Origin of the sequence: Chlamydophila parapsittaci (assembly GCF_006385615.1) — a bacterium.
Classification (GTDB): domain Bacteria; phylum Chlamydiota; class Chlamydiia; order Chlamydiales; family Chlamydiaceae; genus Chlamydia; species Chlamydia psittaci.
Genome location: NZ_CP041038.1, coordinates 980,415 through 1,095,757, shown reverse-complemented (window position 1 = coordinate 1,095,757; position 115,343 = coordinate 980,415). Strand labels below are relative to the sequence as shown.

The following is a 115,343-nucleotide window of genomic DNA, read 5'->3' as shown; positions in this document are numbered from 1 at the left end:
ATTACTCTCGGAGTGCTTGGAGCCCCTGGCCTAGTGATTGCTACAGCTATTGGCGTTACCTTAGGAACTATTTTATTAGGAGCCTCCATTGCGCTTCTACCCAGCAAAATGAAAAAAGATATTAGGGGGAAAATAGAAAGCGCTTTAGAAGCAAACAGGCCCTATGACTTCCTTTCTTCCGATCTTGCCAACTCTTTGAAAGCAAATTTCACAGAGAGCTCATCACTACCTAAAAATATGCAAGCCCCTGGAGTTGAAGATATCGACGTCTTTACAGCAAAAAACAACTCCAAAGTCAAACTCGTAACTTTTAAAACTCCATCATTCCTATCTCCTATTATGGATCGCGGCACAGGTGTATCGCGGGTATGTTTCATACCTCCAGAAGCAGATCTGACGCGTCCCGAAACTATGCGGAATAGTTCTTTAGATTTATTTAAAATAGAAATTGGAACTCGTGGTTGGAATACAAATTTAGCAGAATTTTCGCAAACACCGAAAACACCTGCAGGATGGTCACGCAGTTCGTGGAGCAATATCGCAGAATCTGCAACAGATGACAGTCCTCAATACCTGATTAGTGCGTGGAATCCCTTTGGAAATTACCCAAAAACAGATAATGAGCAACTCGAGCACACACGCCACCCTCTTTATGGGAGGAAAAGCTTTGACCGTCAAAAAGAGATGTTTTCTCGTTTCTTTCAGTCACTAGTAGCTAGTGGTGTGCACAGCATTAGCATTTACGGAAACGATCTTTTGTTCCCTAAAAATCAGCTTGATGCCCCCTATATTGACATGTTTGCACCACTTGATAGTGATTTTGAAAGTAGAGTTGCCACAGCACTATCCTCAGCCTTAGCTGAAATAGCACAAGACCCCGAGAATAACCTAACTGTGTGTCTCTACGGTATAGGAAGCAACCCTCTACACAAACCCAAACCTGTATCTTACAAACAAATTGATATTGATGATTTGGAAGACGATTAAGGTTTTCTTCTCAAAAGCAGCACAACCTCTATCTTTTCTCATCTCAGAGAATGGTTGGGCTGCCCTAAAATTCTATAAGTTCATCAATATGAGTTTTTTAAACTAATCAAATAAAAACTTTAAAAACAAAAAATGTGATTGTGAAAGTTAAGTTTTTATTTAATTTATATTTTTCTTTTTGATGAATACCCTCAAATAGTCTAGACTTGGTTTTCGGTTTGCTTTTAAAGCGCTTTTTGCCCTCTCTATAGCAGCCCTTTTAGAACTATTTTAGGTTTTTATGATCAATCCCCCAGCCCAAGAACAAGCTGTTAGACGTTACACGCATTCTGTCAAAATTGGGAATCTTTATGTAGGTAGCGACCACTCGATAAAAACGCAATCAATGACAACAACCCCTACAGCAGATGTTGACGCTACGGTTGAGCAAATCTGTGCCTTAGTAGAAGCTAGGTGTGAAATTGTTCGTGTTACCGTACAAGGAATTAAAGAATCTCAAGCATGCGAGCATATAAAAGAACGTTTGCTTGCCTTAGGCATAGATGTTCCTCTTGTAGCTGATATCCATTTCTTTCCTCAAGCAGCGATGCATGTCGCAGATTTTGTAGACAAAGTCCGTATTAACCCAGGAAACTTCGTTGATAAACGCAACATGTTCACGGGGAAAACATATACAGATAAACAATATGCCGACAGCCTTCTTCGATTAGAAGAAAAATTCTCTCCTCTTGTTGAGAAATGTAAGCGTCTAGGGAAAGCAATGAGAATTGGAGTGAATCACGGTTCTCTTTCCGAACGTGTTATGCAACGTTATGGCGATACCATTGAGGGTATGGTAGTTTCGGCACTTGAGTATATTGAAATATGTGAAAAGCTTGATTACCGAGATGTTGTTTTCTCCATGAAGTCTAGCAACCCTAAAGTCATGGTTGCTGCGTACCGTCAGTTAGCTAAAGATCTTGACGCCCGTGGCTGGCATTATCCTCTACATCTAGGGGTTACTGAAGCAGGAATGGGAATGGATGGGATTATTAAATCCGCTGTTGGTATAGGGACTCTCCTCACAGAAGGTTTAGGTGATACCATTCGTTGTTCTTTAACAGGGTGTCCGACACAAGAAGTCCCTGTTTGTGAAAGTTTATTAAAATATACAGAGACATACCTGAATCTTCCTAAGAGAAATAACCCTTTTGCTTTAGAAAATTCTGAAAGTTTCGTCAATGCTTCCAAGAAAATCACAAAAACAACCCCTTGGGGATCTGTTTATGGTGTTTTTGTTAAACTGAATGAAGATCATATCTTAAATACCACAGTTGAACATCTACTTGAGCAATTAGGAATCAACCCTAAAAATGGGAAAAAAGAGTTCACCGCTCCTGATGGTGTGGTTGTTCCAAAAAGTTTTATTGGCACTTCGATTCTTGAAAAATTAGAAGAGCACTTCATTGTTTTCCATCATCATGAAGTACCCTGCCTTTATGATTATAACAAAGAGATCTGGAACAAAGAGGAAGTGTTAAGTGCGCCTTTCGTGCATTTTCACGCCTCACCTCCGTTTATTCACAGTACAAGAGAGTTCTTTGAACATAAAGAATGTGAGCAACAACCTGTAAAATTGGTATTTTCAAAAGATCTCGATGATGAATCTGAAGCAGCGGTAGCTATAGCTACAGAATTCGGAGCACTACTCCTGGATGGTTTAGGAGAAGCTGTAATTTTGGATCTTCCTAATATTCCACTTACCGCAGTTCGAGAAATTGCCTTCGGCACCTTACAAAGTGCTGGCGTACGTTTAGTAAAAACCGAGTATATCTCATGTCCTGGATGCGGAAGAACTCTCTTTGACCTTCCTGAAGTGACAAAACGTATTCACGACAAAACACAACATCTTGTAGGATTAAAAATTGCCGTTATGGGATGTATTGTTAACGGCCCAGGAGAAATGGCAGATGCTGATTTTGGATTTGTAGGGTCTAAAACCGGAATGATCGATCTCTATGTCAAACACACATGCGTGAAAGCGCATATCCCCATGGAAAAAGCTGAAGAAGAGCTTGTAAGTCTTCTGAAAGAACATGGTGTATGGAAAGATCCTGAATGAGACATTTTTAGCTATGGCACAATCTACGACTACAGGTAACCACCTAAATAAACTAACTTTCCCAGAGCTCTCCGACCTCCCCCTACGTCATGGATTGTTCCCTAAGCAAACAGATGCAGAAGGCTACGTCTATGTACCTAAAAATGATGAGATCCGTAAAGCTCTAGGTGCTGAACGTTTTTGTGATCTCCATCAAGTGCATAGCACGAGTTTACGTCATGCTACATATACAACCCCTTCAGGATGCCCTGCTGATGGATTGTATACTCATGATCCTATGCTTTCTCTACATATCCGACATTCTGATTGCCAACCGGCTATTTTCTACGATCCAGAAAATCATGTCGTCGCTAATGTACATTGTGGATGGCGAGGACTTGTGGGAAATATCTACGCAGTAACTGTAGCTACATTAAAACGTGTATATAACTCCCGTCCCCAAGACTTGATTGTTGTGATAGGCCCTTCTCTAGGTCCGGATTATGCAATTTATCCCGATTATAGAGAGCTTTTTCCCCCGAGTTTTTTTGCCTTCATGCCAAAGGAAAATCATTTGGATTTCCGTGCTATAGCGAGAAAACAGTTGCTAGATCTTGGAATCTCAAGTTCTAAAATTACGATTTCTGAACGGTGTACATATACCGAACATGAGATTTTCTTCTCTTCTCGGTACCGCAACTACTATTCAGAACCTAACGTGATAGATACACCTATAAAAAAGAACAACGTCACTGCTGTTCTTCTTCTTCCTAGATGATCCTATGATTTTAAAAATCAAGTAACCCTTCTGGTTGTTCTATAGCATCTTTGATTTTGATAAGGAAACCAACCGCCTCTTTACCATCGATGATACGATGGTCGTAGCTAAAGGCAACATACATCATATCCGCAATGGCGATTGTATTATCGATCACTACAGGGCGTTTTTCTATTTTGTGCATTCCCAATATCCCCACTTGAGGAGGATTGATAATCGGCGTAGAAAGTAAGGAACCATACACCCCACCATTGGTAATAGTGAAACTTCCTCCTTCTAACTCTGGAAGAGAAATTAAACCATCTCGAGCTCTACTTGCCAAATCTGCAAGTTTCACTTCGATATCGCCACTAGAGAGTTTATCGCACTCACGAATCACAGGGACAACAAGACCGCGTTCTGTTCCTACAGCAATGGAAATATCGTAATACTGACGATAGACAATTTCATCGCCATCAATATACGCATTTACACGGGGATAAGCCTTCAGAGCTTCAATAACTGCTTTTATGAAAAAGGACATCAAACCGAGTTTCACATTATAGCGAGAAGAAAAGGCCTCTTGTTTTTCCTTCCGAAGTTGCATCAGAGGGGTCATATGAATCTCATTGAATGTTGTTAACATTGCTGATTCATGAAGAGCTGTAACTAAACGTCGAGAAATCGTTTTGCGTATGGATGACATACGCTCACGAACCTCATTTTTAGCTCCCGAACGTTGCGGTTCTTCTTGCATTTTCTCACGTAAAGGAACAAATGTTTTTCCCTCAGAAGGAGGATTGTGAGCTGTAGACCTCGGGAAATTAATAATCTCCGCATCTACTGTCTCCTCTACCGGAGTTTCCTTCGCTGTACTTTCGGAAACAGATTCATTAGCATCATAGATCTTAGCAACGATTCCACCGACGGCAACAACGTCTCCTTCAGCGACAGACCAAACGATCCTTCCCGATATAGGAGCATAGATAAGTTGATTTACCTTATCGCTTTCGATCTCCATAATACCTTGATTCTCCTGAACCAGACTCTCTGAAGTCACCAAAAGAGAAGCTATGGTGACTTCGCTTACGGATTCAGCGACATTTGGAATGCGTACTTCTGTGATCATACATTACCTAAAGAAAACAATGTTTCCATTAATGTTAAAAGTTCTTGTTGGCTAAGACGTGCAGAACCTGTAGCTGTTGAACTACTTCTTGGTCTGCTAACGCACTTTAATTTTTTAGGGAGAATCTCTTCAGTAGCCATGAAAATATAATCATAAGCACCCATATTCTGAGGTTCTTCTTGAAGCCAAACGTAATGCTCGACTTTAGAATACTTGCCAATCAAGGAAAGAAGATCTTCGAGATGTAAAGGATACAAACTCTCAATACGCAAACAAGCAAAGTCTTTCTTACGTTCTTGAGGTAAGGCACCTTTAAAATCATAATATACCTTGCCAGAACACAATACTAATACCTTAGCATCATAATTAGGCTCGGTATCTTCAAGGATAGGACGAAACCCTCCTGGTTCCGTAAACTCATCAATAAGGCTTGTACATTCAGGATGCCGCAAAAGCATTTTTGGAGTGAAGATCACCAGGGGTAAAGATAAATCTCGTTTTGTATGTTCACGCAGGATACGGAAATATTGTACCGGAGTAGAAGGAATCACAACTTGAAAATTCCAATTCGCAGCCAGCTGTAAATACCTTTCTATACGTGCTGAAGAGTGTTCTGGCCCCTGTCCTTCGTAGCCATGAGGAAGAAGAACAACGAGATCAGAGTGTAGATCCCATTTTTGAATCGCAGATGAAATATACTGATCAAAAATAATCTGCGCTCCATTGGAAAAATCTCCAAATTGCGCTTCCCATAAAACAAGAGTACGCTCTGCTTGCTGAGCATAACCATATTCGAAGCCTAGCACAGCATATTCAGATAATGGCGAATTATAAATATCTACAGAGCCTTGATCAGGAGATAAATGATACAAAGGTGTGTAAGTATCTCCAGATTGGATATCACTCCATAATAAATGTCGCTGGCTGAAGGTCCCACGAATAGCATCTTGTCCTGAAAGACGTAGGGAAAATTTCTCGATCAATAAAGAAGCAAAGGCTAGCTCTTCCGCCATCCCCCAATCATAGCCAATTTCTCCTTTAGCCATTTTCATTCTCTTATCAAGCAGAGCTTTTACCTTAGGATGGGGTGTAAAGTTTTCAGGAAGACCACACAATTTAGAACTTATATGAAATACCGTATCACGCGTTAAGGAAACATCGATATCATTCATTAATAACTCACCGAGATCCATACGATCGCAATGACGACAATCTCTTTTGGGGAGTTTGTGGTTTTCTTCTTGCTTTAATGATTGGAATTCTTTGTTGAGAGTATCCTGAACGCTTTTTTCAAGTTTCTCCAAACGATCTTCGGAGATTTCTTCACGATAGTTATCTAACAAATACTTCTTATAAATCTCGCGAATGGTCTGTTTTTTCTTAATTTCATCGTAGAGCAGAGGCGCTGTTATTGAAGGATCATCACTTTCATTATGACCGTATTTACGATAACAGCATAAATCGATAATTACGTCGCAACTAAATTCTTCACGTACCTTCAGAGAATACTCTATAGCCTGCAAACAAGCGAAAACATCCTCAGCATTCACACGAAATACCGGGATGCCCAACATCTTAGCAATATCTGTACAGTAAGGTGTGGAGCGTGATTCTCTAGGCTGAGCAGTAAATCCTATATGGTTGTTTACAACAATGTGTAACGTTCCCCCTGTGGAATACCCAGGAATCTGACTTAATTGTAAAGTCTCATACACGACTCCTTGTCCTGAAAATGCGGCATCGCCATGAACAAGAATCGCTAAACAAGAATGTTCCTTACCAGAATCCGCTTGATGTTGCAAAGCTGCCACAACCCCCTCAACAACAGGATCCACAGCTTCTAAATGGCTAGGATTTGGCAACATGACGAATGTCACTTCCTCACCATTTTTACCAAGAGATCTAGCTACATATCCCTTGTGATACTTCACATCACCAACTGTATCTAAACCTCGAGATTGAGGATTATCCTCAAACTCCATAAACACTTGGGAATAAGGCTTGCCTAAAACATTAGTTAAAACATTCAACCGCCCACGGTGAGCCATACCAAGAATGTAACTTGTGATATCTTGAGTAACACCGTAGCGAACAAGATGTTCAAGCATGGAGACCAAACTTTCACACCCTTCTAAGGAGAACCTTTTCTGCCCTGTAAATTTTATTTGTAAGAACTCTTCAAAAAAGGTTGCCTTACATATATCTTGATAGGAACGCAAAAGCTCTTCTGGAGATCGTTGAGGAGGCTTACTCTCCATGAGCTTCCATACATACTCTTGCAATTGAGGAGAACACGCAAGGGTTTCTACAGAGATACTACGACAGTAAAAGTTTTTTAATGCTTGGATTAAATCACGCACAGGAACTTTAGGCTGAGGGAGGAGACCTAAAGAAGGGACAATTTCATTAAGATCTATATTCTTGATCTTTTCTTGAATCAAAGGAGAAGGATTAACGGAAGTTAAGGGAGAAATCTGACTTTGTAAATAACCATAATAACGGTATATCATACAAAGGAATTGAGCTTTCTTTTCTTGCAGAGCAGCGTATGCTTCTTCATTTCCTGAAGATGCTGAGGCAGCACCTTCCTGACCTAATTGGTATCCTTCAAAAAAATATTTCCATGAAGGATCCAATGTTTCATGATTTAGAAATTTTTGAAACATAGCCTCGATCCAATCCATATCCGAAGAATGGACTTGTCCAGCAAACTCTGAATCCATATGATATTTGTTCTCGATAGATGCGATCTGAATTTCGTTTCATAGCAAATTTTTATTTTTCAAAAAAAACAATCTTTGTTTTTTTTCTATAGTTGAAAAAAAGCAAAGGATACATTACATCTGCTCTCTAGAATACAGGATGGTGCCCACTAGATGAAAAGTGAACGTCTAAAAAAACTCGAATCTGAATTACGTGACTTAACCCAGTGGATGCAATTGGGTTTGGTTCCTAAAAAAGAAATCGACCGTCACAAAGAAGAAATGCGTTCTTTAGAAAACAAAATCCATGAGGAGAAGGAGCGTCTGCAACTTCTAAAAGAAAGTGGTGAAGTTGAAGAGTTTGTTACTCCAAGACGCAGTCCTGCAAAAACGGTATATCCTGACGGGCCAAGTATGTCTGATATGGAGTTTGTGGAAGCTACGGAAACTGAAATTGATATTGATCCCGGTGAGACCGTAGAAATCGATCTTCATGATGAAGATCGAGAAGAAGGTGCTGCAGAAATCGATTACTCTAGTGACGATGACGAGGATCCTTTTAGCGACCGAAATCGTTGGAGACGTGGGGGCATTGTTGACCCCGATGCTAATGAATGGTAAATCGCCTTTAGCCCTTTATATCCATTTTCCTTTCTGTTCAAAGAAGTGTCATTACTGTAGCTTTTATACGATTCCTTACAACTCTGAATCGGTAAATTTGTATTGTAATGCGATTCTTCAAGAGGGTTTGCAAAAACTTTCTACGATCAAGGACACGCATTTCATAGATACTGTATTTCTTGGTGGAGGAACACCCTCATTAATTCCTCCACACTATCTTCACAACATAATTCAAACGCTCGCTCCCCACGCTCAAGAAATCACCCTAGAAGCTAATCCCGAAGATCTTTCTGAGGTCTATTTAAGAGAACTGCTTCTCACTGCTGTGAATAGGATTAGTATTGGAGCACAAACTTTTCATGATCCCCTTCTTAAAGCCTTAGGCAGGATCCACTCCTCAGCAGCATCTATAGACGCTGTACACCGCTGTTATGAACATGGATATAATAATATCTCCATAGATCTTATTTATGGTCTGCCAACACAATCCCTAGCAGATTTTATCGCGGACCTTCATCAAGCCCTGACTCTTCCGATTTCGCATATCTCTCTTTATAATCTCACCCTAGACCCTCATACATCTTTTTATAAGCACCGTCGTATTCTAGCTTCCTCCATTGCTAATGATGACATACTTGCCGCGATGAGCCTATCTGCTGAAGAACTCCTTACCTCACGTGGATTTTCTCGTTATGAACTCGCCTCTTATGCAAAACCTCAAGCGCAATCCAAACATAATCTGTATTATTGGACAGATAAACCCTTTCTAGGTTTAGGAGTTTCTGCCTCACAATATATGCATAAGGTACGGTCAAAAAATCTCTCAAGAATCTCTCAGTATCTACGTGCAGTACGTAAAAATCTTCCTGTTCATGAATCTACAGAGAGCTTACCAGAAAACGAACGCATCAAAGAAGCTCTAGCTCTAAGATTACGTCTTACCGAAGGAGCTAGATGGAAAGATTTCCCTGCTCCATTAATGGAGTCTCTTGCCTCCCTTCCTCTTATTAAAGAACTCTTCGATAGCAATAACGAATTTTTATTCTTAAATAAACAAGGTCGTTTATTTCATGATACTATTGCTGAAGAAATCATGAACATTTCTTTTTAATTTTAATAATAATTAATAATTGTTATTGGATTTTATTAAAAAGACAATTAATTGTTATTAAAAATATGAAAGATAAAACAGATAATAAAGTAAACGATGATTTCTCATTAGAAAATATCCAAAGCAGAGTACGAGCAAAAGTAGAGACTAACCCCGCTTTATTTACTCTAACGGGATCAACCATCACATCAACAAAACCCATTGATATGAATAATCAAAATATCAGTGGCTTAGCAGCACCGAAACAAAATTCCGATGCTGTATCCTTAGACTACCTACAATCCAACTACGTGTCTAAGACTGACCCTAATTCGGGGTACTTATCTACAAAAGGTGGGACCATGTCAGGGAACATCAATATGGGAGGAAACTCGATTACCAATGTGAAGATGCCTGATGCAACTGGAGAATCAAAGACTTTAGACCCTTCAGCTGCAGCAACTGTAGGCTATGTTATGGCAACAGCCAATACAGTAACAAATAACCCTGATATTAATGAAGCGGTCACGAAACTGTCTGGTATATCGAGTAAGGTGAGCGTCATTGAAGCTGCTTTAGGAATACCGCCGAGTCAGGAGGCTCCCCCGGAAGGAGAGGAACCCGAAGAGCCAGCTCCTGATACTTCACTGTTTGTAAGCATTTCTGGTAGCACCATGTCAGGTGATTTGGATATGGGAAACAACGCGGTTAAAAATATCAAAACTCCCACAGAGGCTAATCCTAAAGACGCTGCTAATGTCGAGTATGTGCAATCCAAAATCTCTACCCCTCAAATTGGTTTTTTAGGAAATACGATCACTGGATCAACATCAGTTACAGACTATTTTGACTGGAAAACCCCGACTCCACCACCACCACCTGCACCACCACCACCACCGGCTCCGGCTCCAGCAACCCCAGTTTCACCTGTTTCGGATCCTGATGAATCACCAGTAACACCTTCTCCCAGTATTCCCAAGCCAGTACCACCCGCACCAATAAGAATGGAGGCCTCTCAAGGTGGCGAAGCAGGAACAGAAGGAGCTACAGGACAAACAAAAGCTGATAATGTAAGCAGCACACCAATATCAGATAAGTACTTAAAAATTGAAGATTCTGATAAACAAACAATAAAAGTGTTATCCACTGGGATTTTAACACTATCTGTAACAGCTAATTGGAGCGAGAGTACTTCTGCAAACATTAGTGTTATATTAAATCCATCTGCAACAGGAACAGAAAGCTCGGAACCAGCTAACAGAACGACTAAAACTGACACTGTAGTCTATACCGTTTCAGCTATATCGGGACAGAATTTATTCTTCCAGATACCTGTACAAAAACCTTCTGACCTAAAACTGAAATTCACCCCTCCAGCAGCAAATGGTACTCCTTCCCGTGCAAGCAAGACAAGTCTAAACCTCTCTTCATGGTCATGGCAAACGACTTTACTTCCGTCCATCTTTCCAGCAGCAACTACCCCATAGTTTCTGTTGCTAAAATAAGGCTAAGTTCATTACTTAGCCTTGTTCATAATTTAATAAGCCGCGCCTATAAAAGTTATCGTCCAAGTACGTTTGGCAACCGCTGGACTAGATGAAACCTCAAAACTTAAATCTGTTGATACTGACGCTTGATCACCAGGAACAAAAATATAAGTCTTTCCTATCAAACTAGAGTTCGCTTTCCCCGTAACTTTATAACACTCATTTTTCTCCCCTTCTTTAGGTTTAAGGGATAATGTGCAACTGACCTCTGAGGATTTAGCATCAGGAGGCGTAGTAGGAACAGAAGGATCTGGAGGAGAAGGAGGAGCAGGAGGTTCTGTCTGAGTAAAGTCATAGCAAAAAGAAACACAGTAGATGCCTCTGCGCAATAGCGTAACGCCATCCCCATCTTTAGTCTGGATATATAGCTCAGAGTTTTTAGATTTATCATAATCTATGGGTGATGATCCATTAGCAGCTTGTTTTAAACAGACACATGGAATGTCCATTCCCGACCAATTGGGATACGCATTACTTTCAGGTGTTATACTCTGCAACGTTTTTGTGATATCATCTACAGAAACCATTCTTTGGAGATTATCCTTCGAAGTTCCCGTAGAAATCGCGCCTAAGGCAGCCGTTGCTTTGTTTTTTTTAGTTCCTGATATCACAAGATTAGTAATAGTAGGTTCTGGCGCCGTTGGCGAGCTTTGTTCGATTTTTTGAAATCTCAAATCTCCCTGCATAGAATTCCCACCGGCACGCACTAACCATTTAGCCTCCCCAGGTTTTGTCAGGGTGACATTAGGCGGTGTTCCTGTACTAGTCGGTGTGCCTAGATCCTTAATAATTTGATCTAAACCATTTTGAGATGTCAGTTGATTGATACGATTAATCAGATCGGTTACCTTGTGAGCAAGAGCACCTATGTCCTCCTCTACCATACCAACAGAGGCCACATTCGCAGAATCTACAACAGTGGTTTTATACGAAGTAGGTAGACCCACCACAGTATGAGCAGATCCCATGTCAATATCACCGATCATTAATCCACCGGTAGTTCTTAAAAAGATTCCCGCGGTGGTGATTCCTCCTTTTTGCAGGTAATCACTGAGATCGCTTTTTAAAGCAATACTCCCCTGAGGAGCGGGGTCATCAGTACCTCTGACTATGTTGGTAATTCTGTGATTGGAAACGTTCCATGGTTGACGCATGACATTCTTACTTGTGCTATCACTATTAACACAAGAAAATAGAATCTTCTCATCGGGAATCACATTCTGATTTTCAACAACCTCATTCTCATTATTGGAAGTTTCATTTGATTCCTCCGAAGTGGTAGCATTAGCATACTGTGTATTTATATTTTTAATTATATTTTTCATTTTTTAATTTATTAAAAACTTCTATTGATCAATTTTAAATACCAAATAGAATAAAATATTATTTTAAAGTATAGAAATTATTTTATAATAAAAATCTCGACGGATTTACAGAAGAAAAGCTAAGGTATATTGATCGAAAAACATGGAGAGTGTTGTGCCGCAACCAAGCATTATGTCAACGATCGTAAATTTGATCTTTTTTCTATCACCATCTATACCTGTATTCATCTTTTATAGAACGTTATTCAAAGGAGAGCCTTTAGCGCCTAAGAAACATTTTAGAAAGTACAAAACTTATCTATTCATATGCGCATTGATTGTGATCGCCATGCCTATCTTATTGAATATGCTTCAAAGTGTATCCATGGCTTCTGGGAAAGTCAAAATGCGCAGGGCTGTAGCTTTGAATTCCGAATTCATACAATTCCTGACTGCACCGCTTCTTGGCTTCTTTGTTTGGTCGTTAATCGAACCATTTATTCTTTGTAAGAAAATGCGGAAAATAAAAAATCACTACGCAAAACTCGCGAAAGAAGCAGAGCATGCTTCTATGAAATCTGAACAGCCTCCTGTTGCGAAATGTTGCTCAGAGCACTCCTGCTGCAGCAATCTCACAGATATATAGGAAGTATGTATTGAGGAATCTTACACAAAGATTCCTCTTTTAATTTCTCCATTCATTATCTCGGAGTATGGAAAAGAAAAATTGCAGGCGTTTTTGTAATTTTTTGAGTTACCTGATCGATATCTTTAGATTGTAACCACGTACCTACAGATCGTGTAGAAACAAATTCTTGATCACCAGTAAGGTCGATGCCTACGCATAGATCAGCATGACCCGGTAAAACTTCTAATAATGCTTGAAATGTATGGACATTCCGGTAGGGTGTTTCTATGCATATTTGTGTATGTTGTTTCCCAGCACTACTCTTTACACACCGTTCTCTCTCCCTAGGGTTTTGCGGAAGATAGCCTAAAAAAGTAAAGTTTTGCCCCGGTAATCCGGATAACATTAACGCTAATGTTATAGAACACGGACCCGAAAATGCTTGAATAGGTAAATTAAGATCACGAGCACGACGTACCAGTCCTGCTCCAGGATCGGCAATACAAGGAAGACCCGAGTCAGAAACCAATCCCCAGTTTTCTTGTTTTTTTACAATAGGCTCAAGATAAAAATCCCATGCCTTTACAGACCGGGCGTTCTTACTTAATACTGCTATAGGAAACTTGTGTATTTCCTGAACTTTCCATAAACTCAGGAAGGTACGACCACCACGGTCGCTCTCTGCTATTAAACCTTGGAGTTTAGGTAGAACTTCACTTATACCCGCAGGTAAAAGATCCACGCGTCGATTTCCTAAAGTATTCGGGAAAATATACAAAGTCATGTACTTGTCATCCTAATCAGCAAAGTTTCCATGGCTATTATAGGATCTTGAGTATTATTCTTAATAATACTCTCAGCATAAAATAAATAACTTAAAGCTTGGTGGAGCCGTTCTTTCCCATAGGCAATAAAAAAGCGATGTTTCCTATCCCCCGTTTCTTCTTCTAAACTACGCAATCCGTACAAACACTGCCCACGAAGAAAAGCTATTAATCCCAGAGGTTCTTCCCCATGTTCATGCAACAAAGCTTGAAGCATTGCCTGACTTGCAGAAGTATTCCTTTGAAGTACAGCATCGCGTAATTTCCATAGAGATACCTGTTCTTGTTTCACAACAAAGTTTTCAATATCGTTGTACTCTAGAACTTGCTTTCCCCCTAAACAGCAAAGCAACTTATGAAATTCCCCAAGAAGCGTATGCATCTCCGCTTGGGGAAATTTCTTAATAAACACTGAGGCCAAGGCTAAAGAACAGGAAATTCCTAAAAGGGAAGCTTTTTGAGATAGGAGGGTGGCCATACGCTTCTCCATATCCGACTGCCATTCACCAAATAACGATAGGAACACGGCAGAAGGAAGCTCCTTTCGCAAAGACTGGAAAAACGACTGCTTAGTGGTGAATAACATTAAGGTAAGATGAGGATGAGGATTTCTAGCATAACGAGCTAGAAAATCACGCATTTGCGGGGATAGCTTCTCTGCTTGGAAAATGGAAACAACTTCTTTAGAGGCAAATAACCCATAAGATTCCGTCCATTTTGATAAGTCACTGATTGTTAATCCCAAAGCGTCGATTTCCTGAGCTTTCCCAGAAACAAGCAATTCTACACACACTCGACGATCTTCTTCAGAATTTGAGCCAATGACTGTGAGGTGCGGAGCCTTTTCCTTGTAGAATTTGGAAAAATCTTGGAAGCAAGTATAGTCTTGCATCTCCTAAACCTCCTAGCACAGATAAAGGTAGACACTTACTATACCCATTACGAATCTAACTGTACAGAGAGAGTCGATAGAATCCTCAGTATAAACAAAAAAAACGGTAAGAGATCTATTCTATCTTCTTACCGTTCACCATCGCCTAATGAAATCAGTTCCTAACGAGCAACGAGTTTCATTAATTGTTGACGCCAGCCATGAGCTGTGCGAACACGGCTTTTAGAACCACAGCGTCTTTTTGCTGAAGAAGCGCATACACGTTGGCAAGAAGCTGTGTGTCTGTGATGCTTGTGGCATGACATAGCAGGTTTTGCTACTGCTTTTCTAGCAGCAGGCTTGCGAGCGGTAGTCTTCTTAGCAACTGTTTTGCGAACTGTCTTTCTAACCGCAGGCTTTCTAGTAGCAGTCTTCTTCGCAGTAGCTTTTTTAGCTACAGTCTTGCGTGCTGTCGTTTTTCTAACAGTCTTACGTACAGTAGTCTTCTTAGCAGCTGTCTTACGAACTGCCTTTTTAACTGCAGGCTTTCTAGTAGCAGCCTTCTTCGCAGTCGTTTTTTTAGCTACAGTCTTACGTACTGTCGTTTTTCTAACAGTTTTGCGAGCGGTAGTTTTCTTAGCAACTGTTTTACGAACTGCCTTTCTAACCGCAGGCTTTCTAGTAGCAGTCTTCTTAGCAGTAGCCTTTCTAGCAGGTTTACGAACAGCTTTAGTAGCTGTTTTCTTGCTGCTACGTTTTTTTTGTACTCCTAACATTTTCATTTCCCCTAATTAGACAGGTAATTACTTACCCCTTTTATCGGCAGGAAATTGAAAAAACTTTAATAAAACGCGCATTTATTTTAATAAATTAAAAACAAATTCGCGTTATTAAATCAGAAGGAGTTTAAAAAACAGTTACTTAGATAAAAACTTTTCTATGTAATAAATAAGACAACGAACACCAAAACCAGAAGCATATTTCGGATAAGCATCCTCATCTTTTTCACGATATGCAGTACCCGCGATGTCTAAATGAGCCCATGCCACCGGTTGATCTTCAAGAAAACGTTTTAAGAAAAGTGCCGCTGTAATAGCCCCTGCACGGTTACTGCCAATATTTTTCATATCAGCAATATCGGAATGCAAAGCTTTGTCATATTTTTCAACAAGAGGCAAGCGCCATAAAGATTCGCTAGTTTCAGCAGAAGCTTCGGAAAGATCTTGAGCTAATACATCATTATTTGAGAAGAAACCAGCAACATCCTCACCTAAAGATACGACCATCGCACCTGTTAGGGTAGCAAAATCAATAATTCTCGTAGGCTTGCAGTATTTTAAAGCATAAGTGATTGCATCAGCAAGTATTAGACGCCCCTCAGCATCCGTACTACCAATCTCTACTGATAGTCCAGACATCCCGACGTACACATCCCCCATCTTATAAGAGGCAGCATCTATAGCATTCTCTGTAGCAGGAATAAGAGCGGTAACATTTACAGGAAGCTCAAGAGCAGCAACCCCCGAAAGAATACCTAATACTGTAGCGGCTCCTGCCATATCTTCCTTCATAGTCAACATGGCTTTCCCGGGTTTAAGGTCTAAGCCCCCGGAATCAAAAGTCACACCTTTGCCTATAAGCACAGTATGATCTTTCGATTTTGGCTTACCTTGATAGCTTAAAACAATAAAACACGGGTCAACAGCTGAGCCCTTAGCCACAGCCGCCAACAACCCCATCTTTTCTTTAAGAATAGCATCCTTATTCAAAACCTTAGCGTCTACACTAGGGAATTCCTTAGCTAATCCTTTAGCAATATTTGCTAATTTTCCAGGAGTTACCTCATCTGCATTCCCATTTACAAGGTCTCGTGTCAGATAGACGCCTTCGAAGATGCTTTCTTCTTTTCTAAAGATTCTATCAGCAATCTTAGGTACAATTCCTAATACAGTAACCTTAGTTAACAAAGGATCTGTCTTTTTCGTTTCCTTAGTATACTTAGGGTAATTATAGTTCAAAGATAGGATTCCTGAAGTCAGGTTGGTCAAGAAATCCTCCACAGGAATACGCAACTCGGAAATTGTAGGAAGTACAACATTCACTGTTGTGCATTTTGCCTTACGTAATGCGCGTGTTACCTTAGCATAAGCCTCTAAAACATCCTGAGAAGTTAGCTCTTCATTCTTCCCTAATCCTAAAATTAAAAGACGCTTTTCCTTAGCTTGACCAGAATTATAGATAAACTCGATTTCCCCTTTTTCTCCAGAGAAGCTATCCAAGGCAACTCGATAAAGTGATTCATATTCCTTTGCGATGGAAGCTGCGCATTTCGGCTTATCCTTAACCTTCCAAAAAGGAAGAACAATCGCATCAGCCTTAACTCGTTTATTACAAGATGCTTGAGAGTGAAATAGAACCACAATTACCTCTTTATAAAAATCGTTATTTCGTTAGCCACTAAAAAGGCACATCTTCTGATATATATTGCTGACCTTGACCATAACCAGCATACATATCTTTATCTGCTATAGCTTCAGCATCCAAACTCTCTCCCTCAAACCCTACAGACACATTGTCATAAGACACGTGAGACACAGTATCCTCTGCTGCTGGAGAGCGAGTTTCGCTTCTACTAAAAGGACTAAACTTAATTGTATCGACACTAATTACCAAAGAAGACTGAGGAGTGCCATCTTTACTCATGTAACTTTCTACAGAAATATCTCCAGCAATAATTACTCCTGAACCTTTTTTTAAATAAGGGAGCATTTTATCGTAACGGTTATGCCAAATATTACATTTGCACCAGACGGTTTCATCTTTGGTTCCTACGCGAGATTTCACACCTAGACGCAACACAACTACACGTTTACCTTTTGAAGTCATTCTCTCTTCAGGATCTGCTCCTAAATACCCGACAAAATAACCAAACATCATATAATCACCTATTGAATTTTCTTAGAGCTAATGCTCTCTTGCTTATAGCGAGCAGAGGTTATGTTGCTATGTAAATATTGTGAAAATCAGACAAGCCTAAGAGATTGAAATCTAACGACTTTTAAGATTAGAACTCCAATAAGGCTTCTGTAAAATACCTCAAGGATATAGCTAAAGACGTTCACACATAACACAAAATTGAAAAAATCTCGCCACTTGTAATTTTGTCAATAAATTCAAACTTTCCTCTGGAATTTATTCGAGAGGCACGATGTATTCTTCACATGGGCTACTACAAAGTGTCTCTTTACTATCTAGTTGGGCATAGCCTATCACCCAAACCTCAATATCAGCTTGGTCAGCTTGTCTTAGAAGCTAATATCACGAGACAATGTGTTATACATCTGCAAAATAATATCGTCAATATGAGTCATTGGAAAACGAAAAAAAGAATGGCGAAGAGAATTTTCCTCGCACACGAAAACGATTATCTATGATGCAAAATCACAGAATGATTTAACTAAAAGGAAGGAGTTAGCAATGACTTCAAAACTTTTTATTTATAGAAAGTTGTGCAACTTAGCTAAGAACAAGGAGCGTCTTTGCCATATAGAAAAAACGCGTGACGCACCCGGGATGAAGTTACGCTTTACGCACGAATTCCTGTAGGAGGAGGTTGCATTCCGCCACCGGTTTGAGGCATTTGAGGCATAGTATCTACGGAAGGTTCCCTACCTGCACAAATATCAGCACAAACAGTCCGCCACTTCACAACAGTTTCAATAAACAACTGAGCGAATGCTTTTAAAAGGTTGGTTTCAGCATATTTCATATCTAAAACACAATGCATTAAAACGAGCTGTTCCTTAGTAGCAACTCCAACGCCACCACCAGCCATTTGTCCGCCAAGCATAGATCCCTCTAAAAGCTTTTCATATAAAGCTAGCTTTCTTTGGGTATTATCTGGCAAACCGTCTAACAAGGGAGCGTACACATACAAACGATCAGAATGTTCTTCGTAAGTGAGGTGAAGAGAAAATTCGCCGTCAACAAACAAAATGCACGTATTATTCTGATCAAAAGCTACGTCAGGTAGCTTTAGTTCTTTAGCAAAATTTTTTAGATTTTCCTCAGCATTTTGCCTAGACATGAGGGAATCTCCTTGTGATAATTGTTACTTCTTTAAGTTAACATATTGTAGATTTGTTAGTAAACGATTTCAAAGACTTGAAATCAAAAACTTTCTTGTGTTTCTCAACCCATTATGCTATCGGGTTAGCAATGGGCAAAATTAGTTTTTATCCAGGCTCTCCACTACCTTTGGGAGCGACTCAGCTTTCTTCTGACCGTTATCGTTTTGCGTTATTTTCTTCACAAGCCACTCAAGTTGTACTTGTTCTTGCTGATAAAAACTTCTATACGCAAGAAATCGTTTTGTCTCGCAAAGAAAACCGCACAGGAGCCATCTGGCACATAGAAGTGGAAGGAATTTCAGATCTATGGTCATATGCTTTTCGTGTAGATGGTCCTACAAGCTCTTTAGGCAGATTTGATTTTAAAAAATATCTTGCTGATCCTTATGCAAAAAACCTTCGTTCTCCACAAACTTTTGGGTCTACAAAAACTCCTGGAGACTATGCCTTTAGTTATTTAAAAAATGAAGAGTTTTCTTGGGAAGGAGATCGTTGTCTCAATTTACCTAAAGAAGAATCAATCATTTATGAAATGCATGTGCGCTCATTTACTTGGAATAATTCTTCTAAGTCACGTTATCCGGGAACTTTCCTAGGGATTGTGGAGAAAATAGATTACCTAAAAAAGCTAGGAATTACTGCTATTGAGCTGCTCCCTATTTTTGAATTTGATGAAACACATCATCCTTTTCGCAATGAGCATTTCCCCCACCTTTGCAACTACTGGGGTTATTCTCCAGTAAATTTTTTTTCTCCTTGTCGACGCTATGCCTATGGGTCGGATCCATGTGCACCTATCCGAGAATTCAAAACTCTAGTCAAAGCATTGCATCAAGCAGGTATTGAAGTCATTCTTGATGTTGTTTTCAATCATACCGGATTAGAAAATACAACTTGTCCTCTACAGTGGATAGATCTTCCTTCTTATTACATAGTGAATTCCCAAGGAGAGTTTGCCAATTATTCAGGGTGTGGCAATACGGTAAATACGAATCACACTCCCACCACGCAATTGATTTTGGATTCCTTACGTTATTGGGTTCAGGAAATGCACGTGGATGGATTTCGTTTTGACCTTGCCTCTATCTTCTCACGTGATCCTTCGGGGAAACCTCTTCCATTTTCCCCTATTTTACAGGCTATTAGCTATGATCCTATCCTTGCTGAAACGAAAATCATTGCCGAACCTTGGGATGCTGCTGGTCTCTATCAATTAGGTTATTTCCCCACTCTAAATTCACGTTGGAGCGAATGGAATGGCCAATACCGAGACACAGTAAAAGCTTTTCTAAATGGAAATGATCAGCTCATTGGTACTTTTGCTTCAAAAATTTCTGGATCTCAGGATCTCTATCCTTATGGATCTCCCTGTAATTCCATTAACTATATTTGTAGCCATGATGGCTTCACTTTGTACGACACGGTTTCCTATAATAACAAACATAACGAAGAAAATCAGGAAGGCAATTGCGACGGAAGTGATGCAAATTACAGTTATAATTTTGGAGAAGAAGGAGAAACTCAAAATCCACAGATCATAGAATTACGGCAACGTCAAATGCGTAATTTCTTACTGACCCTATTCCTTTCTCAAGGAATACCCATGTTACAATCTGGAGATGAATACGGCCACACAGCAAAGGGCAATAATAATCGCTGGTCATTAGATACTGATGCCAACCATTTTCTTTGGGATGAACTATCTAACAACTCCTCTCTTGTAGACTTTGTCTGTAATGCAATTCACTTTAGAAAAAAGCATAAGGAAATCTTCAATCAAGGATTTCTTACTCAAGACAATATTACTTGGCTGGATGCTACTGCCAATCCTATACAATGGAGCCCCGGCAAATTTTTAGCTTATGAACTGAAACATGCTCACTATAGCTTATTTACTGCGTTCTATACAGGAGAAGGGCAGATAGAAGTACATCTACCAAACTTAAGAGAGAAGTTTATTCCTTACCAAAAAATAGCTGACAGCTCTTCTGGCTTTGTTTCTCAGTACTTACCAGAAAAAATCACTTTAGACTCTTACATGATGCTAGTTGCTATGAGCTATGCCGATGACAAGCACTAGCTCATTTCATTAGCTTCATCATTCCAGGATTCTATAACTACAAAATCAGCATCTTTATAGAATTTTTCGAGGATTTGGCGTGCATTATAGCCTTCTACAGCAAGACGATCTACGTTAGCTTTGAGCAGGCCATCAGCATCAATAATTAATCCCTCAGGATTATCAACAATCAAGCGTGACGTCCAATCTACAGCATCCTCAACACCATAAAATTGTTTTGTCGCTCCGTAACCACAATAATTATCCTCATCTCCTGTAACATGCCAGAAGTCCTGAGGATTTTTAGCGAGCAGCCTTTCATATAAAGCTGTTCTTTCTAAGATTACGCATGCGGACAAAGCTTCTTTATCTAATTCCTTGAGATATTTTGTAGAAAGAATGGACTTAAGATACTCTTCGACAGTAAGCTCATTAGTTACAAGAATACAATGCTTATCTGTCTTATGGATATATAGAGCCCCTTTATACTGTAGTCCGTTAACAAATAATGAGGCAGAATCATCAATAGGTTCTATTTTCAAACATTGCACTCCTGGGAAGTTTTCTCCCCAGCGCACTCCTCCATAAAGTGCGTGAGCTGCACAACGCAAACCATGAGGCGAGGTTTGTAATAATGTATTATCGCCATAAAGACGATAAGGACCTTTGGCTTCTATCAAGGCTGTTGTACTTTCATTCAGAAGAAGAACCCGAATTTTAGGTTCAGAAACAATAGGTTGAACCGCAAAAGTATCAGAAACCTTAACTTCTGCGTACCCGGCTACACCCATACTGAAGGAAAGTCCTAAAAGGATGTACTTCAATATCTTCACTTTTCTTCTCCTAAACTCTGCAAATTATCTGAACATCTTTTCAAATGATTATAGGCAAGTTGGGTAACCATTCTCCCTCGAGATGTTTTCTTTAATAAACCTTTTAAAATTAAGAAAGGCTCATATACATCTTCTAAGGTTCTGATGTCTTCTCCTACGGCCACTGACAAAGTTTTAATTCCTACAGGACCACCCTGATAATAATCCATTATTGTGGTGAGGAGTTTAATATCAATCTCATTTAATCCCCACTCATCTATTAATAGCATAGCTAAAGCTTTTTCGGCTACGTCACTATTGATGCAATTCCCCTCTCGCATCTGTGCAAAATCACGCACCCAACGCAAAAGGTTATTGGCTAACCTAGGTGTTCCTCTAGATCTTCGTGCAATTTCGTATAGAGCAGAAGGATCTGCATCAATCCCTAATAAATTTGAAGATCGTCGAAGAATTGTCGCTAAATCTTCGTCGGAATAATACGACACTCTGCCAGTAAAAGAAAAACGTGCGCGGAGAGGTTCACTTAACATTCCGGAGCGGGTTGTAGCTCCAACCAAACTAAAAGGAGCGAGATCTATAGAAACAGACCGTGCACCGGGACCCGAATCAATGGTGATGTCAATCTTATAGTCTTCCATTGCAGAATATAAATACTCTTCAGCAACCTTTCCCATACGATGGATTTCATCAATAAAGAAAACGTCCCCTTCTTGTAAACTGGTTAACAATCCTAATAAATCGGAGGGTTTAACTAATTGTGGGCCTGAAGCTACAATCAGTCCTTTCCCTACTGTGTTCGCCACAATATGAGCGAGTGAGGTTTTCCCCAATCCCGGAGGACCAAAAAAAAGACAATGCCCAGGAACTTCTCCTCGTTGTATCGCGGCATTAAGAAACAACTCCAATCGTTCTGTAAGCTGAGCTTGGCCGCAAAACTCTTTTAAACCCTTAGGTCTTAAAGAAACATCGAACTTTTTATCTTGGTGTAAGACAGATACTTGATGTGTCATATATTACCGTATTTCCTTTAGTCTCACAAAGGATAAGAATTTCTGTCTTCTAAGAAATTTACACCAATCCTATGCGTATGATTTCTTTGAAGTCAGATCGAAGCGAAGCATAGCTTATGTTTTTTTTCGAATTTTCACCACGCATTTGATCATCACAAGCAACGTCCTTATACTCATGCGCATTCTATAGAGTCAACACAACTCATTTAGGAAAAAACTCAAAACAATAGCTTACAAAATTTTGAACACAACTAATTAAAGTCAATGCTCTCGAAAACTACGAAACTTATGCAAAGTACTATAATCTTTATCAGCAATAAAACAAATCTTAAGAAAAATAAGATTTGCCTTTTTCCTATGGTATTATCTAACATCCCGTAGAGTCGTATCAAACGCTATGTCTTTGTTTTTTAGAGAGACTAGAGATGTTGTTTCAAAAGTTAAAAGACCTTTGAATTTTTTAGGTATTTGCATATACCGACAAAAGATGTATTCTATTACTGTATTAAAGAACTGCATTTTCTGCATGGCAGGAAAGAATAGTTCTATGAAGTCAAAATACTACGAAAACGTTCTATAGAATCTAAATATTAAGGTTTCTAAATGAGCATTAAAGAAGATAAATGGATTCGCAAAATGGCATTGGCTCACGGAATGATCGAGCCTTTTGCTGATGGTCAAGTAAATCTCAACCCAGAGACTGGAGAAAAGTTAATCAGCTATGGCTTATCTAGCTATGGTTATGATCTTCGTTTGTCCCGAGAATTTAAAGTTTTCACTAACGTTTACAATTCTTTAGTTGACCCTAAACGTTTTACAGAAGACACATTTATTTCGATTACTGATGATGTTTGTATCATTCCTCCGAATTCATTCGCTCTCGCTCATAGTGTAGAGTATTTTCGTATTCCAAGAAATGTCTTAACAATGTGTATAGGGAAATCTACATATGCACGTTGCGGACTTATTGTTAATGTAACGCCTTTTGAACCTGAATGGGAGGGTTACGTTACCATAGAAATTTCTAACACAACCCCCTTACCGGCAAAAATTTATGCCAATGAAGGAATTGCTCAGGTATTGTTCTTTGAAGCTGATGAGATATGTGAAGTGTCTTACGCTGAGAGAAACGGTAAATATCAAAAACAGCAGGGAATTACAGTTCCTTTTGTTTAAAGTTTTACTATGCAAAAAGTTCACTGGCAGAAATGCCTTGAAGAAATTGTGGTTAACTCTTGGTGGTTAGTCCTCTGCATGCTTATTAGTGGGTTTATGTATGATCGTGCTATTCGTGAGTTAAAACAAGAAGAGAGTCGATTACAAAAGCGTGTATCGGAACTTCAAGAAAAAATTTTTTGTGCTGAAGAAGAACAAAAAGAGCTTCGACTGCATATTCAATGCTGGGATAATCCTGTAGTGATTGAATCTGCTTTGATTCGTAGACTAGGCTTGATTCCTAAAGGTTATACTAAAATATGTTTTTCTCCGGTTATAGAATCGAAGAGTACAGATTGAGAAGCGGGCATGATTCCTACTGCATTGATCCTTTTAATCATATTTTTCACTCTATGTTCTGGATTTATTTCGCTATCACAGATCGCACTTTTTTCTCTTCCTACGTCTTTAATTTCTCACTACAAGCGCTCTAGGTATAAAAACCAGCAGTTAGTAGCTTCGCTACTCTCTCATCCCCATCATTTATTAATCACTCTGATTTTTCTTGATATTGGTTTAAATATTGGGATTCAAAACTGTGTTGCTATACTTGTTGGAGATCAAGCATCTTGGTTACTTATTGTCGGTTTTCCCCTAGCGCTAACTTTAGTTCTTTGTGAGATTTTACCCAAAGCTGTAGCTCTACCTTATAACACACAGATCGCCTCTTTTGTCGCTCCTTTGATTTTAGTATTTACTAAAGTTCTTCGGCCGTTACTTTATTGGGCGATTAGCGGGATTAATTATGTTGTACAATGGATTCTTTCGTCTCAGAAAACGGATATTATCCAACCTCAAGAGTTGAAAGAAGTTTTACAAAGTTGTAAGGACTTCGGTGTTGTCAACCAAGATGAAAGCCGTCTACTGTATGGTTATTTATCTCTTAGTGATTGTAGTGTAAAAGAGCGCATGAAACCCCGACAAGATGTGTTATTCTACGACATTCAAACGCCCCTAGATAATCTCTACGATCTATTTTCTGAACAGCATTGCTCACGAGTTCCCGTATGCAATGATAATTTGCAAAATTTATTAGGCATCTGTACAGCAAAAGCTTTGCTACTCCACGGCAAGCCTTTGCAGTCTTCCGAAGACCTTTTACCCTTATTGAAAAAGCCTTACTACATGCCTGAAACGATATCAGCAAAAACTGCCTTATGTCATCTTGCTGCTGAAGGTGAAACTCTCGGTATGATTATTGATGAATATGGTTCTATTGAAGGGTTGATTACTCAAGAAGACTTGTTTGAAATTGTTTCAGGAGAAATCATAGATCAACGAAGTGAAAAAGTTCTTTATACAATGTCTGGGAAAGATGTTATTATTGCTGCAGGAACTTTAGAGTTAAGTGACCTTAGTGAGATTTTTAATATTAATCTTCCCACTCATAACAATAGTGCGACTTTAGGAGGGTGGTTAACTGAGCAGATGGAATCCATTCCCATCACAGGAACAAAGATCACTTGGAATAATCTTATGTTTCAAGTTTTGGATGCTGCGCCGAATCGCATACGCCGAGTCTATATAAGGAAAATGCATGACTGACTCTCCTTTCTTTTGGCTTGGAATTAATTTTCTATGCATTGTCCTTCAGGGATTTTATTCCATGATGGAAATGGCTTGCGTTTCTTTCAATCGCGTGCGCCTGCAATATTATTTAACCAAAGACCACAAAAAAGCTCGTTATATTAATTTTCTTATTCGCCGTCCTTACCGCCTATTCGGAACGGTAATGCTCGGTGTGAATATAGCGCTTCAAGTAGGCTCTGAATCCTCGAGGAACTGTTATAAAGCTTTAGGTTTTTCCCCTGATTATGCTCCATTTACTCAGATTTTCCTTGTAGTCATTTTTGCTGAACTTCTTCCGTTAACGATATCACGTAAAGTTCCTGAGAGACTAGCACTTTGGGGTGCCCCCATCTTATATTACTCCCACTATGTGTTTTATCCCTTAATTCAGTTTATAGGTAGTCTCACTGAAGGAGTGTATTACCTGTTAAAAATCAAAAAAGAAAAACTGAACTCCACATTAAGTCGTGATGAATTTCAGAAAGCCTTAGAAACACATCATGAAGAACAAGACTTTAATGTGATTGCGACGAATATTTTCTCTTTGAGTGCAACGTCCGCAGAGCAAGTATGTCTTCCTTTAGACCAAGTAACGATGTTGCCTTCTACAGCAAATGTGAAAGATTTACGCCGTAAGATTAAAAATACTGACATGGAATTTATCCCTGTCTATCACAAGGTACGTAAAAATGTGATAGGGATAGCGCTTCCCAAAGATTTTGTAAACAAACGCCCTGATGACGCTTTAATTCACAACCTCCATTCACCGTGGTTCATTACAGCAAAATCTAAATTAATACGTATCTTAAAAGAGTTTAGGGATAATCGTTCTAGTGTTGCTGTTGTTTTGAATTCCTCTGGAGAACCTATGGGAATTCTTAGTTTAAGTGCGATTTTTAACATCCTATTTAATACGACCAACATTGCTCAACTAAAACCTAAAACCGTCTCTGTAATAGAAAGAACATTCCCTGGAAATACGCCCTTAGAAGACCTACAAAAAGAGTTAGGTATTGAACTTACACGTTATGGAGTAGAAACCCTAGCCCAATTAGTGTTACAATTGCTAGATACCCCTGCTGAAATTGGAACATCGGTAATTACGGATAACCTTCTTTTAGAAGTTAAAGAAGTGTCATTATATGGCATTAAAAGCGTCTCTATTAAGAATCTGCTCTCGTAGGTCTTACCAAGCACTTTTTAATCGCGTAACTACCTTCACAATCTTCTCTATAGCCAACTCAAGATCTTCCTGAGATAACAAATGAGAGAAAGAAAACCTTAACGTGGCTACAGCAATATCCTGTTCCATGTTCATAGCAACTAGGGATTTAAAAGCTGTAGTCGCTCCAGAAGAACATGCAGAACCGTAGCCACAGGCTATACCTTCCACGTCTAAAGCTATTTGCATTACCTCACCCTCTAAAGGAGGGAAAGCTATAGCGGAGATATTATTTACCCGAGGTTGATGCTCACAATGAATTTTAATCTCAGGAAGATGTTCTTTCAGACGTTTTTCAAAGTAATTCCGATAATTTACAATGCTTTCGGCTATTTCTTCCTGCTTCTTATCTAACATGGTAAAAATATAAAACAGCGAAGCTATACCCCAGAGATTCTCTGTTCCGGAACGCACTCCTCCTTGCTGACCACCACCCCAAATTAAAGGAGAAATCTTCACTCCTGAAGAGACAAGAAGAGCGCCTATTCCTGAGAGAGCATGAAACTTATGCCCACTGAAGGCAACCATAGTCACGCCTTTAGGAATACTCACCTTCTCTCGACCTATAATTGCTGTAGCATCTACAATAAATTGTAAATTACGTTCGTTAGCGATACGTGCAATTGCCTCTATATTGATTTTTGCACCAATTTCGCTATTTACCCAACCTAAAACAATAGCTGAAGTCGTTGGGAGGATAGCAGCTTCTACTTGCTGAGGACTAACTACGCAGCTTCCTTGTTCAGGATCTAAATATGAAACGGAAAGATTCGCATGTTTTAAAGGCTCGATAATCGCCGGATGTTCACCACTACAGGTAATGACATGACTTCCTTTAGGAAGGCTAGCAATAGCAAGATTCAAACTTTCTGTAGCACTTGCCGTATAGATTACCTTTCCAGGAAAAGACAGAACTTTCTGAATTACACTTGTCGTGTCATGAATGAGTTTTCGAGATTTCTTTCCGGCACTATGGACGCTTGAAGGATTCGCATAAATGCCCTGACAAAACAGTTGCTGTAGAAAATCTAAAAGCCCTGGCTCTAAGGAAGCCATAGCGTTATTATCCAGATAAATCATTACAAAGTTCCTTAAGACGGATACTATTGTATTCGGACTAACACTATGGTAACGTTGTCGGATCCCCCACGACTATTTGCTAGAGAAATTAAAATATTCCCACCCTCTTCTAAAGTCGTAGTTTGAAGTAAAATATCCCTTATATCTGCATCGGAAACCATATTTGTCAAACCGTCAGAGCAAAAGACAAATAAATCTTCTTTCTCGTAAGAAATATCCCGAATATCAGGGGTAACATAGGGACGACTTCCCAAAACATTAGTCAGAATATGACGATAAGGATACACCTTATCTGATTGTTTAGAAAGTCCATAACGATTTTTTAACTGATTTGCTAGGGAATGATCTTCTGTTAAACAAGCCAGCTCATCACCCCTCAAACGATAAATCCGGCTATCTCCAACATGGAGTAACCAGGCTTTTTCTCGAAAAAACTGCATAAAGCTTAATGTTGTTCCCATGCCGCGAAGCCGTGTTTCCATGAGACTATGCTCATAAATCGTACCATTAACTTCGGAAAGGATAACCTTAAGTGCCTCGCGATATTGATCATCTTTAAACTCAGCTAAGTAGGGTTGTCGAGCATCTATCAACTCCATGAGACTGAAAATCGCTTCATGAGAAGCGACATCTCCTCCAGAGCATCCTCCCATGCCATCTGCAATAGCAACAGCTCTCAAAGAAAGATTTACCTGCCAAAAATCCTCGTTTCGGGAGCGAACCATCCCTATATCGCTAAGACCAAAATAATCAAAATCTACAGTATTTTGCATGAAAACTATAAGTCACTAAACACAAGTATAAATTAGAGATTTTCTGACACTTGATTAGGTCAATCAACGGAAAATTATAACTAAGTATTCTTCTTGGGATATACCAAAACAATAATATTTAGAAAATTTTTTATATTTAGTTTTCTACTTTTTTAGATACGAGATAATACTAATAAGCTAAAATAGAGAGGGTTGTGTCTTAGCGAACACCCTCGTAAGTTCGTGCATTCTGATCGTGAATTTTCAAAATACAACCTAATGAAGTAAAACAATTTACATGATTTGGCATACCCAATGTGCATCCAGCCATCACCACTAAAATTGTTAAAGGTACCTAGCCCTTCCCTAAATACACCAAAATCCTACTCTGGTTTATTAAAAACCCATGAGAAAAGCATCGTAGCATGCATTCTCAGTCTTTCGGCTGTTCTCATTTTATCCAGCATTATCTTTGCCATGGCCTATCCTTCAGCAGTATTTAGTATCGTGTTATCCCTAGCTTTTAGCTTGATGATTCTATGCTGTCTTTTGGATTTCATAAACATGAAAACTTCTTCCATCCCACCTCTACAACAGAGCTCTTTTAACTGTGGTGACCTGCTAACAAAAAAATACCCATATCAACCTATGGAAGTCCGCTCAGTTGTTAAAGCACCTACTGTACCTCCTAAATACAACGACTTGTTAGCTACTCTATGGACAGAAGCCCACTGGCGTGATCTACCTCACCGGATACGTCCCTTACCTGATAGCATACAGCAAGCTGTATGGCGGCTAAATCGCAATCCTGAAATCATTTTAATCTCTACGGTGGGAGATGTTACGCTACCAAGAACCACCTCTGAGTGCACATTAATGATGGTAAATCCTACAAATACTGAAATGACCAGGGAGGATATCTTTTGGGGACGTTATACCTTCTATAAAACTGTAAGCACGGATTGCTGGAACCGAGCAAAACGAACTTCCACAAAGAATGCCTATTTAACTCCAGGGACCTGCTCTAAAAAATGTCGCTGGGAAACTATTGACAAGTCTAAAAATCCTCCAAATACAGGTTTACCCTTTTGGTTTTCTCACGTCTATAATCCTCTATCTCCTGAATGCTATGATCCCTTACGGTCATTTGAAATATGTAAAGAAACCTATATAAAATGCTTTGAAGAAGCTATTTTAGGGGAAATCCCGGCCACCATGGTTCAAATCCCCTTACTATTCTCGGAGTCGATCCGAAGAGACCCCTATGATGATGAAGACCTGCCTTTTGATCATCCACATCTAAAAGCAGCAAAAGCTGCTCTCGTGGTAGCCCTCCAGGAGTTTTCTGAGAGACACCCTAACAGTTCCTTAACAGTAGTAGTAGTCAAGGAGCGGGGTATGCCTATAGAATACTCTTATCAACAAACTGATGATTAATGAAATTATACACTTATAAATAAAAGACTTAAAACCTACTTTATATTAAAATATATAATTAATACTTTTATTTTTAGGTTAGCATGTCTTTATCTCCTGCATCTTCGGAGACCTCATTAAATACTCTTGGGGTAAATCAACAATCATTCATCACTCCCCAATCATATGATAGGGGATCAAAAAAGGTACGAGCCCTTTCCGTTCTTTTGGTTGCCGTGGGAACACTTGTAGCTGCTGCGGGTATATCCGCTGCGGTAGTTACCGGGATAGGAGCTTTATGGGCTATACCTGTAGCTGCGTTGGTTCTTTCTGTAGTTTTAATCCTAGTTATTCAAAGGTCACGAACTAAGTTTTCCCTCATCCCATTTGGAGAATCTAGCAAAGGCCCAGTATTAGGGTTTGCTAATACAGAGCCTGATTTCGCTCAAGGATTAGGAGCAGAGCTTCTTAGACAAGAGTAAAACGTACATTTCCTGTTCCAAATGAGAAAGATTAATGAACCCAGACACCTTTCTGGGTTCTTTTTTTTGTCATCAAGCTGTTCCAGATAGCATCTCGCATACGATGAAATTTCGGGTATTTTTGCTTAAAAAACTCTCTACCCTCTTTCACTTATAGAAACAATAACTCACTCTTATTCAGAGACTTATAATTATATTTTTGCTAGCATGTCTCGGAAAACATTATTTGAGGTGAAAACTATGACAACTTCTATACCTGCATCGATAGAAAGTAACCCATCGATAAACCCTATAGTAACTTCAAACACACAGACTCCAGAATCTCTTAAAAAGATAGATAAGCTAACAATCCTCTCGATTATCACCATAGTGGCTACAACGTTATGTACTGCTGCTGGTATAATTAGTGCTACTGTAACTGGCATTGCTGGTTTGTTCGCACTACCTGTAGCGGCCACACTACTTGCTATAGCTGTGTTAATTGCAATTCATAAGCACCGTTGTAGTAAAGAACTCTCTATGCAAAAGCAACCTCCGAGTTTAATCGAAATGGAACCCATTCCCTCTTCAACAACTAGCGAGACTAAAGAAAGTAAAGAATCTAAACCTTACACGCTTGAAGATATCATCGGAATAGACTCTACAACTCCAAGAAAGATCAGTCTTGATGATGTCACAGTATCTGAATAGCCTTCCGAAGTACATGAAGAGAGCAGGACTGACCTCACTCAAGAACACTCAATATCAACGCAAAATAGCAACTCAGCAAGTGAATTCACTCTCTAAAAAGACTGAAACTGTTTAGTTGTTTGCGAAACATCTCATGTCCGCAAAATTGCGGGCATGTGGATGATCTCTTCACCTCATCTCCTAGAGATCTTAGCTCAGCACTCCTAGTTTTCTTGTAAGCAAATGTAGTAAATAGACTTTGCATAAAACCGTGCTTAATATTATGAATCGATAGAAAAAGACATTGTAAGGATAAGCATAGTAATGAAATGGTTTCTTTCTATTCTTGTATTCTCATCCCCTGCATTATTAATTCCCGGGTGTACGTTAATCCCTAAAGACTGGGAATGTCCCTGCGAATATCACAGTGCAGATTCTTCTTTATCAAAATAACAAAAATCCAAGGCATGGTGATCTCGAGTTTCCTATGATTGTGAGTCGGGACTTGTTTTTATTTTTTTCTTTGTTATAACTTAACAGAGGTAATAAGTTAGCAGCCCCATTCATGAGGAAAATATAGATCCTTGCAAAAGGAAAGAGGGCTTTATAAAATAAAATCCCATACCCTAAGGGTATGCGTCAATTTAAGGACAGCAACTATGCGAAAACTACTTTTATTAGTTTCTTGTGGACTTTTGTCTATCAACCTAACTAGCTGTTCTCTACCAGCATCAGGAAGCTATCACCCTAAGCTTTATAAATCAGGGAGTAAGGCAAAAGGTGTTGTTGCTATGCTACCTGTATTTTATCGTGCTGGCAAAGCCTCAGAAGCCCTTCCATGGAACTTACAAGCAGAATTCACTCAGGAAATTAGCAAGAGACTCCATGCCTCTGATAAAGTATTTTTAATTAAACATACAGCGTCTCCACAGATCATTTCACAGTTTTATTCCCCTGTGGTTCCTGAGTTTTCTCCTCAAGCAGTAGCAGAATTGCTCCCCGCCGAGTTTATTGTCGCTACAGAACTTCTGGAGCAAAAAACTTCTCAAGATATGTTTGGTCACGACTCCATAACAGCATCTGTTCGTGTTCGTGTTTTTGATATTCGTCACAACAAAGTTTCTTTGATTTATCAAGAAATTATTGAATCTAGCCAGCCTCTTGCTATCACAACCAGCGATTATCACCGTTATGGGTGGCAAACAAAAAATTTCGAAGCCACACCTATGGGTTTGATGCATCAACGTCTATTTCGAGAAGTCGTCGCCAGAGTTGAAGGCTATGTCTGTGCAAATTATTCGTAACTTATGATGCATTCTTGGTTATTCCTTCTTGTATTGCTAGCTTTAGCAGCGGTAGTATCAAGGAACTTTTTTGTTTGGCCAAAACCTGCAGAAAAAACCCCCATACAACTACGACATATTCTTGTTGGAGTTGTTCTTTTGTTTCTTCCAGGATGGATTCCTTTGTTTGCAGGATCGCACTCTGAAGTAACCACGCATTCATTTTATGGAATATTTTTATCATGCGCGTTTATCTTTTATCTCTTAGGTCTACCTATTGAAATTACAAGAAGCGTCCTTTATTCAAGCAACAAGCCTGAAGCTACTTTTTTTAAAGCTATAATCTCTGCTATCCGGATGTGGGTAATTGTTATTCCTGTTACGCAAATCATCGGTTTAGTGCTAAACAAAGGATTGATGCTCATCATACCTCTCGAAGCTATACAAGAACAAACGCTCACTCGAGAAGTTCAAAATACCTTAACATCAACAATGTATGATGGCGGGTTTATTTTCAGTTTAGGGGTTTTGATCCCCTTTGCTGAGGAGATATTTTTCAGAGGCTTTCTACAAACCTTTCTGAAAAATAAAATGAATAGAATTTATGCTCTTCTGTATTCTTCGGTAATCTTTGCTCTTACTCACGTAGAGCATTCCTGGGGGAGCTTAGTGTTCGTCCCTGTTCTTCTTGTCTTTTCTCTATTTACAGGATTTCTGTATGAAAAAGAACGTCATATTGCGGCACCTATAGCACTACACATATTATTTAACTCTACGAACATTGGAATGCTATCTGTGTAAGACAATCTAGAGAGAAAAAGAGTAAGCTGGAGAAACACTCCTAGCAAAAGAAAACACTTCTTAGGGCTGCTACCTTCCAGTCCTGACCCGGTTCGTAGGTCTCTTTTCTTAAAAGGTCCCCAACTTACTGCTCTTTGATAGCATACTTGGTGAATTTTACTAAAGAGGAAAGCCTTGGGAAAAACAGTCTATTTTTCTCGTTTTTCTTCAAGTTTAGCAAGAGTCCACGCCTTCCTTGCTTCTTCATAAGAAATTGTTTTACTCGTATCGAAAACATGAGGAGCTCTACGACGGATTTTAGCAAAGGCTTCATTAACAATAGCTCCGACAGAAGTCATTCCTAGGGACTCCATTTTAAAACACAACAACAACACGAGTGTAAGGACATCCCCAGCTTCGGAGGTGACCTCCTCAACAGGATGCCTTTCATGAACAGCTTCACAAAGCTCCTTACACTCTTGAAGAATATGATGAATTATGGAATCAAAATCCTGACGATCTGTCCAAGGACAAACACCATCCAAGACCATTTTTCTAACAAGCTCTAGCAACTGAGAAAAATCTATATTTTTCATGAACTTCAAACCTGTTTAAGCTCAGAATGAAAGATAGCACAAGGATTCTCTAATAACCAAGCCTTGATTTTCCTATGTCCAGAAGAAAAAGGTAAAGAATCCATAGTATCTAAAGGATAGAGAAGCTCTGATTTTGGTTCTGATTTTGCATGAAAAATTTTAGGAACAAGGCGTACCTTATAGTGAGTAAATGCATGACGTTGTTCTTCTAATTCCCCAGCAAAAACTAAAGGAGCTTGTACATACTCTTCCATGTTTTGAATTAATCTATCTATATCCGAAAGATCGTCAAAAGACTCAACCTCTATATAAGGGAATTCATACAAACCTGCCATCATCTCCTCAGGTTTTCTCTGTTCAAGAACAATAAAACCTTTATACAGAACAATCGCTACCCAACGAAATAGCGTAACAGTTTTTTTCCTAGCATGACGTACAGGAAGAGATTTTTGTCTTCCTTCTTTAAAAGCACCACAAATAGAGTTTAAAGGACAAATCTCACACTTGGGAGCACGTTTACAAATACACGCCCCTAGTTCGATCAAAGCTTCAGCAATCACCTGAGGATCTTGGGCAGGCAAAAAAGACAAGACGATTCTAAATACCCAGGCTTTCGTAGACTCTAAATCTATAGAAGCATTGATCAAAAAAACTCTACTAATTACACGTAGTACATTGCCATCGACCGCTGCAGTGCGTCTTTTAAAAGCAAATGCTAAAATGGCATGTACTGTATAAGGACCTAAACCTTTGATCTGCATTAAATCCAAAGGATCATCAGGAAGCTTCCCACCAAAATCTGTCATCACCATGCGAGCTCCCTGCAGAAGATTTCGGGCTCTCGTATAATATCCCAGGCCTTCCCAAGCCTTCATCACGTGCTCCTCATTAGCTGTGGCTAACGATTCTATGGTAGGAAATTTTTCCATCCATTCAATAAAATATTTTACAACAACCTCCGCTCGAGTTTGCTGAAGCATAACTTCAGAAACCCAGACGTTATAGGGTGAAGGATTGTCTCTCCAAGGAAAGCTACGTTTATTATCTGTAAACCATTGTTTTAACTTTCCTATAGGAAAATTCTTCGCCCTTTCAGAAAAAGCTATCTTTGTCATACAAATTCTCGTAAAATTTTACCTAAGTTTTAATTTTTGCCACACTTTATGAAAGAATTCTCATGGGTTGCGCATCACGAAGAAAGATTATCATCCTTCCTGCGTTCACGGCTGCCCGATCACAAAAAACACATCATACTGGATTCGATCCGTTACCACGGTTGTCGTGTAAATGGTCGTTTGGAAAGGTTCGAGTCGTATAGGGTGCAACCTGGAGATCGCGTTACTCTCACTGTGCAAACAAGATTAGAGCCACAAATCCTTTGGGAAGATGAACACTACTGCATTTATAACAAGCCTTCGCACACCTCTACAGAAGATCTGGCAAAAATTACCGGACTCAATATTGTCCATAGGCTAGATAGAGACACAACGGGGTGTATCTTATTCGCCAAACATGCCAGTGCTGCCCATGCCCTCTCAGAACTATTCAAGAAACGAAAAATACATAAACAATACACCGCTTTAGTTTTTGGTCATCCAAAAAAATCTTCAGGAACGCTAATTTCTTATACTGCTCCTAAATCTCGTCGTTGTGGCGCGGTAATTTTTGGAAATACCCAAAAAAATCATGGGAAATTGACGATTACCCAGTGGTCTATTCTTTGTGCTTATAAGCAGTACACCCTAATGCGCTGTGAACCTATCACAGGAAGAACACACCAGATCCGTCTTCATATGCACACACTAGGTCATCCTATTGTAGGCGATGTAGATTATGGCAGAAAAGAACAACCGAAACATGTATTTCGTCCCTTATTACATGCTCATGCCTTAACCTTCACATCGCCTTTTTCAAAAGAAAAGGTAGAGGTTACCGCTTCTTCTTTTGGAGATCCTCGAGAAGAAGCGTCTCATTTACTCATAAAACCCTAGTCTTTTCTTCTATTGTGACAGTATGAGAAGCTTTATTGACTTCCTCTCCTTCACTGTTGTCTTGAGCGTGTTGGTCCTTACGGCTATCTAGTTGATCTCCGTATTTATTTTGTACACTTCGAGGACGCGCTCCCTCTTGTTCATAATCGCGATCTGTTGTACTCAATCTAGACCGAGCCAACTGTAGCCCAGAAGCTGTAGATCGTGTTACTATAGGAGCTTGCTGTTGCCTAATGGGTTGTTGTGTTACAACAGAATTTTGTTGGACTCCAGCTAATAACATCCATTTTCTAGAAATTTTCTGTAAAATCTCTTGTTTGGATTCTTCACTAAGATTTTGAATGTTATCCATTTGCGCACTACGCTTATCAAAACACTTCTTAGCAAGATTAAGGTAAGGGTTTTCCTGTGGTTCTTGATTTAACTGCCTTTGAGTACGCTCATTGATCACACGACGATTATCGATATCATTAAATAACGTACGCATCTCTAACCTATCACATATTCTTGACTCTTCAAGAGGAATCTCATCAGATACAACGGTGATACCACGATAGGCTAAAATCATGCACATGATTGTCATTAAGTCGTTCACACCCAGCCAAACCTGTCTTCCACCATGAGATGCTTTCATTAAAACTTTCCCTAAATCCTGCATAACATAGGCAGATGTAACCACTCCTAAAGGTCCTATTTCTGAATGCCGACGAGAAATCACAGAAAGATCCGGAAGACTAAGAGCCAGTTTTTCCATATCAAACTCTGAAGCAGCCATAACATCTTCATCCCCTCGCCATTCATGAAGAATACGCACGCACTGCCCCAACTGTACACTATCGATATCACAAGAACTTCCCATTCCTGATACAAAAACTGATCGTAAAAAAGTATTTTTTAAAATACGGTTATAACTTTGTGCAGCACAACACCACATAGTATTTGTTTTGTCTTTCAAAATCCTGGGCAGGTCTCTAGAACATTTACTACATTCTTCGCGAATTTGCTCTAAAGAAGGCAAACGAACTGTGGAATTTCCTGACAAGAGAGCAACTATATCAACTCCTAAACGATTCAAAGCCAAAAGCAATATCGTACTAGAATACTCATTTTCTATACGTTGCAGCTCTTCCTCTAAATCTCTTCTAACATCAACTTCTACTCCACAAAAATTCCCAAATAGACCACACAAAAATCTTCCTACAACTCCACAACCATACTCTCCCTGGCTACATCCACATGCAGGACAACAACAATTTCTCTCACAGCACTTATGACAGTAATCATAACAGAACCTTCCGCTACGTCTAGCTCGTTCACTATTGACAGCAGCAGAAATAAGAGAGGCCAAAGAGACGGCAGCAGCACCTGCGGGTCCAGCTAAACCTCCTAACGCATCGACGAGGTGCATCACCTTCCCCACGCTAGAAGAACCTCTCGTGTTTCTACCTGCTAAGTGTATTAAAGCTGAAATCAATAGCTCCATATTTGCATGGTCTTGTCTATGGAGTATATTGACCAAATCTTGTGGGCTTTGTATCTGAGAAACAGGACTTCCTGCAAGGCTCTGAAGTAAAGAAATAAGTTGGTGAGAATTGTGACCTGAAGTACCACCAATACTTTGTATGATCATATCTAAAAGTGCTTGATTATTCGCCGCTGTTTGTACTTCGCCATTGGAAGCAGACTGCGTCGTAATCGTAGGAGGGAGCGTTGTCAATGTTCTAGATCCCTGACGTGAAGAATTTCCGAATATTCCTGAGTTACCATCATCAAAAGTAAAAGCGGGGTTTGTATTACCCCTACTTGTGGGTACTGTCATTTCTATGTCTCCTTGATTAAAATAACTAATAAAGGGAATTTAACCCGAAGTTGTTGACCTTACAAAGTTAGTACTAAGGAGCTTAGATAAGAAGACAAGAAATGTATAGAAAAAATTTGAATTTAAGAAAGTGAGCATGTAACAGATGCTCTTCCGTTCTCTCATTACTCTTTACGGCTTAAGAACTTAAGAACGGAATTGAGCTGAATGCTTACATGCTCGAAATTTGATTTTTTTAAAAAAATTATATTACACGGAGGTCTCGCGATACTCCTCAGGAATATAGATACCTCTAGGATTGTTGAGGGATCTGACAACAGGTTGGCCTACAACAGCACGTCCGTACTGGTCTGGTTTTTTTAATACCAATCCAGCAGCTCTCATCCATGGCATAGACATCTTGATAACTAGGTTATCCCTAACCTCAGTTTTTGCTCTGTCTTTCAAGGTGCGATTGCTATTTTCTTTCTGTGATACCTTTCTAGCTATATGAGTATATAAAACAGAAGCGTTCATACTCGCTCTAATATCACTACGCTTGTTTCTTTCTAACTGAACATATTTCTCTTGAACCATCTCCAATAGTTGTTTAATTTCCTAATCTCTATGTATTCTAGTTTTATCAGAACCAGTTTCATCTACTACAACAAGATTCTTATGAGCTAAAACAATACAAACTAAAGTCATAAGATCTTCCGTAGATAACCAAATATTATCCCCATACGATACAGCCGCAGAAAGAATCCTAGACACATGAGTCATAACACTAGAAGCATCAGAAGCACCTAACCTACGATGAACTTTTGCATCTGCATCTTCAGATTCCGCTTTCATAACTACAAGAGAAACAAGAGAACTGACCAATCTTTCAGCATCAAAGGGTTCATTAGTCGCAATAAATCCTTGTGATCCCCAAGAACAATCGATCATGACTTTTCCACGCAATTTATCGTTATTAATCACGATGTGATGATTAGATAATCCTGATATAATGCCTTCCTTAAGAAGCGGACGTGATAAAATATGGGCATAATTGCACGCAGCTTCTCCCCACATCTCTTTGCTTTTACTTTTAATAATTTTATTAAGATCTTTTGAAGCAAGGTCACATTCAACTTTAATTTGATCTAGAGTAGGCAAACCTACACGTTTACCAGCTAAAAGATCTACCGTATTTACTCCTAAGTTATTTAAAGCGACTAAAACAACAGCTGAGCTGTATTTTGTTTCTAGTTTTCTGAATTCATCTTCCGTAATCGCTCCTCTGCGGGTATCTAAATTAAAGCACCCTGCAAAAAGACCACATAACAATGAACCAAAGCCGCCGCAACCACCAGCTCCTTCTGCACATCCACAACCTACGCACCCACAATTTCCTGAACAAGAATCTGCGCAGCCATCATAACACGACTGCATAACACGTCGTGTTGTCTCGCTTTGCAATACCCCAGAAACTAAAGAAAGTATAGAAACAGCAGTCGCTACATTGGATACTCCATCCGGGTGGGTAGTTTCATATAAATTTTTAATGGCAATTAAGAAAGAGTTTATGCCTTCAGGAAGAGGCAAGCCTAATGTCTCTGTTAATATCCCCATTAACTCATGCAATACCACGAGAGTGATCGCTCCGCCTTCACCCTTAAAGAAGTTAAATAACATCTGCATCTCGTTAGAAGATTTACAGACAGGTGTTTCCATAATTATGTTACAGAACTTAGTAATGTCTCTTACAGAGGTGAAATCCCCTTCTTTAATCAAGTTCAGTAAATCACTATATTCTTCTCTAGACATCCCTCCTGAAAGGAGATTAAACAATGCTTCGATTTTCCCCCCACTAATGCTACCGTGAAACAAATCTTGTTTTAGGAGATCAATAAAAAAACTGAATAACTGCGTACGCAATACTGGAGATTTCTCTATTGACTCCCCTTCTTCGTTACTTGCTGTTAAAGGGGTGGTTGCTGAATCTGAAAGTGAAAGATCATCTAAGCACTCTATACTCGCACGTGGTTGGGTCAATATTGAAGATCTTGCAAAAAGATCTGCTCCAAGTGAAACCGAGCGTGTCATCACGTCTCTTACATGATCACGTAACACTACTGTCTCATTTTGTCTCTCTTTTAGATATTCCAAATAAGTAACTCCATCTGTTTGTGATGCACTATCACGTCTAGTTGGCTCCATATCTACATAAATATCTTCTAAACTTGAGTCTAAAGCTGATAAAGCTGCTGCTGCTGCTTCACCTGCATCGGCGACAAAAGCAGAAGAAGTAATCTCTCGACCATTTGAAGTTTCTGGGGATGCTTGTGAAGTTGAAGGTGTGGTTACACCAGTCAATACGGTTTCAGCAACAGTAGAAACCAATGATGTGTTCTCTGTAATGTTAGGTTCTTCTTGAGGTTCTCCATAACCTAAAAAAGAACGTATGTTCCCTAATGGAAATGCCATGATTTTTCTCCTATTTTAATTTCATCCTATTCACTTACAGATCACACTAAACATAGGATTTGACTTGCGAACTTGCGCAAGGGGCTGAGAATCTATATTCGAGAAACTAAAATGTAAATAAAAATTTTAATTGTCATTGAGAGGATTAAGAAAAAAAATCTATCGCCACAGAGCAATGAGAAGGGATTTTCAAAGAGTTTCGTAATAATCAAGAAATCTGCTACCCTCCTCTCAGAATATCAATGCAGACTAGAAATAAGGTTGACGCATGTTAAAAATCGATTTAACTGGGAAAGTGGCTTTTATAGCGGGGATTGGTGACGATCAAGGTTATGGCTGGGGAATCGCTAAGGCACTAGCAGAAGCAGGAGCCACTATTATCGTAGGAACCTGGGTACCCATCTATAAAATCTTCACGCAGTCTTGGGATTTAGGGAAATTTAATCAGTCTAGAAAGTTATCTGATGGCAACCTCTTAGAAATTAAAAAAATTTATCCTATGGACGCAAGTTTTGATAAACCTGAAGATGTTCCTGAAGACGTTGCAGAAAGTAAACGTTATAAAGGTATGTCAGGATATACTATCTCAGAGGTTGTTGAACACATTACTAAAGATTTCGGTCATATTGATATTTTAGTCCACTCCCTAGCAAACAGCCCGGAAATTTCCAAACCACTTTTAGAAACATCACGTAAAGGCTATTTAGCTGCATTAAGCTCATCAAGTTATTCGTTAGTGAGTTTATTAGCTCACTTTGGACCTATTATGCCTCGAGGAAGCACAAGTATTTCTTTAACTTACCTAGCTTCTTCTCGAGCAGTTCCAGGATATGGTGGAGGAATGAACGCAGCAAAAGCTGCTTTAGAAAGTGATACAAAACTGCTCGCTTGGGAAGCAGGAAGAAAATGGGGCGTCCGTGTAAACACTATTTCGGCAGGTCCTCTAGCCAGTCGCGCAGGAAAAGCTATTGGATTTATCGAAAAAATGGTCGATTACTATTTAGAATGGACCCCTATTCCTGAACCTATGACAACAGAACATGTGGGAGCCGTTGCTGCTTTCCTAGCTTCTCCGTTAGCTAGCGCAATTACCGGAGAAACTCTCTATGTAGATCATGGAGCAAGTATCATGGGAGTTGGTCCTGAAATGCTTCCTAAGCATTCTTAATTCTGTGGTATTGTGCCACCCCTGCCTCCCATGCCGAAAGAATCCCTAGTTCTTTCGCTGGGGAGGCAAGAAAATCTGCAATACTATGCATCGGCTGCGGAGCAGAGCTCATGACGATCTTAAAGTCACCACGCTCTATCAAATCAATATCATTAGCATCATCTCCCGAAGCGATAATAAAGGGCTTCTGTCCCTCATAAACTATGTCAACCACACGATCAACAGCACAACCTTTAGAGACGGATTTATCAGTCATGAACAAAATGGCATAGTCAAAATCAAACGGCCAACGCATGAATGTAATGGTCAAATTATTAACTAACTCTTTCGATTGGATAATCCTCTCCCGAACCTTGTCTACCTCGTTTTTCTTACCAAATATTTTCGCAACGGCAAACGTTGCATTGGGATAGTCCTGAGAAAGTTTTTTCGTTTCTACTAATCTCTCGCGGTCTTTCGTATTAGGGAAATACACAGGATTTAGGTGACGCAAAAGATCTTCCGCACTAGGACAATAAGCGTGGCGATAACAATGGTCTTGATACAGAGCACCCGATTCTATAGAACAAATGACATCACTATCCTCTATACACATTTCTAACTCGGGTAAAATTTCATGGGGAATATTTTGAAAATAAAGAAATTGATTCTCTACCGAAGACCAAACACAAGCACCATTTTGACAACCCAATAAATAGGGAACAGGGAAATCTTTAAAGAGATGATTCGCGTAGGAAAAATACCTGCCAGTAAGAAAAAATAACGTCCATCCAGAATGATAGAGATGGATTAAATACTGAATAATTTTAGGATCCAAATGACGCGGAAGATGAGTAATCGTACCGTCTATATCCGTAATGAGTAATTTATCCATAAGTAACTTTACCCCTCCCCGTAAACTTATTTTGCTCCTTTCACCGAACCTGATTCTCATGAATGAAAATAGGCCTATAATAAAGAACAAAATCAATATAAAATATGATAAAGAAAGAAACTATTAAAAACCCTTCTAGACCGATCTTAGTACATACCCCTTAAACTCAAAATTCATCATCTAAATATACACGCTGACAGGAACACATAAAGTTACAGTTTAATTTATTCTTGGAACTAATCAAACATTAACTTATAAAGAACGGATTGAAAACTATTCGTTCGTAAAACATCCTAACTTAAAATTGTTTCTTAGTTTATGACGACATAGAAACGCAACAAAGTCTCCAACATGCCTGATAAAATCTTGTCTTTCCTCATATTTTGTATAGACGACCTTGCTCTTGCTGATACTTCTAGCGAGCAAATGCATCTCCCAGGAATGTTTCCAGAAAATATGAAACTTGAAATGTTTAAAATGCTGGGTTCCTTAACACTACTGCTTGCTTTATTTGGCATCGGAGTTTGGGCTTTTAAGAAGTTCTTAAGAAGTAAGGGTCAAGCGCTAGGAAACTCTTCAACAATAAAAATTCTTGATAGACGCTCCATCAACCCGAAAACTTGTATCTACATCATTCGCGTTGTAAATAAAATTCTTGTTATTGCGGAATCTGGAGAAAAAATTACCCTACTTTCAGAATTTCCTCCAGATACGGACATTAACGAGCTCATGCAGCAAAATGAGAAAAAACGATCTTCATCTACCTCTGCTTTTCTTAGTAAAAGCATTCAAAAATTGCATAAGAATAAGAAAATAGACAACTCTCGTGTCTCTAATTTGGCTGACAAAGAAGTTTAATCGCATATTATGAATAATATGGAGTATTTTAAATGACAACATGGTCTTTAAATCAAAATAACTTATCACAATATCTCACACGTGCGGGATTAGAACCTCTTTTAGAGAAAGAGAGTGGTTTAACTTATATCAACATTCAAGCTGAAGATCATGAACTCCCCTTATTTTTTGTGATTCGCAGTGAAGGAGAAATCCTTCAGATGATATGCTACTTTCCCTATCAGCTATATGATAACCAAAAAGAAGCGACAGCACGGCTCCTCCACTTACTGAATAGAGATGTGGACATTCCTGGGTTCGGTATGGATGAAGAACAGGGACTCATTTTCTATCGTTTAGTTATTCCCTGCTTAAAAGGTGAAATTAACGAAACATTATTACGTGTATATATCGACACAATTCGATTAGTTTGCGATAGTTTTTCTCACTCTATAGGTTTGATCTCTTCAGGAAATATGAATCTTGATGAATTGAAAAAACAAGCACGTCAAGAAAAAAATGAATAACTTAGGGCACATTTGATGACAACACTCATTTTTTACGATACTGAAACTACAGGAACACAGATAGATAAGGATCGTATTATTGAAATTGCTGCCTATAATCATAAAACTAAAGAATCTTTTGTCACTTATGTAAACCCAGAAATTCCTATTCCTGAGGAAGCGTCGAAGATTCATGGTATTACTACATCTACAGTAATCTCAGCCCCTAAGTTCCCAGAAGCCTATAAACATTTCTGCGACTTTTGTGGGAATGAAGCTGTTCTTGTTGCACACAATAATGATAGTTTTGATTTCCCACTACTTGAAAAGGAATGTCGGCGACATGCCTTACCACCTTTATCCCTAAAAACAATAGACTCGCTTAAATGGGCTCAAAAGTACCGGCCCGACCTACCTAAACACAATTTACAATATCTCCGTCAAGTGTACGGGTTTGCCGAAAACCAAGCACACCGAGCTTTAGACGATGTCATTACCCTGCATAATGTATTTTCCGCACTTATTGGAGATCTTTCCGCAGAGCAAGTACTTGCCTTAATGGAAGAAAGTTACCACCCTAAAACATTTAAAATGCCTTTTGGGAAATACAAGGGTAAACCCCTAAGTGAAGTGCCTCCATCTTATATCCAATGGTTAGAAAACCAAGGGAACTTAGATAAAGATATGAAAGCTGCTATTGACTTAATGAAACAATTGACATGATACTTTCAGCTGCTTTTTCACCCTGCCCCAATGATATTTTCCTATTTCGTTCTTTTTTAGAACGGGATAAGGAATCCACCTTGTTAAATCAAATTAGGATAGCAGATATCTCAACGTTAAATGAATTAGCCTTACAGCACCGCTGTTCTTTAGTCAAAATATCAGCGGCACTACTCCCAAAAGTCACTGATGATTATATTCTTATGGAAGTAGGGACGATTATTGGCTACGGAGTAGGTCCTTTAGTTTTAGCTTTAGATCCTCAAGCACCTATCCAAACAATAGCAACTCCTGGAATCACAACAACTGCTCACCTTCTCTGCAAGATATTTTATCCTGAGGCAGAGCTTATCCCTATGAAATATCACGAAATTATCGAGGCTATTCTTCGTGGTACTGTAGATGCAGGGACTATCATCCATGAAGAAAAGTTTCACTACGCATCGCAACTATTCCCAAGAGCAGATCTGGGCAAGTTATGGGAAGAGAAGACACGACTTCCTCTACCTTTAGGGTGTCTTGTTGTATCAAAGACGGTTCCCCAAGATGTTGTAAATCGTCTGACCTTAGCATTGAGAAAATCCTTATTTCTTGCACTGAAAGACTCTGAAGGTTCTGAAAACAAAGCCTTAGAATACTCCAGAAATAAAGACACAGCTGTCATTAGAGAATTTATAACTACTTATGTTAATGAAGAAACTCTCGTATTATCTAACTTAGGGAAAAAAGCTCTGCACACACTAGCAAATTATGTCAGCTGTACCATCTAATTATCTCTGCAAAATTCTCCTTGTCTTAGCAGACAGAAGCGAAGCACAATCCTTACTTCAAGATTTTGCTTTCACAAAACTCACAGAGAATTTCTACCGATGTCCAGATATGCATATGTCTATATTGATAGATATGATTATCCTCGACCAGTGGGGAAAAGATGGTGTTATTCGAGCTTTAACAAATACCGTATTAAAAAATTATGATTCCTGTGTAAATGTGGGGTTTGCAGGGGCCTGCTCCCCGAGATTCCCTCTCCAAACGTGCTATACTATTGATAGAGTATCTCAGCTTAGCAAAGATCTTCCTAACCAACTCGATACTACACCTGAATTGACAGTCATAGCTCTTCCTAGCCTACCTAAAGCGACCTTAGTTTCTGCTCATGCTCCTTATACATACGGATTCCACGACACATTTCAGCTTGTAGATATGGAAGGATATGCTATCGCCGAGTTATGTAAAAACGTGAATCTACGGTGTATGATGTTGAAAATCACTTCGGATTATACCACAGAAGATGGCAGAGACTATATTAAACAGCACAAGCATGTGTTATCTGAAAAACTTTCCTGTGCTTTCGCCTCAACTATTTACGACATTATCGAATGCTCTATCCTATAGCAGGTCTACAGGTCTTCGCCGATTAACTGAAGGAAAGTGGTGTAATCAACTCTGGACTTACAGATGGGGAAGTTTCCCAGTCTTTAGTTCCCGATAATTCCCACATTTTTAAGAAAGCAGGACAAGACGACAAAAGTTCATCTTTCATTCCCTCTGCCACTTTACTACCGTGTTCTAAATAAATTACCCGATCTACATACTCCAAAGTGGAGAGCTTGTGTGCTATGATGATTTGAGTACACTGGCCTTTTAACTGCCCTATGATCTCTTTGATATAGTTTTCACTAATAGCATCTAGAGAAGAAGTCGCCTCATCTAAAATCAAAATCGAAGCATTTTTCAACAACGCTCGCGCTATTGTTAATCTTTGCTGCTGCCCTCCAGAAAGATTTTTCCCTGATTCTTCAAGAAGGCTATGCACTCCCTGAGGCATCTTCTGCACAAATTCATAAGCAGAAGCTTGCTTCAATGCATGGATGACATCTTCCTCAGGGATATCCTTACCACAAGTAAGGTTATTCCAAATAGTGTCATAAAACAAAAAGGGGTTTTGTAAGACACAACCAATATGATCTCTAAGAGAAGACTTGCTATACGACTTAATAGAAACGCCATCTAGAAGGATATCTCCTTGAGAGACCTCATATAACCTAGGAAGCAATTTACTGATTGTTGTCTTCCCACTTCCTGTAGGACCTACAATACCAATAGCTTCGCCCTTATTGATAGTGAAGCTAAGATTCTTAAGAACCTTCCTCTCATTATCATAAGAAAAAGAAACATCACGGAATTCTAAATTTCTTGTTAACCCCAGAAACTCTTGACTATCTTCAGACTCATTATACAAATCAGGATGGGAAAGCACCTCATAAAACCGTTCCGCAGCAGCGCAACCTTTCATAATGGTCGTGTTCTCATCTCCGAATTTCTTCACAGGGTCATAGATGAGATATAATAAACCACAAAATACAATAAGCTCTTCGGGAGCAATATGAAATTTATAAAGACCAATAATGACAACAAAAGCAAAAAATAATGAAGCTATTGTATGCAGTAAAGGACGTGGGAGGAGTCCGTAAGCAGTACTTTTTTCTTCTAAAGCGGCTATTCGACTATTTTGATCACAATATTTCTTAAATGCGAATGCTTCCGTACGGAAAACCTTTACGGTGACTATTCCCGCAAGAAAATCTAAAAGTACGGAAGAAAACTGATCTTGATTTTTTTGTATTCTCTTCGCCAAGGCTTTGATTTTCTTCGCGATGATCACAATAGGAAGAATCAATACAGGAAAAGCAATACACACTAAAAGAGAAAATTTCCAAGATATCGATAAACATACGGCTAAAGCTAATGTTAGAGTTATCGGCGCTTGGACATAATTCACCATCAAAGAATTTACTGCTTGAGCGATGCTGGTAGAATCTGTAATCACACGACTACTAAGATTTCCCATATCATGAGCATGGAAAAAGGTCATCGGCAACTTTTGTAATGCTCTAAAATAATCCCTGCGGAGATCACAACTCACGCGAATAGCTACCACTTGAGAGAGGAATCTCTGAAAGAATAGAGTCACGGCTTTAAAAATCGCCACAATAACTAAAAACAAAGCTAGGGAACCAAAACATGACAAATCTATATAGCGAGAAATAAAACATGATAATCTGCTAGTTATCGATGTTCCTCGCTTTCCATAACGAGAAATATAGGCATGTGCCTCTGCTGTGGTGATCGTATCGGAATTGGGAGAGATGTCGGACCATCTCTCTAAAATCTGTTCTTGGCTTAACTGCGAAGCTTTGATAAGTTGATTATTTTCCTTACGAGCGAAAAGAAGAAAAGCATCAGGTCCTGTTTTTGCAATAATACCTAGAGAAAAAATCTCTGCTTGAGACGACACGGTCAATCCTAAGATAGCAAGCAAAGAAAAACCTAATAGCGTGAGATGCTTTTTATGCCTCAGGACTGCTTTCAGAAGAAGTTTCATAGAGACCTATAGTTCGGAATTTCTGATATCGCTTTTCTAACAAATCTTCTATTGATAGGTCTTTGAGTCGTAACCATTCCCGAAGTATAAAATCTCGAACATCGCGATATACAGCAGCTGGGTTGTGGTGAGCACCACCTACCGGCTCCTTAATGACAACATCCACAATAGCAAATTGTTTGAGATCCTCACCATGCATTTTTAACATAGCAGCCGCTTCACTATTCTTTTTCGGATCCTTCCAAAGAATAGAGGCGCAGCCTTCAGGAGAAATTACAGAATAATAGGAGTGTTCTAACATCGCAATCACATCCCCGATCGCCATGCCTAAAGCCCCTCCGGAACACCCTTCTCCAATAACAAGAACGATAATCGGGGTTTTTAATCTAGCTAGTTGGAAAAGATTGTTAGCAATCGCCCATCCTTGACCACGCTCTTCAGCAGTAAGACCGGGGAAAGCCCCTGGAGTATCCACCAAAAAGACAATAGGAAGACCGAATTTCTCAGCCATTTTTGCAAGACGTAGCGCCTTACGAAAGCCTTCGGGGCAGAGCATGCCGAAGTTCCTATGCATGCGGGATGAGGTATCACACCCCTTTTCCTGGCCAATAAGCATAAATCTCTGGCCCTGAATCTTCGCTAATCCACCAACAACAGCAGGGTCATCACGAAATGTACGATCTCCACAAAGCTCTATAAACTCCTCACACATGCCTTCAATGTAATTCACTGATCGAGGACGCGAAGGATGCCGGCATATCTGCACGCGTTCCCAAGGAGTCAAATCTGCATAGATCTTCTCTTTTAACTTATCTAAGCGCCTTTCCAATTTTTGTATCTCTGAGGAGGACAGTAAAGAATTTTTTTTATTTTTTTCTTTAAACTCTGCTATCGTTTTTTCGTACTCTACTACTTGTTTTTCATGGGGAAGAAGCTCCATAACAACATTCTCTCCTCTTACAAAAAGGATAATTTTAATACAAATAATTCTTAAAAACAATTATAAGATTATTTTCTCTTCCATTTTCGAAAAAAAATAATAAACTATTAATTGCATTTTTCAAAAACAACCGAGACTTCGGCGTCTTGATAGGGAATATTAATCAAAAAATTACTTCCCCAAAACCTTTCTTTTCCTTGTAAAGAAAAAATTTCCATATAGAGACTTGAGGACAAGATACGCAAAGAGTCGCGCTCTCCATGAATAATGACATCGTTAGACGGCCCTTTATAAGAATCTAAGGAGCTTGACCGTAACCTCGGCCCCTCAACCACTTGGCAACTTTTTCCCTTACAAAAAATTGAAAAAGTGGATTTGCTCGGATCTTCTATCAAAGAGTATATCTGACACCGTCTCTCAGAAATCGTAATATCATGACGAACTTTAGAGCCTAGGTAGGCATCTTGTAAGTAAGAAAAACCTGTGATCCTAGAACAAGGAACAGACGAAGCTGAAAGAAAAGAAATTTTTGTAGTGTCGGGATTTTCTACAAAAGAGAATTCCTTAACCGTTCCACTCAGACCAAAGCCTTGACAATCACTAATATCACCGTAACATGGGCCGTAGTTGACTACACCAACATCTCCGGAATAGTAAGCTCCCACGCCACTTTTACATCCTGATCCAGAAACAAAAGTGGATGCTGATCGCGTCCGTTGCATCCAAAAACCTAAATTCGGATCCGTAAACCTATACTCACTAATCACCTGTTGGTCTAATTGGTATAGGAAAGACTTACTCAATGAGGTCTTTTCTTTTATGGATCGCGCGTGTTCCTGACTCCATAAAGCAGGGAAAATCGTAGCCTCATGCATAAATAATGCCTGTTGAAACTCACTCATCATCTTCGCTTGTTTCAAACTGTCATCATAAAACCTAGAGATTTGCAAAAGCAAAAGTCCGAGTTCTGCATGTTCTCCGGGATAAGGCAGTCCTTTCCAGGGGAAACCTCCACGACCAAATAAACGCGTAGCCCCCGAGTCTTCTTGATCTAACTTCAAGAAGTCCAATCCTAAATCCTTTCCCTCTTCCAAAGCGATAAGCAAGTACACTGCTCTTGCAATGTCATGCACTTTTAATAAAGGATGATAGCGAAAAAATTTAAAGACGAAATCGCGAAGTTTCTTATCCTGACAAGCATAGATTAATTGTCTAACCTGCAAATCAAAATTTGAATGGGGAAACACTTCGATACATTCTTGTAATCTTAGCTGTGATCCCATCACCATTCACAATTTCTTACTCAAAAACGGATTGCGCCCAGACAATAATAACAAAAAACTTTAGAGTCAAGCCTCTAAGTAAATCCTAAAAACTTGACCCTGATAAATTAGATAAAAGAGAAAGGCACGAAATTAGGAATGCTTCGAAGGAGTTTCGATTAAACGTTTCATTCTTTTTCCTGGAGTAAATTTGACGGCACGTCTCGCAGGAATGTGAATAGGAACAGTAGCGTTTTTAGGATTACGACCTACTTTAGGTTTTCGTTCTACAACCTGTAAAACGCCGAAATCTCTAAACTCTAACCTATCACCTTTGACTAGAGCATCTGTCATTTTATCCAAAAAATTTTGGATTACAGTACGCACATGATTCGGGTGAATCTTGTGATCCTGTGATATTGTACTGATCAGTTTTTTCTTGGTCATGGTAGCCATATTAGCCATTGCCTCCTAATTAAAGTGCCCTAAAGTAACTTGTTGAGTAGCCCTAAATAATAAACTTTTGAAGTATATGCGTATCATATCTATTCATCCTTTGGATTCAAGACATTTTTTAAAAATACGTGGTTGTTCTATATCGTTATAAGTAACGAAAATTCATATTTGTCAAAACTTATGATTTCTGCACCTTACAGTCCGACAAAAATTTCTAAGCTTTCCTATTCTAATTTAATAACGGCAAACACGTGACTTCTTTAATCCAACTTGATAAAGTACTGGTGTTCGTGTCCTCGTAGCTCAGTAGGATAGAGCGGTTGCCTCCTAAGCAGCAGGCCATGCGTTCGAATCGCATCGAGGACGACTTTTCCCCTTACTCTTTCTTGTTAAAAAAATTAATTCACCTTTGCAGAAAGTTTTCTGGCCTTCACATTCGCTAAACTTGGTTTCTGAAAGTTAGGACCAGTAAGAAATGTATGAACGCCCTCGGCTATGCCTTTGGCTATATGCATTCGGTAACGTGCATCCGAAAGTGCAGCTCGTTCTCTAGGGTTTGAAAGGAATCCTGTTTCAATTAAAATCGCAGGCATTGTGGTTTCTCGAATAACAGCGAAATTCCCATTCTTCGCTCCTCGATTTTTCAATGCGCCATTTTTTTGCATAGCATTTAGGACATCCTTAGCTAGAGCTTCCGAAGCACGACTTCTCGAAGCAACATTATTTTTGCCATTATAAAAATATACTTCAGTACCAAAGGCTGACGTGTTGGACGAATAGTTACAGTGAATACTGACAAAAATATCAGCTTTGTTTTGATTTGCTAAAGCCGCTCTTTTCCCAAGATCTACATACACATCAGATGTTCGAGTAAGAACTGGCTTATACCCCATTCTCTTGAGATAACTCTGCACTGAAAACGCAAGAGATAGGGTTAAAGATTTTTCCTCATAATGGAACTCTTTACTTGCAGTGCCCTGATCTTTACCTCCGTGTCCTGGGTCGATAAAGATCACTTCATTACGACGCACACGCTGTGGAGGCGCACTTTCAGCTGCAATTCCTCCCAAAGCAGTGCCGAAGACACAGAGAGTGAGTAAAGTGTAACGATTAAACATAAGACGACAATACCTCGAGCACGATTTCCTTATCATCAAAAGCGATGGTTTGATGTTTAAAGATCTGGTACGTCTCATGCCCTTTACCTGCCACTAACACTATATCCCTATCTGAGGCAATGGACAAAGCATATGTAATTGCTTGTTTTCTGTCGATTTCGATAGAAAAATTTCTTTTAAAAAAACCTGAACAAATTTCATTAATGATCATTTCTGGATCTTCGCCGCGAGGATTGTCCGTAGTCACAACAGCGAATCCATACTTCTCGACGACTTGAGCCATGATTTTTCTTTTGCTCTGATCTCGATCGCCTCCACATCCAAAGACCACGATAAGCCTTCCATCTTGGGGAAGTAGAGCTTGGAGTGTTTTGCATACATTATCTAAGGCATCGGGAGTATGAGCATAATCAATGTAAATAGGACAGGGGCCGGAAAATACAGGTTCTAACCGCCCTCTAGGGGTTTCTACATTGGCAACAGCAGAGATCAGTTGTTGTAAATCACAACCTAATCGTTGGTGAGCGACAGAAATCGCAGCAAGAACATTATAAATGTTGTGCTGCCCTATTAAGGGTGAGGAACATGCAAAGGTTTCCCCTTTATAGAGTAAGTCAAAATCCGTTCCGAACGGAGAAAAGCGCAAATTAGAAGCGCGATAATCTGCATGCTGCTCGATTCCATAGGTAATAGGTTGGGCTTGGGTAGCTTCAATAAACTGCGCAGCATAATGTAAGTCGTTATTCACTACAGCTAGACCTGAAGAAGGAAGCATCGAAAATAGCTTAAGCTTTGCTTGTTTATACTCTTCAAACGAAGAATGAAAATCTAAATGATCTAGAGTAATGTTAGTTAAGACACCAACATCAAAATGGACGTTAGCCAGTCTGTTGACAGCAAGACCGATAGAAGATACTTCCATAACTGCAGCAGAAAGATTGCTCTTCACCATCTCAGCTAAATACTTTTGCAACAAACAGGATTCAGGAGTGGTATACCCATCTTGAATACGACTATTTCCCAGAATATGCTCAATAGTACCTATTAAGCCTGCAGGCTTGTCGCAAGCATCAAACAGAAATTTTATTAAATGGGAAACTGTAGTTTTCCCATTGGTGCCTGTAATACCAACCACACAGAGTTTTTGCGAAGGATGACCGTAGTATTTTGCTGCAAGATCCGCTTCAAGCTGAGGAAGATCGGAAGAAATAATTTGAACAACAGGTAAAAAAGGATTGTAAATAGAAGAAGCTACAGCAATAGCTCCATTTTCAATAGCTAAATGGGAAAAGTCATTACCATCAGAGTGCTTGCCTTTACTGGCTATAAAGATATCTCCAACTCCAACATTACGAGAATCTCTTGTGAGATTTCTTACTTCTACAGAAGAAATTTTCCCATAAATTTTCGCTTTGGTATTGTGGAGGAGTTCTTTTAAATTCATTTTTTAGCCTGAGGTCCTTCTTCAAAAGCTAGACCACTTCTATATGCAAAATTGTTCCTAATATATCTATAAGCACTCTTATTTTCATTCGACAAAGAACAAAAATAACACCCGTATTCTATAAGTTATAAATAAACTTTCAAAAATTCGCCATGCCCATAAAAATTGCCGCCGAACTGTCTTACTTACAGCTATTAAAATAGTCTACCTATTTTTTATCGCATAAAAAAATATACTATTTTTAGTGAAAAGATTTTAGTGAAAAGAAAGTGTTGCCCAATAAAAATTACCTTCCCCGGTTCAGAGCACAAGAAGAAAAAGGGAAAAGATGGAGCAACATCTTCACTATGAGACTAGAAGCAAGAACTGCTTGTACAGAAACAATCAAGACTTCGTTGCACACGAAAGCTATTTCCCAAAAATCCTACGCTTAGGATGTATACGCAACCACCAGGGCATTATCCATAATGATTGGTTGTTGAATAATAAAAAAATTGTTTTAGAAACTCTTGCACGCGCTATACCCTTACTAGGTAATATTTTAGGAGCCTCAAAACTTTTTAGTATATTTGCCGTCCCTACAAAAGAAGACAGTAAAGTCGACATTGCAGTTCACACCTTTGCTGGAATCCTAGAAATGCTCGGCCTTGGTTTAATCGTCTTGGTACTGAAAATTATTTTTACAGTCACAGTCGTACTTGTCCGATTTTTTCAGAAACAGCCAGAATTTGCTCAATGCCCAATCCGCTACTACGGAAACATAGCATAAAACTATTTCCCCGAACGATTCCATTCCTCATACAAAGATTTCATAGCAGCAACCTCACTCTGATAACTGTATTTTTCTTTATCTTCAGGAACCCCTAGATAAGATAAAACACGATCAGCCACTCTTCCGAATACAGGAGCTGCACATCTTCCTCCCATATAGTTCTTTGTTCCATCCTCACGAACACGATGATCGGGATCATCTATAGAGACAAGCATGACCAAAGGAGCACTCCCCCCAGCCGAAGGATATATAGGCGTGATACCTATAAATGAAGAAATATGACGATGCTTATCATACTTTCCATTAACTAGCTTTTCTGTTGTTCCTGTTTTCCCTGCACTCGAATGCTTTTTAGGCGCAGCCCGGAATCCCGTGCCTCCAGGATATGTAGTAAAACGCGTAGCTTTCAATACCTCATCCACAATCTCCTGAGAAAGAATTCTCTCTCCACGAACTTGTGGATGCAAAACATATTCTTTTCCAGAAGTTGTGACGATTTTTTTTATCAAAGTAGGACGTACGTCATAACCACCGTTAGCAAGAATGGCATAGGCTTTAACCATCTGAACTCCCGTAGCCAGGATATTGTAACCCATAGCAAGAGAATAAGGAGTAGATAACGACCATTCAGGAACCCCATTAATATGAAAACGCTTGGGTGAAGGGACTAATCCTGAAGCTTCCCCCGGCAATTCTATACCCGTCTTCTTACCAAATCCTAATAACAATAACTTGTCCTCATACCAGTGGTTCCCTAGATGTTGCACTATAAGATCAGCAAGTTGAGCTACATAAACGTTCGAAGACTTTTGAATCGCCATGTACATATTTAAACGCCGATTCGATGAGATATCTTTAAGCGGAAATTGCTTTCTTCCTGGGAAAATCCTGCGGGTAACATCTATAGGTGCACAAGGATCAAATAAGGGCTTCCCTGATCTTTTCACCATCTCTTCATTCGCAAGCAACGCAATAGCAAGAGTCAGAGGTTTCATGATAGAGCCTGGTTCAAAAACATCACTTACCGATGTCACTTTTGTGTGCTCTATTTTTTCCTTATCATTGAAAAATTCCTTGTATTCCGAAGGATTAAAGAAAGGATATTGGGCTAAAGCAAGAATCTCTCCTGTATAAGCATTCATTAAAATCAGACGCCCACCTTTCGCTTTGGCTTCCTTTACGCCTTTTTCTAATTCTTCTTCCGCTATCGTCTGTATACAAGGATTTACTGTGAGATAAATATCTGAACCGTCTCTAGGAATCTTTGTGATTTTATCTAGATCTAAACGATTCAAAGGAGAACGTAAGAATTTTCGTTCCCCAGGCTCTCCTTCAAGGACGTGGTTAAAATATGCTTCTAAACCTCCTGTAGGAAAAGCTTTTCCTGTTTTCTCATCCTTGACTTCTCTGAGAGTATGAAGAACTTGGCCTAAAAGTTTGCCAAAAGGATAGGATCTTTGATAGTCAGTCATGAAAAACAAAGCATTCGAGGGTAGTTTAGCTTTTGCTGCGTACCCCCGCCACCAAGACAAAATGCGGTCATGTTCTGCACGATCTAACCAAAGAAATAATTTTCGATGTCGAGATTTTTTATCAAACTCCGCACGGAGTTTGTCATAATCACCTTCACCAATGAGACTAAACACTTTCTTAGCAATTACATCACGATGTTCTTCAGGAATAGCCACAGCATCTAAACAAAGATGAAATTTCGTAATATCAACAGCGAGAGGTTGTCGTTGCTCGGAATCCCCTTTACGTAAATTCATCTGAGAAAAAAAAGTCCCTCTACGAAAAGGGTCTTTTACGCGAAATTCATGTTGTCCTAAAGCTTCTGCTGCCCAACGCTTCTCCTCACAAATCTGAATTTTATAGTACCGTACGATAAGGAAAGAGTAGGAGAGCAGGACTCCACAGGTAATCATGGTTAAGCATTTACGATGATTCATAAGTTACAACACAAACACTATCTTCTGTAGGATATTGGAGATATTGATATTCAGGAAGGCTAGCTATATGCATGAGATGCTCTGGGCTCTCTATTTTATCAATAAGAAAGTGTAGAGATATATTCTCTTGTTCTCTCTGTCGCAACTTCGACCATAAAGTAGGAATCTCTAATCGTAATTTCGTCAGATCATTTTGTTTATTAATATAGGAGTAAAGTAACCCGCCTAGAAAACAAAAACAAAAAAATAGACGTACAAAACGATAATTATTCATAACAATTTCTTTTCAAAACAACGGAGCTTTGCCGATCTACAACGAGGATTTTTCCTAGTCTCTTCATAGGTAGGCATGACCACTTTCTTGGTCAGTATGGTTCCTAATCCCGATTTCTCAGCTTCTCTAAAAAACCATTTTACTGGGCGATCTTCGGAGCTACAAAACGAAATAATGATCAAACGCCCTCCAGGAGCAAGCCAACGCATAGCCGACTCCAAAAATACTTTCAATTGCAGGTCTTCTTGATTTACATACACCCGTAAAGCTTGAAAAATCAAAGTTAATGGATGGATTTTCTTTCGCAAACGATAAGAAGGAAAAACTTTTGCTGTTGCGTCTTTTAAATCTCTAACCGTGATGATTTTCTTACGTTTCCTAAAATGTACGACAGCACTAGCCGCATTTTTCCACTGAGGTTCCTCTCCGTATTCACGAAAAATTTTCCCTAACTCTTCTTCACGAAGCGTATTTAAAACCTCACTCGCAGTAATTCCTTTAGTCACATCCATGCGCATATCTAAATCATGATCGTCTCCTTGAAAACTAAAACCTCGGGAGAGATTATCAAGTTGCATAGAGGAAACTCCAAGATCGGCAAGTATGCCATCATAAACATGTTCCTTAGAATCTTTAGAAAGATCTTCAAATGATGCATGCCGAAAATGCACACGATCACCAAATTTTTCTAAACGCTCCTTAGCAAGAGACAAAGCGGCACTATCTCGATCGGATGCATCATAAGAAACTATAGAAGGATATTCTGAGAGGAAAGCTTCAGCATGACCTCCAGCTCCTACAGTAACATCACAGAAAAATTTGGGATTACGATTAGCAAATAAAGATAAACATTCATTTACCAATACCGGAATATGGGAAGGGGTTGCAGACACAAAAACGCCTAAATCATTCTAAAACCATCAATGCAAGAAAAAGATACACCATTAGAGAGAATGGGAAAAGATTTCTATTTATTCCTCATTCTCTATTTTAAGAATAATTAAGACTATTGACTTTTTCCTTTACCCTACTATGATTTAGAAAGTAGGGTTTTAAAGGCTGTATTATGGTAGAAATTTTTAATTACAGTACTTCTGTTTACGAAAAACACGCGTCTAATACTAAAATAGTGAATGACTTCCGCAAGGAAGTTCACATGGAAGGTTTGACGATCCGTGATGTGGCTAAGCATGCCCAAATTTTGGACATGACACCAAAGCCCTCAGCCTTGTGCTCCCTAATGCAAACGAATAAGAAAACCGATTGGGCTTTCTTTTCACCTCCTAGCAACTTTTATAAACAGCGGTTTTCTACTCCCTATTTAGCTCCTTCTCTAGGATCTCCCGATCAGCAAGACGAGGATTTAGAGAAAATTTCTTCCTACTTAAAAGTACTGACCCGAGGAAAATTTTCTTATCAGAGTCGTGCCAATTCTTCATTGTCTTATAAAGATCAAGAAGAAAGTAAAGACGACGAAGAAGCTGCGGATTCTGACGAAGACGTAATCGTTCAAGAAGGTAAAATTTTACTTAAGGCTATTGATCTAGGATTGAAGTCTTCAAATATTATGATCGACTACGTTATTTCCCGTATTTTTCAATTTGTTCAAGGCTAAGACATGTTAGATAACGAATGGAAAGCGATCTTAGGTTGGGGAGATCAAGAACTCGAAGAGCTACGCAATTCTGGTTACATATTTCTTCGCCAAGGACATTATCATAAGGCTATTCTTTTTTTCGAAGCCTTGGTGATTTTAGATCCATTAAGCATTTATGATTTCCAAACCCTCGGGGGATTATATTTGCAAATAGGAGAAAATGCCAAAGCTTTAGGAGTTTTAGATCAAGCTTTACGTATGCAAGGCGACCATCTGCCCACACTATTAAACAAAACTAAAGCTCTCTTTTGCCTAAATCGTATTGATGAGGCCTCCGCAATAGCTGTCTATCTGACATCTTGTGATGATCCTGTAATCGCTAATGATGCTGAAGCTTTGCTTATGAGCTATACAAAAAAAATCATCAAAAAGCCCGCGGCTCTTTCTCATTAATCTTTTGCCCACTTACTAAGAAGTGACGCATGCGATTAAAATAAATTTCTCATCTATTTGGTATCATCCTGCTGTTTTTTTGCAGAAAAACTATTGATTGCTTATCAACAGCAATGGTACATTGGCAATTTCTTCCTAAACGAGCAGGAATTGCCCGTCTGTAAGGAAATCCTCGACACATAAAAGAGAGCAGCATGTTAACCTGTAGCGATTGTAGTACTTGGGAACAGTTTGTGAATTATGTTAAGACACGTTGCTCCAAAACGGCTTTTGAAAACTGGATTTCTCCTATTCAAATTATAGAAGAAACACAAGAAAAGATCCGTTTAGAAGTTCCCAATATCTTTGTTCAAAACTACCTTCTTGATAATTATAAACAAGATCTATGTTCTTTTGTTCCTCTTGATGCTCAAGGGGAGCCAGCTTTAGAGTTTGTTGTTGCGGAAATTAAAAAAGCCCCTCCACAACCCCTAGCCCCTCGAGAGCAGCAAGAAACTCCTACAGAAACTTTTGAAGAATCTAAAGACTTCGAACTCAAGTTAAATACCGCTTATCGTTTTGATAATTTTATAGAAGGTCCTTCAAATCAATTTGTGAAATCTGCAGCTGTAGGGATTGCTGGCCGTCCGGGGCGTTCGTATAATCCTCTGTTCATTCATGGAGGCGTAGGTCTAGGAAAAACCCACCTTCTCCATGCTGTGGGTCACTACGTCAGAGAGCATCACAAAAACCTTCGTGTGCACTGCATCACAACTGAAGCTTTTATTAATGATCTCGTGCAACACCTCAGATTGAAATCGATTGATAAAATGAAAAATTTTTATCGTTCGTTAGACCTACTTCTTGTTGATGATATCCAATTTTTGCAAAACAGACAAAATTTCGAAGAAGAATTTTGCAATACCTTTGAGACATTAATTAACTTAAATAAACAAATTGTCATTACTAGTGATAAGCCTCCAGGACAATTAAAACTTTCCGAACGTATCATTGCTAGAATGGAATGGGGGTTAGTTGCTCACGTAGGCATTCCAGATTTAGAAACCCGCGTAGCAATTTTACAACATAAAGCAGAACAGAAAGGCTTACATATTCCTAATGAAATTGCATTCTACATCGCGGATCATATCTATGGAAATGTACGCCAACTCGAAGGAGCAATTAATAAACTCACTGCTTATTGCCGTTTATTCGGGAAAACACTTACCGAAAGTATTGTTCGCGACACGTTAAAAGAACTTTTTCGCTCCCCCTCTAAACAAAAAGTTTCTGTAGAAAGCATATTAAAAAGTGTGGCCACAGTCTTTCAAGTAAAGCTCCAAGATCTCAAAGGAAACTCTCGTTCTAAAGAACTCGTTTTGGCACGTCAAGTTGCTATGTACCTTGCAAAAACATTAATCACAGATTCTTTAGTTGCTATCGGTTCTGCTTTTGGAAAAACACATTCTACAGTGCTTTATGCTTGCAAAACTATAGAACAAAAAATAGAAAAAGATGAAACTCTAACGCGTCAAATTAGTTTATGTAAAAACCATATTGTTGGGTAATCTAGGAGAATTTCTCATGTTCCGTAGAACTGGAAAAAATCCCTTTGAAGATGTTCAAACGTTATATGAAGAAGAAACATCTTCGCATTCTAATTATTCTTCTTATCCTAGATCTGAGCGTTTAGATTCCCCTCCAAATCTTTTTGACTCTCCAAAATCTCCAGAAACACGCCCTTTGTCTCCTACCTATCCTCTAAATGAAGAAGCACAAAAGTGGGTCCCTGTATCTTCTGAAGTAGATTCTTTGCTCTCATTTTCTGAAGAGCCTGAAACCACTTTAGGCGAAGGTGTAACATTTAAAGGTGAGTTAGCCTTTGATCGTTTGTTGCGTATTGATGGTACCTTTGAAGGGATCTTAGTTTCTAATGGGAAAATTATCATCGGCCCTAAAGGTTGCGTGAAAGCTGATATACAACTTCAAGAAGCCATTATCGAAGGTGCTGTCGAAGGGAACATTACAGTCAGCGGAAAATTAGAGCTCCGTGGTGAAGCTATAGTTAAAGGAGATATCCAAGCAGGGACTCTTTGCGTTGATGAAGGTGTTCGTCTTTTAGGCTATGTAGCTATTGTGGGAGTTAACTCAGAATCTCAGAAAGAAAAAGACTCATAAGGATTGCTGGCTGTGGAGCACATCGCTCAATAGTATCTTGCCATTCACGTGGCAAAGGATAATCTGATAAAATACATATAGCTCCTTCATTTACGTAGTTTTTCAATCTCCGTAACTCTCTTTCTAAAGGCAAAATCCCTCGATAAGGAATTCTTGTCTCCTGGGATAATTGTTTAGCAATGTCTTTAGGTATTTTTGATATAAGATAAAAAATCGCTTTAGGAAAAATTTGGTGAAGTTCCCACTGTCGTTTGATCACCTTGGTAAAAAAATGAATAGCTGGTGCCTTCCCTAGGCAAGCTTGAGAATATAGAGCGAGTACTTTTGTTGAAGGAACATAAAGACAAAAAGTTTTCCGAGAAAACGAAGGCAAACAATCACGACAAGTCCGTGTTTCTCCTATACCTAAAACACTATAACAATGTGGACAACGCCCTGCGACCTTTTCTACTTTTAAAGTTTCTAAACATCCCTGACATAAAAACTCTTCGGGCTTTCGACAACCATAACAGAGTTTCGGAAAAATTAAATGAAGGAAAAAACTCAAGAATCTCTGAATCACCGAAAATTTTTATTCCTAAAATTTTAATTAATTTGCTACGTTCTTAAACGTAGAAGCTTCAACTTCCCTCTCAGTAGCAATGCTTAAACGATTTGTTAATTCCATCTGGGAAATTTGTCAAAAAGACAAGTTTCAACGCTTTACTCCAGTTGCAGACGCTATTGATACGTTTTGCTACGAACCCATCCACAAATCTTCATCTCCACCATTCATTCGCGATGCTGTAGATGTTAAGCGTTGGATGATGCTTGTGGTTATTGCACTCTTTCCAGCGACATTCTTAGCTATATGGAATTCTGGTGTTCAGGCTTTAGTCTATGGCTCTGGAAATCCCCAGCTCATGGAATCATTTTTACATATCTCAGGATTTCGCAGTTATCTCTCCTTTATCTTTAATGACATAGGCATGTTTTCCGTGCTTTGGACGGGATGCAAAATTTTTCTTCCCTTACTCATCATTAGCTATTCGGTGGGAGGAGCTTGCGAAGTACTCTTTGCGGTTGTTAGAAGACATAAAATTGCTGAAGGACTACTCGTCACAGGGATCCTCTATCCCCTTACCTTACCTCCCACAATTCCTTATTGGATGGCCGCTTTAGGGATTGCTTTCGGTGTTGTTGTTAGTAAAGAATTGTTCGGTGGGACGGGAATGAATATTCTCAATCCTGCACTATCAGGAAGAGCTTTTCTATTTTTTACATTTCCAGCAAAGATGAGCGGTGATGTTTGGGTAGGAAGCAACCCAACACACATTAAAGACAGCCTGCTTACCATGAACGCAACAGCAGGAAAATCCATCATAGACGGCTTTTCGCAATCTACCTGCCTACAAACATTAAACTCTACACCACCTTCTGTAAAAAGAGTCCATGTAGATGCTATAGCCTCTAACATTTTACATATGACACACGTCCCCACACAAAATGTCATACAATCACAATTTTCGATCTGGGCAGAGTCTCATCCCGGATTGATGTTAGACAAGCTAACTTTAGAACAACTGCAAAACTTTGTGACCTCTCCATTAAGTGAAGGCGGTCTCGGCTTACTCCCCACGCAATTTGACTCAGCATATGCTATTACCGATGTGATCTATGGAATTGGGAAATTCTCTTCGGGAAACCTTTTCTGGGGGAACATTATCGGTTCCCTAGGAGAAACATCGACATTTGCCTGTTTACTCGGTGCTATATTCCTTGTGATTACAGGGATTGCCTCATGGAGAACGATGGTGTCTTTCGGTATAGGTGCTTTCGTCACAGCGTGGTTATTTAAGATTTTCAGTATTCTTATTGCTGGAAAACACGGAGCTTGGGCTCCTGCAAGATTCTTTATTCCAGCCTACCGTCAGTTATTCCTAGGAGGTTTAGCCTTCGGTCTCGTATTCATGGCGACAGATCCTGTATCATCACCAACCATGAAATTAGCAAAATGGATTTACGGATTATTCATTGGTTTTATGACCATAATTATCCGATTAATCAATCCTGCATATCCTGAAGGAGTTATGCTGGCCATTCTTCTTGGAAATGTATTTGCTCCTCTTCTTGATTACTTTGCTGTAAGAAAGTATAGACGAAGGAGAATTTAAACTATGTCCTCAGAGAAACCCAAACGCTATCTGAATCACACTTGGTATGTTACCCTTTTTATTTTTGTACTAAGTTTGTTCTCCAGCGTTTTCCTTTCTACTGTGTATTATGTTCTTGCTCCTTTTCAAGAACGCGCAGCGACTTTTGATCGCGATCAACAACTGCTCACTGCAGCTCATGTTTTAGACTTTTCAGGAAAATTTCAAATCTATGAGAAGGGTTCCTGGAAACTGGCCACGTATGACAAAAAATCCCAATTACTTAAAGTTGCTGACAAAAGTGCTCCGGTTGTCACAAGCTCTGTTTTAGACTCCTATACACAAGGATTTGTCCGTCCCTTACTTGCAGATAGACAAGGACAAATGTTTTCTTTTGAAGAGAAAAATATCAATGTCTCAGAGTTTATAGAAAAACATCAAAATGGACATTTCTATCAGCAGCCATTACTTTTATTTTATGTAGTCTTAGCAAATACAGAGCAAGCTAGAGTGATGAGCGCTGCTGAAGTTGTGAAAAATCCTTCCGTAATAGACGCTATTGTCATTCCTATTTCAGGATTTGGCTTGTGGGGGCCTATTTACGGCTATCTCGCTGTAGAAAATAATGGTGATACAGTATTAGGAACAGCGTGGTATCAACAAGGAGAAACTCCAGGATTAGGCGCCAATATTGCCAATCCCCAATGGCAAAAGCAATTTTATGGGAAAAAGATCTTTTTACAAGATGCTTCAGGAAATACAGATTTTTCAACGACTCCCCTGGGTCTTGAAGTAATCAAAGGATCAGTGCAATCCGCATTCGGGACATCTCCTAAAGCTCTCTCTTCTATCGATGGCATTTCTGGAGCTACGTTAACATGTAACGGTGTTACTGAAGCTTATGCCCAATCTTTAGCTCCCTATCGCAGTTTGTTGATGTCTTTCGCTAAACTTAATAACCGGGGAGATCAAAATGGCAGCAAATAAATCATACAAGAGTTATTTTCTTGATCCTCTTTGGAACAATAACCAACCCCTTATCGCTATTTTAGGGATTTGCTCTGCGTTGGCAGTAACAACAACAGTAAATACAGCAATTACTATGGGTCTTGCTGTAAGTTTCGTTACGGGATGTTCTTCTTTCTTTGTATCTTTATTACGGAAAGTCACTCCTGATAGCGTGCGTATGATCACCCAGCTAATTATCATTAGCTTATTTGTGATTGTCATTGATCAGTTCCTAAAGGCTTTTTTCTTTAATATCTCCAAGACACTTTCTGTTTTCGTCGGGTTAATTATCACGAACTGTATCGTCATGGGAAGAGCAGAAAGTTTAGCAAGAAATGTTCCACCTATTCCTGCTTTTTTAGATGGTTTTGCATCAGGATTAGGTTACGGTTGGGTATTAGTTGCTGTAAGTATAATAAGAGAATTCTTCGGCTTTGGGACAATTCTTGGAATACAACTGATTCCTAAATGTTTTTACGCCTCAGAAGCTCATCCCGATGGGTATGAAAACTTTGGTTTGATGGTTTTAGCTCCCTCAGCATTCTTCCTTTTAGGTATTATGATTTGGGGTGTAAATATTCTGAGATCTAAGAAGGAAAGAAGGTAGATCTATGTGGTTAGGTGAGTATACATGGCTAAATGTCTTTGGTATCTTTTTACAAGCCACCTTTATCCAAAACATCCTACTATCCAATTTTCTTGGGATGTGCAGCTATCTTGCCTGTTCAGCACGAATCTCTACAGCTAACGGTTTAGGAATGTCCGTGGCATTGGTACTCACTGTCACTGGAAGTATTAACTGGTTCGTACACGCCTTTATCACAGGACCTAAAGCTTTAACTTGGATATCCCCTGCATTAGCTAACGTAAACTTAAATTTTCTAGAACTCATCATCTTCATCGTTGTCATCGCTGCTTTCACACAAATCCTGGAACTGTTTTTAGAAAAAGTATCAAGAAATCTCTACCTCTCCTTAGGAATCTTCCTCCCCCTAATCGCGGTAAACTGCGCAATCTTAGGCGGAGTACTCTTTGGCATCACACGCAACTATCCGTTTATTCCCATGATGATATTCTCTTTAGGCGCTGGAAGCGGCTGGTGGTTGGCGATCGTTTTGTTTGCCACTATTAAAGAAAAGCTCGCTTATTCTGATATTCCTAAAAATCTTCAGGGAATGGGAATCTCTTTCATTACTACAGGCCTTATCGCTATGGCTTTCATGAGTCTGACAGGTATTGATATCTCTAAACCCTCAGCCACAGTCGCGGTATCTGATGTCATAGAAACCAAAAAAGTCTCTTCAGCAGAAGTCAATGAGCTCAAACCGATAAAAAAAATACGCTCAGCTCAGCAACGCGCCGGCAAGACAAAAACTATAAATGCAAAAAAGGGAAAACCTCAGTAATTACGTAGTAGAAGCGTCTTCTATACTTCCCCTAGCAATTTCTGGAAATTGACATAACACGTGTTTCACTATAAACATAGCTATACACACAAGAGTACAGCAAGCAAAAAAAATTGCTGTATATAATGCTGCAGGAGTGATTGTAGGAGATTGAACAGTAAATATTGTCATCACGAGTATTGCCAGAGAGGTCAATAACACGGATAATACTCTTCGAAACGTTCTTAGCCCTTCGGATTCCCCTATCGGGCCTTCATGTAATTGATATAATAACGTCGCTGTAGTTGGAGTCTCTGCGGAGGGACGCTGAAATCTTTGGATACTAATGATCATAAGTCTTAATTCCTTTATCTAGTAGACTTCCTGCTACTACGTAAATGTTTTCATAACGACGAATCAGATGGTACTTCGCACACGAACAAATCAACGCCACAATAGTCATAGAAGTACACATAATCCATATCATTAACTGAATAGCGATTAATGGAGTTCCGAACAGTCCGTAGCAGGCAAAACCTATAACAGCTAAAGTTAATATTACCGTAACAAATGTTAAGATTTTAAGCTGCTTAGATAGCTGCAATCGGAGATTCGCCATCTCTGTAGGATTAGAGACGTTAACTATAGGCGAAGACATAGTGAAACTTGTTTTTTTATCTTTTAGGGAAAAATTTTACTCCTTCAAAAGATAAAAAAAAACTCTAATCCAAGTTCAAAAAATATAAACTATACAATATTTTTTTGAAAAGATAACCAGACTATTCTTTGGGAGAAAGATTTTGTATATTTAATTTTTGATCTAATTTAACGATTACAAACCAGCCAGCTTCTTCGGGAGAATGATTAAGAAGCCGTACGTCCTCTTTGAGATTCTCATTAACTTCAAGAATTTCTCCAGAAACCGGACTTAATACCTCAATAGCAGATTTCGAAGACTCCAAAATAACAAGAACCTCGCCTTCCTTACAGAAGCTTCCTGGATCCGGCAGGTCAATATGAAGGATTTGTCCCAGGTTTTCTCTCATCCTAGACGTCAATCCTAGACGTACAATATCCTCGTGTATGGGGTCGATCCACACATGATAATCAGAATACCACATTATCTGACTCCTTCATCAATAAAATGTTCTATATAACTACCAAGGATTTCTTCGTTTAAATGGTTTTTAGTCAGGAACAACTTTTCCACACTAGCAGGCTCAACACATCTTTGGTGAGATAAACATTTATAGAAAAATGGACCTTCGTCAGAGTTAAACTCAACACTAGATAATGCCCCCTCCTCCATAGACGCTAAGACAGGATAGGGCTGAGGAATATTTTGATCCCCACGAGTAAATATTTTGATAGATTTTTCAAGATTCCAAGAAAGAGTGCCCGGCTGATATGTACCCTCTCTATGTTCCTCGATGAGCGACCAAAGCCGCTTTTGCCATAAGTTACTGTTCTCTTCTTCTTGATATCGTGATTTTAAAGCAGCAACCACTCTATCTATATGCGAAATATGTTTATGAGAGGAAACCAATGCCTTGGCAAGACCTTTACGTAAAACTTCACGATAAGGAATCACTTCTTCTCCTTCAAAGCATGTATCCACTATAAAAGTGTAATAATGTTCGCCATCTTGACTATAGGCTTCTACCACCTCATTATCTAACAACAACTTGGCTAACTCATTTCCATCTAGAATGCCTTCTAAGACACTATCTTTCCCTGAAGAGAGGAAAACTTCATGATTTTTCTGTTCGCATTGAGCTAACCCCTCCATGATTCTTTTAGGAGAGGATCTGAGTATCTCTTTTCTTGTGAAAGAATAGATCTTTTCCACAAGGGAAGGTTTAAGAGTTTGGAAATCCTTGCTCGAACTACATGTCTCAATTTTAGGAAATTGTTGGAGTAGAACTTGGAAATTTTCAGGATTTTGCTGCCACTGGTGCACCTCAACCATAGGAACTTTGGTTTCCAGATCCTGAAGTTTCACGCTCTTGTAAGAAACTAAAAACCTCCGTCCTACTAACCTGGGCTCTTTAGCTTTTATCGTTTTAATAGGCAAAGTATACCGAGGGACACTAAGACAATCCTTTATAGGCTCGCCCACAAGACTAATGTAAATTTCAAAAGCTTCTAGATCCTCTTTATTCTTAAATTGATACTCCCGAGGAAGTTTGACCATTTCTACAGACGTAGAGTCTCTACCCATGGAGAAGAACTCTTGCAAAGGACGATAATCAAAAGTTACGCTACCCTCTAATTGTAAGAAAGCTCTCTTACATAACAGAATCTCACGATATATATTGAAAAATTCTGCTTCGCTGACTCCCATAAAATCAAAATAAGAAGCAACAAACTGATCAAAGCTTAAAGTCAGGCCCGCGTGTTTACTTAACTTCGTAAAAGCTTGTCTGGCTTTGTCTTGAAAATCTTGTTGAGCTTCTTTTAAGGAAGGCATAGCCACATGTTTTTTCTGCTCATTGACAAAACGCAATAAAGCTTCAACAGCAGCAGAAACATACGCATCACCAAACCAATCAGAAATGTTTCTATAACCAAATAAATGCAGATCCTTGCCCTGAGCTAAGGCGGGATCTTGAGGAAGATTAAACATCTGCCTACGATATTCAAGCATTTGTTTAAGAATATAATGAGGGAATTTCTTTTCTTCTAAAAACAGCTGAACCCTAGCGACAAAGCCTTCAGGAGATACAGGATCATGGATTTCCTGCAAAGCAATTAAAGCTTGATATAAACGTGGTGCTGAGGATTTCCACACCTCTTCGGAAGAAATAAAAGGAGTGTCGAATCGTCGATACGCCTGATAGTTTTTTTCTTTTTTAAAGGCTGGATAATTCTGAGAATATACTTTTAAAAACAGCTTTTCCCCTAACTTATTCGTGAGAAACCGCTCTGTTAATAAACCTTCATTTAAGAAGTTCCACTCTTGAGGGTTCCCTGTAAAAGGATAAGCTTCGTTTGTGAAGAATCTCTTAAAAGCTAAAAATTCTTTCTCAGAATATTTTTTACCCGGGACAGAAAAAACAACTTTCTTAGAGCCACGGGAAGATTCTCCTGGATAGCGTCCCCAACCTATGCCTATACCTGATACGCATACGCCAACAATAACCAAACCAATGAATTTTTTCTGATGCTTATAAAAGAACGCTAGCAAAGCCACCCTCTTGGAATAAACAGTAAAAAACTTAGTGTAAACTATTGATCGGAAAAAACCAAGAAGGATCCCCTGAGAACCAGAAAAGAGAAGTTCTCTTTTCCCAATAGGATGGTCAACTCCTATTTAAGCTGGCATAAAATTAATCTGTAAATGACCAAGAAGATTATACATCGGATCGAAATACCAATCGAGAATTTCAGAATGCTCTACAGGTTTGGATAAACTCAAATCTTTCTTAAAGACGACATTGGCTTTAGCAGCAACTTCTGGAGAATCAATTAATATGATACCTTCATAATCGAAAAGATCACTTTTCTTTCCAAAATTGTAGCTACCTATTACAAACACACGATCGTCTACAATCATACATTTTTTATGTAACTGTGTATCTCGAACGTAATATTCGTTTATAAATAGGGAAGAACTCGGCTGTTTTTTAGAAAAAACGAACTTTTTCCATAATGCCGGGCGTTCACCATAAGATAGAAAGAAATAGTTCATACGATTTCCCCAAGCATATACTTCGGTCAGTTTGGGACTATTTTCATTGGATCCATTCGTAATAACTTCTGTATGTACTTTACGACTCAAAGACGCTGATCTCAAACTCTCAAGAATTTTGTCGTTAGGAATGAAGTACATATTCGCAATTTTTATAGACTTCTTTGCGTTATCTATTAAGTCTATGTATCCTTGAGTAATCGCGTTGTTGCTCTCATCGGGTCCTGAAAAAATCACACGAATGTTTTTCAAATCTGTAGAGACTAGATCTGAGTTTTCTTCGATTTCACGACAATACGTGGCTTGAGCGTCTTCTATAGCAAGCTGTGGGAAAGGAAGAGCGCGAAAATCATCGACATTTTTATTAAACCAAGGTCTCTCTGCATAAGCACTCCAAAGCGCATAATGCGCATGATATTCCTTTCTTAATTCGGTACCGAGTTGTGCAGAACTCACGGTAATATCCTGGTCACGAAATGCTAAAGGTCTGTGAATGCCTCCGATAACCAGCCGAGGAGACTCTACCGGTTCAGGAATAGAATCCCCTCGGGTACACATAAAATCTTCAAAATTTGTCCCCCCCATAAAAATATACTTTCCATCGACGATAGAAATCTTCACATGACTTTCTATAACATTAGGAGAAAGAATACTGGGTCCAGGAGGACATCCCGTAAATAAGTAAAAGAAACGATCAGGCCAACGCGATTTTATACTCTCAAGAACACTCTTATCATCGCTATCAATAAATGTGGGTTGGATAAGAAGATAGGCGCGTAGTTCAGAAATGAGCGCCATACGTGTATCTATATGCTCGATGATCTCTTTTAATAAGTTCCCTCCTGCCATACAAGGAGATAATTCAATGTAATGATTCGCCACATCTATAGCAGACAAAATGCTTTCATACACTTCAACGCTATTATCATGAACAATAACACCCGCATGTTCTTTAGATTCAGGAAAATGCACTATAAAAGCAGGAGCATCTTTTGTGATAAACACAAAAACAAGTGCTATAATTAAGCTCCATCGCATTTTATTCATAAACAACCACGTGAAAATATTTGAATTAGCCCCTCTTTAATTTCTCTTCTTGCTTCTAAAAGATCTGATGAAGGTGCTGACAGACCTAAAGGAAAAAAGGCGCGTTTCTCAATTGCCGGGACGATAATATCAATGACCTCTGGCAAAAGAAATGTTTCATAAAACTCTAAAGAACTGCCCGATAAAAATACGGACCCTTGATGCAAAAATCCTTGTTTAACAGTACGCTGAGCTGCGCCACCTACTTTCTTATCTCCCATCAAAATATCGTATTTTGAGGCTCTAGCCATACAAAAATTCGAAGTTTTTGGGTGATGCATATCCTCATCAAAAGAAAGAGATCCTTTTATCCGGAAAACCCTACTCAAAACCTGTAATACCATCTGATTTACCGTATAATAGTTTTCTAATACTGTAGGTGCATACAGAGGATGTTCCGATGAGACTAGTAAAGAAAATGCATAATCTCCATGATGGAAAACAAACCCTCCTCCTGTAGGTCGGACAGCAGCATCCATACCGAGAGCGGCTCTATTATCAATTAAAAATTTTTCTGGACGCATGAAGAGGCCGTAAGTCAGAGGGTAGAGACTATCCCACTCATATAGGTGAAGAATTACCTCCCCCTTTTTGAGGTGTTCGAGTAAATACTTATCTCTGGCCATGTGAGTCTCAGCACTCCCTTTTCCAGAATCTACTATGCGAACGGTCATAACTAAAAAGGTGGGCATTCGTTAAAAATGTAGAAATAGTATAACATCGATGAGGATTCTTTGCTATTTTTGTGAAAAAAATTCTTTGGTCTCGGGAATACTCTATCCGTCTATCGAAGAGTTGCATCATTATTTTAAATTTCGTATATGCTTAAGGAAAGTTCTACCCGGTCTTTTAGGTTTTTATGTTTGAGAAGTTTACTAACAGAGCAAAACAAGTCATTAAATTGGCTAAAAAAGAAGCTCAGAGGTTAAATCATAACTATCTAGGCACAGAGCACATACTTCTAGGCCTACTCAAACTAGGTCAAGGCGTAGCTGTCAATGTATTGCGTAATTTAGGGGTAGACTTTGACACTGCCAAGCAAGAAGTCGAACGCTTGATCGGTTATGGACCAGAAATCCAAGTTTACGGTGATCCCGCTCTGACTGGCAGAGTAAAAAAATCTTTTGAATCAGCGAATGAAGAAGCTGGAATCTTAGAGCATAATTACGTCGGTACAGAACACCTCCTTTTAGGTATTTTAAACCAAGCTGACGGTGTTGCCCTACAAGTTTTGGAAAATTTACATATTGATCCTAGAGAAGTTCGCAAAGAAATTCTTAAAGAATTAGAGACGTTTAATCTTCAGCTCCCACCTGCATCTTCGTCGAATCCCAGAGGGAGTACTTCTTCATCTTCCAAATCTTCCTCTCTTGGTCATACTTTAGGTGGAGACAAAAGCGATAAATTATCGGCATTAAAAGCCTATGGTTATGATTTAACAGAGATGTTTCGCGAGTCTAAACTCGATCCTGTTATTGGCCGTTCTACAGAAGTGGAACGTTTAATTTTAATCTTATGCCGCAGAAGGAAAAACAACCCTGTACTTATCGGTGAAGCCGGTGTCGGAAAAACCGCTATTGTTGAAGGCTTAGCACAAAAAATTATTTCTAATGAAGTGCCTGATACTTTACGTAAAAAGCGTTTAATCACTTTAGATCTAGCCTTAATGATCGCGGGAACAAAGTATCGGGGTCAATTTGAAGAACGTATCAAAGCCGTTATGGACGAAGTCCGTAAACATGGCAATATCCTGTTGTTTATCGATGAGCTACATACAATTGTAGGCGCTGGCGCTGCGGAAGGAGCTATTGATGCTTCTAACATTTTAAAGCCAGCACTAGCACGTGGTGAGATCCAGTGTATTGGAGCGACAACAATAGATGAATACCGCAAACATATTGAAAAAGACGCGGCTTTAGAACGTAGATTCCAGAAAATTATTGTCCAACCCCCAAGTGTGGACGAAACTATAGAGATTCTACGTGGCTTAAAAAAGAAATATGAAGAACATCATAATGTTTCTATTACAGAAGAAGCGTTGAAAGCAGCAGCTACGCTATCTGATCAATATGTTCACGGACGCTTCCTCCCAGATAAAGCGATTGATTTACTTGATGAGGCTGGAGCACGAGTACGTGTAAACACTATGGATCAGCCCACAGAGTTAATGAAGCTCGAAGCTGAGATTGAAACAACGAAATTAGCTAAAGAGCAAGCTATTGGCACTCAAGAATATGAAAAAGCTGCAGGATTACGCGACGAAGAGAAAAAGCTTCGTGAACGTCTTGCCAATATGAAGCAAGAGTGGGAGAATCACAAAGAAGAACATCAAATTCCCGTTGATGAGGAAGCTGTTGCTCAAGTTGTTTCCTTGCAAACAGGCATCCCTTCTGCACGACTTACTGAAGCAGAGAGCGAAAAACTCTTAAAACTTGAAGATACTCTACGTAAGAAAGTCATAGGTCAAGATCAAGCTGTAGCGAGTATCTGTCGAGCAATTCGACGCTCAAGAACAGGAATTAAAGATCCTAACCGTCCTACAGGTTCCTTCTTATTCCTAGGACCTACTGGAGTTGGAAAAACACTACTTGCTCAACAAATCGCTATTGAAATGTTTGGCGGTGAAGATGCTTTAATTCAAGTAGACATGTCTGAGTACATGGAAAAATTCGCTGCTACAAAAATGATGGGATCACCTCCAGGATATGTTGGTCATGAGGAAGGTGGACATCTTACAGAACAAGTGCGTCGTCGTCCTTATTGTGTTGTGCTATTCGATGAGATTGAAAAAGCTCATCCTGACATCATGGATTTAATGTTGCAGATCTTAGAGCAAGGACGTCTCACAGATTCGTTTGGTCGCAAGGTAGATTTTCGTCATGCAATTATCATCATGACTTCAAACTTAGGCGCCGACTTAATTAAGAAAAGCGGAGAAATCGGTTTCGGTGCTCGTTCCAATTTCGATTACAAAGTGATTCAAGAAAAAATCGAAAATGCTGTGAAGAAACATTTAAAACCGGAATTTATTAACCGTTTAGATGAAAGTGTGATCTTCCGTCCTTTAGAAAAATCAGCGTTATCTGAAATCATCCATTTGGAAATTAACAAACTCGATTCTCGCTTGAAAAATTACCAGATGGCATTAAGTATTCCAGATTCTGTGATTTCTTTCTTAGTAACGAAAGGACATTCTCCGGAAATGGGAGCACGGCCTTTACGTCGGGTTATTGAACAGTATCTTGAAGATCCTCTTGCAGAACTCTTGCTGAAGGAATCTTGTCGTCAGGAAGCGCGAAAGTTACGTGCCCATCTCATTGAAGATCGTGTAACTTTCGAGCGCTATGAAGAACAAGCTGAGAATGTTGCGGCAACTATACCAAATGTGGAGTCATAGACACTTCTATGACCCCTCCCCCCAGGCATCTCTCCCCATCATAAAATGCGATGGTTTGTCCTGGGGTGATTGCTTTAACAGGAGAAGCAAAGCGCACGCGCACTTTATCTTGTTCTCCCGTATGTAGAATTTCACATTCTTCATCTTCGGAACGGTAGCGTACCTTAGCACTACACCTCGTTATAGATTCTGGAGAAACAAACCAATTCAATTCTTTAGCTGTAAGTTCCTGTTGATAAAGTAGAGGATGATCTTCCCCTCGTACGATATAAACAATATTCTTCTCCATATCCTTGCCCACAACATAACAAGGTTTTTCAGAGCCGCCAATATCTAAACCTCGGCGTTGCCCTATAGTGTAGTAATGGGCTCCTTCATGACTCCCGACGATTTTCTGAGAATCATAATCTATGATATCTCCCTCTAAATTGGGAACAAACTGTTCAAGAAAACTTTTAAACGGCCGCTTCCCTATAAAACAGATACCCGTGCTGTCTCTTTTTTGAGCTGTTGCCAGTCCGGCTTGGGCAGCTATAGCGCGTACTTCAGTTTTTGTCATGTCGCCCAAAGGGAAAAGGACATTTTTCAAAGACTCTTGGCGCGTGCCACAAAGGAAATAACTTTGATCTTTATGTGGATCCTTCCCACGAAGTAATTCTACTCCTTGCCTCCTTACATCTAATCGGCAGTAATGTCCTGTAGCAAGGAAATCCCCTCCTAGCTCGACAACTTTCTTCTGAAGTAAATCAAATTTTATTTCACGATTGCAAAGAACGTCAGGATTGGGTGTATAACCTTGAGAATATTCTTTAAGAAAACGTGAGAATACCCTTTCACGGTACTCTCTAGCAAAAGATACCGTATAATAGGGAATGTCCAACTGCTCAGCGACTCTTTCAACATCTTCATAATCTTTAGCTGTGGAACATAAACCATTGCTATCTTCTTCTTCCCAGTTCTTCATAAAAATCCCTAGGACCCTATAGGAAGTCATTTTTTTTAAAAGATAAGCAACTACGGAGGAATCTACTCCTCCAGACATAGCAACAACAACAGTTTTATTCATAAATAATTAGAAAACAAAAGAATTACTTTATGTTACGTGTTGAATAAAATGAATACTTTCTTTAGATTTTTTTGCTATATTTTAAGGAATTCTGTGGTATTAAGTCTTTCTAATTCTATTCCCCAAACGCTTCTATCTTTACCAAACCAAAGTTCTCTTCTTTTCAACGCGGAAAGGGATGCTACTGTATTACAAAAAAAAGTTGCTATTTTCATTGAGCAAAGCTCTTCTTCTTATATTTTAGCTATTATACTTTTGATTGGTACCATGATAGGAGGCAGTATAGTTGTTGCTTTTGGATGTATTTCTAAGAGTCTTCCTGAAATGATTGGAGGGATGACTGTGATGGTTGCATCCTTAGTCTGTATATTTCTACTTATTAGCATGATTTATCTGATCAAGTGTTTACCATCTAAAGTGCAACAAACCATCACTCTCGTGAATAACAAAACGTCGTCACTTTCTTCTTTTCAGTTACTTCAAGATGCCTATTCAAAACTGATTTACTCAATTATAGATAAGGAACAACGTATAGAACGGCTAAAACAAGAAGAACACCGCTTACTACTCAGATTGCAAAGATGGCAAGAAATCACTCATGCAACTCAGGAAATGCCTTCTTCTCCGTCGAATAACCATAATTTAATAAGTTGATTTTCATTGTCATGATACTCTTGCCCATATCTTCAGAAAATAAAACTGTTCTTCTCATTCCCTGGGATAATTATCGTACGAGTCTCATATTGCGTACTACAGTCTGTTTTACTATAGCAGTACTCACATGTTTAGGATCGATTGCTTTGATGAGCTATGCTATCATCAATGGAAATTGGGTATTTTTTGGAATGAGCTTAGGTATAATTCTCTTGCTTATTTCCGTTGCTCTTATTTTGGATTTACCGGTGAAAAATAAGTTTTTTGGGACTACATTAACTAACGAAATCTCTCAGGATATATCGAATGTAGGTGTAGAATCTATTGAAAAATGTCGTGTCGCATTCGCGAATATACGCAATACATTTATTCCAAATATGCGCGATTTGCATAACAAACTATTAAATGACTATGACACGGTGATCTCTAACAAAGAAGAGCAAATTCGCAATCTCTCTAGCAGTTTAGAGTCTCTGGTGCATGATAAACAGCAAGAGTTGTCCAGCTGGATAGAAAGAAATCCCCAGGCTTATCAAACCCAAACATTACGCGAGCAGTTAGATCGTTGGAATTCTTACGAACAAAAAGGTACCCCCGTACGCAACAAGATACCTTCTTGCTAATGTTATATTATGAAGATTCCGTTAGGTCATGTTCTACTAATGAAACTAATCGCATTTGCATTCCAACTAAATGATTAAGAATTTCATGACAATCGCTGGATACGTTATGCCAAATATCAATTATCTGGTCTGCAAATAGCTCAATCCGTTGTTTTCCTGCTTGAAGCTCTTCGAAAAGATTTTCAATGCGCGCAATATCTGCTTTCATACGTAGTATATCATTTCGATAAGAGCGAAGGACTTTGTTTACATCCTCATTTAAGATGAGATAATCTTCCTCATTCATTACTGTGGGTTTTGCCGACCACATAGTCTCGAGAGCACGTTTACCCGAAGGACTCCACCCATCACCAAATGCTAGCTCATCTTCATCTAAGTATTGAGAATAATCACCTAGGGAAATTTCCCCTCGTTGATCTTTTTGCTGTCTTTCTCGAGCGGCTTGTACCCCTTTAGCGACCATCTCATCAAAGCCTGCTGTATCGCTCAATAATCCTGCGCGATCAGAAGAAGGAACTTGAGGATAGTACATCTCTCCCTCTGAAGCATTCTTAAGATCCGAAAGTTGAAGTATGGTTTTTTCTAAACTATCCGCACGTCTTTGATAACTTTCACTTGTATGTTTGTATTTAAACTCTATTTCATCAAGATGTTCATTTAACATCTGTAAAGCATCACGGACTTTGTTGTAATCCTGATAAAAATCTTTATGATCTAAAGTCATTCTTTGATCAGCTTGTAATGAAGTTCTCAACATGCCCATAAGAACATGTTGATGACGGGTCATATCTTTAAGCGCATCGATATCTATTTCTGATTTTAAATCGTTGAGTAACTGTTTTTTGTTTGTCTTGGATCTCTTTAATATTGTTTTTATTGCGTAAGATAATCCCAGAATGGCTAAACCTATGCCTATTGCTGAGGCGAGAATTAACGGAAAAGCTAATATCCCCCCAGGAATGAATGCAGCAATAACACCAACAGCAGCAATACCTCCAGCTACTAAACCTAGAGTAACCCCAGTATGAACTTTCGACATTGTCTTACTTAGTGGCTGTAATTTTAAAGAAAAGACCCCGCCACCCTGAGACAACTTGGAAATAATACTATTTCCTAATTTGATTAGGAGATCATTCTTTCTTATAGAAGTTGGATAACTATCATCTCTTTGTGCGTAATCCTCTTCAGAATAGACTTCTTGGCGTCCCTCTAGTAAACTTGTACAGATGATATAATCTCCGGTAATCCGGTCTAAATTTTCAATCAGTTCAAGTCCTTCTTCTCTGCCCATCTGTTTTAGGATGCTTCTTTCATGCTTACCTATGCGCATGTTTAAATTCGCAAACCTATCCACCATCTTATTGTACTTAGGCCAAATGCTTTCGTTTGTCTGATGTCCTACCTCTATCTCCTCAGATTTTTCCTGGATTAAGATATTCTGACGCTTCTTCTCGATAGCAGCCTTCTTCACGCTACTGGCCAAAGAGTTGATAGAAGTAAAAAGCGCACTTCCTCCTATACCGAGCAAAACTCCTCCTAATGCCATAGAAATAGGCAAACCTACGGGAGTAGCTACCACCAGAAATACTGAAGAAACTACAGCTAAAATAGAGAGGATAATTCCCACAATCTGAAGCGCTCGAGCAACTTTAGGATTATGATCTAGAAAGGATTTTCCAATCTCGATCTGGTTTAACCTAGAGCTCTGATGTATTGGATGTTGTTCAGACATAGTTAAAACAAAAAAAAAGAATGATTAATTATATAATTAATTATCCTACCAGAATTAATTAACTACAAAATTAAATAAACAAACTACGGAACAAACCAGATTTACAGACAAAAAAAATAGACAGAACCCCATGAAGTTCTGTCTCTTACGTATAAATCTGCTACCTTAAGTGGATTTTAGGGAGCTGGTGATGGGTTTGGTGGAGGTGTGGTTCCACCACCGTTAGTGGTTGTAGAATCTGAAGCATTAGCGATGATGATAGCTCCTACGATCATAGCAATCACAGTAACAACCATAGTACATACGGAAATGCTTGTATGCGTACGACGCTTAGCAACACATGAGGAGCATGGCCAGTCTGTTTCGGAGGAATCACAACTATACTGTTTTGCAGTTAGATAGCTATTGATGTTTGTATTTCCAGCTGCTGAAGTTACACCATAATAATCATCGGCAGGTACATTGCCAGCAAGTTGATCTTGCTTATCAGAAGCATTAGGCTTAGAGTGTTGAGTCGAATCTTTTTGGTTATGTTCGCTACGAGAGTTTCTGCGTCCATTTGATGCTTTTTGAGCTCGCACCTGAGAATTTACTGACGAATTACGTCTAACCTTAACAGCTGCAGCTTTTTCAACATCATAACGTAATGTAGAGGTAACCTTCCCATCTCTGGGGATTTTATTTTCTTTTGCTCGAGCTTCTAGAGCTTCTCTCGCAGATCTTCTCTTTGCGATTCTTTGCTCTCTAGCTAAATCTTGTATCAGCTTATTTCTCTCTTCCTGAGCAACTACTTTTACATCAGGACGAACAAAAATAGGTAATACAGGACCGTCTTTGATATTGTGAACAACTTGAATTTCTTCGTTGTTCTCTGGAGCAACCGCTGAATCTCTATTTACAATGATGGTCTTTAGCAAAGACTTTGGTGATTCACTACGAGGAGCTGCACGAACTATTGTACCCGCTCTTTTTCTAAGTTTAGCTCTTTCTCTTGCTGACAAGTTAGGTAGCGAACCAGCGGACTGATTTTCTTGAGCAGTTTGTTCACAATTACGAAATTTATTGTATCTTTGTGAATATTTCCCACCGCGAGTTAAAAGATTTCCCGCTCCACGATGAACAAGTTCTTCACAGCAAAGATCGATACTCTGCTTAAGTTGTTGAGCTAGGGAACGTTGCTCTTCCTTAAGTTCTTGAGTTTTTGAACGGTATTGCTCTTTAAAAGAAAGGTGTTGTTTCTTACGTTCTTGACAACGAGCTCTTTGCTCCTTGCCGAACTTATTAGAGAATAAAGATGTAATTTTATCGAGTTTTTTAGGCTGACTTGCTACATCTTCGGTATTTTTTTGCTCTTCCGAAGATTCTTTTAATTTCTTCTTTGCAAGTCTACGTTCTTTTATCTTCTGAATTCGTATTTCTTTCTTGCTTTTTGGACTTTCCGAAGCAACTAAAGAAGCTTCAGAATACATGGAGCTAACTTCAAAAGGAGCAACTGTAGCACTTGCGTAACCAACAGAGTGAGTGAAAGTTAACAAAATGGAAAGCATTGCAAGTTGCGAAGTACGCTTAGAACTCATCATGCTGCTATAATCTCCTAGATCAGCCTATGAGATCACCATAACAACAATAGGACTTTTTTCACAACTTGGACTTGCAAATCTTTTATAGAGATTGATAGTTAATGAATTTGTGATTCCCAATTCTTAATGTAAGCAAGAAGCTGGTCTTTTTCTGGATAACTTGTCAGGAAACTGCGTGCTTCCAAAGACATACCGAGATGGACTATTTTATTTATTAAATTTAAATGACTTTTATCCTGAGAGGCAAAAAGGAAAAACAAAACCCTCACAGGCTTCCCATCAAGAGCACCAAAATCAATACTGTTGGATAGGAACATAGGAACAACAACATCGTAATACGCGTTGATTAAAAAGTCTTTAGCATGAGGAAGGGCTATTCCTTCTCCGATACCTGTAGACATGAGACTTTCTCGATAAGTAAGCATTTCGAAAAGAACACTCGCATCGAGATTAAATTTCTCGGCGATGTATGAAGAAGCGTATTGCAAAGCTTCGGCTTTATTTTTTACTGAGACATTGCGGATAACGCCCCCGCGATAAATCGCTTTATATAAGCTATACTTCAAAGAGAGGTCTCGAAAATCTTTGTCTGTTTTTTCTTCTTTTTCTAATCCTAGTAGCGCTTGATTATTTAGGATCCAATCTTCTATTTCTTCTCGATTAAATCTATATTCATTATTCATACTGTAACTAGGAATAGCTCCCTCATCCAGCCACCGACGGACTGTATTTTCAGAAATATCCAACAAAGAAGCCAGCTCTTCTAATTTCAAATCCATAACACTACATTCCTAAAAATACATTCATAACTTCTTCAATAGTCGTTACTTGGAGCAACTTTTGACGTCGAGATTCATCTCTGAGAGAAAGAGTCAATATAGATAACAATTTGAGATACTCAGCTTGGGCATTATCCGGCCCCCCTATCAGAAATACCAAACGTACTAAAGCCCCATCTATAGCATCCCAGAGAATTCCTTGAGGGTGGATACCGATAGCGATAAAAAAGTCAGAACAACTCGGCAATTTACCGTGTGGAATTGCCACGCCCATACCGATACCGGTAGACATAATATTTTCACGGGTTACAAGTGCTTGAAAAAATTCTTCTTTATTCTCAAGTAAACCGGCAGTACTAGCAAGATCCGTAAGATCTTGGAGAATCTCCTCCCGTGAGGTTTTATTCAAAAACATAATCAAGTTAGGAGATAAAAGAGAAAACAAGGAAAACTCAGGTTGACTCTCGCAATAGAAAGGCATGTCACTTCTCTCCGGTATGCCCAAAACCTCTACTTCCCCGAGACGTTGTCGTTAGTCCTTCTTCTTGATCCACGGCGATAAACTTTGCCTGGACTACGGGAGCAACTACAGCTTGAGCGATGCGCATCTTGGGTTCGATAATAAAAGTACTCTCTCCAAAATTTGCAAGTATAATGCAAATCTCACCACGATAATCAGCATCAATTGTTCCCGGAGAATTAACAACCATAATCCCATGCTTCAATGCCAACCCACTGCGTGGACGCACTTGAACTTCATAGCCTTGCGGGATTTGCATTTTTATTCCTGTAGGAACCAGTATACGTTGTCCTGGCAAGACAGCAATCGGCTCTTCAATATTCGCTCGAAGGTCGGCTCCGGAAGCACCTTCGGTAGCATATTCTGGAAGATCTACTCCAGATTCTAATTCACATAATATAGTCATAGGAACAGCGCCGTGGTTACTACGAGTAGCGGGTATGATGTTTCATTCACTGTCATCTGTCAACAAAAAAATTTCTTTAATTGTCTTAGATAAATCCCTAGGGGCTTTATCTTGGCCGCCAGTGTATTCTTGAGAACAAAAGTAATCAAGTAAACTCTGCAAAGTACTCTTTAATTGTTTTCTCTCTACCACTTTATCAATCATTCCGTGTTCGAGAAGAAATTCAGATTTTTGAGCACCTTCGGGAAGATCTTCACCAATCACTTGAGCGACAACTCGAGGACCAGCGAAGCAAATAAGAGCTTTAGGTTCTGCAATAATGACATCCCCTAAAGAAGCAAAAGAAGCTGTAACCCCTCCGGATGTAGGGTTAGTCAACACGGAGATATAAGGCAGGCCAGCTTCGTGTAACTTTGCTAATGCCGCAGATGTTTTTGCCATTTGCATTAAGGAGAACATGGATTCTTGCATCCGAGCGCCTCCGGAGGCACATACAATAATCACGGGGAGCCGAGATTCTATAGCTTTTTCTATAAGGCGCGTTAATTTTTCACCAACCACCGCACCCATAGAGCCTGCCATAAAACTGAAATCCATCACAGCCAAAGCCACAGGATGCTCTCCTATGGTACAAACACCCACGAGAACGCCTTCGCTTTCTGTATTATCTTTTCTAGCTTTAGCCAAACGATTTGTGTAGGTGTCTGTATCGACAAACTTGAGAGGATCTTGTGATTTTAGATTTGTGTACAAAGGACGCCAAGAATCTTTATCAGCGAGCAATTTGATGCGTTCAGTTGCGGTAATACGATAGTGGTAAGAGCACTTAGGACAACAATTAAAATTCTGTCCTAATTCATTTGCATGAATCATTTCATGGCAATGCGTGCACTTTAACCACCCGCTAAAACCATCAGCTTTTATTTTTTGCACTTTAATCTTAGGTTTATCGTAAGAAAATAAACGCACAAGCTACCTAATCCAACTTTTTAGCATAAGTAATTTTAAATTAAAGTTATTAACTCTTCAATTAAAAATACTCTTTTAATTAGTTATCTCAGAAAATCTTTTTTCAATATATCCCCAATTAATTACTTGAGGAATTGCTTTTAAATAATCTAATCTAACATTTTTATACTGGAGGTAATACGCATGCTCCCAGACATCTACTCCGAGAAGAGGCACCTTACCAGTGGTGGCTTCTAGAGGATCCTGGTTTGCTGTTGCGTGTAGCATAAGCTCCTGTTTTTCGGGACAAAAAGCTAGCCAAGCCCACCCAGACCCCTGAATCGGAGCGGCAAATTTAATAAATTCTTTTAAAAAGTTGTCAAAAGTTCCCCAGAATTTCTCAATCAGCTTCAGTAAGCCGTGCTTTGGAGGGACCCCTCCGCCTTGACCTATCGGGGCGAGCATTTCCCAAAATAGGGAGTGGTTAATATGTCCCCCACCATTAAATCGTAGAGTAGGCTCCAAAGCAATCAATCGCGTAAGGTCTTGTTGTGTATCAGCCAGATCTAACTTCTTCAAGGCCTCATTCAAATTATTTATATAACCTTGATGATGCTTTTGATGATGTAGATGCATAATCTCAGCACTAATTACTGGCTCTAGAGCAGAATAATCATAGGGCAATGGGGGCAAAGTATAGGGAACAAAGGTCATAAGAAAGTCCTTTATATCTGTCTTGAGTTATATCAAGAACATTGTTTGGTGATATTCTTTTTCATCGATGTATTTTTGCTTTCGCCTCTAACAACAAGAGATCCTGAAACAAAAATCACCAATTTGCTACTTTGCCAGTGTAGATGCGCTGAAGATATTACTACAAGATGATTTTGATTTTATTATTCCGCCTCTATAGAGAAAAATTTCTCTTTAAATTCCGCAATAAACTTCTCTAATTGTGTCATGCTTTCCTCTTCTCGTTGTCTTTGCTCGCTTTTATTTCCTGTGATTACATCGTAATGATTTACAAGCTCAAAATAGAGTTTGATTTTCGGTTCTGTTCCTGAAGGACGAACGATAATTTTTCCGCCATTTTGATAGTAATAACACAACATGGCCATCTTAGGGAGAGTCAATGTATACGCAGTCCCGGAGGCAATATGGTTTCCTATTCCCTGATAATAATTTTCAAATGTGACAACGGCATATCCTCTTAAGGACATTGTAGAAGGATCGAGCCTGGCCAACTTTTCTATATGTGATTTCATCACACTTTCTTGTCCTTCTTCAAAAGACAACGAAAGCGTTTTATTCATGAAATATCCATGGGTTTCATATAGGTCTAAAATAGCATCTCGAAGAGTTTTCCCTTGGAGCTTCTGATGCAAAGCAGCCTCGGTAATTAATGCCGAAGTACTCATTGCATCTTTATCTTCTACATGTGTGCCATACAGATAGCCGTACGATTCTTCGGCACCAAATATGTATCTTACCCCACTCCCTCGCCAAGCTTCTATTTTCTCTCCGATATATTTAAATCCTGTCCCTACATTCACGATATCGCCGCCATAAAATTTTACGATTGCGGCGAGCATTTCTGTAGTGACTAAACTTTTGACTACTTTATCTTCCTTTCCTAGGGGCTCGCGAGCAGATAAAGCACGTAAAATATGATCCGCAAGTAAACAGGCTATTTGATTTCCGTTAAATCTATAGGGTTGATTCTCATGCAAACACACAACGCCTAACCGGTCTGCATCAGGGTCTGTAGCTATAAAAATATCGTCTTGATTTTTTATCATTTGCTCAATCCCCAAAGTGAGCGCTTCAGGATCTTCGGGGTTGGGCAGGTGTACTGTGGGGAAATCGCCATCAGGAATCGCCTGTTTTTCAACAAGCTTGACCATAGGGAAATTCCAATCTCTTAAAACTCGAGGAATCATGGAGACTCCAGTTCCATGTAGTGGAGAATAGCTTACATGGATCGCTTGTCCAGAAATACGATTATCTTCAGGATAGAGCTGCAGTTTATGCACAGTGTCGACATACAGCTGCTCATATTCCTCCCCTATAAAATGAATATAAGGATCTTGTAGCGAGCCAACAATGGCAATCTCTTCTACATGTGCCGAGGCGTGTATAATTTCCTGATCCAAAGGAGGGAGTACCTGTCCTCCCGATGCCATGTACACTTTGTACCCGTTATACTCTGGAGGATTATGAGAAGCTGTAATCATGACTCCAGCCAAAGCGCGTTCTGTTCTTAAAGTGAAGGAGACAAGAGCCAGGGGTTCAGGGTTTTTAAATAGGAGAACGTGAATTTGATTTCCTGCTAAAACCTTAGCAGTCTCTTGAGCAAAATCGAAAGAATTATGGCGTGTATCATAGCCTATAACCACGCGAATGGGATCTTCAGAATGGGAATGATGTTTTTTTAATACTTGAGCCAATCCCTGTGTAGCACGTCTTACAGTAAACACATTGATTCTATTGGTACCGAATCCCATAGGGCTCCGCAGCCCCCCTGTACCAAAGGAAAGAGTTGTTCCGAATAGCTCTTCAAGACGTTGCGGATCATTTTTTAGAAGCTCAGCTATGGCATCCTGATCTTTTTTATTACAATCGTTAGATAACCAGGTAAGGATATTCTTTGTAGTGATGGGACTGCAAAGAGCTTCTATTTTCTGCTGAAGATGCTGCATAAAAGTTCCTAAAAACACATCGCGATCTTATGTCGTCATAACATAAAAATCGCTCTAGGCAAACAATTTCGTGCTTTTACAATAAGGAAATTTCTTTAAGAAATGGGAATCCCTGCAGAAGAGAAGGAAAGAAGCAAGGCGGTTTCATTTTCTTGAGGAAAATAAAGCTCTGTAGGATAAGATCCGGTAAAAAAGACTCCATGCCCTATCTTCTCTCCAGATAAACACAGGAGTAGCTGACAATCTTCTTCTCTCTCTACGATTTTATCTCCGGGGAAAACCCAAAAATCTCCGACCAAAGATAGTCGTGGACGATGAACAAGATTTGCTGCAAAAACATCCAACCGCCGCTTTTTAACTAAAGCGGAAACTTGGGGAAGGGAACGGAATATATTTTCTCTCCAGCGCACATCTTTTGTATTTTTAGAAACTGATTCTACGAAATGTTTTAGTTTTATTTCTAAAGCAAAACACTCATTGCTAGAGACCAGATCTTCGAATAATATACTACCTTGATTTTGAAAATGGCGCAGATGTTCTAAATGTAGAACGAACCTCATACTCATCCATTTAAGAGAATTCTACCAAAAGTACTATAGACTTTAAGCCCTTTTCCGCCTATAAAAAAACTCCGACAACTAATGCGTTATATGTTAATAGGGCAACATTTCATAATTTTATGAATAATCTGATCAATATTAAAGAAGTTGAAGCTAAATTAAATTTTACATTTACTCAACCGAAACTCTTAGTTACAGCTCTCACTCACCCTTCTTATAGGAACGAGACTGCAACTATTACCGAAGACAGCGAGCGTTTGGAATTCTTAGGAGACGCCGTGTTATGTTTAATCGTAACTGAACACTTATTCCTATTATTCCCTTCTATGGATGAGGGAACTTTATCCACGGCACGCGCAGCTTTGATAAATGCTGTTTCTTGCTGTCAATATACGGACGCATTAGGATTAGGAGAATATCTACTTATAGGTAAGGGAGAAAGAATTCGAAATGAACGAGGCCGAACTTCAGCCTATGCAAATTTATTCGAGGCTATTTTAGGTGCGGTGTATCTAGATGGTGGTTTAGCTCCGGCAAGACAAATCACTGTGCCTCTATTGCCTTCAAAAAAGGATATTCTTCCTCTCATGCTTGGAAACCCGAAAAACCGTTTACAACAGCTCACACAAAAACACTTACGTACGTTACCTGTATATCAATGTGAGTCGTGGACATCACCACAAGGTGCTTCGGGGTATCATATTCGCGTAATAGTGAATAATGAGGTTTGGGGTGAAGGATTTGCCTTATCAAAAAAAGAAGCAGAGAAACTCGCTGCTCAACAAGCTTTAGACACCCATGACTATGAAGATAAAAACGCAATGGACTTGTAATGAATGTGGCACTCAGGCTCCTAAATGGTTAGGTCAATGCCCGGGATGTTTACAATGGAATACATTAGTTGAAGAACATGTTTCTTCTCATCAGAGCAAGAAAAGGCTCGAATCGCAAGCGACTGCAGTGTCTTTGAATACCATAGAGCTGCGAGAGGAAGAGCGTTTGTGTATAGGAGATTCTGGATGGGACCGCATTTTAGGTGGAGGTGCTGTTCGGGGAAGTCTTACCCTATTAGGCGGCGACCCTGGCATAGGCAAGTCGACGTTACTTTTACAGACAGCAGCGAAATTCGCCCATCACGGTCATAAAGTCCTGTATGTTTGTGGTGAGGAGTCTGTAACACAAACATCATTACGCGCGCGTCGCTTAAAAATTTCTCATGCGAATATTTACCTTTTCCCTGAGACGAATCTTGATGATATCAAACAGCAAATAGCGACACTCAAGCCTGACATCTTAATTATTGATTCTATTCAGATTGTATATACTCCTACCTTACATTCTTCCCCGGGATCTGTAGCTCAAGTACGTGAAGTCACTTCTGAGCTGATGCACATTGCTAAGCAATCCCAAATCACAACTTTTGTTATCGGTCATGTAACAAAATCAGGAGAAATTGCAGGTCCTAGAGTCTTAGAACATCTTGTAGATACTGTTCTGTATTTTGAAGGGAATTCGCATGCAAATTATCGCATGATACGTTCTGTGAAAAATCGTTTCGGCCCGACAAATGAATTACTTATTTTATCTATGCATTCTGAGGGTTTAAAGGAAGTCACTAATCCTTCTGGGTTATTTCTACAAGAAAAAATTACCGAAACCACAGGTTCTGCGATTATTCCTATTATTGAGGGTTCTGCCACCCTACTCATTGAGATGCAAGCTTTAGCTTCATCTTCTCCTTTTGCAAATCCTATTCGAAAAACCTCAGGATTCGATCAAAATCGATTTTTATTACTCTTAGCTGTCCTAGAAAAGCGCGCTCAAATAAAATTGCATACTGCTGATGTTTTTCTTTCCATAGCTGGGGGATTAAAAATTACTGAACCTGCTGCGGATTTAGGAGCAGGACTTGCTGTAGTCTCTTCTTTGTATAATCGTCTTTCTCCCCAAAATTACACCTTTACTGGAGAGATAGGCCTAGGAGGGGAAATCCGCCACGTCACGCATTTAGAGAGGCGTCTTAAAGAAAGTAAACTCATGGGTTTTGAGGGTGCTGTAATTCCTGAAGGTCAAATCGCAGGACTATCCTCAGAAATTAAAAATAGCTTAGATATTCGAGGGGTAAAAACTATAAAAGATGCTATCCGCTTGTTACAATGATCCTTTTCTTTCTGATTTTTGTTTAGGAAGACGTCCTTTACGCATAGCGTCTCGAAAGTCTACCTTAGCACAAGCTCAGGTACACGAATGCGTGCGTTTGCTGCGTTCATGGTTTCCTAAACTTTGGATTCAAATACACACGATAAGTACTCGTGGAGATAAAGACAAAACCACTCCCTTGCGTCTTGTAGAGAATTCCCAATTTTTCACAGATGCGGTAGACAAGCTTGTCATTCGTGGAAATTGCCATCTTGCTGTACATTCTGCAAAAGATCTTCCCGACCCTCCTGCTACCCCTGTTGTAGCTATAACTAAGGGCTTAGACCCATCAGATCTCTTAGTTTATGCCGAACGCTACTTATGGAAACGCTTTCCTAAAGTCCCTAGATTAGGGAGTTCTTCTTTACGTCGTGGAGAAACACTAAAAACGCTGTTTCCTGAAGGACGAATTCTTGATATTCGTGGAACTATAGAAGAAAGGCTAGAACAGCTAGAGAACGGAAAATATGATGCTATTGTTATTGCCAAAGCAGCTATTCTCCGACTCCATCTACATTTACCCTATACCAAAGTACTTCCTCCACCTTACCACCCTCTGCAAGGACGATTAGCGATTACCGCAGGGAAAGATATAGAAGCCTGGAAAACCTTTTTGCTTCCTCTAAATACCGCAACCACAAGTCAGGAAACTCTCCTCAGCCCGAATGTAATCTGAAGCTACGACTTATCATTGCTTCTGCAGCTTTTTTAATTACTACTATGAAAACGCGTGTTTGTTTTTAGAGAAACGAAACACTCTACACGCATAGGTTATGAATTCGTGAGGCAAGATGAGATTTACTTCATCCGTTATCCTACCCAGCCATATCCATACAGAAACTCAAAACACCTTTGTTTCTGTTCCAAAAACACATATTACAGTGTGTAACACGGTGTACTTTCCGGAAATAAGTATGCGTTTCTTAGTTCTCCCCATTCTCGGGCTTGTCTTTAGTGTTTTTGTAATTTATCGTAGGTTTACGGTAATGCGTGCCGTGTATTCAAATTTAAACTATACACCGAATAAACAATGTGAGAATAAGCTCTGTTCTCGTATACATCCTGAATATTACAAATCTTTGATTATTTTCGGGATTTTTGGAGGTATAGGAGCGTTACTTCCTTTTCTTATCCTAGGAATCACTCTATATCTGGTTATGCGTATTCTAAAAAAACGCTTTGTTTTTATGTGACTTTATGAGATAATTTGTTGCCTTGTTTTCTACCAGACCGATTCCGAAAAAACTTTTTTTAAATTGAAACACCCTTCTCCTAACTAGCAATAGAGAATAGGCTCCTGGGTACAAATCCTTAACAAACCCACAAAAACTAAAAATTTAACCAAGGTGTTTCTATCATGCATATGGTTAGTACGATTATTCCGGCACACACACATGTGTCAAAAAATGGCGCTCAAATCCATCTACAAACTTCTCCCAATCTTCACGTGCCAAAAAACCGTCTTGATCCGAGCACCACGTCAGCTCGTGTAGAAAAAATCCTGTCTCTTCTTCCTGTAGTTGGTTTATTTGTTGCAGGTTATCTTATCTATCAAAAACATACCGTGATGAAAGATGCTTATTCACGGTTAGGTTACACACCTAATGAAAAATGCCCTAATCTGACGTGTTCAAACCTTGATCCTTCCCGCTTGAACTTCGCTATTACCATGTCTATATTTGGCGGCTTAGGTCTTTTATTCCCTATCGTAGGGCTGTTTGGTCTTGTCTGCTTAATTATGCATATAGTTTTGAAAATTATTGGTTGTTGTTATCAACGCTCCCAAACTGACTCCATGTTACCAACTTAATTCGATATACGAAAACCCTTCCGCACCCAAAATCTAGTGTAGTGGAGGGTTGTACTCTTATCAAAACACCTGGGTATAGTATGGCCAATAACATGTGAAACTCAGGTGTTTCTTCTATTCAGAGTTTTAATTCCTATTCTTTATCAAAAGATCTTAAACAAAGCAGGACACATTTTTCATCTTACCTGTTTCAAAAGTTAAGATTTCTTGTTCTACAAAAAAAATTAATCGAACTAATTAATAAACGGTAATATAATTCTCTTTCTTAATTTAAAACATTAATAATTGAAAAAGATTAATTACAACCCTTTATATTTTCAATTAAGTAATGATCATGAGCACTATAGAAATTCCTAGACATACACACGTAAACTATAACGGTAGCATTTGTGAAGTACCTACCACTATCTTGCCAGACGTTATTCATGGATGCCCTATAGTTTTGCATGGTGTATTACGTCGTCTACAACATCTTCCTATGATTTTGATCCCGATTATTGGTCTAATTTATGCTGGAGTATTTTGTTATAGATACGCCAAAGCTCAAGCTGCCATCCACAAGACATATAACTTTACACCAAACGCCAGGTACCCCGAATGCCGAAGCACCTTCTACACTATGTGGTCACCTATCATCTGTTCTATGCTTGGAGGCTTAGGCCTTATGACTCCCCTGCTTATTCTGCTTATTCCCATTCTTTTAATTGTGGGTCTAGCTAAAGCTTTTATAGGTTTAGGAACATCTATAGTAGGGGCAATGAAAAGTTGCTTAAAGAAATAAGTTCTCGTTAAAACGTATCTTACACACAAGGTTTTAAGGCCATTTCAGGATATTTTGCACGAGAATGCAAAGCACTATAAAGAGTCTTCACCATAGTTTCACAGATAGTGGTTAACTCATCTAAAGTTATCGGAGAATCTGCAAACTGTCCGTCATGCATTTTTGCTGATACAATCTTTTCTACCAGCTCCCTTAAAGTGATCATGCTTGTCCCCTCTAAAGAACGGGCTGCAGCTTCAAAAGAATCTGCAATCATAATAATTGTGGATTCTTTAGAGGAAGGTTTCCTTCCTGGATAACGGAAGAGCTCCTCATCTGAGGCTCCTGTATTAGGATTATTTTGTAGATGACGATGGTAAGTGGAAAGGATAACTGACGTGCCGTGATGTTCTTCAATAATACGAATAAATGAATCGGGGAGACCTGCTTTTCTTGCTAACTCTACCCCTTCGGGAATATGCCGCATGATCATTTTCGCACTTTCTATAGGAGAAAGATTACTTACTGAGGTTCCAAGCATTTGGTGATTCTCTAAGAAAAACCCGGGATTAATCAACTTACCAATGTCGTGATATTGCGCTACCACGCGGCAGAAAAGCCCATCAGCATGAATAGCGTTAGCTGCTGATTCTGCAAGGATCCCCACCAATACAGAATGCTGATACGTACCTGGAGCCTCTTCGAAGAGACGTTTTAATAAAGGATAATCGGAATCTAGATAGGCTAATAAATGGTTATGGGTACATGCACCAAATGAGGACTCAAAAACAGGGATCAACGCACCTACACCTAATGCAGTCATTAAACTATAGACAAAGCTTCCCAAGCAATCAGCACGGAAAGCCGTTATAGAAGCAACATCAGAGAATATACGCAATCCTGTTAAAATTGCCGTGGATACCCACCACAATTTCATACAGCACCAAAATAGAGAAGATAGACGCGTAACTCGATTTAACGTGAATAAAATCCTCCAAGAACTCAGCAGGTTCATAACAAGAAACCAGCTGTTATTCCAAATATCTGATTCTAGAGTATAGAGCATCCCGAGTAATGTACATGAAACTCCAGCTAGAGGAATGCCCACAAGATGCCCTAGAAGAATAGCAGTAAAAGGAAGAATTAAAGGATACGAAAGATAAGCTTCCCAGCTTTGGGGCCCTAGAGCACAAAGAGTCTCTGTAATTTTTGCTCCAATTAAAGATAGAGAAAAGATAGCAATGTAGAGTGTGTAACGTTTTGGTGACTTCAGTAGCTCTGGACAAAACGTAACTAATAAGCGGTATCCCCAAATTAAAATAATGGCAACTAACAGAAGAACACCGAAGGCTCCGCGATAAGAAAACAACGTGGTTGAAGATAAAAGCTGCTGACGTAAACAACGAAGAATCTTTGCATCTCTAGCACTAATTCTTTGATACTGTCGGATGATCGGGCTGCCCTTACGAAAATACTCTATACGCCGCGTCCCTAACAAGTCTCCTTTAACATAGCCTGATTTTTCCTTATCCACGGCGATATCTAAAGGTTTGTCCTTGAGGTTATTGATAATGAGTAATCTACATGATTCCGGACAGTTTTCAGATTTGAGAAAATTATCCACATGTTCTACGCATTGATGAATGACTTCTCTAGAATCGGCACTGACCTGAATCCCTAATAGACGATCTCGTTCTTTTAAAGCTGAGGGGCGCAAACGGAGATCTCGCAGACAAGTTTCTGTAGAACTATCTATAAATCCTACAGACCCAAGAAAATCTTGAGTTTTTTTTAACCACCGACGAGTTTCTTCTTCTTCTGGATCTTCAAAACACGTAGTTTCACAAATGCGATAGACTTTTCCAAATACTTCTGGGATGGCGGCTCTCTTACTGTAAAACGCGTGCACATTCCAACTGATAGAAAAATCTATAGGAGAGTTCAAAGATACCTGAGCAAAATCCCCTTCCTTATAGACAGGGACATGAAGAACTCTAAGATAAATAAAAGAGAATAATGTGAGTCCAAAAATCCCTGTAATACCAAAACATACAAGATACCTTGACCACGGCCGACCTACTTCAGCAGTAGTGCAACTCCGATAAACTTGCCTACGGTCTTCCATTTGCTTGATCATACGCTCAATTCAAGATATATCTATTCTTTTTTTAGCTATCACACCAAAGAACAAAACGCTATTTTTTATTCAAAACCAACTTTTCATTCTCTTCACAAACAACCTCTGTCACTTGCAAATAAGAAAACTCTAAAAATCTTATAACAAATGACATCACTTAAAGTGTATTATCTAAGTCGTGAACTTTGCTCTATTTCAATTAAGGATTTCATACTATTGACCATAGCTTAATATATAACAAAGAAAAATGACGCCTATTGAGGGGATCCTACTGTTTCCCTAGAAAATATTATCTTCGTGTCTAATCGACGAATATGTGTATTAAAGAGGGACAATTTCCACCCCGTATACTATAGTGAACGTTAAAATGATCTTTTCCAACTGTGAATGTGTTAACCTGTGGATTTTTGGGATACCCAGTCTAGAAATCCTAGAAAAAATAGTCACCTGAATTAAATAAAAAAACTCCTCGCAATCATTTTTAGAGGCACAACAAATGACATCAGCAACATACCAAGTTTCTTCTAGAAAATACCGCCCTCAAACATTTGCCGAAATGCTGGGGCAAGATGCCGTGGTCACTGTTTTAAAAAATGCTTTGCAGTTTCAACGTGTCGCGCATGCGTATTTATTTTCAGGGATTCGCGGAACAGGAAAAACAACTTTAGCAAGAATCTTTGCAAAAGCCTTAAACTGTAAAGAGCTGACTCCTGAACATGAACCGTGCAACCAGTGTTGTGTTTGTAAAGAAATCTCTTCAGGAACCTCCTTAGACGTGATCGAAATCGATGGTGCCTCGCACCGAGGTATTGAAGATATCCGTCAAATCAATGAAACCGTGCTCTTTACTCCTGCCAAATCACAATATAAAATCTATATCATAGATGAAGTCCATATGCTGACTAAGGAGGCATTTAATTCCTTACTAAAAACTTTAGAAGAGCCTCCGAGCCATGTAAAATTCTTCTTAGCGACTACAGAAAATTATAAAATACCCGGCACTATTTTAAGTCGTTGTCAGAAAATGCACCTAAAGAGAATTTCTGAGACAATGATTGTAGATAAGCTAGCATCCATATCTCAAGCAGGTGGGATAGAAACCTCTCGAGAAGCTCTTCTCCCTATTGCTAGAGCAGCGCAGGGAAGCTTACGCGATGCTGAATCTCTTTATGATTATATCATAGGGTTATTCCCTACATCTTTATCCCCAGAGTTGGTTGCAGACGCATTAGGTTTATTATCTCAAGACACCTTAGCTACATTATCGGAATGTATTCGCACGCAAAAATACGCTGAAGCTTTGCTTCCTGTCACGACAGCGATCAATTCTGGAGTCGCGCCTATCACCTTCCTCCATGACCTCACTGTTTTTTATCGCGATGTACTGCTAAACAAAGATCAGGGAAATTCTCCTCTATCGGCCATCGCCATGCACTATTCCAGTGAATGTTTATTAGAAATCATTGATTTCCTTGGTGAAGCGGCCAAATATCTACAACAAACTATTTTTGAAAAAACATTTTTAGAAACAGTCATCATCCATCTTATTCGGATATGCCAACGTCCCTCTTTAGAAACTCTGTTTTCTCAACTGAAAACATCCACTTTTGATACAGTGAGAAACGTACCTCAGCAGCAAGAATCCTCGAAACCCAGTATACAACCTGAAAAACACTATCAAGATCAGAACTTCTTAACTTCACCTTCTCCCACGCCAAAAGTTCAGCATCAAAAAGAAGCCTCCCCTTCTTTAGTGGGATCAGCTACTATAGATACGCTTTTACAATTTGCTGTTGTTGAGTTTGCCGGAATTTTAACCAAGGAGTAAATGCATGGGAAGTGGGTATGCAAAAAAGAAAAAAGAAGCAAAAATGATGGAGCAACAGTTTCTAGAAATGGAAGCTTCTTTAGAGAAAAAGCACTATGAAGGACAAGCTGGTAATGGACTCGTCTCCATAGTGATCAATGGTAAATGTGATATTGTCTCTGTAAAAGTGAAGCCTACCTGTCTTGATCCTGAAGATCCTGAAGTTGTTGAAGATCTTTTCCGTTCAGCATTTAAAGAAGCTAAAGATGCTATGGACAAAGAATTATCTGTAATGCGTGCTGGCATGCCTTTTTAAGCTAACAGGGCCTGAACTTCTGCACAGGTCCTGGCTTTTAATAACTTTTCCGTATGTTCTACACAATCACTGAAATTTAAAGATGCTATTCTTTCTCGCAATTCTACAATTGCTGTCATAGCCACTGCGAGTTCTTGGACTCCTAAGCCTAAGAAAAATGGTGTTAAGGAAAGATTTGCTGCAGCCTCTCCACAAATAGATACGTGAACATCGCGCTGCTTCGCACTAGAAACTACATGACGAATCATGCGCATCACCGAAGGATGCAGTGGATTATCAAGATAATGAGGAAGTACCGTTTCTCGATTATTCCCTAAGGTATATTGCATGAGATCATTCGTTCCTATAGAAATAAAATCACATTCCTGAAGAATCTCATCAATCATCAATACTGCTGAAGGAAGTTCTATCATGCTTCCCCAGACGATATTTTCTATGGCATGATCTTTGTTAAAAGAACGACGTATATTCTCTAACCGACGTTTCACTTCTATGATTTCTATAACATCAGCAGTTCCAGGAATTAACACTTTCAAAGAACCTGATACCGAAGCTGTTAAAATAGCACAAAGCTGATCGTCAAGCACATGCGAGTTTTTCAATAAATAACGTATGGAGCGCTCTTTGATCGGCTCGTGACCAGGACAGAGCTTATCTTCACCAAAATCAAATAAACGTAATACCGAGACCCGCTCAGGAAACAAGGCTAAAGATTTATAAACTCCTGCTTGTTCTTCTACTGTAGGTAAACGATCTTCAGCTATAGCGAGAAATTCAGAACGAAATAACCCAATAGAAGTTTGTGGAAAGAACTCCGAAAGCATGCGCAGCTCTTCAAGGCTTGCAGCATGCGAAGATACTATCGCGCGTGGGGACGGTTGAGGATACGATTTTACACTATATGAAGTACTCTTTTGCCTATAACAATTTTCAAGAGTTTTTGATTTAGGATTAAAAATAATCTCGCCACGAATACCGTCTATCAAGACAAGTTTTCCGGTATATCCTTGAATACGCTCCCAGTTTTCCTGAGAAAAATTCGCTAAATAGGGAATATTTTTCGCTCTAGAAACGATAGCTGTATGCGATGTCGGCGCCCCAATAAAAGAAACAAATCCACGAATATATGAGGGATTCGCACTAGCGACTTCTGAAGGAGTAAGTTCTTTAGAGAAAACAATGATATTTTGATCTGCATCACCTAAAGAACTCTTATGCTGACAGCACAAATGCCCAATCACACGATTAGAAATATCATGGATATCCTGAACACGATCTACAGCTAGAGAAGTCCCTTGAACTGCGGTTAATGACTCCTCTATTTTTTCCATAACAGAAGAAAAGACGTATTCGGCGTTTTTACGATCTTTTCTGATGGTATTGACAACCTCTTCTGTCAAAATAGGATCTTTAATTATCTCCAGATGTGCTTGGAGTATGGAAGAGATTTCTTGTTGACCTTGCTTACCCTGGGCTTCTTGTTCTAAGGCAACGATATCAGATTTGGAACGGTTTAATGCTTTATAATAACGGTGTATTTCGTGTTCCACCTCTTCTTGAGGCAAGGTAAGTTCATGAATTTGCAGAGGAGAAGTACCTAAGAAAAAAGCTTTTCCTATAGCTACCCCAGGAACTAAAGTCATGCCAGGAACTCGCCATTCCTTATTTTGCTCTAGAGAAGGTGTGGGTGTGTTCATTTACAACTCTCCAAAACCTGAGTCAAAGGCATTCTGCACTTTTTGCAATACCCGACTTGCATCTTTCCCTTTAATACGCACGAAAATCTCTCCATTTTGTGGAGCCCCTAGTATAAGTATGCTCATGATACTTTTGGCATTTACCGTCTTCCCCGCATAGGTAAAATTTACCTCACATTCTTCGCCATCAAACAACTTTACAATGGCCCCCGCAGGACGCACATGGATTCCAGAAGTGTTTTTTACAACACATACACAGGTTAATTCTTCTTCATTATCAAAATCCACAGGCTCTTCCGGATTCTCGATATCTACAACACACTCTCTACATTCATCCACTATACACCTCTTCACTATGTAAGTAATTTTCTAGCCAAGAAATAAAAGAAGGATAGTGACTTGTAGTTAAATGTAAAAGTTCAATACTTCCTAAAGTTCTATGCTGTAGGCTTTCCGTACTTAACAATACGTTAGGAGAGGGAAAATCCCTACGCACTTCCGGATCAAAAAGAAAACACTGGTAAGTCAAGGGTTCTTCATAACCATAAAAAGGGAAAATCCCCAAAGATGCACAATCGTCGTCATGAGGAATCTTGCCCAGACGGATGAGGAGCTGCTGCAATTTATGTTGTACCTTAGCGAGAGAACGGTAAGAAAAAATCCCTTCATCTTCCCATTTACCAAATCCATTGTGGATGGTAAAAAATTTGTAATACCCGTCATCCCCTAAACTAGGGAAACAGTACCCCTTCATATCTAACAAGGGGGGCTCACCTTGAAATCCACAACGCCCATCACTAAAAGTGTAGAGCATTTTGACGCCATAGGGCTCATTAGCAGAGCGGTAAATATAGACATCTAAACTATCTAAAAGAGAAAAAAAACGACAAATACCTGGGAATTGATTATCATCTATTCCCAAAACAGTAAGCCAATACTCTTGGCAAAAGTCTAATCTATCTTTTTTCGATAGTCCCATGAGCTCGTACCAACCTCGGGGCAAGCGCGGAGCCTTCTTGGAAATTGCTTCCCAAGACATTTCCTCTCGTAATTGTTCTACAGAATATACTTCGAGCTGAGGGAAAGAATGAGTTGATGCTAATACGTTTTGAAACTTTTTCATCCTCTGTCCTTGTTCACACCTTACACTCCCTATGGATACAGCTAATCCATTCTTGCCGATACTTTCAACAACAACATCCTTTATTGATTAGTGCATTGTATTGGATAACGGGGATAATATCGCGTCCTTACCCTCTATGTGGGGCTATACTCCTTGTAGCTCTTCATCCATTTATCCCCAAACAACTGAAACACCAACTGTTTATAGGAGCTTGCTGGCTTATCCCTCTAATCATGCTATCGGAACCTTCTTCTATTATTCATGGAGGAGTCGCGTCGGGAAGCTTTGTCATTAAATCGGGGAAAGAAAATCGATATTTTGGAGAAGCTATTCACTTGTCGTATCCTTGTGGACAAAAACACCGTCATGTTCCCTGTACTATTCTTGTAGATGCGCACTTAGAACTAAATAAAAAATACCATCTAAAAGGAACGACGTTAAATCATACATCCCAAATTATTTTTAAGTCTAATGGTTGCTATAAAGAAATACAGCCTTCAAGAATAGCACTACTGCACCACAAACTACGAGAAACATGTCATCGACGCATTCTCAACCTTTTTTCTTCTAGAGAATCAGGATCTTTTGCATCCAGTCTGCTTCTTGGCACTCCCTTACCCAAACACTTAAAAGACATTTTCAAAAAGAAGGGGTTGGCTCATATTTTTGCCATTTCTGGGTGGCATTTCTCCCTATGTGCTTCATTGTTGTTTTTCTTTTTCTATATCTTTCCAACAAAAATAAAATATTTTCTTACCTTTATTATACTTCTGGGATTCACCCTATTGTTTCCAGGGACTCCTTCAGTATGGCGTGCTTGGATTTCCTTATCTTTACTTTGTCTCTCTCCTTTTTCTTCTGGTGTATGCTCAAGCTTCAATCGTTTAGGCATAGGCTGTATTCTCTGCACATGCGTCTTCTCCCCGCTTACTCCTGCATTCGCGTTAAGCTTCTTAGCTACTGCGGGTATTTTACTTTTCTTTTCTCACCTTTTTCGTTTCTTCTATACACCGTGGAAGCAAATAGCACCAAAATACTTACTTCCTTTCCTTCGCTATATTTGGGGAGCCTTATCCCTAGGACTCTCCTCACAAATCTTTCTCTTGTTCCCTACTGTAAACTTTTTCGGGTCCCTACCTTTAGATGGTCTTATCTTTAACCTCTTCTTCCCTCTATGCGTCCTTCCTATCTTCTTTCTTATTCTCTTTTCTCTTGCCTTACCGTGCCTGGTACCTATAACAGAATTCTGTATCTCCTGGCTAATTGGACAGCCCTGTCTTCATGGTCACAATGTCCTTATCTCTTTAGCACCTTCACCCCTATCCCCTTGGCAACTCACTCTATTTCTCATTTTCGTATTCCATATCGGAGTGAGCTTAGAAAAAACAAAAACCCCAGAAAATCCATCCCTACACTCAATTTCTGAGTTATAAAACATGGGTAAACTCTACCTTCTATCAAAACTTTATTGTGAATAAAGCATCCTTATTTCATCATTTTTAGATAAATCTTTTGTGTTGTTAAGCTTAGGTTGTATCTATGCTCGTGGTGTATGACACGGATAAAAGTCCTCATCTTCCTTCATTAAGTCATGAGTACTCTCTGAGTCACAAGGTAACGCAGTCGCGTATTCCCTATGGGATTGCTGCTTTGAGTATAGCCTGTATGCTTGGAGGGGTACTCACAATAGCTATAGAACCATCACTTCTCTTATCTCTACCCTTATTTATTGCGGGTGTACTTTTTATGGTTCTTTGCGGGATGATTTTAATAGTATTCAGCAAAAGTCAGTCTACCCCTTCGATTCAACTTACAGACTTGACTTTATCAAGCGTTGCCCACCGTTTGAGGACGACCTTTACACTGGAACACGCTGCACCCCGAGCCAACAAAATACATAGAAATACAGAGTGTGTATATCTACATAATCAGAATACACATCTGCGACTCTGTTTTCATAAAGGCCACCCTCTAAACGATCCTCTATTAAAGAATAAGAACTCTGCTATACTTCTATGCATAAATTCAGAAAGAAATTTCAGCTATGCGATTAACAGAACACTCGCTTTAATCGGACGCATAGAAAAAGATTGTTGGAATGAGATCACACAACCAGGTTCTAGAACATTCCCTCCTGGAGAGATCGCCTACGGACCCTGGGTAAATAAATCACAGATAACAGCTCCCGCTTCTTATCTGATCTTCATCAATCCCCCCACCATAGCAACACTGATTCATACGAATAAACACGTGTCCAAAGCAATGACTTGGCAAGATTTTAACTACGAGAAAGCTTTTGAAAATCTGGTGGATGCGTACCTAAAATGTTTCCATATCTGTCGCCAAAACGGTATTTCCTCTATACAGATGGAGCTTTTAGGACTCAGCGATATGAGCTCTTCTCAAGAAGAATGCGAACGCTGGTATTCTCTATGCGCTCTAGCCTTATTAGAAGCCATAGACATAGAAGAAAAAAACAAAGACAAGACAGTACTACAAATTACTGTAAACCACCTAAAAGAACTTCCACTATTGAACATCTTACAGAAAGCATTTAATGAAAGTCGCAACTAAAACTCGGCTAAGCTTTTTGCTGCTTGAAAGATTTTCTCCTTCTGAGGAAGAACTTCGTTTTCCAGTATTTTTGAATAAGGAACTGGGGCATGTAATCCCGCAACACGTCTAATAGGTGCATCGAGATATGCATACGCTTGCTCGGCTACAGTGGCAGCAAGCTCCCCACCAAACCCACAAAACTCTGACGCCTCATGAGCTATAAGTAACTTACTCGTTTTCTTAACTGATTCTATAACAGTAGAAAAATCACAAGGTACTATCGTACGTAAATCTATAACCTCTACAGAAATACCTAAAGCTGCCAATTCCTTAGCTACTTCCATACTCATAACTAAAGACATTCCCCAAGAAACAATGGTCAAATCTGAACCTACTTGAGTGATAGCCGCTTTACCAAAAGGCAAAACATAATCCGAAGAAAATACCGGACATGCACTAAAAATACGTCGTTGATACAACGCCTTATGTTCTAAAAAAACTACAGGGTTAGGATCACGAATAGCTGCCTTTAACAAAGCTTTTGCATCTGCAGCATTAGATGGATAAGCCACCTTGATGCCCGGGCAATGTGCTAAAAACGCTTCTATACTTTGTGAATGGTAGGGGCCACCTTGTATGTAACCTCCACAAGGAGCACGAATAACTAAAGGCACTTCCCACTCACCAGCAGAACGGTAGTAAATACTCGAAGCTTCAGAAAACAATTGATTAATACCGGGCCAGATATAATCTGCAAACTGAATCTCAGCAACAGGCTTATGGATCCCATCCATGGCCATACCAATAGCTGTTCCTATAATGGTGGCCTCTGCTAACGGTGTATTAAAACAACGCTCGATTCCGAACCTGTCTGTAAGACCTCTAGTAACACCAAAAACCCCACCTTTATCTCCAGCCACATCCTCACCGAAAACAACCACACCAGAATCACGACTCATTTCTTCAATGAGCGCTTCTGTAATGGCATCACGCATAACTTTTGGTTGAGTGTCGCGCAAACGCTGAGCTTCTAAAGAATTTTCATAGTCAATTAAAGAAGTTGTATGCGGAGAAAATACATCATGGCTCGTAGAACCTTTACTAGGGAAGGGCATACCCTCAGCGATTTCACAAGCACGAGTAACTTCGAATTCAGCCTCTGCTTTTATATCTAAAATCTCCGCGGGTGAAATGCCACATTCATCTATCATCAGCCGTTCTAACCGGACTAAAGGATCATTACTCTTACAATGATCTAAATCTTCACGACTACGATATTTCTCATGGTTATCAGAGTTGCTATGCGGCTCTAAACGCATAACATTGACGAGAATTAACGCGGGAACCGAGGCATGTCTAGCTTGATCTACAGCTTTAGAAAAAGTATCTACGAGCTCAAAGTAATCACCACCATCTACCTCATAAACAGATAGACCTTGATAACTCTCCCCTAAACGTACTAAATCTGTAGAACACTGATCTTTAAAAGGAACGGAGATCGCCCAAGCATTATTCTGTATGACTGTAACTACAGGTAGCTTATGCAACGCAACATAGTTTAACATCTCATGAAATTCACCTTGAGAAGTTGATCCATCCCCTCCAGAGACGTAAACTACTTCGTTAGATTTGGTATGTTTTACAGCCCATGCACGTCCCGCTGCCTGAAGAAATTGCGAACCTACCACACTCGATTGGCAACAAATACGGAGTTTTTTATGGGAATAGTGGTAGGGCATCATCCTACCAGAAGAATGATTCGGAGCTAATCGAGCAAGAAAGGAAGCAAAAATCTCAGAAAGGTCACACCCTAGACCTACAGGGAATCCTTGATCCCTATAGTAGGGGAAAGACCAATCCTTCCCAGGAATGAGGCTTTTCCCAGCAACGACTCCAACAAGCTCGTGACCAGCACAAGACAACTGGAAGGTCCCTCCAGAATCGCTCTGGCGAGAAAAAAGGAGCATCTTATTTTCAGCAAATCTTAAACCCCAGACTAATTTCAGAACTTCTTTAATAGAAGATCCTAATTCATGCTGTATTGCTACCATATCTGCTCCTGGGATAGATCCGTGCTATCCTTATCTATACGGTGAAGTCAGAAAAAAAACCCTTTATTTTATCCAAGAAACTACGTTTCTTAGGGAAATTTTCTGCTTTTTCCGTAGCTGCGAACTTGCGAAGTAATTCTTTCTGTTCTTCAGAAAGATTTTGTGGAGTTTCTACAGAAACTCGCACAAGCAAGTCTCCACGTCCTCTGCCATGGACATTAGGGAATCCTTGATTTTTAATCTTAAGAATCGTTCCGCTTTGAATCCCTTCAGGCACTGTAAGACGACAAGCACTCTCTTTTAATAAAGTGGGAACTTCTTTCTTCATTCCTAAAGCAGCGTCGACAAAGCCGATAGGCAATTCTAAAATTAAATCATCCCCTCGTCTCTCGAATACAGGATGTGCTTCTACATCAATGAAAACATAAAGATCTCCGGCAGGAGCACCATTTTGACCAGCATCTCCATAGCCTTCCATCTTTAAACGCATTCCTGAATCTACACCCGCAGGGATTTGTACATGAACACTGCGTTTATCCTTGATTCTTCCTTGTCCTCGACAATTTGAGCAAGGGTCTGTAATAATACGGCCTTCTCCACCACATTCAGGACATGTCGAGGCCATAGAAAAGAAACCGCGACTCTGAACAATCTGTCCAGAACCTTTACAACGGTCACAACATTTGATTCCCTGCTTACTCGCGGCACCGCTACCGGAACAAGTTTCACAGGTCTTGTATCCAGAAACAAGAAGTTCTTTGTTTACACCGCGAGCGGCCTCTTCAAATGTTAAAGTGATGTGAACCTTCTTACTAGCTCCCTGACGAGCTCCTGCTGGATCTCCACGCATGCCGAAAGCTTCACCTAGACCACCAAACAGGCCTTCGAAAAAGCTTCCGCCACCACCAAATTCTCCGCCAAAAGCTCCCATAAAGGTGCGCAAGGCATCTTCCATATTGCCCATGCCTGCACCACCGAAGCCACCAGCTCCGGCAAAAGGTCCATCCTTACCGTAACGGTCATAGGACTCACGTTTTTGAGGGTCGCTTAACACTTCATAAGCTTCTGAAACTTCTTTAAAACGTTTCTCAGCTTCAGCATCCCCTGGATTTTTATCAGGGTGATACTTAACAGCCAACTTACGATAAGATTTTTTAATCTCCTCAGGAGAAGCAGTTTTAGAAACACCTAAAACATCATAGTAATCCATAAATCAAACACCACTAGAGAGGATATTTTCTAACGACTGCGGTATTTAGCTGCGGCTTTAGATTTCGCACGCTTCTTTACTGAAGGTTTATCATAAAACCTATGAGCTTTAGCGGCCTTTAAGATCCCTTCTTTATCGACTTTCTTTTTCAAAATTCTCAGAGCTCGATCTACAGGCTCACCAACTCTAACTTTAACACTGGGCATGCATTACCTTATTTTGCATAATAATCACTGTTAAGCCTAAAACAACACAGGTATACGTCTCACTCTGCCATGTTAGAGGCGCCTCGATTGTACCATCAGATCTATTACCCTTCAAGAGTTAGTTGACTCGCAACGTGCTGAAAAAGCGGGATGATGGATTTTATCCGCTCCCCCTATCTAATGAAAATGATGTTAAGGCTAGAAAAAACAAGAACAACTGCGGTAATCTGGCGTCAATTGCTGACTGCACTCTAGAAGCATAAGTTGAGAAACTACGTTTCTTCTAATGTGGTCTATAGAGGGTGCTGCTTTTTCTATCCGAATTCTATTTGAAAAACTATCAATAAAAAGTTGTGGATTAGGAGAGACAACGTGGTAACAGTTATTGGCCAAACAATACTTAGAGGCCTCTTCATAGGGCAGTAAAATGCCGGGACCCACCCCATTCTTGTCATGAATAAACCCATCCTCTGAGAGATCTGAACTAAGAGTTAACACCCCCCCCTTTTTTCCTAAAGGAAGCATCAAAGCTTTCCCTTTATCCTTAGGAGTCAAATATCCCTCTAAAGAACTGTAGCCTATCATCGGGACCTTTCTAGATAACGCCAACCCCTGAGCAAAGGACAATCCAACACGGGTTGCAGAAAAGTTCCCTGGCCCAGCAGCCACTCCGATCCCTTGGAAACTTAAAGAACTATTTTTAAAAATAAATTCTAAAACTAGTCCCTGGTCCGGACCGACAGGTAGATCCCATTGTTTTAACACTTTCTGATGATCTACATAAGCTAAAAACGGTTGATACCCTGATGTATCAATAATAACGTATCTATGAAAATGCATAACCCAAATTAGAATCGAACAGAAAAAAACTATATCAACTAAAAAACTTTTAATCAAAAAAAATAACAAATAAGTAACTTTTAAAGATGTAGAATTATTTAAATTCTGAATATAAACACAAGATAGATTGGTTATATTCACAAAAAAAGCAAAAACTTTTTTTAATCTAAAAAAGACCGTGATTTTTGATTAAACGATCGCGCATTCTCTTTGCAGAGAAAATCCAGCAACACCATGCACTCGCGAGAAAACTGATAAAAAATTCGCGAATTATCAGAAAATTTTTTACGAGCTCCACACAATCCAAGTAATTAGTAACGAAGGTGATCCCGATAATCTGCAAATCATTCTAAATTAAAATCTGATAAAAAAACATGAGAAATTATTTAATATGAAACATGTAGGAAGAAATATCCAGTGATTATTTTTTTTAAAATCAGGAAAAACGATTTGCGTTAAACCCTCGTCTTTTTTAATTCTTATTCCTTAGCTCTGCTATTTCCCTTAGTGGTTGTGTAGGTGCACGAATTTCGATTATTTTGTAATATATCGAAAAGAGGATCTTTATTATTGAAAGTGCTACTATCAATAAGTTATCAGAGCAACTTAGATAAAAGTATCCGACGATTTTAGTATAAGGACAATTGTGGACTCTACAATAAATAACGACTCTCAGATCTTGGATCCTAATCCTGAAGAAGTAGAAAAACTCTTAGATGAATCCGAGGAAGTCGAAGAAAAATCAGATGATCGCTCCTTGCCTTCCGATTTATTTATTCTCCCGCTAAACAAGCGTCCCTTTTTCCCGGGTATGGCGGCTCCGATTCTTATAGAATCGGGACCTTATTATGAAGTTTTAAAACTTCTAGCTAAATCCTCACAAAAATACATAGGTTTAGTTCTTACTAAAAAAGAAGACGCGGATATTTTAAAAGTAGGTTTCAACCAACTTTATAGTGTGGGTGTTGCCGCGCGTATCCTTCGTATTATGCCTATAGAAGGAGGCAGCGCACAAATATTATTAAGTATAGAAGAGCGTATCCGCATTGTAGAACCTCTTAAAGATAAATATCTCAAAGCACGCGTCTCCTACCATAAAGATAACAAAGAGCTAACTGAAGAATTAAAAGCGTATTCTATTAGCATTGTTTCAGTAATTAAGGATCTTTTAAAGCTCAACCCTCTATTTAAAGAAGAACTTCAAATCTTTCTTGGCCACTCTGATTTTACAGAACCGGGAAAGCTTGCGGATTTTTCTGTAGCGCTGACTACTGCCACGAGGGAAGAACTCCAAGAAGTTCTTGAAACAACCAATATGCATGATCGTATTGACAAAGCTCTGATTCTTCTAAAAAAGGAACTTGATCTTAGTCGTCTGCAAAGTAGCATCAATCAAAAAATCGAAGCTACAATCACAAAAAGCCAGAAAGAATTCTTCTTAAAAGAACAGTTAAAAACGATCAAAAAAGAGCTGGGATTAGAAAAAGAAGATCGGGCTATTGACTTAGAGAAATTCATGAACCGGTTGAAAAAACGTCAGGTTCCTGATTATGCGATGGAAGTTATACAAGACGAGATAGAGAAGCTTCAAACCTTAGAAACATCGTCCGCTGAATACACTGTTTGCCGCAACTATCTAGACTGGTTAACCATTATTCCTTGGGGCATCCAAAGTAAAGAGTATCACGACCTCAAAAAAGCGGAGATTATTCTTAACAAGGATCACTATGGTTTAGAAGACATTAAGCAACGCATCTTAGAACTGATCAGTGTTGGTAAATTATCCAAAGGTCTTAAAGGAAGTATCATTTGCCTAGTAGGCCCTCCAGGCGTGGGTAAAACAAGCATTGGCCGTAGTATAGCCAAAGTTTTACATCGTAAATTTTTCCGTTTTTCCGTAGGCGGAATGCGAGATGAAGCTGAAATCAAAGGGCATCGACGCACGTACATTGGTGCTATGCCTGGAAAAATGGTGCAAGCTTTAAAACAAAGCCAAGCGATGAACCCGGTTATTATGATAGACGAGGTTGATAAAATTGGAGCAAGCTATCACGGCGATCCCGCATCAGCTTTGTTAGAAGTTTTAGATCCAGAACAAAACAAAGATTTTTTAGATCATTACCTAGACGTCCGTGTTGACCTATCGAATGTTTTGTTCATTCTAACTGCAAACGTTTTAGATACTATTCCTGATCCACTTTTGGATCGTATGGAAATATTGCGACTTTCTGGTTATATCCTTGAAGAAAAACTGCAAATAGCCACGAAATATCTTGTGCCTAGAGCACGCAAGGAAATGGGATTAACAGCTCGAGAGATTGTCTTCCAACCCGAAGCTTTAAAGCATATGATTAACAACTATGCTCGAGAAGCTGGTGTGCGTACATTGAATGGCAATATTAAAAAAGTCCTAAGAAAAGTAGCGCTTAAGATAGTTAAAAATCAGGAAAAAGCACATCCAAAGCACACGCAATATAAAATTAATGTAAAAAACCTTCAGGACTACCTAGGCAAGCCGATTTTTTCTAGTGATCGTTTTTATGATCATACGCCTGTAGGTGTTGCTACTGGGTTAGCCTGGACATCATTAGGCGGTGCAACTTTATATATCGAAAGTGTTCAAGTTCCCTCAATGAAAACAGACATGCATCTCACAGGGCAGGCTGGGGATGTTATGAAAGAGTCTTCTCAAATTGCGTGGACATATCTTCATAGTGCATTAGAGCGCTACGCTCCAGGTTATAGCTTTTTCCCAAAATCTCAGGTACACATTCACATTCCTGAGGGAGCAACTCCTAAAGACGGCCCTTCAGCAGGTGTAACCATGGTCACATCGTTGCTTTCCCTGCTTTTAGATACACCTATTTTAGAAAACTTAGGTATGACAGGAGAAATTACTCTAACTGGTCGCGTATTAGGAGTTGGGGGCATTCGAGAGAAACTCATAGCCGCTCGTCGATCCCGACTCAATGTGTTAATTTTCCCAGAAGATAACCGTCGTGACTATGAGGAGCTTCCAGCTTATCTAAAAAAAGGACTGAAAATTCATTTTGTGGCTCATTACGATGATGTTTTCAAAGTAGCCTTTCCGCACATTAATTAGCTCTCAGAAGATAATTTAGAACCGTTTTTGTTTAATTAACGGTTCTAAATTATCATTACAAAAAAACTGTATATTTACAAATGTTATTAAAATTTCTAAACTACGCGCTTTAAAATAAACCTGCGTTGTAGTTTTCATGACTCCGTCTAAACTAGTCCCTGATGCCACTGTTCCCAAAAATCAAACTAGCTGTACCATAACCCGAAATTCAGAACAAAAAACAGAAAGCTCACAAAAAAATAGACTGATTATTTCGATCTCTATACTCATCCTAGCTTTACTCGCTGTGATCATGATAGGAGGATTTATAGCCGCCCTATTCTCTCCTAAAGGAATATATATTGGCATCGCTGCCCTAATCTCCCTTCTCATTGGCATCATCCTATTTCCTTTAATAATCACATGCTCATCCAAACCACCTGTTGCTCATATACGGCCTAGAGATTTAGACCTCTCTAAATTAGATGTACGATACAATCGCTTACTTCATGAAACCATCAAAGAAGATGAGAAAAAATACGCGAAAGAACAAGAAGCAAAACTACAAAGAAGACAAAGAAGAAGTTTGAGAACCCTTCCCCGAAGAAAGCAAGTAGAGGCAAGTTCATCTGATGAAGTACAAAAACCTCGCAGAAGAACATCCTCAGTCTTAAATCTGATTCGTCCTAGAAACTCTTCATCTCCATCTTCTAATTCATCTTCTCTTGATTCGGATGACAGTTCCAGTGATCACAACACTCAACAGCCTATTGTACTACCTAAACCTGTGTTCCCTAAAAAATATGAAAATTACATGCATTGTATAGATTAAATTAAAAATAAAAATTCACCACACTCTCTGGCAAGTTCTAGTAGAGTATTTTTACTAGATTGGTTTATTCTATTCCTTTTCCCGAACACTTTCTCCTAAATTTATGAGCTGTAGAGAATTAGTTATTTTAGGTTGTTCCAGTCAACAACCGACGCGAACTCGCAATCAAGGAGCCTACTTATTTCGATGGAATAACGAAGGTTTGCTTTTTGATCCCGGCGAAGGAACACAAAGACAATTCATTTTTGCTAATATTGCTCCTACTGTTGTCTCTAGGATCTTTATTAGTCATTTTCATGGTGATCATTGTCTAGGTTTAGGCTCTATGCTGATGAGATTAAACTTGGATAAGGTTACCCATCCCATACATTGTTATTATCCAGCTTCGGGGAAAAAGTATTTCGATAGATTACGCTACGGCACGATTTATCACGAGACTATCAATGTTATTGAACATCCTATAGATAAAGAAGGGATTGTTGAGGATTTTGGAAATTTCCGTATCGAAGCGCGTAAACTCAATCATCTTGTTGATACTTTAGGATGGCGAATCACCGAACCCGACACGGTAAAATTCATTCCAGAAAAGATCAAGGCTGCGGGATTACGTGGTCCTATTATGCAAGATCTTCTTCGTAATGAACAAGTCACAGTAAACGGGAAAACCCTATATCTCAAAGACCTAAGCTATATTAGAAAGGGTGATAGCATTGCTGTTATCGCAGATACGCTTCCCTGCCCATCCATTGTAGACTTAGCTAAAAATGCAAGAATTATGTTGTGTGAAAGTACTTATCTTGAAGAGCATCGCCATTTAGCAGAAAGTCACTACCACATGACAGCCAAGCAAGCAGCTACCCAAGCCTTAGCTGCTGGAGCACAACAGCTCGTGCTTACACACTTTTCTGCACGCTACTTAAATTCTAAAGAGTTTGAAATAGAAGCGGGGAAAATTTTCCCTAATGTTACTGCAGCTGAAGAATTCCGTAGTTATCCCTTCCCTAAAAACCCTTCTTCTAAATAAATCCCTATATAAAGGATACTGCAGAAAAAGTGTTTAGGAACATTATGGTCTCAGCTTTTTATGCTTTTCTTGATTATCTAAAAAATATAAAAACTGCTTCCCCTCATACGTTAAGAAATTATTGTATCGATTTAAATGATTTTAAAAACTTTTTAGAAAAACATGGTGAGCTCACCCCATCCCCTCCCATCTGTTTAGTCACAAAAGAAAGACAGGAAGCTGAGCTTCCTTTTTCTCTACTAACAAAAGATGCTGTGCGTCTCTACATTTTAAAACTCATGCAAGAAAACAAAGCAAAACGCACAATCAAACGTCGACTTTCAGCAATTAAAAGCTTCTCACAGTATTGTGTGAAACATCGTATTCTTCCTGAAGATCCTACCGAAACAATTCAAGGACCTAGATTACCTAAAGAACTGCCTTCACCTATCACTTATGAGCAAGTAGAAATACTCATGGCAACTCCGGATCTATCGAAATATACAGGATTTCGTGATCGTTGCTTATTAGAATTATTCTATAGCTCAGGATTACGTATCAGCGAAATTGTTGCTATAAACCACTGGGATATTGACTTCACCTCCCATCTCATTCGCATCCGAGGGAAAGGAAAAAAAGAACGTCTTGTTCCTATGACTCCTCATGCAGCACAATGGCTACAACAATACCTCACTCATCCTGCGAGAACAGGCATTGAAAAAGATTCACAAGCAATTTTTTTAAATCGTTTTGGGAAAAGATTAACGACTCGCTCTATTGATAGAAAATTTCAAAAATATCTTCGCCAGTCGGGTTTATCAGGGAATATTACCCCCCATACCATCCGCCATACAATTGCTACGCATTGGCTAGAGAACGGCATGGATTTAAAAACCATTCAAGCTCTGCTCGGTCATAGTTCTTTAGAAACCACAACTATTTATACTCATGTATCTATGAAGCTTAAAAAGCAAACACATGATGAGTCCCACCCCCATAGCTAAACCTTAGGCAAACCTCTTGTGCTCTAAGCTCCTCTTTGTTATGCTATGCGCTATGAGCATTGTACTTGACAAAATTGGCAAAACCTTAGGCACACGTGTACTGTTCGACGACGTGTCTGTCGTCTTTAACCCTGGCAATCGCTATGGACTAACAGGACCCAATGGTGCAGGAAAGTCTACCTTACTAAAAATTATCACAGGCTGTGTAGAACCTACTCGTGGCTCTATTTCTTTACCTAAGAAAGTAGGTATTCTACGCCAAAATATAGATAGCTTTGGTGATGTTTCCGTTTTAGACTGCGTAATCATGGGTAACGCACGGTTGTGGGATGCTTTGCAAAAAAGAGATGCTTTGTATCTTGAAGAGTTCACTGATGCTATTGGCATTAAACTCGGTGAAATGGAAGAAATCATTGGCGAAGAAAATGGTTACCGAGCGGAATCTGAGGCTGAAGAACTACTTACAGGAATTGGAATTCCAGAAGCATTATTTAACAATAAAATGTCCACGATTCCTATAGACCTACAGTTTCGTGTGCTTTTATGTCAGTCTTTGTTTGGTCATCCTGAAGCTCTTCTTCTTGACGAGCCTACCAACCACCTGGATATTCACTCTATCAACTGGCTAGGGAATTTCTTAAAGGATTATGATGGGACTGTGATTGTTGTTAGCCATGACAGGCACTTTTTAAATACCATCACTACCCATATTGCTGATATTGATTATGACACTGTCATTATCTATCCTGGAAATTACGATGCTATGGTAGAAATGAAAACAGCTTCTCGAGATCAAGAGAAAGCAGATATCAAATCCAAAGAAAAGAAAATAGCCCAGCTTAAAGAATTTGTGGCTAAATTTGGAGCGGGCTCTCGAGCAAGTCAAGTACAATCACGCTTACGAGAAATTAAAAAGCTCCAGCCTCAAGAATTAAAGAAATCAAATATTCAGCGTCCTTACATACGTTTCCCTTTATCAGAAAAAGCTTCTGGTAAGATTGTCTTTTCTCTAGAAGGTATTACCAAAAGTTATAATGACGAAGCTCACCTATTCCAACCTTTCTCTTTAGAGATATATCAAGGAGATAAGTTAGGAATTATTGGGAACAACGGCCTTGGGAAAACGACATTAATGAAACTGTTAGCTGGTGTAGAGTCCCCTACTCAAGGATCTATAAAAACTGGTCATCAAGTTGCTTATTCCTATTTTCCTCAAAATCACTCTGACGTCTTAAAAGATTGTGGAGATGAAACGCTATTCGAATGGTTACGTAATCGTAAAACGGGAATTAACGATCAAGAGATCCGTAGCGTTTTAGGGAAGATGTTATTTGGTGGCGATGACGCTTTCAAGAAGATCAAGGCTCTATCCGGAGGAGAAACAGCTCGTTTGCTTATGGCTGGGATGATGTTGGAAAACCACAACACACTTATTCTTGACGAAGCCAATAACCATTTAGATTTAGAGTCTGTTTCTGCACTCGCTTGGGCTATCAATGATTACAAAGGGACATCCATATTTGTTTCTCATGACAGAACCCTCATCGAAGAATGCGCAACGAAATTATTGATTTTTGAAAAAGGTAAGATTACTTTCTTTGACGGGACAATGGCGGACTACACAAGCAGTAGAAAGCTATAGCCTAAGGAATGTAAGTCTAGGATATATTTTATTGAGGGCGTATGGAACCAAAGCTCATCCTGGGTTCTTCTTCTCCACGAAGAAAATCGATACTAGAATACTTTCGTATTCCTTTTACCTGTATCTCCTCAAATTTTGAAGAACATTTGGTTCCTTATCATGGTGATCCTATAGCGTATTCTCGCGAATTGGCTGTAGGTAAAGCCGAGTCTATAGTGAAGGATCATCATCCTGAAGGTCTTATTCTTACTGCGGATACCGTTGTGGTGTATGAAGGGAAAATTTTCAATAAGCCGGGTTCTTATGATGAGGCTATTGAAATGTTAAAAACATTAAGTGGTCAAACCCATTCCGTAATTACCAGTATAGCGCTTCTGCAAGATAAGAAATTAGTCACTGGAGAAGAGACCACATGGGTAACATTTACCCAACTACCCGAAGCGTACTTGGGAAGGTATGTCAAAGCATTTTCTACCCTAGATAAATGTGGAGGCTACAGTATTCAAGAAGGTGGTGGCTTGATTATTCATAATATCCAAGGATGTGCATATAATGTCCAAGGTCTTCCGATTAAAACACTGAAACACCTCTTGTTGGAGTTTAACGTTAACTTATGGGATTATCTCGTTTAATCATACCCCTAGGACTATGTTTAAGTTTTCCTAGTTTGGTTTTTAGTAGTTTTCCTGATCCTGTAAGTCATAAGATCCTTTATACGAGCCAAAAATCTGTAGAACAAGCTCTTACCGCCTATCTAGACACCTTAGAAACGCAAGGAAACCATGATTTTGCGTTATTAAGAAAAATCTCTGAGAACTGTTTAAAACAGGGATTACGCTCTGATGATCCCTACATTCGAAAAAGCACCATTATTGGCGCGGGTATTGTAGGTTCTGCAGAAGCATTTGAGATTCTCTCGCAAGCAATGGAAACCAACGATCCTTTACAACAATTGTTGGTATTATCAGCGTTATCTTCACATTTAGGGAAAAGCTCTGATGAACTTTTATTCAAAGCTCTAGCCTCGGCCTATCCTGTAATTCGTTTAGAAGCTGCTTACCGCTTGGCGGGATTAAAAAATATTAAAGTCATCGATCATCTCCAATCTTTTATTTATAAGCTTCCTGAAGAAATCCAATGTCTCTCGGCTGCTATTTTCCTAAGATTAGAAACTGAAGAAGCGGATACGTATATCCGTCAGTTACTCTCTTCAACAAAAAGTACGACAAGAAGCTATGCAGCTCTGTTGATAGGAGAATACCAACAAAAACGGTTCTTACCAACACTACGGCATTTATTAACCAGCGCTTCCCCTTTAGATCGTGAAGCTGCCGTATATGCTTTAGGAATGTTAAAAGATGGTCAAAGTTATAACGCTATAAAAAAGCTTTCAGAGAAACCCGATCCCGATTTATCTTTAGCCTCGGCTCAAGCGTTACTTGCTATTGGTAAAGAAGAGGATGCGCTTCCTATTTTCGAAAAGCAGATACAAGAAGAACACCCTAGAGCTTTATACACAGCACGATTACTCTCTAAAGAGATAGGGATTCCTTTAGTACTTCCTGTATTTTTACATACTAAAAACAGCGAAGCAAAGTTAAATGCTGCTCTAGCTTTGATACATTTAGGCTGCGATCATCCAGAACTTCTTGCATACATTACAGAATGGTTAGTTCAGCGACAATATAACCGAGCATTAGTGCCTACATTTTCCAAAGGTCGTGCGACACAAGGGTGGAAATGCCAAGCAGTAATCCTCCCTCAAAATCCTACAGAACGTGCTAAAGCCTTATCTGCTATTCAACATGCTGAAGAGCAGATCCTTGTTTCTCTTTTACAACTACCTAAAGAGGCGTATCTTCCTTATATAGAGAAAATACTCTTAAGTCAGAAAACAGCGCTGGCTTCTAAAGCCATCTCTTTTTTAGCACATTCTTCTCATCAACAAGCTTTAGATATCCTTTCACGAGCATCCCAACTTCCTGGAGAGCCTGTAATCCGTGCTTATGCCGATTTAGCATTATACAACTTGACTAAAGACCCTGAGAAAAAATTATCCCTACATCGTTATGCTCAGGAGCTCATCCAAGAAACGTTATTGTTTATTGATACAGAAGATAAGCAACCCCACCCTGATTCTCCTTATCTTCGTTATCAAATTACTCCAGAAATACGTGCAAAACTCATGTTAGATATTCTTGAAACTCTTGTGGTATCCAAGACACATGAGGATATTCGTTTACTTATTCAGCTAATGACACAAACAAAAGCAAAAAATTGTCATATCTTAGCTGGGTTATTGATGAAAATGATAGAATAGTGAAGACATATGAAACGTTGTTTCCCCTATTTCCTTCTATCAGCACTACTGTCGTGTTCATTTTCTTCAGAGGCGTTAACTCATAAAGAAGCTGCAAAGAAAAAAGTATCCTATCTGAGCCATTTTAAAGGGCTATCTGGAACTTTAGATATCGAAGATGGCGTCCTCAATATTCATAATAATCTGCGCATACAGGCAAATCGTGCCTACGTAGACAATGTTCCCGAACGTGGCATGAAATTAATTGCTCATGGAAATGTCATGGTCAATTACCGAGGAAAGACATTAGTTTGCGACTACTTGGAATACTACGAAGATACGGATTCATGTCTTTTGACCAATGGGAGATTTGCAATGTATCCTTGGTTTTTGGGCGGGTCTATGATGACGTTGACTCCAGAAACTTTAATTATCCACAAAGGATACATCTCCACATCGGAAGGTCCTAAAAAACATATTTGTCTTTCGGGAGACTACTTAGAATACTCTTCAGACAGTGTACTTTCTATAGGGAAAACCACATTCAGTATTTGTAATGTTCCTTTATTATTCCTCCCGAAATTTTCTATTATGCCCATGGAAATTCCGAAACCTCCGATTAATTTCCGCGGAGGTACGGGAGGATTTTTAGGTTCTTATTTAGGGGTGAGCTACTCACCTATTTCTAAAAAGCATTTTCTATCTACATTTTTTTTAGATAGCTTTTTCAAGCATGGCATAGGTGTTGGCTATAACATGCACTTTTCACAAAAAGAGAAACCTGAAAATGTCTTTAATATGAAAAGTTACTATGCCCACCGCTTAGCGATTGATATGGCAGAACCTCGAGATCGCTACCGCTTCCATGGAAATTTTTCTCTAGCACATAAACAGACCAAGTTATCCGGGGAGTATCATTTAAGCGACAGCTGGGAAACGGTTGCTGACATTTTTCCAAATAATTTCTCTTTAAAAAATACTGGTCCTACACAAGTGCGCCTTACCTGGCATGATGCGCTATTAGACGGCCAACTCTCTTCTTCTGTGAAGGTAAATCCGTTCCAGAATGTGAATCAAGAACTTCCCTATCTTTCTTTGAAGCAACACCCTGTGAATATTAAAAATACAGGGATTTTCATTGAGAATCTGTTTGAATGTGGCTATTTAAACTTTGCTTTTAGCAATAACATTGCTGGCTCCAATTTTTCTTCACTGAGAGCTGCGGCCTCTCCTAAAGTATACCGTGTGATTCCCCTACTTATAGGGACACTAACCCCCACGGTATCAGCATCAGCGATTTATTACGGCAACGTCCCCAACACCTCCCAACGTCATTGCCAAGCTTCTGCGCAAATAAATTTAGATTATCGTTTTTCAGCATATAAGAATTACCTACACACCAAGCATATTGTAGAGCCTTTTATTTCATTTACATCGGCAACACATCCATTAGCAAAGAACCACGAGCACTATATCTTTTCTATCAATGATGCTTTCTCTTCTCTACATTTATGTAAGATAGGTATTGAATCCTTTATATTAAATCGTGTTTCTCCTAGTGCTCCACGCGCTTCCGCCAAAATTTGGACAACACAAATTTTTAAAAATACATTTGCAAGATCGACATTTCCCAAAACAGCATGCGTGATTTCCTTACCTTTAGATCGTAAGAATACCCTATCTCTAGATGCTGAATGGATATGGAAAAAACATTGCTGGGATCATATGAATCTGCTTTGGCAATGGGTAGGAAGTGATAATATCGGTTTAACTTTAGAATTCCTGCATAGAAGCAAGTACAGCCTTCTTAAATGTGATAAGGAAAACTATATTCTAGATGTGAGTCGCTCTCCTGAAGAACTTTTTAATTCTCCTTTATCAGATCGTCGGAATCTCATTTTAGGGAAGGTCTTTGTTCGTCCGCATCCCTGTTGGAATTATCATCTGACGCTACGATATGGCTGGCATAGAACCGAGGCACCTAACTATCTCGAATATCAAATGGTTTTAGGAACCAAAATCTTTGAGCACTGGCAGCTATACTCGGTATACGAGAAAAGAGAAGCGGATAACCGCTTCTTCTTTTACCTCAAACTCGATAAGCCAAAACATCCAAGTAATCAGTAATCTTTTACTCAAATGGTTAAGGCTTCTTTTGAACTTGAAGAAATCAATAAGACAAGCAAGCTTTAGACAATACAATACGACTAAGAAGCTTTATCTGTTAAATGATTATTATAACGACGGCGAATTTTCTCTAAGGTAGACTTGAACTTCTTATAATCCTTAGGCTCTTCCATCTTATCAATGTATAAAACTCCATTGAGATGGTCATTTTCATGCATGATAATACGCGCAGGAAACCCTTCTAAATGTTCCGTGAATTCTTGACCGTCGAGGTTGATTGCTTTTACGGTAATGCTACGCGGGCGGTAAACATCAGCTCGCAACCCAGGAATCGATAAACATCCTTCCCTACCTAAAACAAGATCCTCAGAAACATCAGAAAGTACAGGATTAATATACACCTTGGGGAAGTCACAAAAAATCAGATCCCCATCTTCTGTTTCTCCCTCAACACACATAACAAAAAGTCTTACGCTTTCCCCTACTTGAGGAGCTGCTAAACCTACCCCCTTATGAGCTACCATAGTCTCATACATATCTTGAGCCAACTGACGAATCTCATCA

At 39.3% G+C, this 115,343-nt stretch carries 107 protein-coding genes, 1 tRNA gene, 1 other RNA gene and 1 pseudogene (2 of these 110 cut by a window edge); 56 read left to right on the top strand and 54 right to left on the bottom strand.

All coding sequences use genetic code 11. From position 1 onward, the window contains the following. The 3 genes from FI836_RS04870 to pgeF form a co-directional block, all read left to right on the top strand. Positions 1-987, top strand: the 3' portion of a protein-coding gene (locus FI836_RS04870) for a DoxX family protein (RefSeq protein ID WP_006343100.1). 195 nt of this gene lie to the left of the window's left edge; only the last 987 of its 1,182 coding nucleotides appear in the window; the start codon falls outside the window, past its left edge; it ends in the stop codon at positions 985-987. 280 nt (positions 988-1,267) lie between these two features. Beyond that, positions 1,268-3,088, top strand: a complete 1,821-nt coding sequence (locus FI836_RS04865) for a 4-hydroxy-3-methylbut-2-en-1-yl diphosphate synthase (protein ID WP_014943808.1) — start codon at positions 1,268-1,270, stop codon at positions 3,086-3,088. A 13-nt stretch (positions 3,089-3,101) separates the two neighbouring features. Beyond that, complete coding sequence (gene pgeF, locus FI836_RS04860) at positions 3,102-3,845, top strand: peptidoglycan editing factor PgeF (RefSeq protein WP_014943807.1); 744 nt, start codon at positions 3,102-3,104, stop codon at positions 3,843-3,845. A 10-nt stretch (positions 3,846-3,855) separates the two neighbouring features. Here the strand turns inward: pgeF and sucB are convergent, their stop codons facing one another. Together sucB and FI836_RS04850 are read right to left on the bottom strand one after the other, a co-directional pair. Further along, on the bottom strand, positions 3,856-4,953 hold the full coding sequence (sucB, locus tag FI836_RS04855; RefSeq protein WP_014943806.1) for a dihydrolipoyllysine-residue succinyltransferase: 1,098 nt from the start codon (positions 4,951-4,953) through the stop codon (positions 3,856-3,858). Beyond that, positions 4,950-7,676, bottom strand: a complete 2,727-nt coding sequence (locus tag FI836_RS04850; protein WP_006343096.1) for a 2-oxoglutarate dehydrogenase E1 component — start codon at positions 7,674-7,676, stop codon at positions 4,950-4,952. The genes sucB and FI836_RS04850 overlap by 4 nt, the downstream gene beginning before the upstream one ends. A 153-nt stretch (positions 7,677-7,829) precedes the next feature. Between FI836_RS04850 and FI836_RS04845 the strand changes: the two genes are divergently transcribed. From FI836_RS04845 to FI836_RS04835, 3 genes are all read left to right on the top strand, one after another. Continuing rightward, positions 7,830-8,276 (top strand): hypothetical protein, encoded by a 447-nt coding sequence (locus tag FI836_RS04845; protein ID WP_006343095.1) that lies wholly within the window; start codon positions 7,830-7,832, stop codon positions 8,274-8,276. Next, positions 8,266-9,387, top strand: a complete 1,122-nt coding sequence (hemW, locus tag FI836_RS04840) for a radical SAM family heme chaperone HemW (RefSeq protein ID WP_006343094.1) — start codon at positions 8,266-8,268, stop codon at positions 9,385-9,387. The genes FI836_RS04845 and hemW overlap by 11 nt, the downstream gene beginning before the upstream one ends. A gap of 65 nt (positions 9,388-9,452) precedes the next feature. Beyond that, positions 9,453-10,853: a hypothetical protein gene (locus FI836_RS04835; RefSeq protein ID WP_006343093.1), complete on the top strand. Its 1,401-nt coding sequence runs from the start codon at positions 9,453-9,455 to the stop codon at positions 10,851-10,853. A 50-nt stretch (positions 10,854-10,903) separates the two neighbouring features. Here FI836_RS04835 and FI836_RS04830 read toward each other — a convergent pair whose 3' ends face one another. Further along, a complete protein-coding gene (locus FI836_RS04830) occupies positions 10,904-12,238 on the bottom strand; it encodes a hypothetical protein (protein ID WP_014943805.1) in 1,335 nt (444 codons plus the stop codon). Positions 12,239-12,602: 364 nt separating this feature from the next. Here FI836_RS04830 and FI836_RS05405 point away from each other — a divergent pair, with 364 nt between their 5' ends. Then, positions 12,603-12,863: a hypothetical protein gene (locus FI836_RS05405; RefSeq protein ID WP_013747354.1), complete on the top strand. Its 261-nt coding sequence runs from the start codon at positions 12,603-12,605 to the stop codon at positions 12,861-12,863. A gap of 55 nt (positions 12,864-12,918) precedes the next feature. On the opposite strand, the gene FI836_RS04820 is transcribed toward FI836_RS05405, so the two are convergent. From FI836_RS04820 to FI836_RS04790, 6 genes are all read right to left on the bottom strand, one after another. Continuing rightward, positions 12,919-13,629, bottom strand: coding sequence for an SAM-dependent methyltransferase (locus FI836_RS04820; RefSeq protein WP_014943804.1), 711 nt, complete (start codon positions 13,627-13,629; stop codon positions 12,919-12,921). Then, positions 13,626-14,561 carry a DNA polymerase III subunit delta gene (locus tag FI836_RS04815; RefSeq protein ID WP_006343087.1) on the bottom strand — a complete coding sequence of 312 codons (936 nt, stop codon included), beginning with the start codon at positions 14,559-14,561 and terminating at the stop codon, positions 13,626-13,628. Before FI836_RS04815 ends, FI836_RS04820 begins: the two co-directional genes overlap by 4 nt. A gap of 161 nt (positions 14,562-14,722) precedes the next feature. Continuing rightward, a complete protein-coding gene (gene hctB / locus FI836_RS04810) occupies positions 14,723-15,316 on the bottom strand; it encodes a histone H1-like DNA-binding protein Hc2 (protein ID WP_006343086.1) in 594 nt (197 codons plus the stop codon). A gap of 141 nt (positions 15,317-15,457) precedes the next feature. Then, positions 15,458-16,960: a leucyl aminopeptidase gene (locus FI836_RS04805; protein ID WP_014943803.1), complete on the bottom strand. Its 1,503-nt coding sequence runs from the start codon at positions 16,958-16,960 to the stop codon at positions 15,458-15,460. A 37-nt stretch (positions 16,961-16,997) separates the two neighbouring features. Continuing rightward, the gene (locus tag FI836_RS04800) at positions 16,998-17,477 is read right to left on the bottom strand and encodes a single-stranded DNA-binding protein (RefSeq protein ID WP_016894745.1); all 480 of its coding nucleotides are present in this window, start codon (positions 17,475-17,477) and stop codon (positions 16,998-17,000) included. Between the two features lie 649 nt (positions 17,478-18,126). Beyond that, entirely contained in the window at positions 18,127-18,627 is a 501-nt protein-coding gene (locus FI836_RS04790) for a type III secretion chaperone Slc1 (RefSeq protein WP_006343082.1), read from the bottom strand. Between the two features lie 131 nt (positions 18,628-18,758). On the opposite strand from FI836_RS04790, the gene FI836_RS04785 reads away from it, so the two are divergent. Next, entirely contained in the window at positions 18,759-20,750 is a 1,992-nt protein-coding gene (locus FI836_RS04785; RefSeq protein ID WP_014943802.1) for a glycogen debranching protein, read from the top strand. On the opposite strand, the gene FI836_RS04780 is transcribed toward FI836_RS04785, so the two are convergent. Further along, positions 20,747-21,562, bottom strand: a complete 816-nt coding sequence (locus FI836_RS04780; RefSeq protein WP_014944242.1) for a SpoIID/LytB domain-containing protein — start codon at positions 21,560-21,562, stop codon at positions 20,747-20,749. The two genes, FI836_RS04785 and FI836_RS04780, sit on opposite strands and share 4 nt — an antisense overlap. Further along, positions 21,559-22,572, bottom strand: a complete 1,014-nt coding sequence (ruvB, locus tag FI836_RS04775) for a Holliday junction branch migration DNA helicase RuvB (protein ID WP_006343079.1) — start codon at positions 22,570-22,572, stop codon at positions 21,559-21,561. The genes FI836_RS04780 and ruvB overlap by 4 nt, the downstream gene beginning before the upstream one ends. A gap of 603 nt (positions 22,573-23,175) precedes the next feature. Between ruvB and dcd the strand changes: the two genes are divergently transcribed. The 4 genes from dcd to FI836_RS04750 are packed head-to-tail and all read left to right on the top strand — an operon-like array spanning position 23,176 to position 26,539. After that, the gene (dcd, locus tag FI836_RS04765) at positions 23,176-23,748 is read left to right on the top strand and encodes a dCTP deaminase (RefSeq protein ID WP_006343078.1); all 573 of its coding nucleotides are present in this window, start codon (positions 23,176-23,178) and stop codon (positions 23,746-23,748) included. Positions 23,749-23,757: 9 nt separating this feature from the next. Next, the gene (locus FI836_RS04760) at positions 23,758-24,087 is read left to right on the top strand and encodes a hypothetical protein (protein ID WP_013462647.1); all 330 of its coding nucleotides are present in this window, start codon (positions 23,758-23,760) and stop codon (positions 24,085-24,087) included. Between the two features lie 9 nt (positions 24,088-24,096). Further along, complete coding sequence (locus tag FI836_RS04755) at positions 24,097-25,332, top strand: hemolysin family protein (protein WP_006343076.1); 1,236 nt, start codon at positions 24,097-24,099, stop codon at positions 25,330-25,332. Further along, the gene (locus FI836_RS04750) at positions 25,325-26,539 is read left to right on the top strand and encodes a CNNM domain-containing protein (protein ID WP_006343075.1); all 1,215 of its coding nucleotides are present in this window, start codon (positions 25,325-25,327) and stop codon (positions 26,537-26,539) included. Before FI836_RS04755 ends, FI836_RS04750 begins: the two co-directional genes overlap by 8 nt. Positions 26,540-26,542: 3 nt before the next feature. Here the strand turns inward: FI836_RS04750 and FI836_RS04745 are convergent, their stop codons facing one another. Together FI836_RS04745 and FI836_RS04740 are read right to left on the bottom strand one after the other, a co-directional pair. Further along, entirely contained in the window at positions 26,543-27,658 is a 1,116-nt protein-coding gene (locus FI836_RS04745; protein WP_006343074.1) for a cysteine desulfurase family protein, read from the bottom strand. A gap of 23 nt (positions 27,659-27,681) precedes the next feature. Then, complete coding sequence (locus FI836_RS04740; protein ID WP_013747351.1) at positions 27,682-28,431, bottom strand: PP2C family protein-serine/threonine phosphatase; 750 nt, start codon at positions 28,429-28,431, stop codon at positions 27,682-27,684. Positions 28,432-28,725: 294 nt separating this feature from the next. Here FI836_RS04740 and FI836_RS04735 point away from each other — a divergent pair, with 294 nt between their 5' ends. From FI836_RS04735 to FI836_RS04715, 6 genes are all read left to right on the top strand, one after another. Then, the gene (locus tag FI836_RS04735; protein ID WP_014943800.1) at positions 28,726-29,847 is read left to right on the top strand and encodes a hypothetical protein; all 1,122 of its coding nucleotides are present in this window, start codon (positions 28,726-28,728) and stop codon (positions 29,845-29,847) included. Between the two features lie 83 nt (positions 29,848-29,930). Continuing rightward, positions 29,931-30,308 carry a hypothetical protein gene (locus tag FI836_RS04730; protein ID WP_006343071.1) on the top strand — a complete coding sequence of 126 codons (378 nt, stop codon included), beginning with the start codon at positions 29,931-29,933 and terminating at the stop codon, positions 30,306-30,308. 240 nt (positions 30,309-30,548) lie between these two features. Next, positions 30,549-30,998 (top strand): hypothetical protein, encoded by a 450-nt coding sequence (locus FI836_RS04725; RefSeq protein ID WP_014943798.1) that lies wholly within the window; start codon positions 30,549-30,551, stop codon positions 30,996-30,998. A 303-nt stretch (positions 30,999-31,301) separates the two neighbouring features. Next, complete coding sequence (locus FI836_RS05375; protein WP_006343069.1) at positions 31,302-31,430, top strand: hypothetical protein; 129 nt, start codon at positions 31,302-31,304, stop codon at positions 31,428-31,430. Positions 31,431-31,636: 206 nt separating this feature from the next. Beyond that, a complete protein-coding gene (locus FI836_RS04720; RefSeq protein ID WP_006343068.1) occupies positions 31,637-32,281 on the top strand; it encodes a CT253 family lipoprotein in 645 nt (214 codons plus the stop codon). 3 nt (positions 32,282-32,284) lie between these two features. After that, positions 32,285-33,061 (top strand): CPBP family intramembrane glutamic endopeptidase, encoded by a 777-nt coding sequence (locus FI836_RS04715; protein WP_006343067.1) that lies wholly within the window; start codon positions 32,285-32,287, stop codon positions 33,059-33,061. Between the two features lie 25 nt (positions 33,062-33,086). Here FI836_RS04715 and ffs read toward each other — a convergent pair. The 3 genes from ffs to mutY all read right to left on the bottom strand — a co-directional run bounded on the left by ffs (position 33,087) and on the right by mutY (position 34,751). Beyond that, positions 33,087-33,184, bottom strand: an RNA gene (gene ffs, locus FI836_RS04710) — signal recognition particle sRNA small type. Between the two features lie 65 nt (positions 33,185-33,249). After that, positions 33,250-33,636, bottom strand: coding sequence for a MazG nucleotide pyrophosphohydrolase domain-containing protein (locus FI836_RS04705; RefSeq protein WP_006343066.1), 387 nt, complete (start codon positions 33,634-33,636; stop codon positions 33,250-33,252). Between the two features lie 5 nt (positions 33,637-33,641). After that, a complete protein-coding gene (mutY, locus tag FI836_RS04700) occupies positions 33,642-34,751 on the bottom strand; it encodes an A/G-specific adenine glycosylase (protein ID WP_006343065.1) in 1,110 nt (369 codons plus the stop codon). 48 nt (positions 34,752-34,799) lie between these two features. On the opposite strand from mutY, the gene FI836_RS04695 reads away from it, so the two are divergent. Continuing rightward, positions 34,800-35,627, top strand: coding sequence for an RluA family pseudouridine synthase (locus tag FI836_RS04695; RefSeq protein ID WP_006343064.1), 828 nt, complete (start codon positions 34,800-34,802; stop codon positions 35,625-35,627). Here FI836_RS04695 and FI836_RS04690 read toward each other — a convergent pair. Both FI836_RS04690 and FI836_RS04680 read right to left on the bottom strand, forming a co-directional pair. Next, positions 35,614-37,446 carry a hypothetical protein gene (locus FI836_RS04690; RefSeq protein WP_006343063.1) on the bottom strand — a complete coding sequence of 611 codons (1,833 nt, stop codon included), beginning with the start codon at positions 37,444-37,446 and terminating at the stop codon, positions 35,614-35,616. The two genes, FI836_RS04695 and FI836_RS04690, sit on opposite strands and share 14 nt — an antisense overlap. Before the next feature lie 249 nt (positions 37,447-37,695). Then, a pseudogene (locus FI836_RS04680) lies at positions 37,696-39,897 on the bottom strand (hypothetical protein). Between the two features lie 268 nt (positions 39,898-40,165). Between FI836_RS04680 and FI836_RS04675 the strand changes: the two are divergent. Continuing rightward, positions 40,166-41,065 (top strand): enoyl-[acyl-carrier-protein] reductase, encoded by a 900-nt coding sequence (locus FI836_RS04675; RefSeq protein WP_006343061.1) that lies wholly within the window; start codon positions 40,166-40,168, stop codon positions 41,063-41,065. Here FI836_RS04675 and FI836_RS04670 read toward each other — a convergent pair. After that, a complete protein-coding gene (locus tag FI836_RS04670; protein ID WP_014943795.1) occupies positions 41,052-41,939 on the bottom strand; it encodes an HAD-IIB family hydrolase in 888 nt (295 codons plus the stop codon). The two genes, FI836_RS04675 and FI836_RS04670, sit on opposite strands and share 14 nt — an antisense overlap. 351 nt (positions 41,940-42,290) lie before the next feature. Here FI836_RS04670 and FI836_RS04665 point away from each other — a divergent pair, with 351 nt between their 5' ends. From FI836_RS04665 to FI836_RS04645, 5 genes are read left to right on the top strand one after another with little or no spacing between them, the layout of a single operon-like run. After that, positions 42,291-42,797, top strand: a complete 507-nt coding sequence (locus tag FI836_RS04665; protein ID WP_006343059.1) for a FliO/MopB family protein — start codon at positions 42,291-42,293, stop codon at positions 42,795-42,797. Positions 42,798-42,829: 32 nt separating this feature from the next. After that, positions 42,830-43,303, top strand: coding sequence for a YbjN domain-containing protein (locus FI836_RS04660; protein WP_014943794.1), 474 nt, complete (start codon positions 42,830-42,832; stop codon positions 43,301-43,303). 15 nt (positions 43,304-43,318) lie between these two features. Beyond that, positions 43,319-44,005, top strand: a complete 687-nt coding sequence (locus tag FI836_RS04655; RefSeq protein ID WP_006343057.1) for a putative quorum-sensing-regulated virulence factor — start codon at positions 43,319-43,321, stop codon at positions 44,003-44,005. Next, positions 44,002-44,775 carry a 1,4-dihydroxy-6-naphthoate synthase gene (locus FI836_RS04650; RefSeq protein WP_006343056.1) on the top strand — a complete coding sequence of 258 codons (774 nt, stop codon included), beginning with the start codon at positions 44,002-44,004 and terminating at the stop codon, positions 44,773-44,775. The genes FI836_RS04655 and FI836_RS04650 overlap by 4 nt, the downstream gene beginning before the upstream one ends. Then, positions 44,756-45,400 carry a hypothetical protein gene (locus FI836_RS04645; protein ID WP_014943793.1) on the top strand — a complete coding sequence of 215 codons (645 nt, stop codon included), beginning with the start codon at positions 44,756-44,758 and terminating at the stop codon, positions 45,398-45,400. The genes FI836_RS04650 and FI836_RS04645 overlap by 20 nt, the downstream gene beginning before the upstream one ends. Positions 45,401-45,422: 22 nt before the next feature. On the opposite strand, the gene FI836_RS04640 is transcribed toward FI836_RS04645, so the two are convergent. The 4 genes from FI836_RS04640 to FI836_RS04625 all read right to left on the bottom strand — a co-directional run bounded on the left by FI836_RS04640 (position 45,423) and on the right by FI836_RS04625 (position 50,048). Next, positions 45,423-47,390 (bottom strand): ABC transporter ATP-binding protein, encoded by a 1,968-nt coding sequence (locus tag FI836_RS04640; protein ID WP_013462643.1) that lies wholly within the window; start codon positions 47,388-47,390, stop codon positions 45,423-45,425. After that, a complete protein-coding gene (locus FI836_RS04635) occupies positions 47,356-48,330 on the bottom strand; it encodes an acetyl-CoA carboxylase carboxyltransferase subunit alpha (RefSeq protein WP_020338410.1) in 975 nt (324 codons plus the stop codon). Before FI836_RS04635 ends, FI836_RS04640 begins: the two co-directional genes overlap by 35 nt. Before the next feature lie 107 nt (positions 48,331-48,437). After that, positions 48,438-49,619: a hypothetical protein gene (locus FI836_RS04630; RefSeq protein WP_013462641.1), complete on the bottom strand. Its 1,182-nt coding sequence runs from the start codon at positions 49,617-49,619 to the stop codon at positions 48,438-48,440. Between the two features lie 126 nt (positions 49,620-49,745). Beyond that, positions 49,746-50,048: an HU family DNA-binding protein gene (locus FI836_RS04625; RefSeq protein WP_006344016.1), complete on the bottom strand. Its 303-nt coding sequence runs from the start codon at positions 50,046-50,048 to the stop codon at positions 49,746-49,748. A gap of 292 nt (positions 50,049-50,340) precedes the next feature. Here FI836_RS04625 and FI836_RS04620 point away from each other — a divergent pair. Continuing rightward, a tRNA-Arg gene (locus FI836_RS04620) sits at positions 50,341-50,414 on the top strand. 32 nt (positions 50,415-50,446) lie between these two features. Here FI836_RS04620 and FI836_RS04615 read toward each other — a convergent pair. Both FI836_RS04615 and FI836_RS04610 read right to left on the bottom strand, forming a co-directional pair. Then, positions 50,447-51,166 (bottom strand): N-acetylmuramoyl-L-alanine amidase family protein, encoded by a 720-nt coding sequence (locus tag FI836_RS04615; RefSeq protein ID WP_006343050.1) that lies wholly within the window; start codon positions 51,164-51,166, stop codon positions 50,447-50,449. After that, the gene (locus FI836_RS04610; RefSeq protein ID WP_006343049.1) at positions 51,159-52,610 is read right to left on the bottom strand and encodes a UDP-N-acetylmuramoyl-L-alanyl-D-glutamate--2,6-diaminopimelate ligase; all 1,452 of its coding nucleotides are present in this window, start codon (positions 52,608-52,610) and stop codon (positions 51,159-51,161) included. The genes FI836_RS04615 and FI836_RS04610 overlap by 8 nt, the downstream gene beginning before the upstream one ends. Positions 52,611-52,980: 370 nt before the next feature. Here FI836_RS04610 and FI836_RS04605 point away from each other — a divergent pair, with 370 nt between their 5' ends. Continuing rightward, the gene (locus FI836_RS04605) at positions 52,981-53,379 is read left to right on the top strand and encodes a hypothetical protein (RefSeq protein WP_013747350.1); all 399 of its coding nucleotides are present in this window, start codon (positions 52,981-52,983) and stop codon (positions 53,377-53,379) included. Between the two features lie 2 nt (positions 53,380-53,381). Here the strand turns inward: FI836_RS04605 and FI836_RS04600 are convergent, their stop codons facing one another. Genes FI836_RS04600 through rsmH form a run of 3 tightly spaced genes read right to left on the bottom strand, consistent with a single transcriptional unit; the run spans position 53,382 to position 56,498 of the window. Beyond that, on the bottom strand, positions 53,382-55,331 hold the full coding sequence (locus tag FI836_RS04600) for a peptidoglycan D,D-transpeptidase FtsI family protein (protein WP_013462639.1): 1,950 nt from the start codon (positions 55,329-55,331) through the stop codon (positions 53,382-53,384). Beyond that, the gene (locus tag FI836_RS04595) at positions 55,318-55,605 is read right to left on the bottom strand and encodes a hypothetical protein (protein ID WP_006343047.1); all 288 of its coding nucleotides are present in this window, start codon (positions 55,603-55,605) and stop codon (positions 55,318-55,320) included. Before FI836_RS04595 ends, FI836_RS04600 begins: the two co-directional genes overlap by 14 nt. Continuing rightward, the gene (rsmH, locus tag FI836_RS04590) at positions 55,602-56,498 is read right to left on the bottom strand and encodes a 16S rRNA (cytosine(1402)-N(4))-methyltransferase RsmH (protein WP_006343046.1); all 897 of its coding nucleotides are present in this window, start codon (positions 56,496-56,498) and stop codon (positions 55,602-55,604) included. Before rsmH ends, FI836_RS04595 begins: the two co-directional genes overlap by 4 nt. 173 nt (positions 56,499-56,671) lie before the next feature. Here rsmH and FI836_RS04585 point away from each other — a divergent pair, with 173 nt between their 5' ends. From FI836_RS04585 to FI836_RS04570, 4 genes are all read left to right on the top strand, one after another. Further along, on the top strand, positions 56,672-57,220 hold the full coding sequence (locus FI836_RS04585; RefSeq protein WP_013462638.1) for a DUF5399 family protein: 549 nt from the start codon (positions 56,672-56,674) through the stop codon (positions 57,218-57,220). A 3-nt stretch (positions 57,221-57,223) separates the two neighbouring features. After that, positions 57,224-57,655 carry a hypothetical protein gene (locus FI836_RS04580; RefSeq protein ID WP_006343044.1) on the top strand — a complete coding sequence of 144 codons (432 nt, stop codon included), beginning with the start codon at positions 57,224-57,226 and terminating at the stop codon, positions 57,653-57,655. Between the two features lie 194 nt (positions 57,656-57,849). Continuing rightward, complete coding sequence (dnaA, locus tag FI836_RS04575; RefSeq protein WP_006343043.1) at positions 57,850-59,202, top strand: chromosomal replication initiator protein DnaA; 1,353 nt, start codon at positions 57,850-57,852, stop codon at positions 59,200-59,202. A gap of 16 nt (positions 59,203-59,218) precedes the next feature. Further along, complete coding sequence (locus tag FI836_RS04570; RefSeq protein WP_006343042.1) at positions 59,219-59,812, top strand: bactofilin family protein; 594 nt, start codon at positions 59,219-59,221, stop codon at positions 59,810-59,812. On the opposite strand, the gene FI836_RS04565 is transcribed toward FI836_RS04570, so the two are convergent. Next, positions 59,778-60,374: a hypothetical protein gene (locus FI836_RS04565; protein WP_014943788.1), complete on the bottom strand. Its 597-nt coding sequence runs from the start codon at positions 60,372-60,374 to the stop codon at positions 59,778-59,780. The two genes, FI836_RS04570 and FI836_RS04565, sit on opposite strands and share 35 nt — an antisense overlap. A gap of 79 nt (positions 60,375-60,453) precedes the next feature. Between FI836_RS04565 and FI836_RS04560 the strand changes: the two genes are divergently transcribed. The 4 genes from FI836_RS04560 to nqrE are packed head-to-tail and all read left to right on the top strand — an operon-like array spanning position 60,454 to position 64,358. After that, the gene (locus tag FI836_RS04560; protein ID WP_006343040.1) at positions 60,454-61,965 is read left to right on the top strand and encodes a Na(+)-transporting NADH-quinone reductase subunit B; all 1,512 of its coding nucleotides are present in this window, start codon (positions 60,454-60,456) and stop codon (positions 61,963-61,965) included. 3 nt (positions 61,966-61,968) lie between these two features. Further along, on the top strand, positions 61,969-62,931 hold the full coding sequence (locus tag FI836_RS04555) for a Na(+)-translocating NADH-quinone reductase subunit C (protein WP_006343039.1): 963 nt from the start codon (positions 61,969-61,971) through the stop codon (positions 62,929-62,931). Beyond that, the gene (gene nqrD / locus FI836_RS04550) at positions 62,918-63,559 is read left to right on the top strand and encodes an NADH:ubiquinone reductase (Na(+)-transporting) subunit D (protein ID WP_006343038.1); all 642 of its coding nucleotides are present in this window, start codon (positions 62,918-62,920) and stop codon (positions 63,557-63,559) included. The genes FI836_RS04555 and nqrD overlap by 14 nt, the downstream gene beginning before the upstream one ends. Positions 63,560-63,563: 4 nt before the next feature. Continuing rightward, a complete protein-coding gene (gene nqrE, locus FI836_RS04545; protein ID WP_014943787.1) occupies positions 63,564-64,358 on the top strand; it encodes an NADH:ubiquinone reductase (Na(+)-transporting) subunit E in 795 nt (264 codons plus the stop codon). Here the strand turns inward: nqrE and FI836_RS04540 are convergent, their stop codons facing one another. The 6 genes from FI836_RS04540 to FI836_RS04515 all read right to left on the bottom strand — a co-directional run bounded on the left by FI836_RS04540 (position 64,359) and on the right by FI836_RS04515 (position 69,788). Continuing rightward, on the bottom strand, positions 64,359-64,691 hold the full coding sequence (locus tag FI836_RS04540; RefSeq protein WP_006343036.1) for a membrane protein: 333 nt from the start codon (positions 64,689-64,691) through the stop codon (positions 64,359-64,361). Further along, a complete protein-coding gene (locus FI836_RS04535) occupies positions 64,681-64,995 on the bottom strand; it encodes a hypothetical protein (RefSeq protein ID WP_014943786.1) in 315 nt (104 codons plus the stop codon). The genes FI836_RS04540 and FI836_RS04535 overlap by 11 nt, the downstream gene beginning before the upstream one ends. A gap of 121 nt (positions 64,996-65,116) precedes the next feature. After that, positions 65,117-65,458 carry a glycine cleavage protein H-like protein gene (locus FI836_RS04530; RefSeq protein ID WP_006343035.1) on the bottom strand — a complete coding sequence of 114 codons (342 nt, stop codon included), beginning with the start codon at positions 65,456-65,458 and terminating at the stop codon, positions 65,117-65,119. After that, positions 65,458-67,524 (bottom strand): hypothetical protein, encoded by a 2,067-nt coding sequence (locus FI836_RS04525; protein ID WP_016998233.1) that lies wholly within the window; start codon positions 67,522-67,524, stop codon positions 65,458-65,460. Before FI836_RS04525 ends, FI836_RS04530 begins: the two co-directional genes overlap by 1 nt. Positions 67,525-67,650: 126 nt before the next feature. Continuing rightward, positions 67,651-69,075, bottom strand: a complete 1,425-nt coding sequence (locus FI836_RS04520; protein ID WP_014943783.1) for a phospholipase D-like domain-containing protein — start codon at positions 69,073-69,075, stop codon at positions 67,651-67,653. Then, positions 69,072-69,788, bottom strand: a complete 717-nt coding sequence (locus tag FI836_RS04515; protein WP_014518354.1) for a lipoyl protein ligase domain-containing protein — start codon at positions 69,786-69,788, stop codon at positions 69,072-69,074. The genes FI836_RS04520 and FI836_RS04515 overlap by 4 nt, the downstream gene beginning before the upstream one ends. Positions 69,789-69,973: 185 nt before the next feature. On the opposite strand from FI836_RS04515, the gene FI836_RS04510 reads away from it, so the two are divergent. Continuing rightward, the gene (locus tag FI836_RS04510) at positions 69,974-72,511 is read left to right on the top strand and encodes an ATP-dependent Clp protease ATP-binding subunit (protein ID WP_006343031.1); all 2,538 of its coding nucleotides are present in this window, start codon (positions 69,974-69,976) and stop codon (positions 72,509-72,511) included. Here FI836_RS04510 and mnmA read toward each other — a convergent pair. Then, positions 72,489-73,577, bottom strand: a complete 1,089-nt coding sequence (gene mnmA / locus FI836_RS04505; RefSeq protein ID WP_014944226.1) for a tRNA 2-thiouridine(34) synthase MnmA — start codon at positions 73,575-73,577, stop codon at positions 72,489-72,491. The genes FI836_RS04510 and mnmA overlap by 23 nt on opposite strands. A gap of 93 nt (positions 73,578-73,670) precedes the next feature. Here mnmA and FI836_RS04500 point away from each other — a divergent pair, with 93 nt between their 5' ends. Then, the gene (locus tag FI836_RS04500; RefSeq protein ID WP_006343029.1) at positions 73,671-74,231 is read left to right on the top strand and encodes a hypothetical protein; all 561 of its coding nucleotides are present in this window, start codon (positions 73,671-73,673) and stop codon (positions 74,229-74,231) included. Between the two features lie 11 nt (positions 74,232-74,242). Continuing rightward, positions 74,243-74,854 (top strand): hypothetical protein, encoded by a 612-nt coding sequence (locus tag FI836_RS04495; protein ID WP_006343028.1) that lies wholly within the window; start codon positions 74,243-74,245, stop codon positions 74,852-74,854. A gap of 7 nt (positions 74,855-74,861) precedes the next feature. Here FI836_RS04495 and FI836_RS04490 read toward each other — a convergent pair whose 3' ends face one another. From FI836_RS04490 to FI836_RS04450, 9 genes are all read right to left on the bottom strand, one after another. Then, positions 74,862-76,586: a stage II sporulation protein M gene (locus tag FI836_RS04490; RefSeq protein ID WP_014943781.1), complete on the bottom strand. Its 1,725-nt coding sequence runs from the start codon at positions 76,584-76,586 to the stop codon at positions 74,862-74,864. A gap of 176 nt (positions 76,587-76,762) precedes the next feature. Further along, positions 76,763-78,166: a hypothetical protein gene (locus FI836_RS04485; protein WP_014943780.1), complete on the bottom strand. Its 1,404-nt coding sequence runs from the start codon at positions 78,164-78,166 to the stop codon at positions 76,763-76,765. Between the two features lie 98 nt (positions 78,167-78,264). Then, positions 78,265-78,945: a PTS sugar transporter subunit IIA gene (locus tag FI836_RS04480; RefSeq protein WP_006343025.1), complete on the bottom strand. Its 681-nt coding sequence runs from the start codon at positions 78,943-78,945 to the stop codon at positions 78,265-78,267. A 4-nt stretch (positions 78,946-78,949) separates the two neighbouring features. Next, the gene (locus FI836_RS04475) at positions 78,950-79,426 is read right to left on the bottom strand and encodes a PTS sugar transporter subunit IIA (protein ID WP_006343024.1); all 477 of its coding nucleotides are present in this window, start codon (positions 79,424-79,426) and stop codon (positions 78,950-78,952) included. Between the two features lies 1 nt (position 79,427). After that, on the bottom strand, positions 79,428-79,871 hold the full coding sequence (dut, locus tag FI836_RS04470) for a dUTP diphosphatase (RefSeq protein ID WP_006343023.1): 444 nt from the start codon (positions 79,869-79,871) through the stop codon (positions 79,428-79,430). A gap of 42 nt (positions 79,872-79,913) precedes the next feature. Further along, the gene (gene accD / locus FI836_RS04465; RefSeq protein WP_006343022.1) at positions 79,914-80,840 is read right to left on the bottom strand and encodes an acetyl-CoA carboxylase, carboxyltransferase subunit beta; all 927 of its coding nucleotides are present in this window, start codon (positions 80,838-80,840) and stop codon (positions 79,914-79,916) included. 75 nt (positions 80,841-80,915) lie between these two features. Then, complete coding sequence (locus tag FI836_RS04460) at positions 80,916-81,533, bottom strand: superoxide dismutase (protein ID WP_006343021.1); 618 nt, start codon at positions 81,531-81,533, stop codon at positions 80,916-80,918. Between the two features lie 182 nt (positions 81,534-81,715). Beyond that, positions 81,716-83,518: a phospho-sugar mutase gene (locus tag FI836_RS04455; protein ID WP_014943779.1), complete on the bottom strand. Its 1,803-nt coding sequence runs from the start codon at positions 83,516-83,518 to the stop codon at positions 81,716-81,718. Between the two features lie 95 nt (positions 83,519-83,613). Then, positions 83,614-84,078, bottom strand: coding sequence for a DUF5070 domain-containing protein (locus FI836_RS04450; protein ID WP_014943778.1), 465 nt, complete (start codon positions 84,076-84,078; stop codon positions 83,614-83,616). A gap of 119 nt (positions 84,079-84,197) precedes the next feature. Here FI836_RS04450 and rnc point away from each other — a divergent pair, with 119 nt between their 5' ends. The 6 genes from rnc (at position 84,198) to FI836_RS04420 (ending at position 88,868) form a co-directional block, all read left to right on the top strand. Next, complete coding sequence (rnc, locus tag FI836_RS04445) at positions 84,198-84,911, top strand: ribonuclease III (RefSeq protein ID WP_014943777.1); 714 nt, start codon at positions 84,198-84,200, stop codon at positions 84,909-84,911. Then, complete coding sequence (gene radA / locus FI836_RS04440) at positions 84,877-86,238, top strand: DNA repair protein RadA (protein WP_014943776.1); 1,362 nt, start codon at positions 84,877-84,879, stop codon at positions 86,236-86,238. The genes rnc and radA overlap by 35 nt, the downstream gene beginning before the upstream one ends. Continuing rightward, positions 86,216-86,953 (top strand): hydroxymethylbilane synthase, encoded by a 738-nt coding sequence (locus FI836_RS04435; RefSeq protein ID WP_006343016.1) that lies wholly within the window; start codon positions 86,216-86,218, stop codon positions 86,951-86,953. Before radA ends, FI836_RS04435 begins: the two co-directional genes overlap by 23 nt. Before the next feature lie 115 nt (positions 86,954-87,068). Then, a complete protein-coding gene (locus tag FI836_RS04430) occupies positions 87,069-87,470 on the top strand; it encodes a hypothetical protein (protein ID WP_013462630.1) in 402 nt (133 codons plus the stop codon). Between the two features lie 164 nt (positions 87,471-87,634). Beyond that, positions 87,635-88,087: a hypothetical protein gene (locus FI836_RS04425; RefSeq protein WP_006343014.1), complete on the top strand. Its 453-nt coding sequence runs from the start codon at positions 87,635-87,637 to the stop codon at positions 88,085-88,087. Between the two features lie 334 nt (positions 88,088-88,421). After that, entirely contained in the window at positions 88,422-88,868 is a 447-nt protein-coding gene (locus FI836_RS04420; RefSeq protein WP_014943775.1) for a hypothetical protein, read from the top strand. A 19-nt stretch (positions 88,869-88,887) separates the two neighbouring features. Here FI836_RS04420 and FI836_RS04415 read toward each other — a convergent pair whose 3' ends face one another. Continuing rightward, on the bottom strand, positions 88,888-90,984 hold the full coding sequence (locus FI836_RS04415; RefSeq protein WP_014943774.1) for an HDIG domain-containing metalloprotein: 2,097 nt from the start codon (positions 90,982-90,984) through the stop codon (positions 88,888-88,890). A gap of 496 nt (positions 90,985-91,480) precedes the next feature. On the opposite strand from FI836_RS04415, the gene dnaX reads away from it, so the two are divergent. Next, complete coding sequence (gene dnaX, locus FI836_RS04410) at positions 91,481-92,812, top strand: DNA polymerase III subunit gamma/tau (RefSeq protein ID WP_014943773.1); 1,332 nt, start codon at positions 91,481-91,483, stop codon at positions 92,810-92,812. 4 nt (positions 92,813-92,816) lie between these two features. Further along, positions 92,817-93,107, top strand: coding sequence for a YbaB/EbfC family nucleoid-associated protein (locus FI836_RS04405; protein ID WP_014943772.1), 291 nt, complete (start codon positions 92,817-92,819; stop codon positions 93,105-93,107). Here FI836_RS04405 and ptsP read toward each other — a convergent pair. From ptsP to FI836_RS04390, 3 genes are read right to left on the bottom strand one after another with little or no spacing between them, the layout of a single operon-like run. Beyond that, positions 93,104-94,804, bottom strand: a complete 1,701-nt coding sequence (gene ptsP, locus FI836_RS04400; protein ID WP_014943771.1) for a phosphoenolpyruvate--protein phosphotransferase — start codon at positions 94,802-94,804, stop codon at positions 93,104-93,106. The two genes, FI836_RS04405 and ptsP, sit on opposite strands and share 4 nt — an antisense overlap. After that, a complete protein-coding gene (locus FI836_RS04395) occupies positions 94,805-95,092 on the bottom strand; it encodes an HPr family phosphocarrier protein (RefSeq protein ID WP_016980260.1) in 288 nt (95 codons plus the stop codon). It lies immediately after the preceding gene. 43 nt (positions 95,093-95,135) lie between these two features. Then, positions 95,136-95,927 carry a hypothetical protein gene (locus tag FI836_RS04390; protein WP_006343007.1) on the bottom strand — a complete coding sequence of 264 codons (792 nt, stop codon included), beginning with the start codon at positions 95,925-95,927 and terminating at the stop codon, positions 95,136-95,138. Between FI836_RS04390 and FI836_RS04385 the strand changes: the two genes are divergently transcribed. Further along, positions 95,900-97,360 carry a ComEC/Rec2 family competence protein gene (locus FI836_RS04385; RefSeq protein WP_006343006.1) on the top strand — a complete coding sequence of 487 codons (1,461 nt, stop codon included), beginning with the start codon at positions 95,900-95,902 and terminating at the stop codon, positions 97,358-97,360. The two genes, FI836_RS04390 and FI836_RS04385, sit on opposite strands and share 28 nt — an antisense overlap. A gap of 106 nt (positions 97,361-97,466) precedes the next feature. Continuing rightward, complete coding sequence (locus FI836_RS04380) at positions 97,467-98,501, top strand: hypothetical protein (protein ID WP_139934588.1); 1,035 nt, start codon at positions 97,467-97,469, stop codon at positions 98,499-98,501. On the opposite strand, the gene FI836_RS04375 is transcribed toward FI836_RS04380, so the two are convergent. From FI836_RS04375 to FI836_RS04360, 4 genes are all read right to left on the bottom strand, one after another. Next, complete coding sequence (locus tag FI836_RS04375; RefSeq protein WP_014943769.1) at positions 98,498-100,534, bottom strand: alpha-ketoacid dehydrogenase subunit alpha/beta; 2,037 nt, start codon at positions 100,532-100,534, stop codon at positions 98,498-98,500. The two genes, FI836_RS04380 and FI836_RS04375, sit on opposite strands and share 4 nt — an antisense overlap. A 34-nt stretch (positions 100,535-100,568) precedes the next feature. Beyond that, on the bottom strand, positions 100,569-101,744 hold the full coding sequence (gene dnaJ, locus FI836_RS04370; RefSeq protein ID WP_006343003.1) for a molecular chaperone DnaJ: 1,176 nt from the start codon (positions 101,742-101,744) through the stop codon (positions 100,569-100,571). Positions 101,745-101,773: 29 nt separating this feature from the next. Continuing rightward, positions 101,774-101,950 (bottom strand): 30S ribosomal protein S21, encoded by a 177-nt coding sequence (rpsU, locus tag FI836_RS04365; RefSeq protein WP_006343002.1) that lies wholly within the window; start codon positions 101,948-101,950, stop codon positions 101,774-101,776. A gap of 198 nt (positions 101,951-102,148) precedes the next feature. Beyond that, complete coding sequence (locus FI836_RS04360; RefSeq protein ID WP_014943768.1) at positions 102,149-102,790, bottom strand: tRNA threonylcarbamoyladenosine biosynthesis protein TsaB; 642 nt, start codon at positions 102,788-102,790, stop codon at positions 102,149-102,151. Between the two features lie 646 nt (positions 102,791-103,436). Between FI836_RS04360 and lon the strand changes: the two genes are divergently transcribed. The 8 genes from lon to FI836_RS04320 all read left to right on the top strand — a co-directional run bounded on the left by lon (position 103,437) and on the right by FI836_RS04320 (position 114,779). Beyond that, positions 103,437-105,893 (top strand): endopeptidase La, encoded by a 2,457-nt coding sequence (gene lon, locus FI836_RS04355; protein ID WP_006343000.1) that lies wholly within the window; start codon positions 103,437-103,439, stop codon positions 105,891-105,893. 136 nt (positions 105,894-106,029) lie between these two features. Beyond that, positions 106,030-106,704, top strand: coding sequence for an IncA family protein (locus FI836_RS04350; protein WP_014943767.1), 675 nt, complete (start codon positions 106,030-106,032; stop codon positions 106,702-106,704). A gap of 103 nt (positions 106,705-106,807) precedes the next feature. Further along, on the top strand, positions 106,808-107,728 hold the full coding sequence (locus FI836_RS04345) for a ribonuclease Z (protein ID WP_006342998.1): 921 nt from the start codon (positions 106,808-106,810) through the stop codon (positions 107,726-107,728). Between the two features lie 44 nt (positions 107,729-107,772). Continuing rightward, a complete protein-coding gene (locus FI836_RS04340) occupies positions 107,773-108,711 on the top strand; it encodes a tyrosine recombinase XerC (protein WP_006342997.1) in 939 nt (312 codons plus the stop codon). Positions 108,712-108,763: 52 nt separating this feature from the next. Beyond that, positions 108,764-110,353, top strand: coding sequence for an ABC-F family ATP-binding cassette domain-containing protein (locus tag FI836_RS04335; RefSeq protein WP_006342996.1), 1,590 nt, complete (start codon positions 108,764-108,766; stop codon positions 110,351-110,353). A 41-nt stretch (positions 110,354-110,394) separates the two neighbouring features. Next, positions 110,395-110,985, top strand: a complete 591-nt coding sequence (locus FI836_RS04330) for a Maf-like protein (protein ID WP_006342995.1) — start codon at positions 110,395-110,397, stop codon at positions 110,983-110,985. Next, a complete protein-coding gene (locus tag FI836_RS04325; RefSeq protein WP_014943766.1) occupies positions 110,967-112,673 on the top strand; it encodes a HEAT repeat domain-containing protein in 1,707 nt (568 codons plus the stop codon). The genes FI836_RS04330 and FI836_RS04325 overlap by 19 nt, the downstream gene beginning before the upstream one ends. Positions 112,674-112,682: 9 nt before the next feature. Further along, entirely contained in the window at positions 112,683-114,779 is a 2,097-nt protein-coding gene (locus FI836_RS04320) for a CT351 family outer membrane beta-barrel protein (RefSeq protein WP_014943765.1), read from the top strand. Between the two features lie 80 nt (positions 114,780-114,859). On the opposite strand, the gene def is transcribed toward FI836_RS04320, so the two are convergent. Further along, positions 114,860-115,343 carry the 3' portion of a peptide deformylase gene (def, locus tag FI836_RS04315; RefSeq protein WP_006342992.1) on the bottom strand. The gene runs 71 nt beyond the window's last position, so the window shows 484 of its 555 coding nt (coding positions 72-555); its start codon lies beyond the right edge, outside the window — the gene reads right to left on this strand; its stop codon occupies positions 114,860-114,862.

What these genes read in the sequence shown, in the direction of transcription:
- FI836_RS04720 (WP_006343068.1), top strand. Translation starts at nt 31,637, where the DNA reads ATGCGAAAACTACTTTTATTAGTTTCTTGTGGACTTTTGTCTATCAAC.
- FI836_RS04865 (WP_014943808.1), top strand. Translation starts at nt 1,268, where the DNA reads ATGATCAATCCCCCAGCCCAAGAACAAGCTGTTAGACGTTACACGCAT.
- FI836_RS04625 (WP_006344016.1), bottom strand. Translation starts at nt 50,048, where the DNA reads ATGGCTACCATGACCAAGAAAAAACTGATCAGTACAATATCACAGGAT.
- FI836_RS04340 (WP_006342997.1), top strand. Translation starts at nt 107,773, where the DNA reads ATGGTCTCAGCTTTTTATGCTTTTCTTGATTATCTAAAAAATATAAAA.
- FI836_RS04555 (WP_006343039.1), top strand. Translation starts at nt 61,969, where the DNA reads ATGTCCTCAGAGAAACCCAAACGCTATCTGAATCACACTTGGTATGTT.
- ruvB (WP_006343079.1), bottom strand. Translation starts at nt 22,572, where the DNA reads ATGACACATCAAGTATCTGTCTTACACCAAGATAAAAAGTTCGATGTT.
- FI836_RS04660 (WP_014943794.1), top strand. Translation starts at nt 42,830, where the DNA reads ATGACAACATGGTCTTTAAATCAAAATAACTTATCACAATATCTCACA.
- FI836_RS04480 (WP_006343025.1), bottom strand. Translation starts at nt 78,945, where the DNA reads ATGGATTTGAAATTAGAAGAGCTGGCTTCTTTGTTGGATATTTCTGAA.
- FI836_RS04595 (WP_006343047.1), bottom strand. Translation starts at nt 55,605, where the DNA reads ATGAATAATTATCGTTTTGTACGTCTATTTTTTTGTTTTTGTTTTCTA.
- FI836_RS04785 (WP_014943802.1), top strand. Translation starts at nt 18,759, where the DNA reads ATGGGCAAAATTAGTTTTTATCCAGGCTCTCCACTACCTTTGGGAGCG.
- FI836_RS04485 (WP_014943780.1), bottom strand. Translation starts at nt 78,166, where the DNA reads ATGATGAGTTCTAAGCGTACTTCGCAACTTGCAATGCTTTCCATTTTG.
- FI836_RS04630 (WP_013462641.1), bottom strand. Translation starts at nt 49,619, where the DNA reads ATGGTGATGGGATCACAGCTAAGATTACAAGAATGTATCGAAGTGTTT.
- FI836_RS04490 (WP_014943781.1), bottom strand. Translation starts at nt 76,586, where the DNA reads ATGTCTGAACAACATCCAATACATCAGAGCTCTAGGTTAAACCAGATC.
- FI836_RS04615 (WP_006343050.1), bottom strand. Translation starts at nt 51,166, where the DNA reads ATGTTTAATCGTTACACTTTACTCACTCTCTGTGTCTTCGGCACTGCT.
- FI836_RS04695 (WP_006343064.1), top strand. Translation starts at nt 34,800, where the DNA reads ATGAAAGAATTCTCATGGGTTGCGCATCACGAAGAAAGATTATCATCC.
- FI836_RS04845 (WP_006343095.1), top strand. Translation starts at nt 7,830, where the DNA reads ATGAAAAGTGAACGTCTAAAAAAACTCGAATCTGAATTACGTGACTTA.
- FI836_RS04755 (WP_006343076.1), top strand. Translation starts at nt 24,097, where the DNA reads ATGATTCCTACTGCATTGATCCTTTTAATCATATTTTTCACTCTATGT.
- dnaA (WP_006343043.1), top strand. Translation starts at nt 57,850, where the DNA reads ATGTTAACCTGTAGCGATTGTAGTACTTGGGAACAGTTTGTGAATTAT.
- FI836_RS04510 (WP_006343031.1), top strand. Translation starts at nt 69,974, where the DNA reads ATGTTTGAGAAGTTTACTAACAGAGCAAAACAAGTCATTAAATTGGCT.
- FI836_RS04580 (WP_006343044.1), top strand. Translation starts at nt 57,224, where the DNA reads ATGTTAGATAACGAATGGAAAGCGATCTTAGGTTGGGGAGATCAAGAA.
- FI836_RS05375 (WP_006343069.1), top strand. Translation starts at nt 31,302, where the DNA reads ATGAAATGGTTTCTTTCTATTCTTGTATTCTCATCCCCTGCATTATTA.
- FI836_RS04520 (WP_014943783.1), bottom strand. Translation starts at nt 69,075, where the DNA reads ATGAATAAAATGCGATGGAGCTTAATTATAGCACTTGTTTTTGTGTTT.
- dcd (WP_006343078.1), top strand. Translation starts at nt 23,176, where the DNA reads ATGAGCATTAAAGAAGATAAATGGATTCGCAAAATGGCATTGGCTCAC.
- FI836_RS04570 (WP_006343042.1), top strand. Translation starts at nt 59,219, where the DNA reads ATGTTCCGTAGAACTGGAAAAAATCCCTTTGAAGATGTTCAAACGTTA.
- dut (WP_006343023.1), bottom strand. Translation starts at nt 79,871, where the DNA reads ATGACTATATTATGTGAATTAGAATCTGGAGTAGATCTTCCAGAATAT.
- FI836_RS04635 (WP_020338410.1), bottom strand. Translation starts at nt 48,330, where the DNA reads ATGGAGCTTCTTCCCCATGAAAAACAAGTAGTAGAGTACGAAAAAACG.
- FI836_RS04430 (WP_013462630.1), top strand. Translation starts at nt 87,069, where the DNA reads ATGAGATTTACTTCATCCGTTATCCTACCCAGCCATATCCATACAGAA.
- FI836_RS04835 (WP_006343093.1), top strand. Translation starts at nt 9,453, where the DNA reads ATGAAAGATAAAACAGATAATAAAGTAAACGATGATTTCTCATTAGAA.
- FI836_RS04730 (WP_006343071.1), top strand. Translation starts at nt 29,931, where the DNA reads ATGTCTTTATCTCCTGCATCTTCGGAGACCTCATTAAATACTCTTGGG.
- radA (WP_014943776.1), top strand. Translation starts at nt 84,877, where the DNA reads ATGACTATGAAGATAAAAACGCAATGGACTTGTAATGAATGTGGCACT.
- FI836_RS04325 (WP_014943766.1), top strand. Translation starts at nt 110,967, where the DNA reads ATGGGATTATCTCGTTTAATCATACCCCTAGGACTATGTTTAAGTTTT.
- FI836_RS04540 (WP_006343036.1), bottom strand. Translation starts at nt 64,691, where the DNA reads ATGATCATTAGTATCCAAAGATTTCAGCGTCCCTCCGCAGAGACTCCA.
- hctB (WP_006343086.1), bottom strand. Translation starts at nt 15,316, where the DNA reads ATGTTAGGAGTACAAAAAAAACGTAGCAGCAAGAAAACAGCTACTAAA.
- FI836_RS04690 (WP_006343063.1), bottom strand. Translation starts at nt 37,446, where the DNA reads ATGACAGTACCCACAAGTAGGGGTAATACAAACCCCGCTTTTACTTTT.
- FI836_RS04420 (WP_014943775.1), top strand. Translation starts at nt 88,422, where the DNA reads ATGAGCACTATAGAAATTCCTAGACATACACACGTAAACTATAACGGT.
- mutY (WP_006343065.1), bottom strand. Translation starts at nt 34,751, where the DNA reads ATGACAAAGATAGCTTTTTCTGAAAGGGCGAAGAATTTTCCTATAGGA.
- FI836_RS04380 (WP_139934588.1), top strand. Translation starts at nt 97,467, where the DNA reads ATGCTCGTGGTGTATGACACGGATAAAAGTCCTCATCTTCCTTCATTA.
- FI836_RS04450 (WP_014943778.1), bottom strand. Translation starts at nt 84,078, where the DNA reads ATGAGGTTCGTTCTACATTTAGAACATCTGCGCCATTTTCAAAATCAA.
- FI836_RS04650 (WP_006343056.1), top strand. Translation starts at nt 44,002, where the DNA reads ATGATACTTTCAGCTGCTTTTTCACCCTGCCCCAATGATATTTTCCTA.
- FI836_RS04735 (WP_014943800.1), top strand. Translation starts at nt 28,726, where the DNA reads ATGTGCATCCAGCCATCACCACTAAAATTGTTAAAGGTACCTAGCCCT.
- FI836_RS04715 (WP_006343067.1), top strand. Translation starts at nt 32,285, where the DNA reads ATGATGCATTCTTGGTTATTCCTTCTTGTATTGCTAGCTTTAGCAGCG.
- FI836_RS04610 (WP_006343049.1), bottom strand. Translation starts at nt 52,610, where the DNA reads ATGAATTTAAAAGAACTCCTCCACAATACCAAAGCGAAAATTTATGGG.
- FI836_RS04455 (WP_014943779.1), bottom strand. Translation starts at nt 83,518, where the DNA reads ATGCAGCATCTTCAGCAGAAAATAGAAGCTCTTTGCAGTCCCATCACT.
- FI836_RS04600 (WP_013462639.1), bottom strand. Translation starts at nt 55,331, where the DNA reads ATGAATCATCGTAAATGCTTAACCATGATTACCTGTGGAGTCCTGCTC.
- FI836_RS04585 (WP_013462638.1), top strand. Translation starts at nt 56,672, where the DNA reads ATGGTAGAAATTTTTAATTACAGTACTTCTGTTTACGAAAAACACGCG.
- FI836_RS04375 (WP_014943769.1), bottom strand. Translation starts at nt 100,534, where the DNA reads ATGGTAGCAATACAGCATGAATTAGGATCTTCTATTAAAGAAGTTCTG.
- FI836_RS04800 (WP_016894745.1), bottom strand. Translation starts at nt 17,477, where the DNA reads ATGATGTTTGGTTATTTTGTCGGGTATTTAGGAGCAGATCCTGAAGAG.
- FI836_RS05405 (WP_013747354.1), top strand. Translation starts at nt 12,603, where the DNA reads ATGGCTTCTGGGAAAGTCAAAATGCGCAGGGCTGTAGCTTTGAATTCC.
- ptsP (WP_014943771.1), bottom strand. Translation starts at nt 94,804, where the DNA reads ATGAACACACCCACACCTTCTCTAGAGCAAAATAAGGAATGGCGAGTT.
- pgeF (WP_014943807.1), top strand. Translation starts at nt 3,102, where the DNA reads ATGGCACAATCTACGACTACAGGTAACCACCTAAATAAACTAACTTTC.
- FI836_RS04665 (WP_006343059.1), top strand. Translation starts at nt 42,291, where the DNA reads ATGCCTGATAAAATCTTGTCTTTCCTCATATTTTGTATAGACGACCTT.
- FI836_RS04750 (WP_006343075.1), top strand. Translation starts at nt 25,325, where the DNA reads ATGACTGACTCTCCTTTCTTTTGGCTTGGAATTAATTTTCTATGCATT.
- FI836_RS04675 (WP_006343061.1), top strand. Translation starts at nt 40,166, where the DNA reads ATGTTAAAAATCGATTTAACTGGGAAAGTGGCTTTTATAGCGGGGATT.
- dnaJ (WP_006343003.1), bottom strand. Translation starts at nt 101,744, where the DNA reads ATGGATTACTATGATGTTTTAGGTGTTTCTAAAACTGCTTCTCCTGAG.
- FI836_RS04345 (WP_006342998.1), top strand. Translation starts at nt 106,808, where the DNA reads ATGAGCTGTAGAGAATTAGTTATTTTAGGTTGTTCCAGTCAACAACCG.
- nqrD (WP_006343038.1), top strand. Translation starts at nt 62,918, where the DNA reads ATGGCAGCAAATAAATCATACAAGAGTTATTTTCTTGATCCTCTTTGG.
- FI836_RS04405 (WP_014943772.1), top strand. Translation starts at nt 92,817, where the DNA reads ATGGGAAGTGGGTATGCAAAAAAGAAAAAAGAAGCAAAAATGATGGAG.
- FI836_RS04790 (WP_006343082.1), bottom strand. Translation starts at nt 18,627, where the DNA reads ATGTCTAGGCAAAATGCTGAGGAAAATCTAAAAAATTTTGCTAAAGAA.
- FI836_RS04460 (WP_006343021.1), bottom strand. Translation starts at nt 81,533, where the DNA reads ATGACCTTTGTTCCCTATACTTTGCCCCCATTGCCCTATGATTATTCT.
- mnmA (WP_014944226.1), bottom strand. Translation starts at nt 73,577, where the DNA reads ATGAATAAAACTGTTGTTGTTGCTATGTCTGGAGGAGTAGATTCCTCC.
- FI836_RS04670 (WP_014943795.1), bottom strand. Translation starts at nt 41,939, where the DNA reads ATGGATAAATTACTCATTACGGATATAGACGGTACGATTACTCATCTT.
- FI836_RS04560 (WP_006343040.1), top strand. Translation starts at nt 60,454, where the DNA reads ATGCTTAAACGATTTGTTAATTCCATCTGGGAAATTTGTCAAAAAGAC.
- FI836_RS04475 (WP_006343024.1), bottom strand. Translation starts at nt 79,426, where the DNA reads ATGCCTTTCTATTGCGAGAGTCAACCTGAGTTTTCCTTGTTTTCTCTT.
- FI836_RS04350 (WP_014943767.1), top strand. Translation starts at nt 106,030, where the DNA reads ATGACTCCGTCTAAACTAGTCCCTGATGCCACTGTTCCCAAAAATCAA.
- FI836_RS04515 (WP_014518354.1), bottom strand. Translation starts at nt 69,788, where the DNA reads ATGACCGTTCGCATAGTAGATTCTGGAAAAGGGAGTGCTGAGACTCAC.
- FI836_RS04390 (WP_006343007.1), bottom strand. Translation starts at nt 95,927, where the DNA reads ATGAAAAAGTTTCAAAACGTATTAGCATCAACTCATTCTTTCCCTCAG.
- FI836_RS04335 (WP_006342996.1), top strand. Translation starts at nt 108,764, where the DNA reads ATGAGCATTGTACTTGACAAAATTGGCAAAACCTTAGGCACACGTGTA.
- FI836_RS04655 (WP_006343057.1), top strand. Translation starts at nt 43,319, where the DNA reads ATGACAACACTCATTTTTTACGATACTGAAACTACAGGAACACAGATA.
- FI836_RS04330 (WP_006342995.1), top strand. Translation starts at nt 110,395, where the DNA reads ATGGAACCAAAGCTCATCCTGGGTTCTTCTTCTCCACGAAGAAAATCG.
- FI836_RS04360 (WP_014943768.1), bottom strand. Translation starts at nt 102,790, where the DNA reads ATGCATTTTCATAGATACGTTATTATTGATACATCAGGGTATCAACCG.
- rpsU (WP_006343002.1), bottom strand. Translation starts at nt 101,950, where the DNA reads ATGCCCAGTGTTAAAGTTAGAGTTGGTGAGCCTGTAGATCGAGCTCTG.
- FI836_RS04705 (WP_006343066.1), bottom strand. Translation starts at nt 33,636, where the DNA reads ATGAAAAATATAGATTTTTCTCAGTTGCTAGAGCTTGTTAGAAAAATG.
- FI836_RS04385 (WP_006343006.1), top strand. Translation starts at nt 95,900, where the DNA reads ATGCTAATACGTTTTGAAACTTTTTCATCCTCTGTCCTTGTTCACACC.
- FI836_RS04760 (WP_013462647.1), top strand. Translation starts at nt 23,758, where the DNA reads ATGCAAAAAGTTCACTGGCAGAAATGCCTTGAAGAAATTGTGGTTAAC.
- FI836_RS04425 (WP_006343014.1), top strand. Translation starts at nt 87,635, where the DNA reads ATGCATATGGTTAGTACGATTATTCCGGCACACACACATGTGTCAAAA.
- FI836_RS04820 (WP_014943804.1), bottom strand. Translation starts at nt 13,629, where the DNA reads ATGACTTTGTATATTTTCCCGAATACTTTAGGAAATCGACGCGTGGAT.
- FI836_RS04830 (WP_014943805.1), bottom strand. Translation starts at nt 12,238, where the DNA reads ATGAAAAATATAATTAAAAATATAAATACACAGTATGCTAATGCTACC.
- FI836_RS04745 (WP_006343074.1), bottom strand. Translation starts at nt 27,658, where the DNA reads ATGATTTATCTGGATAATAACGCTATGGCTTCCTTAGAGCCAGGGCTT.
- FI836_RS04740 (WP_013747351.1), bottom strand. Translation starts at nt 28,431, where the DNA reads ATGCAAAATACTGTAGATTTTGATTATTTTGGTCTTAGCGATATAGGG.
- FI836_RS04415 (WP_014943774.1), bottom strand. Translation starts at nt 90,984, where the DNA reads ATGATCAAGCAAATGGAAGACCGTAGGCAAGTTTATCGGAGTTGCACT.
- FI836_RS04320 (WP_014943765.1), top strand. Translation starts at nt 112,683, where the DNA reads ATGAAACGTTGTTTCCCCTATTTCCTTCTATCAGCACTACTGTCGTGT.
- FI836_RS04495 (WP_006343028.1), top strand. Translation starts at nt 74,243, where the DNA reads ATGATACTCTTGCCCATATCTTCAGAAAATAAAACTGTTCTTCTCATT.
- FI836_RS04850 (WP_006343096.1), bottom strand. Translation starts at nt 7,676, where the DNA reads ATGGATTCAGAGTTTGCTGGACAAGTCCATTCTTCGGATATGGATTGG.
- hemW (WP_006343094.1), top strand. Translation starts at nt 8,266, where the DNA reads ATGAATGGTAAATCGCCTTTAGCCCTTTATATCCATTTTCCTTTCTGT.
- FI836_RS04535 (WP_014943786.1), bottom strand. Translation starts at nt 64,995, where the DNA reads ATGTCTTCGCCTATAGTTAACGTCTCTAATCCTACAGAGATGGCGAAT.
- FI836_RS04530 (WP_006343035.1), bottom strand. Translation starts at nt 65,458, where the DNA reads ATGTGGTATTCTGATTATCATGTGTGGATCGACCCCATACACGAGGAT.
- FI836_RS04815 (WP_006343087.1), bottom strand. Translation starts at nt 14,561, where the DNA reads ATGCAAGACTATACTTGCTTCCAAGATTTTTCCAAATTCTACAAGGAA.
- nqrE (WP_014943787.1), top strand. Translation starts at nt 63,564, where the DNA reads ATGTGGTTAGGTGAGTATACATGGCTAAATGTCTTTGGTATCTTTTTA.
- rnc (WP_014943777.1), top strand. Translation starts at nt 84,198, where the DNA reads ATGAATAATCTGATCAATATTAAAGAAGTTGAAGCTAAATTAAATTTT.
- FI836_RS04435 (WP_006343016.1), top strand. Translation starts at nt 86,216, where the DNA reads ATGCTATCCGCTTGTTACAATGATCCTTTTCTTTCTGATTTTTGTTTA.
- FI836_RS04640 (WP_013462643.1), bottom strand. Translation starts at nt 47,390, where the DNA reads ATGAAACTTCTTCTGAAAGCAGTCCTGAGGCATAAAAAGCATCTCACG.
- FI836_RS04725 (WP_014943798.1), top strand. Translation starts at nt 30,549, where the DNA reads ATGACAACTTCTATACCTGCATCGATAGAAAGTAACCCATCGATAAAC.
- sucB (WP_014943806.1), bottom strand. Translation starts at nt 4,953, where the DNA reads ATGATCACAGAAGTACGCATTCCAAATGTCGCTGAATCCGTAAGCGAA.
- FI836_RS04645 (WP_014943793.1), top strand. Translation starts at nt 44,756, where the DNA reads ATGTCAGCTGTACCATCTAATTATCTCTGCAAAATTCTCCTTGTCTTA.
- dnaX (WP_014943773.1), top strand. Translation starts at nt 91,481, where the DNA reads ATGACATCAGCAACATACCAAGTTTCTTCTAGAAAATACCGCCCTCAA.